Raw genomic sequence first — 115343 nt, 5'->3', positions numbered from 1 at the left:
CAGCTTTGTCTACCTGGCTAACCAGGGCCGGACGCTTGATGGCGAAGAAGTGATCAGCCCGTTGCAGGCCCGGCAGATTAACGCCTTGATGATGACCAGCGGTATGTATGACGGCGCAGGTGAATTCGCCTATCGGGTTGGCATGCCGGGCAAGTCTGGCGTGGGCGGCGGTATCATCGCCATCGTCCCTGATGAACTGTCGATTGTCGTCTGGTCGCCGGAGCTGGATGCATCCGGTAACTCATTGGCGGGAACTGCTGCACTAGAACTGTTGTCTCAACGCATTAGCCGTTCGATTTTTTAACTCCATCACACATGCGGTTGGAAGGGTGTCAGGAGAAACTATGTTAAAGAGAACCGGATTGGCCTTGCTGTTGTTAACGGCTTCACAGGCGCATGCCGAGTATCAGTGCAGCGTCAGGCCACAGGACGACGTGATTATCAGCCCGCAGACCGTGCAGGTGGTAGGTGCCAGCGGTAACCTGCAAATTACCGCCGACGGCGATGTCACTCGTGATGGCAAAGCATTGAACCTGAACGATAACCAGCGCCAGAAGGCGTTCAGCTACCAGAGCGCATTGCGTAAAGATTTACCCTGGATCGATCAGGGTGCGCAGCAGCATCTGGAGAAGGCACGGGTAGCGCTGGATAAAGTCATCGTTCAGCAGTTGGGTACTGACAGCAATGTGCGTAACCGTCTGACCACGCTCAACGATCAGTTGAAGCAGCAGATGAACCGCATCATTGAACACCGCAGCGACGGCCTCACGTTCCACCACAAGGCGATCGCACAGGTGGAGCAGGATGGCCGCAATATCGTGCAGCAGAGCATGGGCGGCGTGTTGCAGGACAGCCTGAACGAAATGGGTGTCAAGCAGGTTGCCAACAGCAATGGCAACCCGTTGCAGGCGATCATGGGCAATCTGGGTGGGCTACAGCAGGCCATCAAGAACGAATGGAACAATCAGGAGCAGGACTTCCAGAACTTCGGTCGCGACGTGTGTAAGCGCGTAACGGCACTGGAAACCCAGCGTAAGGATCTGGTTAAGGCGTTGAACTAAGGTTTTACGTTAACAGGTTCCGTTGTTTTAAGAATTGCACTCTTAACTCGACGGAACCTTTTTTGTTGCCAGGGCAGTGTTGCTGAGTTTTTAGGGCTTGAACCGCATTGATGATCTCAATGGGCGCAGCTCACATGCTGCGCCCATACAGGTGAGCCTGCAATTCTACCTAAGTTATTCTTCCGGCAAGAACAGTTCCAACAGCGAATTAAGGAACAGTTTGCCATGCTCGGTGATCTGCCAATACTCTGGCGTCTCTAGCAGATAGCCTTTAGCCAGTGCTTCGTCCAATGGCGCGCGGATCACACTCTCATCCAGCCCGGTATATTGGGCGAACTCGGCGCGTGGCGCAGCTTCCAGCAGGCGGAAACGGTTCATAAAGAACTCGAATGGCCGATCGTGCGCCTCGACTTCATGCAGCTTGTCCCGATAGTCACCCCGCATAAAGCCGCGTGGATGCTTGGTTTTGGCGGTGCGCAGAATGCGGCCATCGGCAAAGGTCAGCTTGCCGTGTGCGCCACAACCAATCCCCAGATAGTCGCCAAAGCGCCAGTAGTTGAGGTTGTGCTGACACTGATAACCCGGTTTGGCGTAGGCCGAGGTTTCGTACTGCTGATATCCGGCGGCGCTTAACAGCTCATGCCCTTGTTCAAAGATATTCCACAACGCGTCATCGTCCGGCAATACCGGCGGGCGTGAGCTGAAGAGGGTATTTGGCTCGATGGTGAGTTGATACCACGACAGATGCGGCGGATTGAGGGCGATAGCCTGGCGTAGATCGTCCAGCGCTTCTTCCAGTGACTGATCCGGTAGGCCATGCATCAAATCCAGATTGAAACTGCGCAGGCCCAGGCCGGTTGCCAGATGCGCCGCGCGTTTGGCCTCATCCGGGCCATGAATACGCCCCAGGCGGGTTAACTTCTCGGCGCTGAAGCTTTGTACGCCAATCGAGATGCGGTTCACCCCGGCGCGCTGGTAGCCACTGAAGCGATCGGCCTCCACGGTGCCTGGGTTGGCTTCCATGGTGATCTCGGCGTCATCCGCGACATGAATGCGCGCCCGCACGCCATCCAGCAGTGCCTGCATGGCTTCGGCACTCAACAGGCTCGGCGTACCGCCACCGATAAAGATAGTGCTGATTGCACGACCGCTGGCGAGCGGCAAATCAGCATCCAGATCCGCCAGTAGATGATCGACATATTCCTGGTGCGGCACTTCGCCTTTCAAGGCATGCGAGTTGAAATCACAGTATGGGCACTTTTGTACGCACCAGGGAATATGGATGTACAGGCTGAGCGGTGGCAGTTGTACGCTGTTAGCTGGCATTACGCATCGCTTCCAACATCAACTTCAACGCCTTGCCACGGTGGGAAATGGCAATTTTCTCTTCCCGCGTCAGCTCTGCTGCGGTGCAGCCCAACTCTGGCACATAGAAGATCGGATCGTAACCGAAGCCGCCAACGCCGGCCGCTTCAAAAGTGATTTCACCGTTCCAGCAACCGTGGAATACCAGCGGAGTTGGATCTTCCGCATGGCGCATATACACCAGCACGCAATGGAATTGAGCACCGCGCTTGCCCGCAGGCACGTCTTTCAGCGTCACCAGCAGCTTGTCCAGATTCTGCTGGTCGCTGGCCTCTAAACCGGCGTAGCGGGCAGAATAAATACCCGGAGCGCCGCCCAAGGCATCGACTGCCAGGCCTGAGTCGTCGGCAATCGCTGGCAGACCGGTGATCTGCGCGGCATGGCGGGCCTTGAGAATGGCGTTTTCAATAAACGTCAGGCCGGTTTCTTCGGCGGAATCTACGCCAAGCTCGGTTTGCGCTACCACGTCAAAGCCGAAATCGGCCAGCAGTTCGGCGAGTTCACGCACTTTGCCGGGGTTGCCGGTGGCAAGAACGATTTTTTGCATAATAGATACCTTGAAATTATTCGATGAGCGCCGCGATGGCCTCAGGGATCTGTTGCGGGTTGAGGATGCGCAATTGCTTGTGCCGCCCCAGCTCGCCTTTCTCGATGATCACGTTGCTTTTCGCCACCTTGAACTGCTTGGCGATAAACTTGATGAGATGGGCATTGGCCTGGCCATCAACCGGCGGTGCGGTGATGGCGACTTTTATCTCGTCGCCATGCAGGCCAATAATCTGATCGCGGCTGGCTTTGGGCTGAATATATAGCCTGACTACCAGCCCGTCCAGCAGCGGGGTAACTGCACTCACAGCAGGAACCAGAGCTCGCCGAACAGATCCATCCCCAGGTAGTTGATCAGATACAGGATCAGGATCACCACCATCGCGGAGAAATCAATGCCGCCCATTGCCGGGATCACGCGGCGGATAGGGGCCATCAATGGCTCGGTAAGCTGGAACATTACATAATCAATCGGGCTGCGGCCCTGGCTGATCCAACTCATCAAGGCGCGAATGATCATCACCCAGAAGATCAGGTAGCCGACGGATTTGATCAGGGAGATCAGGCCAAACAGCAAGTTGTACAGGCTGAGTGACAGGGTACCGCTCTGGATCAGCAGCAGTAGCGGATATTTAATGGTCATCAGCAGGAACGCCAACAGCAATGAGGCGCTATCTACCGGCCCCATCGAAGGAACGATGCGGCGCAGAGGGCCGACGATCGGCTGGGTGATTTTCACCACAAACTGTGAAAACGGGTTATAAAAGTCAGTGCGCGTCAGTTGCATCCAGATGCGCAACAGCAGCACCATCACGTAAATATCAACGACGGTTTTGACCAGAAAAGTCAGCGTTAGCATGTAAGTTACCCTTCTCCTTAACTTCTGGGTTATCCCCTTGGTTTTCAGACCACCGTGGCGGCCTGAAACTCATCGGGCATAGTTAAAATGATTTTTCCATTTCCTGCGCACGGGAAACGGCGGCCTGCATGGCTTTGGCAACGGTCTCTGGCAACTGATGTTCGTTGAACACCCGTATTGCCTCGGCGGTGGTGCCCCCTTTGGAGGTCACCTGCTCACGCAGCGTAGCCAGTGAAATTTCCGGGTTGGCGGCGGCCAATGCCGCAGCACCGATAGCGGCCTGCTGCACCAGATCGCGAGCGGCCTGGCTGCTGAATCCCATACGTTCGGCTTCCTGCTGCATGGCATCCATAAACAGGAAGAAATAGGCTGGTGCGCTGCCTGCGGCGGCGATCACGCTATTGATGCCGTTTTCGTCATCGACCCAGCAGACTTTACCCACCGAGCTCATCAGATCGCTGGTGTAATCACGATCCTGTTGGCTAACCTGCTCGGGAGCATACAGCCCGCTCATTCCTTTACCGACCAGTGAAGGGGTATTGGGCATGATGCGCACGATATTCAAGCCTTCGCCGAGCATTTGATAGAAACGGCTCACCAGAATACCGGCGGCGATCGACAGCACCAGTTTACCGGAGAAATCGACCTGTTCCTGTAAAGGTAAGCAAACCTGCGCCATCATTTGCGGTTTCACCGCCAGGACCACGACGTCGGCCTGTTGTGCACAGGTGATGTTGTCTGCGCTGCTGTGGATGCCATATTCGGCGGCCAGGGCGTCACGGTTTTTTGCTGACGGCGCACAAACGCTGATGGCGGCTGCCGGATAGCCACCGGCGACCAGGCCAGCAATGATAGCGCGAGCCATATTACCGGCACCAATAAAGGTAATTTTGCGATGTTGCATCCAATCCTCGTTATACGGTGGTGTGCGAGTAGTCGCGGGCACCAAAAATGGCGGTGCCGATACGAACCATCGTGCTGCCAGCGGCGATCGCTGCCTGCATATCATCTGTCATGCCCATCGACAACGTATCCACCTGCGGATAGCGCTGCTTGAGCTCCTGGAAAGCGTCGTTCATCTGGCCGAATGTCGCCAACTGGCGCTGATAGTCGTGTTCCGGGGCCGGGATGGCCATCAGCCCACGCAAGCACAGGTTAGGCAATGCGGCGACCGCCTCGGCCAGCGCTGGCAGCTCACTCAATACAATGCCAGATTTACTCTGCTCGTCACTGATATTTATCTGGATCAGCACGTTTAGTGGCGGCATTTCTGCGGGGCGCTGATCGCTCAGGCGCAGGGCAATACGCAAGCGGTCAACGGTGTGGCACCAGGCAAAGTGCTCTGCCACCAGCCTGCTTTTATTGGATTGCAGCGGGCCGATAAAGTGCCATTCCAATCCTGCCCCTTCCGGCAACTGGGCAAAATACTGGATCTTGTCTACCCCTTCCTGCACGTAATTCTCGCCAAACGCGTGCTGGCCTGCGGCGATGGCTTGTGCGATCGCCTCCGCAGGTTTGGTTTTGCTGACTGCAAGCAATGTCACTTCTTCTGGAATGCGTGCGCAGCCTTGAGCGGCCGCGGCAATACGGCTCCTGACATCCTGCAGATTCTGTTGGATAGTGCTCATGATTAACCCGGGAGATTGATATGGATATCGATGAATTTGTGGCTCTTAGTGTAAAGCATAATGCCTCCGATCTGCACCTTTGTACCGGTCATCTGCCAATGTTACGTATCGATGGTGAACTCCAGGCCGTGGAACGTGGGGAAATCCTTACCCAACAGCAGATGGTGGCATGGTGTCAAACGCAGTTATCGCAAACGATGTGGCAGCAACTCCAGCAGGTGGGGCAGCTCGATCTGGCGCTATCTCTGGCTGATGGTACCCGGCTGCGTGCCAATTTCTTTTTGCAAAATGCCGGGGTCTCCGTGGCGTTACGCCGGATCGCCAGCCAGTGCCCAACGTTGGCCGAACTGACTACCCCGGAAATTATTCCGGCGCTGCTGCAACGCGAAGATGGCTTGATACTTGTCACCGGTGCTACCGGCAGCGGCAAGTCGACCACGTTGGCGGCGATGATCGACTTTATTAATCGGCATCAGCGCCGCCATATCCTCACGCTGGAAGATCCGATCGAGTTTATCCATCGTAGCCAGCGTTCCCTAATCCAGCAGCGCGAGTTAGGGCGGGATACCCACAGTTTTGACGATGCGCTGCGGGCCGCACTGCGTGAAGATCCAGACGTGATCCTGCTGGGGGAGCTGCGTGATACCACCACCGTTCGGCTGGCGTTGACCGCGGCAGAAACTGGCCATCTAGTTCTAGCTACTTTGCATACCCGAAGCGCACCACAGGCGGTGGAAAGGCTGGTGGATGTCTTCCCGGCGGAAGAGAAAGCCTATGTTCGGGCTCAGTTGGCCAGTAGCCTGCAGGCGGTGATCGCGCAAAAGCTGCTGAGCAAACCCGGAGGAGGGCGTGTTGCCATTTACGAGATCCTCACGGCCACGGCGGCAGTGAGCAGCATGATCCGAGAAGGGAAAACCCATCAGTTGGTCAGCGTATTGCAAACCGGTGCGCAGTCAGGCATGCAAACTTTTGAACAGGGTTTGCAACAGCGTGTTGCGCAGGGAATATTATAATGCCACAATCGATTAGCTATTTCCCCCTTATACCTTATATTTAATTGCAATCAATAGCACAGAGGTTGCGTGCAAGAGCGAAGTATATTGGTAACTCAAGAGCGAATTGTGTTGCAGTATAAGCAACTCTCTATGGGTTTTTATTTTTAGGACTAGTATTAGGATAAGGATATTCTTATGGGTTCCTGGCTGATTGTTGACGATCACCCCGCAATTTGTTTCGCTGTGAAAGCAATTTTATCTTCATTAGGTAATAACTCGATCCAGACCGCAACTAACGGTCTGGATGCCATGGCGCGAATAAGGGAAAATACGCCGCAGCTGGTGATACTTGATATCATGCTGAACAAAATGGATGGGCTGCAGATCCTACAGCATATTCGCCAGGTGGACAGCGCTATTAAAGTGGTGGTCTATACTAGCCTGCCCACGGGGAGCTATGCAGAAAGAGCGTTGCGTGCCGGGGCTAGCGGGTTTTTCAACAAGGATCAGGATATCAGTCAATTGGCACCATTGTGCCAACTGGTGCTGCAAGGCTATGCCTGTTTTCCACAGATTACTCTGATGCCTTTGCTAAATTCACCGCAAAAAAGTGAGAATGATCTTACTCGCCTTTCCGATCGTGAATTGACCGTGTTGCGGTATTTGTCAGAGGGTCTTAGCAATAAGGAAATAGCCGATCGTCTGATTTTGAGCAATAAAACCATCAGCACTTATAAGACACGTCTGATGGAAAAACTAAAAGTTAGCAGTACAGAAGATTTGGTGGCTTTTTTTCATCATCAGAGCGAACGACCTGACGATGAATAAATTGCTCTTGATACTTTTGTTTTTTTGCTGTGGTGTTTCCGCTGGGGAAGTTCCAGCTTTTCGTGAAACTAATTTGCTTAGCCGTAGCCAGGTTCAATTATCCGAGCCCGAGCTGACCAGTGATGATTGGCAATGGTTGCGCCGTAAACGTGTGCTGGTTTTCGGCATTGCGGCCCCCAATTATTCTCCTTTTGATATCATCAGTGGCACCCGGGATTATGGTGGTATCAATGCTGATTACCTGGGGATCGTCGGCTATAACCTTAACGTACAGATAAAGGTGCGTTACTACGAAGATGCCTCAGCCTTACGGAGGAGTCTGGATAAGGGAGAAGTCGATCTGATCGGCAATGTCGCTGCAAAAAGCGTAGCCGATCCCGACATGCTGCTTTCTACACCTTATGTCTCTGCCTCACCGGCATTGGTGGTGCGCACCGATAGCCTGCTGCAACAGAATCCCCCCAAGCGCATTGCTATCGAACGCCTATACAGCGGTAATCAGAGCTTGATAGCACGCTTTCCGGCAGATTATCAGGTCTTTGACATACCGCGCCGTGCGCTGGAGGCGTTGTCGTTCAAGAAGCTGGACGCTTTTATTGGTGATGCCACGGTGGCTCGCTATTTAATCAATCAGGGCAACCTGAACAATCTGCGTTTGCAATTGCTGCCACAACAGGACATCAAAGGCTTCTCCTTTGGCATGGCCAAGGGGAATGTGCGTTTACAGCGAATATTGAACGCTGTTTTAGCGAGCATTCCGGAAAGCACCCATGCAGAGATCCAAAGCCGCTGGAATGGCGGGATCCCCATGTCACAAAGCGATGAACACCTGCTGCTGACCTCACTGGAAAGAAAGTGGGTGGAAGAACATCCCAGGGTGCGCTTGGCCGTTAATGGCGATTTTGCCCCTCTGGGCTTCTTCGACGTTCAGGGGGAGTTCCGTGGTCTGACAGCCGATGTGATGGAGGCTATCTCTAGCCGTATAGGGCTCAAGTTTGACATTATCCGCGCGCAATCACTGCAAGACTCCCTGGATGCGGTGAAAACCGGCAGGGCTGACATTGTCGCTGGCGTGACGCTAGATGCAATCTGGCCTAACGGGTTGCTGACCACTCGTTCTTATTTATTCAACTCTTGGGTATTGCTGGGGATCCAGGAGCAGATTAGCCAAGATCCTCCGCAGTTGATTGCCCTGGTCGCAGGGCACCCTCTGCAGGTTATCTTGCGGGAACAGTACCCCGAGAGCCGGATCATTACCGTGCCTTCACCCCAAGCCGGTATTGAGGCGTTAAAAGCAGGAAAGGCTGAAGCACTCGTGTTGCCGATGATTAGCGCCGATTATTTCCTGGCTCGGGAGCCCACATCGGGGCTTAGTATTCTGAGTGCTCTGGATATTGAACCGGCGCGTTTTGTGATTGGTGTCTCTGGTAATGAATATCCCCTGGCAACGATCCTCGACAAGGCATTGCTGAATATCCCCCCAGAGGATATCCATGCGATGACCAGCAATTGGTATAACAACACCTATCTGCTTGAAGGTACCCCGGGTGATGGAGAATTGCTTGCCCACTGTTATTCCACAGCGTGGTTACTGATCGTTCTGTTGCTGGCAATGCTGGTGATAGTCTTGGTTATCAGCCGGTTGCGCAGTAAGCGCCGCCTGGTGCAGCGTTGCCAGGCGATCATCGATAGCGTGCCCTTGCCGATTTACATCACCAATCTGAAAGACCAGATAGTGATGGCGAACACGCCGTTTTTTAATGCCATCAATGCTCCCGCAGAGAAAGTTGTCGATAGCTCACTGGAAAATTACCCACTGCAACTGCCTGTTACGCTGGATATTGGCCGGGGTGGTGAGCAGGAACAGGTTTTATCAGTTATGCAGTTGGGGGGCCAGTCGCGTACTTTGCAGCAGTGGGGCCAATTGTTAATTACTGAGGATCAGCGTGCTGAAGGAAAAATCGGCGGGTGGTTTGACGTGACCGAACGCGATCGCCTGATTGCGCAGTTACAGCAGGCGAAAGAGCGCGCAGACAGTGCCAACCGGGCTAAAACCACCTTCCTGGCCACCATGAGCCATGAGATCCGTACCCCGCTCAATGCCATTATCGGCATGTTGGAACTGTTGCTGAACCGCCCGCAACGGGAGGAAGCTTTAGATCGAGAACTGCTGAGTGTTGCACATGAGTCCGCCCATTCTCTGCTGGCCTTGATTGGTGACATTCTTGATATCTCACGCATTGAGGCGGACCGTTTGATCCTGCATCCACAGCGTGCCGATATCCGTCGCCTGATTGAAGCCGTGGCGATGTTATTTGACGGTGTGGCACGCCAAAAAGGGTTAGCGTTCAGGTTGGATATTGACGCGGAGATCACTGGCGATGTGTTAGTAGATCCTATGCGTTTCAAGCAGGTGCTATCCAATCTGGTGAGTAACGCCATCAAGTTTACCGAGCAAGGGCAGGTCACACTCAGCGTCGTGGTCGATCAGATTAGCGAAGAACGAGCGGATCTGCGGCTACGTGTCTCTGATACTGGCAAGGGAATTGATGCTGTTACTCAAGCGCGTCTTTTCCAACCCTTTACTCAGGGCAATGGGGAGGCTGGCGGGACGGGGCTAGGGCTGTATATTTGCCGCAAGCTGGTAGAGATGATGGGAGGGACCATCGCATTGAACAGTGAAGTGGGTATTGGCAGCGAGGTCACCGTGCTGCTTTCGGTGCCGAGATTGCTGAAATTCCCCCCTCAAACACCTCTGGAGGAACCCGCCCCGGTGGCATCATCCCAGCTGCGGGTACTGATCGTTGAAGATCATCCGGCGGGCAGAATGTTGTTGACCCAACAGTTGCAGTTTCTTGGCCATCAGCCCAGTGCGGTGGGGGATGGGGAGCAGGCGCTGCAGCTGTTCGAGCAGGACAGCTTCAACCTGATTATCACCGACTGCCAGATGCCTGAACGCGATGGTTACAGCCTGAGCCGCCAAATCAGGCACCTCGAGCGTGAACAGCAGTCCGTTCCTACGGTGATCTGGGGGCTGACGGCCAATGCGCAAGAAAGTGCACGGGAGGCCTGTCTGCAGGCGGGAATGGATGACTGCCTGTTCAAGCCGGTTAACCTGAGCATATTAAAAGCGAAATTGTCTACGTTGCCACTGGCTGATGTGGGGAACAGTGAAGAGGAGCCTGCGTTTGTCGTGGAAGATTTACCAGCGGAATTGCGCCAGCCAAAGGTATTGCAAGAGTTCATCCAAACCCTGCTGGATTGCTTGCATGAAGACTGTACGCAACTTGCCATGGACATGAAGCAACAACCGATGGACCTGATAAGCATACGGGCGTTGGCCCATAAATTGGCTGGTGCGGCGCGGTTGGTGAATGCTGAAAAACTGAATCAAGCTTGTCAGTCATTGCATGACAACCCCGCTCAGGCCACCGCAACGGCGGTGCTGGGGGAAGCGCAACGGCTGCTCAGTAGCTTAAAGAAGGTACAACGGACTACAGGAGAATAGTCCCTTCCTACAGAGTGATTAAGCCTTCTGCAGATATTAAGGTAAGGGCGATCATTTTATTCTTTGTTGCACAGGAAGGGGGGCTTTTGGGCTCCTCATGTGTAATAACGTTTAAGGATAAAATGATGAAAAACACCACTAAATTAGCGATTCTGCCACTGGTTCTGGTTCTGGGCGCCAGCTTCTCTACCATGGCTAATGCGGCTTACGACTGTAACGCCAAGCGTGCTGCGATCGAATATCAGATCCAGCAGGCAGAGAAGTACGGTAACTACAACCGCGTCGCGGGTCTGAAGCGTGCTCTGAGCGAAGTTAATGCCCATTGCACCAACGGTAGCGTGCTGCAGGATGCGCAGAAGAAAGTCACCAAGCCGGAACAGAAACTGGCCGACAAGCAGCAAGACGTCCAGGAAATCAAAGCCGACCTGCGCGAAGCTCAGGCTAAAGGTGACGCCAAGAAAGTGGCCAAGTACCAGAAAAAACTGCAAGAAAAGCAGGCTGACGTAAAAGAAATCAAGCAAGAGCTGAAGCAGGCTCGTGCTGAGCTGGCCGCTGCACAGAAATAAGCAGTCATGATTTGGTAATTAAGGGGCGCAGATGCGCCTCTTTTTGTGTCGGATAAATATTGTGGTTTGCACTCAGGGAACGAATGAAACCCACTTTTCATATTGCCATTATGTCGTTAGGCCTGTTGGTTAACGGTGCCAGGGCTGAAATAAATAACGTCTATCTCATTATTAACGATAACTTTAAGGGCGAGGTGGCCGTTAACCTGGGGCTGGATGAGCAGCCGTGTATTAATGCCCCCTTGCTACGTGAGTGGGGGATACGTGATGCCGCGATAGTGATGGAAACGACCCCTGAGGGCTGTATTCTGCCCGACGCATTGAGTGCCCGAAAAATTGGGGTGTTCTATGAGCCGATAGCACAATTGCTGACGGTAGATATCCCGGCTGGCATGCTGGGTGACAGCAAGCTGGCAGGCCGCTGGAATGACGGTATTAATGCGGCATTTGTTAACTATCAGTTCAATTACGGCCATTATGCGGGCGAAAACTATCGCGATACGCAGCGGCACGAAAGCCTGTATGCCGATATTACCACCGGGGTAAACGTGGGCCCTTGGCGGCTGCGTTATCAGCCCGTCTATCAGAAAGAGATCTGGGGCAACCCGACCTGGCACACCGAAAGGGCGCTAGCCTATCGGGATCTCAAAGCCTGGCGCGCCACGCTGACTTTGGGCGACAGCGTGACGCCATCAGTTTTATTCGATAACGTCCGATTCCGTGGCATCAGCCTGGTATCGGATAGCCGAATGCTACCGGATGGCCTGCGGCAGTTTTCCCCCTGGATACGTGGCTTCGCACGGAGTAATGCGGAAGTGAGGGTGCGCCAGAACGGTGAAGTTATCTATCAGACATTTGTTTCCCCGGGAGCATTCGTGTTGAAAGATGTCTATCCGCCCGCGCTTGAGGGGGATCTTACCGTCACGATACGCGAAAGCGACAGTACCGAAACCGAACGAAAGATCCCCTACTCCTCCATGCCCAACCTGGTTTACGCCGGCCAGTGGCGCTATGACGCCTCGGTGGGTAAATACCAACCCTATTACGGTATGGAAGAGGAGCAGCCAGGCTTTGCTCAGGCCTCGCTCAGTTATGGGCTCCCGGGGAAGGTTACGCTGTATGGTGGTTTCCAGGGGGCAGATATTTATCGCAGCGTGGCGGTCGGGATTGGCAAGAGTCTTAACCACTGGGGAGCGATTTCGGCGGATTACACGTTTTCATCTGCCCGTCAGCCAAGACGTTCAGCGCCGGACACCGGCGGCATGGCGCGTATGCGTTACGCCAAGGCTTTCCCGGCCTGGGAGTCTTCCCTCAGCCTGATGGCGCAATATTATCCGCGGCAGCGCTATCGTACGTTTGGCACGGCGATAGAGCAGCAGAGCACCTATTGGTGGGACTGGGAAGACGGCATTTTTGTCGGTGACTTTGACGAGGAAAAAAAGTATCGCCTGGAAGCGCGCTATAACCAGTATCTGTCCGATTCAGACAGCCTTTACCTGACGTTGGCTCGAGAGGCCACGCGGGGTAATCAAAGAGGTGAAACCAGCGTCGAGATGGGCTTCAGCGCCAGCCTGGGTAAGGTAGACGTTGCGCTGTATGCGGAATATAACCGCCCTTCGTATGGCAAAGAGCAGGCACAGTTGGGGCTCTCTGTCTCGCTGCCGTTGAACGCGATCGGCGCACCACGTATGAAGCTGAATTATGATCATACGTTGGCTAACGATCGGACCGACAGCCGGCGGATAGGCGTCAGTGGTACACTGCTTGACGACTATAGCCTGAGCTACAACGCCAGCACTAGCCAAAGTCAACGCAATGGCAGTAGCCAGGATCTGAGCGCCAATTATCAATATAACGCAGGTGACCTGCGGGTAGGTCATTCGCAAGGGGCAGGCTATCGCCAGCAGAATCTGGAGCTTGCTGGCAGCCTGATGGCGCATCAGGAAGGACTCACGCTTGGGCAGACGTTAGGCGAAACCGTGGCCATCGTCAGTGTGCCTGGGACGCCGGGGATTGGCATCGATAATCAGTATGGCGTCACCACCGACTGGCGGGGCTATGCGCTGATAGGCAATCTGACGCCGTACCGTATCAACAGTCTGACGCTGGACAGCCTTGAACTACCGGATACGCTTGAATTGCCTGAATCTGATCAGGAAGTGGTGCCTACCGCTGGTGCGATCATGTTCAGCCGCTTTGCTCCAGCACGGAAAATCAGCCCGGATGCTGCTCAAACCAGCTCTCCAGAATAACCACGGCGGAGGCAGAATCGACGCTGCCTTTATCCAATGCGCGGAATCCCCCATGGTCAAACAGATTGGCCCGTGCCTCCACGGTGCTCAGGCGCTCATCATGCAGGGCAATCTGTACACCAAAGCGGCCATGCAGCCGGTTGGCAAATTTACGCGCTCGTTCGGTCAGCGGCTGTTCGGTGCCATCCATATTCAACGGTAAGCCAACCACCACCAGGTCTGGCTGCCACTCTTTCAGCAGGCGCTCGATCTTCTGCCAGTCAGGTACGCCGTCCTGGGCTTTAAAGGCCGCCAGCGCTCGAGCGGTGCCAGTAATTTCCTGGCCGATCGCTGCGCCGATGCTTTTGGTCCCGAAGTCGAAGGCGATAATGGTGCGGTTAGTCATCAGGCGTGTCCTGCGTGGCTGGCAATGCTGCGAATATCGATGCCAAGGCGGTTGGCGGCTTCGCGCCAGCGGTTGGCGATCGGCGTGTGGAACAGAATGTCGGTATCGGCCTCGGCGGTCAGCCAGGCATTTTCCAGCAGTTCCTGTTCCAACTGGCCCTTTTCCCAGCCCGCATAGCCAAGCGCCACCAGCACATCGGTGGGCTGATCTGGCGTGCCAAGCGTTTCCAGCACGTCTTTCGAGGTGGTGATCATGGTGGCCGGTGAGATCTGAATGCTGGAGCCAAAGCCTTTGCGTGGGGTATGCAGAATAAAGCCGCGATCGTCAGCCAGCGGGCCGCCAGCGAACACTGGTTTGTCCAGGCTGATCGCCAGATCGCGTGGTGAAGGCTTGATATCGAGTTTTTCCAGCACCGTCTCCACGGTGAAATGTTCCACGGGCTTGTTGATCACTAATCCCATGGCTCCGTCGTCATTATGTTCGCAAACGTATATCACCGAACGTTTGAAGCGCGGATCTTGCATTGCGGGCATGGCAATCAGGAAATGGTGCTGTAAATTCATGGCGTTAATTCAATTCGGAAGTAAAATGCATGCCCTCTCCCAATGAGAGAGGGCGCGTCGTCGGCCTACTTCGCGGCCAGACGTTTTTCAATGGCGTCCATCAGCATGCCGGTGACGGAAACCGGGAATGCGGCTTCGATCTCACGGGCGCAGGTTGGGCTGGTGACGTTGATCTCGGTGAGGCGATCGCCAATCACGTCCAGGCCAACAAAGATCAGCCCTTTCTCTTTTAGCGTTGGGGCAACCGCGCGGGCAATTTTCCAGTCGCTTTCGCTCAGTGGGCGCGCTTCACCACGGCCACCTGCGGCCAGGTTACCACGGGTTTCGCCTTGGGCAGGGATACGCGCCAAGCAGTAAGGCACCGGTTCGCCATCCACCACCAGGATGCGTTTGTCCCCATCCTTGATGGCTGGCAGGAAGTTTTGCGCCATGCAGAAGCGGCTGCCGTGCTCGGTCAGGGTTTCGATAATCACCGACAGGTTGGGGTCGTCCTGCTTCACGCGGAAGATCGAGGCCCCGCCCATGCCGTCCAGCGGCTTGAGGATGATATCGCCATGCTGCTGGTGGAATTTGCGGATATGGGCAGCGCTGCGGCTGACCAAGGTGTCTGGCGTCAGCTCCGGGAACCAGGCGGTGAACAGCTTTTCGTTACAGTCACGCAGGCTCTGTGGCTTGTTGACCACCAGCGTGCCTTTCACTTCGGCACGTTCCAGGATGTAGGTCGCATAGATGTATTCAGTGTCGAACGGCGGATCTTTACGCATCAGGATCACGTCCAGATCCTGCAACGCCAGATCCTGCTCGCTGCCAAAGCTGAACCAGCTCTCTTTGTCTTCTTTCACGTTCAGCAGGCGCGTGCGGGCACGGCCATCACCGGCATGCAGATAGAGATCGTTCATCTCCATATAATGCAGTTCCCAGCCGCGGCGCTGCGCTTCGAGCAGCATGGCAAAGCTGGTGTCTTTTTTGATATTGATGGATGCGATAGGGTCCATCACGATGCCGAGCTTGATCATCTCTTCTCCTTACGAACCTGTGAGACAGGTTCTTAGCCCAGGTCGCCGAAACGGACCTGCAAAGCGGTAATTGCGGTGAGCGCGGTGGTTTCTGTACGCAAAACGCGTGGCCCCAGCAGGATATCAGTAAATCCATAGTCTGTGGTCATGGCAATTTCTTCGGCGGATAATCCGCCCTCCGGCCCAATGAGCAGACGTACGCTCACTACCGGCAACGGCAGGGTATTGATACTTTGGCTGGCGCGTGGATGCAGGTTCAGCTTGAGGCTATCGTCCTGCTCGGCGCACCAGTGTTCCAGAGACATCGCTGGGCGGATTTCCGGAATGCGGTTGCGGCCGCATTGTTCGCAGGCCGCGATGGCGATTTTTTGCCACTGCTGGAGTTTTTTCTCCAGGCGCTCACCGTCGAGTTTAACGCCGCAGCGCTCGGAAAATAGCGGAGTGATCACGTTCACCCCCAACTCAATGGATTTCTGGATGGTGAATTCCATCTTTTCGCCACGGGAGATCACCTGGCCAAGATGTAAGTTGAGCGGTGATTCGCGATCTTCCCGTTGCCCGGCGTTGATCTGAACCAGCACGTTCTTTTTATCCACCCGGGTGATTTCTGCCTCAAACACCTGGTTGCTGCCATCGAACAGTTGCAGTGCCTGCCCGGCGCTCATCCGCAGCACGCGGCCGACATGATTGGCGGCATCCTCGCTCAATGCAATTTCTGCACTGGCGCTCAAGGGCTCTGGATGGTAAATGCGGGGTTTACGCATAATGATTGTCAGATCCTGGCTCAATGATACGGCGCTGCCGGAGGGCAGCGCGAAAGCACTATAGTAGGTCAGCCTTTTTGCTGCTGACAAGCCTGTTGAATATAAGGGTTGTGATTCCCTTGTACCATGGCGATGCGTGCTTCACGTCGACATTCCCAGGCGCTGACCGGATACAGGCGGTTCCAGGCTTCAAACAGCTGGGTTTGCTGGCGTGAAAGCGGCAACTGGTAGCGATCGCGCATGTAGAAGTAGGTGCGGGCAATGGCACCTCGCGCACGGGCAGGTGGCTCGGCCTGCTTGTTCTTGAAGTCTACCTTCATTTGACACTGTCCGTATTGCCCTTCGCCACCCCGCCACTGGCTGTACATAAAGTTATTGCGGTCACCATTCACTTCACCGATGGCGGGTTGCAGGTTGTGCAAGTCGATCTCTATCTGGCGATAAACCGGATCCTTGTTGCAGTTTTTACGCCCACCCTGTTGCCAGCACTGCAACTGATGGCCGAACTGCCAGGCCGGAACCACATGTTCCCACTCGATACGCTCGGCGCGTTGGGCATTTTTACGCACCTGATAGCCGCAGCTATCAAGATCGGGAACACCTTTCTTACCTTGCCAGTCGATCTTGCAGCCACAATAAAAGCTGCCTGGGGCATCCTGGTTGATTTTGGCGGCGGCAGCCTTGGCCTGGTTAAAGTTATTAATCCCCTTGGCTAGCGTGCCGCTAGAGGCCGTCAATACGACTAAAAATAAAATTTTGCGATGCATATTCCAAAACAGCTCAAAATTGGAAAGGCAGGCAGGGTAACGGAAGTCACCGACAGGTGCAAATCGAGATAATGGATTGTTTTAACTTATAAATATGATTGTTAACGGCTTTGATTAACCGGAAAATGTCAGCTTTTCACCACACTGGCGGCAGCGGTATTCGCTCTCGCCGCGCATCACCCGATTATGGCGGCGCAGGGTCAGCTGATGCTGCTGGCAATCGCAGCGGTAGGGAAAGGTTTTGCTTTGTACCGAGCGGGTCTCAAACTGGTGGGTACGGCTGGCGGGAACCTGCAATACGTTTTCCATCATCCAGCGCCATTCCCGGCCATGCGGCGGCACGCGGCCAAACTGGCGGAAGACCAGCAGATGAGCCAACTCATGGGGGACCACTTCGTCGATAAACGGCTGCTGGTTTTCCATCAGCAGCACCGGATTGAGGCGGATTTCCCAGGCTTGCAGCCAGGCGGTGCCCGCGCTGGTGCCGCGTTGCTGATACAAAATCTTGGGCTCTGGGAACTCGACGGCAAAATGCTGCCGCGCCAGCTGCAATTTGTCTCGCAGGCAGCGCATGACCGCCTGTTGCAGCGCAATGGGGATTCTTACTCTGTTCATAGTGACGCTAGCTTAAGCAATGGCGTGTCGGCTGGCAACGGGGGCAGTAGGGAAAAGTATATGGTCTACCGTTATGCAAAGCTTGTATGTACGATGTTTGTGTCTAAAATAGCGGCGATTTCACACTTACCCTAACGGCGATACTCATGCTTTTATCTAACCAGATTGAATTACTCAGTCCCGCCCGCGATGCAGGTATTGCCCGTGAGGCTATTTTGCACGGGGCTGATGCGGTCTATATCGGTGGCCCAGGCTTCGGCGCCCGTCACAATGCTGGCAACAGCTTGAGCGATATCGCCGGGCTGGTTGAATTTGCCCGCCGTTACCGGGCCAAAGTGTTCATCGCCCTCAACACCATTTTGCATGACGACGAGCTGGAGCCGGCACGCCGCTTGATCCATCAACTGTATGACGCCGGAGTTGATGCGCTTATCGTGCAAGATATGGGGATCCTGGAACTGGATATTCCGCCAATTGAGCTGCATGCCAGCACCCAGACCGACATTCGTAGCGTAGAGAAGGCTCGTTTCCTGTCCGATGCCGGTTTCTCCCAGCTGGTATTGGCGCGTGAGCTGAATCTCAGTCAGATAAAAGCTATCAGTGACAACGTCGACGCTGCCGTCGAATTTTTCATCCATGGTGCGTTGTGCGTGGCCTTCTCCGGCCAGTGTTACATTTCCCATGCTCAGACCGGACGCAGTGCCAACCGTGGCGATTGTTCGCAGGCGTGCCGGCTTCCCTACACCCTGAAAGATGATCAGGGGCGAGTAGTAGCGTATGAAAAGCATCTGCTGTCGATGAAAGATAACGATCAAAGCCGCAACCTGACGGCGCTGATCGACGCCGGTGTTCGCTCATTCAAGATTGAAGGGCGCTATAAGGACATGAGCTATGTGAAAAACATCACTGCGTACTATCGTCAGCACCTGGATGCCATTCTCAACGATCGTTCCGATCTGGTGACAGCATCGTCAGGCCGCACGGAACACTTCTTTATTCCGTCGCCGGATAAAACCTTCCACCGTGGCAGTACCGATTACTTCGTCAACCAACGCCAGATGGATATTGGTGCCTTTGACTCACCCAAGTTCATTGGCCTGCCTATAGGAGAGGTGCTAAAGGTGGGTAAAGATCATCTGGACGTGGAAGTAAAAGAATCGCTGACCAATGGCGATGGACTTAACGTGCTGATCAAGCGCGATATCGTCGGCTTCCGTGCCAATAAGACAGAGAAAATTGCCAAAGGGCGCTACCGGGTTTGGCCTAACGAAATGCCGGCAGATCTGCATAAGCTGCGTCCACAGCATCCGCTTAATCGCAACCTCGATCACAACTGGCAACAGGCGTTGCTAAAAACTTCGGCGGAACGCCGCATCGCCGTCGATATTCTGCTGACACAAAGCAGCGACGGAGTGACGCTGACCCTGATCAGCGAAGAGGGCATCAGCGTCAGCCATACGCTGCAGGGCGAATTCGCCGCCGCCAACCAGCCGGAAAAAGCGCTTGTCACACTGCGTGACGGATTGAGCAAACTGGGACAAACCCTTTATTACCCGCGTGACGTTCATCTTGATCTGCCGGTGCCTTGCTTCATACCCAACAGCCAGGTCAACCAACTGCGCCGCGATGCGGTGGAAGCGCTGGACGCCGCACGCCTGGCGCTAAACGAACGCGGTGGCCGCAAACCGGTTTCCGTGCCGCCGCCGGTTTATCCGGAAACGCACCTGACGTTTCTTGCCAATGTTTATAACCACAAGGCGCGCGAGTTTTACCAGCGTTATGGTGTCACGTTGATTGATGCCGCCTACGAGGCACACCAAGAAAAAGGGGATGTGCCGGTGATGATCACTAAGCACTGCCTGCGCTTCGCCTTCAACCTCTGCCCTAAACAGGCCAAGGGTGTACAGGGTGTGAAGGGGCGGGCATCGCCGATGCAGTTGGTGCATCAGGGTGAGGCGTTGACGTTGAAGTTTGACTGCAAGCCGTGTGAGATGCATGTGATTGGGAAGATCAAAAATCATATTTTGCGGATGCCGGTGCCGGGGAGTGTGGCAGGGGGGATCTCGGTAGAGGAGCTAATGGCGACGTTACCAGGGAAGAAAAAATAGCCTAGGTGATGAATGAAAACGGCTTGGTGTGGAAACGGGGCCGTAAGGAAATCGTTGCAATGCTATTTTCCTACAATGATAAGCCGATCGACTCACATTGATTGTAATCATTGTGTTAACTGCGGGATAATAATCCGTGCATGATGAGTCTGTACCCGCAGTTCTCACCGGATGAGGTCAGAAAAACAACGCCAGCGTTAAGTCCCTACGTTAATAGAGGTTATTTTGCGATTTGGCGCAATAACTGACTACCTAAAAATACGTAAGGTGTGGGGAGTTTTTTTGACGCAGCGCGCCCCGAGCACGCTGGGTAAGTGTGAATTTAACGCAGCTGATGTTGCAAGTGAGAGATCAATGTCGAATAAACCGTTCCATTATCAAGATCCGTTCCCGCTGAAGAAAGACGATACCGAATACTATCTGCTAAGCCGTGACCACGTTTCCGTCGGCGAATTTGCCGGCCAGGAAGTCCTCAAGGTTGACCCACAAGCCCTGACTCTGCTCGCCCAGCACGCCTTCCACGACGCCTCGTTCATGTTGCGCCCTGCGCATCAGCAGCAGGTGGCGGATATCCTCAATGACCCCGATGCCAGTGAGAACGACAAGTACGTTGCGCTGCAATTTTTGCGTAACTCAGAAATCGCCGCCAAGGGTATTTTGCCAACCTGCCAGGATACCGGCACGGCGATCATCATGGGTAAAAAAGGCCAGCGCGTCTGGACCGGAGGCGGGGACGAAGAAGCCTTGTCGCGTGGGGTATACAACACCTTTATCGAAGACAACCTGCGCTATTCGCAAAACGCCGCGCTGGATATGTATCGGGAGGTCAATACCGGCAGCAACTTACCTGCGCAGATCGATCTCTACAGCGTGGATGGTGACGAGTATAAATTCCTGTGCATCGCCAAGGGCGGTGGTTCGGCCAACAAAACCTATCTGTATCAGGAAACCAAAGCGCTGCTGTCCCCAGGTAAGTTGAAAGACTATCTGGTCGACAAGATGCGTACTCTGGGCACCGCGGCCTGTCCACCATACCACGTGGCCTTTGTGATTGGCGGCACTTCGGCGGAAGCTACGCTGAAGACCGTGAAGCTGGCTTCAACCAAATATTATGATGAGCTGCCAACCGAAGGCAACGAACACGGCCAGGCGTTCCGCGATGTGGCGCTGGAAGAGGAACTGCTGAAAGAAGCCCAGAATTTGGGGCTGGGTGCACAGTTTGGCGGCAAATACTTTGCCCACGATGTGCGCGTAGTGCGTTTGCCACGCCATGGCGCTTCTTGCCCGGTGGGGATGGGGGTTTCCTGCTCCGCCGACCGTAATATCAAAGGTAAGATCAACCGTGAGGGGATCTGGCTGGAGAAACTGGAACATAACCCAGGTAAATTTATCCCACAGGAACTGCGCCGCGCGGGTGAAGGGGAAGCGATCAAGGTGGACCTGAACCGCCCGATGGCCGAAATCCTCAAGCAGCTGTCACAGTATCCGGTCTCTACCCGCCTTTCCCTGAGCGGCACCATCATCGTTGGGCGTGATATTGCCCATGCCAAGCTGAAAGAGCGCCTGGATCGTGGAGAAGGTTTGCCGCAGTACGTGAAAGATCACCCGATCTATTACGCGGGCCCGGCCAAAACGCCAGAAGGTTATGCTTCGGGTTCTCTGGGGCCAACCACGGCAGGGCGCATGGACTCCTATGTCGATCTGCTGCAGTCACACGGCGGCAGCATGATCATGCTGGCCAAAGGTAACCGCAGCCAGCAGGTGACGGATGCCTGCCATAAGCACGGCGGATTCTATCTTGGCAGCATTGGTGGCCCGGCTGCGGTGCTGGCACAGCAGAGTATCAAGAGCCTGGAGTGCGTGGAATATCCTGAACTGGGTATGGAAGCGATCTGGAAAATCGAAGTGGAAGATTTCCCGGCCTTTATTCTGGTGGATGACAAAGGGAATGATTTCTTCCAGAAGATCCAGGAATCTCAATGTACGCGCTGTGTGAAGTAATCTGATTGATAGCCGCCCCTGGTGGGCGGCTTTTCTGTGAGTAACAAGCTGCGATGTTTGTTATGAATTCGTCAGCCTTTGTAAAATAGTGTCGTCGCTTTGGACGCTCTAAATAAATCTGTATACCATTGCCGTGGACAATTTTGGCTAGGAAAAGTAATGGTGACGCAGGAAACGCATATCAAAGAGTTACTGGTCTGGATAGAAAACAACCTACGCAACCCACTATCACTGGATATTGTTTGCGAAAAATCCGGCTACTCGAAATGGTATCTGCAGCGCATGTTTCGCAAACAGACCAACCTGCCACTTGCTGCTTATATCCGCGCCCGTCGCCTCTATCTGGCGGCCTTCTCATTACGCTTTACGCAGAAAAGCATTCTGGATATTTCGTTGGAGTATCAGTTCGATTCCCAACAGACATTCTCACGCTGTTTCAAAAAACATTTCTCTGTCACACCTAGCGCCTACCGTAAGGCCCAAAATTGTGACTTCAGCCATCTGGTGCAATCGCTGTCGCTAAATCAACCTAGCGATATCTCTATTGACTATGTTGAGGTTAAACCAGACAGCTACTCGCTAGTCGGTCAGTATTATTCTTATCACATCGAGATTGAACAGTTGGGCGAATCCCACGCGGCAATTCGTGATGGAATAAAGGATCGTTTTTGTGATGAGTTTAAATTAAATCCAGACAAACTTTATGCGCTAACCAATTTTACGCCCGATGGTGAGCGGGTGAAGGTCGACTATTTTGTGGCGGTTGATAAAGCTATCGCCCAGGGTAAATCGTTGCTGGAACTACCGGAAATCAGCGGCGGTTATTGCCGCTTCCACTATGCTGGCAAACCGGTGGCCCTTCACGAGCATATCGCCAGCGTTTATACCAAACTTCTGCCGCAGTTTAATCTGGTACGCCGGGAAGGGTACGATATCGCGCAGCATAGCTACTCGCTCGATAGCGATGAAGAGCTGTACCTGGAATATGAGTATCTAATCCCGATTGTGCCAGACAAAGCCTTCGCAGAGAAAACCAGCCCAAGCTCCTGATTGCCGTTGCGGATGTAAATACCGCCCGAAACGGGCGGTAATCAAAGACCTCGATCAGTGTGAACCAATCTCCCGTAGCGGTTTCCCAGTCATCAAATTTCGCTCGATATGTTCCAGAGAGATATTTTTGGTTTCAGGTATCAGGGCAATAGTAATGAAGATAAATATCAGGTTCAGTCCGGCATAGATCCAGAAGGTATTTGCGCTGCCCAGGTTGTTGAGCATCGTCAGGAAGGTGGCCCCCACGATCATGTTGGCGATCCAGTTTACCGTCGTTGAGCAGGTGATACCGAAATCACGGCCTTTAAGCGGTTGGATCTCTGAACACAATACCCAAATCAGCGGGCCGGCACTCATGGCAAAACCGACAATAAACATCAGCAACATCAGTATCGCGAAGTATTGAGCCGCAGGCGTATCCATGCCGATATTCATCATGGTACCCAATGTCCCCATGCCGATGGCCATCACCAGGAAGCCCAGCTTCAGCGTAGGTTTACGGCCCCAACGGTCCACCAGGCCGATGGCTATAAAGGTTGCCAGCACGTTGACTAAACCGACGATCACCGTTCCCCACATTTGTTGCGCAGTACTGGCAAAACCGGCCAGATCGAAAATTTTCGGCGCGTAATACATAATGACATTCATGCCGGTAAACTGCTGCATGACCTGAAGTAATACGCCAAGATAGACTGCGCGGCGGAAATTCTTGTTGTCTTTGAATAGTGCCCAGCCGCTTTGCTTTATTTTCAGGCTTTCACGGATCTCATCGAGTTCGGCCTTCGCCTGATCAGTAGTATCTCGCAGCATTTCCAGCACTTTCCTGGCTTCTGCATCACGGCCACGTGATGCTAACCAGCGGGGGCTGCGGGGCAGGAAGAACACGCCAACGAACAGCAACAAAGCCGGAAGGGTGATAATACCCAGCATCCAGCGCCATGAACCGCTGTAGCTGAAAGCCGTATCGGACAGATAAGCCCCCAGGATCCCTATCGTAATCATTAACTGGTACATGGAAATCATGCTACCGCGAATGCGCTCAGGCGCGATTTCAGAAAGGTACAGCGGAGCAGTGAAGGATGCGATGCCCACTGCCAGGCCGAGCAGAACGCGGGAAACCAGCAGCACCTCGTTGTTAGGGGCGAAAGCAGAGCAAAGCGAGCCAATGACAAACAGCACGGCGCCAATCATCAGGCTGTATTTGCGCCCCAGCCGGTAAGAGAGCCAGCCACTGCCGACAGCGCCAACCGCTGCGCCGAACATCATTGAGCTCACCACCCATTCTTGTTGCTGGGAAGTGATTTGGAACTCATGAGCAATAAAAGGTAATGCTCCGGCGATCACGCCGATATCCAGTCCAAACAATAAGCCTGCCAGTGCTGCCAGAAAACAGACAAAGAAGGTCATTTGGGCATTCGATCTGCCTTTACTTGTTGATGATGTACTCATAACGGCCTCGGTTAACCAAAGAGATGATTCGTTAGTAGGCTATGTTATTGGTCTGGGTGATGATTTAACGTGCTATCGATCACACTCGGTGTAATCGATTACACTTGAATTAGTTTATTGGTTCACATTTAACATCATGAATATGACATGTTAAACCATGGTTTAAGGTTGTCTGTTGGGCTTTTTATGTCTATTTGTGTAATCGCTTTCATTTTTGGGTGGCTAATGATTTGTCATAGCCGGAGGGATCGCGCCAGGTACTCAAATGGGTTGGCGGAGCTGGTTCTTCTGCTGCACGATATCGGCCATCACAGCCAGTGCGATCTCCGCCGGGGTTTTACTGCCGAGCGGCAGGCCGATCGGCGCATGGATGCGGCCGAGTTCCTGCGGGCTGAATTCGGCGATCTGTTGCAGTCGCTGGCGGCGGCGATCGCTGTTCCGTTGGGAACCCATCGCGCCGATGTAAAACGCCGGGGTGTAGATCGCCTCCATCAGGGTTAAATCATCCATACGCGGATCGTGGGTCAGCGCCACAATCGCGGTGTTGGCGTGGCAACCGCCTGCCTCAATGAATTTGGCCGGGAACTGGCGCAGCAAGGTGATATGCGGTTTGAGCTGCGTGGCGAAGTTTTCCAACGCTTCCGGGCGGTTTTCGCATACCAACACTTCAAAGCCGAGTGCGCTGGCAAAGTCGGCGCAATACAGCGCCACGCTGGAAAGCCCGGCAATCAGCAACCGAGGAGCGGCGGCGATGTGCAACTGGATCTCCTGTTGGTTGCGCACGACCTGGGTTGCGCTGGCAAAGCTGGTGGTTTCCAGTGCGCTACAGGCATTGGGCAAGGTCAGGTGTTTGATCAGGGCATGATGGCCAGCCAATGCCTCGGCGATATTGCGCAAGTAGCTAATGCTGGCAGGGCCTGCGGGCAGATGCTCGATCAATACGTCCAGCACGCCACCGCAGGGCAGCGCCACGCTGGGGGTTAGCCCGCCAGCGCCGTAGCGGATCACCTGGCTGGCGGCTTGATATTCTCCCTCCGCCAGACGGCGCAAAAAGTCCTCTTCCACGCAGCCACCGGATAACGATCCACAATAGTGTCCGTCGCGGGTCGCCACCATCAACGCGCCAGGTGAACGTGGTGATGAGCCATAAGTGTTCAATACGGTACACAGCCATACCGGCTGCTGTTCCAGCCAGTTGATGGCTTGGCTGACTACGGTGATATCAAGATGCTGCATTAATTAACGGACTCGTTGGCCACTAGCTGAGAAGGGAGATCGATATCTTGCACGATGCTCGGTTTATCGAGATGGAGCAGGTAGACCTGCCCGTGACTGCTTAGCAGTTCCCGCGCACCATTATCGCCACGTAACGCACACAGTTGTTTGCGCAAAATGGCGGTGAAACCCACCGGGTGCCCGGGCTGTTGTTGGAAACAGGGGCGTACGATGTCGTGTTGGCTAAGGGCTGCGGCAACCTGTACAAAGATCTGCGTTGAAACAAAAGGCATATCCGCCAAATGGATCAGCCAGCCGTCCCAGTCTGCCGTTGCGGCTACTCCGGCAGCAATTGACTCACCCAGACCACCGCTGGCCAGTAAGGTGCAGGGAACCTGATGCGCGGCACACACCTGTTGCACCGGCAGGTTTTCTGGCCGGGTGACGACCTGCACCGGTAAGCCGGAGGCTAGCGCCTGTTGCAGCGTATGTTCAAACACCGTTTTACCCTGCAATAGGGCATTCAGTTTGTTGCCACTGCCACCGGCCTGAATAAAACGCTCACCCCGCCCGGCGGCGGTAATTACGATACCTGTCGTCATCTTTTCTGCCCGCGTTTGCGCAAATCAGCCACACTATAGAGGCATTATATATTTCCAAGTGTTTCATTTTATGAAAACAAAATGTTAATGCTCACATAATTTTGGTTATAAGCTTATGATTATAACGTCTTCGGCAAGGTTACCCGCGGTTGCGCAACAAAACCGATAAAAAACGACTTACCTCCATCCTTCTGGGTACGGCGCTAATGCCTGCATCTGGATACCAGGGGTAAATAAGAACGTAAAGGATATTTTATGAGCAATTTCAACCCGTCACGACGCCGCTTTATCAAAGGTGCCGTGATAGCGGGGGTGTCTGTCTACCTCGCGCCTCTTTACAGCCGCGCCTATGCCGCGTTGTTTGAGCAAAAGATCCTGCAATCGCCCAACTGGGATGCGCAGACTAAACGCATTCGCTACCGTATAGATGGTCGCTCCAAGGTCATGGGCCAGAAAGTGTTTGCCCGTGATATTCGTGCCGTTGATATGCCGCATTGGCCGCAGCAGCAGGCTCATGCCTTTATTCTGCGCGCCACTAAAGCCGATCGTCTGTTTACTGGCATCGATCTCTCCTTGCTGGGTGACGATCTGCAACCGGATCGGATAGTAACGGCGGAAGATCTTGAGCGTGACGGTTTGGCCTTCCCGGCGTTTTATGGCGATGACATGCTGCTGCCTACAGGGAAAACCCCAGCCTATCTCGGCCATGCGGTGGCAATCCTGATTTATCATGATTTTGCTCGTTTCCGCTTTGCCAAAGACAAGCTGAAATTCCACGACGAAGTGATCCAGTATGGTACTGAAACCGGCCCGTTACAGCGCGATCCTTGGGGCAGCTTCCGCTACGTGCGCGTCGGGGGCGAACAGCCATTCGATGACGATCGCTTCTCCAGCCTGAAAGACACCCCTATCTTCCCGCTGTCAATGCGCAGACATTTGCCGGTGTGGCCGGAAGGGCGTGAGGGCGGCAAGCTGGATCAGGAAGGCATGTATTACGCCGGGATGATTGCCGATCAGCTGCAAACCCCACCCCAGGACTGGTTGGTAATGTCACGCCGCTATACCACACAATCTGTTGATACTTCGGCCTTGGAGCCAGACAACGCCAACGGCTGGTTTGATACCGCCAGCCAGACCTTGCATCTGGTGATCCCGACCCAGTCCCCACAGGAGGTGGCGGACGAAATGCCACGCATGTTGGCCAAACGTCATCAGCCGGTCAAACAGCTGATCCTGCACCCTTGTTACACCGTGGGCTACGGCTCAAAAGATCACTATAACTTCCCGTATTACGGTGCGGTTGCCGCGCTGTACGGTGACGGGCTACCGGTACGGCTGGCTAATGACCGCTATGAGCAGTTCCAGACCTCGATCAAGCGCCATGCCTTCGATATGGATTACCGCATTGCGGTAGACAAGCAGACGGGCATATTGCAGGCCTTCCAAGGGGCGATGACCGCCGACGGTGGTGGGCGCTGTAACTTTACGCCATCGGTGGTGATGGTTGGCGCGACGGCGGCACAGTCGATTTACTACTTCCCGAAAAGCGATCTTTCCTCTGTCGGGTTGGCCTCTCGTGCCATTGATGCGGGTTCCGCACGTGGCTACGGCACATTGCAAAGCATGGCCGCTACCGAGATGATGATGGATGAATTGGCACAAGAGCTGAAGCTCGATCCGATCGAATTTCGTTTGCGCAACGTGCTTAAGTCCGGCATGAAAAATACCCAGGGGGCGATCCCGGCAGGAGCCATTCGCGCCGATGAAGTGCTGGTAAAAGCCTCACAGCATGAGATGTGGCGCAAACGCGCCGAACGCAAGGCCGAGTTTGAGAGCCAATATCCCGGTAAGCGTTATGGCGTGGGTTTTGGGTGCGTGCAGAAAGACTTTGGCACTGGAGCCGAAACTTCCTTTGCTCGTGTGGAGTTCAGCGAGGACGGGCGTATCTCGCTGTATCACAGCGGGGCAGAAATGGGCACCGGCATGTCAACGTCGCAGTCGGTGCTATGTGCACAATGGCTGGGTAAACCGGCGGATGAGGCTCATTTCTCGGTGACCGATTGGTCCCTGTTGCCGATGGTGACCAGCGGCGATCCCTACACGATGTCGCAGGATGAGCAGGACAAGCTGCAAACCAATCCGAACTGGACGCCAAGCTACTGCTCACCTTCCAGCGCCAGCAACTCCGCTTACTATTTCTCGCACAGCACGCGCGAAGCGGCCCGGTTGGTGTTTGAACAGGGGCTGTGGCCTGCCGCGCTATCTATCTGGCAGTCTGGCATTGGTGGCGGCCAGGCGGCACCGCTGGTGGTGCGTAAAGAAGATGCTCGCTGGGTCGAGGGGGGGCTGACAGCGGCCGGTATGCAGATATTGCCGTTTGAGCTGTTGGCGAAGAAAGCCTATCAGATGGGCAACCTGACTGGCGCAGTGGTGCACGTCTTCAACCGCTGGCAGTGGGCTGAAGCGGACTTCAAGCTGAATAATCGCAGCGAGCGCCTGCCTGTCGACGGTTTGTCGCTACGCATTGGCAACGGCGAATTCAGCACTCTGGCACGTGAGCAGGTTTATTACCCGCCAACCCAACGTAATAACGCAGCTGTGACCTATTACAGCGCCGTGGGTACGCTGGTAGAAGTGGCGGTAGATATCGCTACCGGCAAGGTTGAACTGCTAAATCATCATTCGATTATGGAGTGTGGCAACCTGATCGTGCCTGAGCTGGTTTCCGGCCAGCTACAGGGCGGTTTGGCGATGGGGATCGGCCATGCGCTGCATGAGTATTTACCGCTGTACGAAGATGGGCCGGGTAACGGCACCTGGAACTTTAACCGTTACCATTTGCCGCGTGCCAGCGATGTGGCTGTCTGGAAACAGACCGGTGACATCCTTCCTGCGCTCTCGGAAACCGATCCGCCGAAAGGGATGGCGGAAGTGGTCATGATCCCTGTGGTTGCCGCATTGGTTAACGCCATTGCCCACGCCACCGGTCATCGGTTCCGTGATTTGCCTGTTCGTGCCGAAAATATTCTTGAGGTGTTACCATGAGCATTAAAACCCAACCCATTACCCTGACCATTAACGGCAAACAATATGGTCCCATCGAGGTACCTGAAGGGCTGATGATGATCGATTTTCTGCATGAATATCTCGATCTGACCGGCTCACGTCTCGGCTGCGGGCAGGGTATCTGCCACGCCTGCGTGGCGATCCTCGACCATCCAAGCGGCACCAGCGAAGAAATCCGTACCTGTATCACCGGCGCTCACTTTTTCAATGGCAAACAGGTACGCACCATCGAAGGCGTTGCGCAGGTGGATAATCAGAGCGAAGTGGTTGAACTCTCGCCGATCCAGCAGTCGTTCCTCGATCACTACAGCTTCCAGTGTGGCTATTGCACGCCGGGCTTTGTCAATGCGGCCACCATCTTTGTCGAGAAGCTCAAGCGTGAGCCAATTCCGCGCGATCGGTTGGAAGGCGCGATTGAGCAGGCGTTGGAAAACCATATCTGCCGTTGCACCGGCTATGTCCGTTATTACGAGGCGGTGCGTGACGTGGTGTTGAAAACCCCAGGCCTGCTGAAGGAGACGGCGTAATGAAAAAACGTCTCGCATTGTTGATTGTGCTGATAGCGGCGATTGTCATCGCCGTGCTGTGGTGGCGAGAAAACCGCAGCTACGACGGCCCAGTCCAGCAGGTTACCGCCAGCAGCGAACAAATTGCCCGTGGGCGTTATCTGACGCAGGCTGCCGACTGTGCTGCCTGCCATACTGCCGCTGGTGGGGCACCGCTGGCGGGAGGCTATCCGCTGGATACTCCATTCGGCACCATTTATGGTAGCAACCTGACGCCTTCTGCCGATCAGGGTATTGGCCGCTGGACCAAGGATGATTTCTTCCTGGCGTTGACGCAGGGGGTGGCTCCGGGTGGCCGCCATCTGTATCCGGCGATGCCTTATACCTCCTACAAAGGCATTTCGCGCGAAGATGCGGATGCTATTTATGCCTATCTGATGTCGCGCCCTGCGGTGGACGTAGCCATTCCAGCCAACGATATGCCGTTCCCGTTCAACCAGCGGATGGCGCTGATCGGTTGGAATTTGCTGTTCCGCAACAGCGATCCGTTACCGGCCAGCTCGCAGGGGAGCTCCGCCGAATGGCAGCGTGGGCGTTACCTGTCTGACGTGCTTGGCCACTGTGGCGAATGTCATACGCCACGGGGCATGCTGGGGCAGATGGAAGTGAACAAGCCGATGCAGGGTGGCGATCTGGGGCGGTTTATCGCGCCGGATATTACGCCACAGGCTTTGGCTCAGCGCGGTTGGACGCCAGAGGATCTGAGCCGTTTCCTCAGCACCGGGTTAGCGCCGCAGGGCTCGGCGTTTAGCGAAATGCACATGGTGGTCGATCTCAGCACTCGTCATCTGACGCCGGAAGATCATCGGGCGTTGGTGACCTACCTGATGGGCGATAAGCCACCGCAGCCTGTTGCCGTTAAAATCGGGCAGGGCAGTGATGCCGGGCGTATCACCTATCTCGACCAGTGTTCCGCCTGCCATGAGCGTGATGGTGCAGGTATACCGCATGTTGCGGTAGCGATGCGTGATAACGCCACGCTGCGCCAACCGGACGGCAAGAACCTGATCGTATCGGTGCTGGATGGGCTACCAGCACAGCAGTTCCCCGGTAACGAAAGTATGCAGAGCATGCCGGGCTTTGCCGATCGTCTGGACGATGCGCAAATTGCCGAACTGGTGAATTACCTGCGTGTCACCTGGGGCGGGCTGCCGGCGGATATCACCGCCGAGCAGGTGAAGGCACTGCGTAAAGCCCATTAATGATGAAGAAAAACAATAGGCCCGCGTGCGGGCCTATTGAGCGTCAACAATGATATCAGTGGGTATTGGTGGCGCTTACAGCACGTTGGCCACGCTGCTTGATGAAGTAACCGATGCCGAGAATGACGAGCCATACCGGGATCAGCAGCACGGAAATCTGGATCCCTGGTGTCAGATACATGATCACCAGAATACCGGCCAAAAAGGCCAGGCACAGATAGTTGCTGAACGGATACCAGAAGGCCTTGAACTTCGGCTCGACGCCTTCATGGTTTTTCGCCTTGCGGAATTTCAGGTGTGCCAGGCTGATCATCGCCCAGTTGATCACCAGGGCAGACACCACCAGCGCCATCAGTAATTCAAAGGCACGGCCTGGGATCAGGTAGTTGATCAACACGCACAGCGCAGTTGCCAACGCAGAGAAACCGATGGCAACTACCGGCACACCGCGGCTATCCACTTTCAGCAGGGCTTTCGGGCCATTACCTTGTTTGGCCAAGCCGTACAGCATGCGGCTGTTGCAATAGACGCAGCTGTTGTAGACCGACAGCGCAGCCGTCAGGACCACGATATTAAGCACCGTTGCGACCATATTGCTGTTCAGCGCATGGAAGATCAGCACGAACGGGCTGCCACCTTCGACTACTTTTCCCCACGGATAGAGTGACAGCAGAATAGTCAGCGAGCCGATATAGAACAGCAGGATGCGGTAGATCACCTGGTTGGTGGCTTTCGGGATGCTTTTTTCCGGGTTATCGGCTTCGGCGGCGGTAATACCCACCAGTTCCAATCCACCGAAGGAGAACATGATCACCGCCATCGCCATGAGCAGCCCCATGGTGCCATTCGGGAAGAAACCGCCCTGCGCCCACAGGTTGGTGACGCTGGCTTCCGGGCCGCCCAGGCCGCTGAACAGCAGGTAGGCACCAAAGGCGATCATGCCAATGATAGCGACCACTTTGATGATGGCGAACCAGAACTCCATTTCACCATAGACCTTCACACTCGACAGGTTGATGGCGTTGATGGCCAGGAAGAACACGGCAGCGGAGATCCAGGTTGGGATACCCGGCCACCAGTACTGCACGTAAATACCTACCGCGGTCAGTTCTGCCATGGCAACCAGCACGTACAGCACCCAGTAGTTCCAGCCGGAGGCGAAACCGGCGAAGTTCCCCCAGTATTTATAGGCGAAGTGGCTAAACGATCCGGCCACCGGCTCCTCTACCACCATTTCACCCAGTTGACGCATGATCAGGAAGGCAATAAAACCGCCAATTGCATAACCAAGGATGACCGACGGGCCGGCCATTTTTATTGTTTGAGCGATACCGAGGAACAGGCCGGTACCTATTGCGCCACCTAAGGCGATCAGCTGGATATGGCGGTTTTTCAGGCCGCGCTTCAGCTGGTCGCCATGCTGTTGACCATCCATCAATGAAACCCTCTGTGCTGACATAATGCTCATTACCGTAAAGTAATGATTACGATGTGTGTTGTTTTTTGTTTACGACGTTATAGCTATAAATTCCACGGCGTCGCTACCGTTTGGCAGAGAATAATGGTATGTGCGAAAGTTTGCACCTGCTTTGTTGTTTGAATGATTAAGATTGCAGCAGTTTAGGCAACAAAATGCGGGTTGTGTGACGAGCGGGGGGATTGCGTGCACGAAATAAGCAATAACTCACAGAATTGGCAAAAATAATCGCCATTGTTGTTATTTTTTTGTTAACGATGCGGGGCTCGGTAAGCGGTTGTAAAGCGAAAATAACCCTTAATCTCCTTGCCATATAACCCGGGCATTGTTCTAACCAGAGGTTTCACAAAAGTTAAATTCGGCGGCTACCTCGTAAATGGTATTACCAACGCTGAGTTGCCGGTTTGCAAAGGCTTATGGATTGAAGTGTTAAAATGTGCGGCATTCATGATTTCGATCAAGGCCCATATGGACAGCAGGTGAATACTTTGTTACTTTACCGTCACGTTTTTGAAATTGGTATTACCAATTGACTCCGGGCACTTCGCAGAGAAGAAATCACCCATGGCCTACAGCAAAATCCGCCAACCCAAGTTGTCAGATGTTATCGAGCAGCAGCTCGAATACCTGATCCTCGAGGGTACGCTACGTCCAGGCGAAAAGCTGCCTCCAGAGCGCGAGTTGGCGAAACAGTTTGATGTTTCCCGTCCTTCTCTGAGAGAGGCAATTCAGCGTCTGGAAGCTAAAGGGCTGCTCCTGCGTCGCCAGGGAGGCGGCACCTTTGTACAAACTAATCTGTGGCAGAGCTTCAGCGATCCGCTGGCTGAGCTGCTGGCCGATCATCCTGAATCACAATTCGATCTGCTCGAAACCCGTCATGCTCTCGAAGGTATCGCTGCCTATTATGCGGCGTTGCGTGGGACTGACGAAGATCTGGCGCGCATCCGCGACTGCCATCATGTGATCCAGCAAGCTCAGGACAGTGGCGATCTAGACGCCGAAGCCGACGCGGTCATGCAATACCAAATTGCCGTGACCGAGGCTGCCCACAACGTTGTGTTACTCCATCTGCTGCGCTGTATGGGCCCGATGCTGGAACAGAACGTTCGTCAGAACTTTGAATTGCTCTACTCGCGCCGTGAGATGTTGGCAACAGTGAGTAGCCATCGCGCCGGGATCTTTGAGGCGATTGTGGCACGCGAACCTGAAAAGGCCCGTGAAGCCTCGCACCGCCATTTGGCGTTTATCGAGGAAATTTTGCTGGATCTCAGCAGAGAACACACCCGGCGTGATCGATCGCTGCGGCGTCTCCAGCAACGCAAGGATTAAGAGTGGTTCTCTTCAAGGCACACCAGCTTGTAGAGATAAAGCTCGGAGTGCTTAATTAAGTACTTAAGCGGCAACCAAACTGATGAGCCTGTCTTCGTGCGTTTTATGACAGAACGCACGAAGACAGGCTCCAAACAAACCATTAGACAGATAAGGAATACCACCATGTCAGAACGTTTAAACAATGACGTGGATCCGATCGAAACCCGCGACTGGCTGCAGGCGATCGAATCGGTCATCCGTGAAGAGGGTGTTGAACGCGCTCAGTTCCTGATTGATCAGGTGCTGGGAGAAGCCCGCAAGGGCGGTGTTAGCGTTGCAGCGGGTGCTGCGGCTAACAACTACGTCAACACCATCGCGGTAGAAGACGAACCGGCATACCCGGGCAACCTGGATCTGGAGCGTCGTATTCGTTCTGCCATCCGTTGGAACGCCGTGATGACCGTGTTGCGTGCTTCCAAGAAAGATCTGGATCTGGGCGGCCACATGGCTTCCTTCCAATCTTCTGCGACCTTCTATGAAGTCTGCTTTAACCACTTCTTCCGTGCTCGCAACGAGAAAGACGGCGGCGATCTGGTTTACTTCCAGGGCCACATCTCTCCGGGCGTTTATGCACGTGCCTTCCTTGAAGGCCGCCTGACCGAAGATCAAATGAACAACTTCCGTCAGGAAGTGCACGGTAAAGGCCTGTCCTCTTACCCGCATCCAAAACTGATGCCTGAATTCTGGCAGTTCCCGACCGTCTCCATGGGTCTGGGCCCAATCAGCGCCATCTATCAGGCCAAGTTCCTCAAGTATCTGGAACACCGTGGTCTGAAAGACACCTCTGGCCAGACCGTTTATGCCTTCCTGGGCGACGGCGAGATGGACGAACCAGAATCCAAAGGTGCGATCACCATCGCAACCCGTGAGAAGCTGGACAACCTGGTCTTCGTCATCAACTGCAACCTGCAGCGTCTGGATGGCCCGGTTACCGGTAACGGCAAGATCATCAACGAGCTGGAAGGTATCTTCGCAGGTGCTGGCTGGCAGGTGCTGAAAGTGATCTGGGGCGGTCGTTGGGATGAACTGCTGCGTAAAGACACCAGCGGCAAGCTGATCCAACTGATGAACGAAACCCTGGACGGCGACTACCAGACCTTCAAATCCAAAGACGGTGCTTACGTGCGTGAGCACTTCTTCGGCCGCTTCCCGGAAACCGCCGCGCTGGTCAAAGATATGACCGACGACGAAATCTGGGCGCTGAACCGTGGTGGTCACGATCCGAAGAAAGTCTTTGCTGCACTGAAAAAAGCGCAGGATACCCAAGGCAAACCAACCGTGATCCTGGCCCATACCATCAAAGGTTACGGCATGGGTGAAACCGCGGAAGGTAAAAACATCGCTCACCAGGTGAAGAAAATGAACATGGAAGGGGTTCACCACTTCCGCGATCGTTTCAACGTGCCAGTGGCCGATGCTGACATCGAAAAACTGCCATACATCACCTTCGAGAAAGACTCCGAAGAGTACAAGTATCTGCACGAACGCCGTCAGGCGCTGCAAGGCTATGTACCAACTCGTCTGCCTAACTTCACCGAGAAGCTGGAAATGCCAGCTCTGGAAGATTTCAGCTCACTGCTGGAAGAGCAGAACAAAGAGATTTCTACCACCATCGCCTTTGTGCGTGCCTTGAACGTGATGCTGAAGAACAAGTCGATCAAAGATCGCCTGGTGCCAATCATCGCCGACGAAGCTCGTACCTTCGGTATGGAAGGTCTGTTCCGTCAGATCGGTATCTACAGCCCGAACGGCCAGCAGTACACCCCGCAGGACCGTGAGCAGGTGGCGTACTACAAAGAAGACGAGAAAGGCCAGATCCTGCAGGAAGGTATCAACGAACTGGGCGCAGCCTCTTCCTGGTTGGCCGCAGCGACTTCCTACAGCACCAACGATCTGCCAATGATCCCGTTCTACATCTACTACTCCATGTTCGGTTTCCAACGTATCGGCGACCTGTGCTGGGCAGCGGGTGACCAACAGGCGCGTGGCTTCCTGATCGGCGGGACTTCAGGGCGTACTACCCTGAACGGTGAAGGTCTGCAGCACGAAGATGGCCACAGCCATATTCAGTCTCTGACCATCCCTAACTGTATCTCCTACGATCCGGCTTACGCGTATGAAGTGGCAGTGATCATGCATGACGGCCTGGTGCGTATGTACGGTGACGCGCAAGAAAACGTCTACTACTACCTGACCACGCTGAACGAAAACTACCACATGCCAGCCATGCCACAGGGCGCAGAAGAGGGTATCCGTAAAGGTATCTACAAGCTGGAAACTCTGGAAGGTAGCAAAGGTAAAGTACAGCTGTTGGGCTCCGGTGCGATCCTGCGTCATGTGCGTGAAGCTGCGCAGATCCTGGCGAAAGACTACGGCGTGGGTTCTGACACCTACAGCGTAACTTCCTTCACCGAACTGGCGCGTGATGGTCAGGACTGTGAGCGTTGGAACATGCTGCACCCAACCGAAACCCCACGTGTGCCTTACATCGCTCAGGTGATGAACGAGGCGCCAGCGGTAGCGTCTACCGACTACATGAAGCTGTTCGCAGAGCAGGTTCGTACTTTCGTACCAGCCAGCGATTATCGCGTACTGGGTACTGACGGCTTCGGTCGTTCAGACAGCCGCGAAAACCTGCGTCACCACTTCGAAGTTGATGCTTCCTACGTGGTGGTTGCTGCTCTGGGTGAACTGGCTAAACGCGGTGACATTGAAGCTTCTGTGGTCGCTGATGCGATTAAGAAATTCGACATCAACCCAGAAAAAGTTAACCCGCGTCTGGCATAAGAGGTACTGAACAATGTCTATCGAAATCAAAGTGCCGGACATCGGTGCAGATGAAGTTGAAATCACCGAGATCCTGGTGAAGGTTGGCGATAAGGTTGAAGTTGAACAATCGCTGATCACCGTGGAAGGCGACAAAGCCTCCATGGAAGTGCCTTCGCCGCAGGCTGGCGTGGTCAAAGAGATCAAAGTGGCCGTCGGTGATAAAACCGAGACTGGCAAACTGCTGATGATCTTTGAAGCAGAAGGTGCAGCCGCTGCCGCACCAGCCGCCAAGGCAGAAGAAAAACCGGCCGCGGCTCCTGCTGCTGCCGCAGCCAAAGACGTTGAAGTACCGGACATCGGGGCTGATGAAGTTGAAGTCACCGAGATCCTGGTGAAGGTTGGCGATACCGTGACTGCCGAGCAGTCTCTGATCACCGTAGAAGGCGACAAGGCCTCTATGGAAGTGCCTGCACCGTTCGCTGGTACCGTGAAAGAGATCAAAATCAACACCGGTGACAAAGTGAAAACCGGTTCCCTGATTATGGTCTTCGAAGTGGCTGGCGCGGCTTCTGCTGCCCCTGCTGTTGCGGCTACCCAGGCGGCTCCGGCTGCTGCCCCTGCGGCAAGCGCGGCGAAAAACGTCGAAGTGCCAGACATTGGCGGCGACGAAGTAGAAGTGACCGAAGTGATGGTGAAAGTGGGCGATAAAGTTGCCGCTGAGCAGTCACTGATCACCGTTGAAGGTGACAAGGCTTCTATGGAAGTTCCGGCTCCGTTCGCGGGCACTGTGAAAGAAATCAAAATCGCTACCGGCGACAAAGTGAAAACCGGTTCTCTGATCATGGTGTTCGAAGTGGAAGGCGCTGCACCAGCACCTGCCGCTGCTCCGGCCCAGAAAGCAGAAGCTGCTCCGGCTCCGGCCAGGCAGGAAGCCAAAGCGGCTGCACCTGCCGCCGCCGCCGGTAAAGGCGAGTTCGCTGAAAACGACGCCTACGTTCACGCGACCCCAGTCATCCGCCGCTTGGCGCGTGAGTTCGGTGTTAACCTGGCAAAAGTGAAGGGCACAGGTCGTAAAGGCCGTATCCTGCGCGAAGACGTTCAGGCTTACGTGAAAGACGCGGTCAAACGCGCCGAAGCCGCTCCTGCCGCTACCGGTGGTGGCCTGCCAGGCATGTTGCCTTGGCCGAAAGTGGACTTCAGCAAGTTTGGTGAGATCGAAGAAGTTGAACTGGGCCGCATCCAGAAAATCTCTGGTGCCAACCTGAGCCGCAACTGGGTGATGATCCCGCACGTGACTCACTTCGACAAAACCGATATCACCGATCTGGAAGCGTTCCGCAAGCAGCAGAACGACGAAGCTGCCAAGCGTAAGCTGGACGTGAAGTTCACCCCGGTGGTGTTCATCATGAAAGCCGTTGCCGCTGCCCTGGAGCAGATGCCACGCTTCAACAGCTCACTGTCCGAAGATGGCCAGAAGCTGACGCTGAAGAAATACATCAACATCGGCGTGGCGGTAGATACGCCAAATGGCCTGGTGGTTCCGGTATTCAAGGATGTGAACAAGAAGAGCATCACTGAGCTGTCCCGTGAACTGATGGCGATCTCCAAAAAAGCGCGTGACGGTAAGTTGACCGCAGGCGAAATGCAGGGCGGTTGCTTCACCATCTCCAGCCTGGGCGGTATCGGGACTACTCACTTCGCGCCGATTGTTAACGCGCCGGAAGTGGCTATCCTGGGTGTCTCCAAGTCTGCGATGGAGCCGGTCTGGAACGGTAAAGAGTTCACGCCGCGCCTGATGATGCCAATGTCGCTCTCCTTCGACCACCGTGTGATTGACGGTGCTGACGGTGCGCGCTTTATCACCATCATCAACAACATGCTGGCCGACATTCGCCGTCTGGTGATGTAATGAAAAAAGGGCGCAGCATGCTGCGCCCTTAGTAATTCAGTAGCAGTTTTGTCGGGTTTTGCATGACTCGACAGAATTGTTGGGACACGGGTCACTCGAACACGCTTTGCAGATTATTAACAATTCTGTAAACTGCTCGCGGTGTATGCGTCCCGGTGGATGAAGGGCGTTATGAGATCGACTAGCAATAAAAATGACGTCTGACCCGCCGGACAAACAATTAAGAGGTCATGATGAGTACTGAAATTAAAACTCAGGTCGTGGTACTTGGGGCGGGCCCTGCGGGTTACTCTGCTGCTTTTCGTTGCGCTGACTTAGGTCTGGAAACCATTCTGGTTGAGCGTTACTCCACTCTGGGCGGTGTTTGCCTGAACGTGGGCTGTATTCCTTCCAAAGCACTGTTGCACGTTGCCAAAGTGATCGAAGAAGCCAAAGCGTTGGCCGAACACGGCATCGTTTTCGGCGAGCCGAAAACCGACATCGACAAAGTGCGCGTCTGGAAAGAGAAAGTCATCAATCAGCTGACCGGTGGTCTGGCTGGCATGGCTAAAGGCCGCAAAGTGAAAGTGGTCAACGGCCTGGGTAAATTCACCGGCGCCAACACGCTAGTGGTTGAAGGCGAGAATGGTGCTACCACCATCAACTTCGACAATGCCATCATCGCCGCAGGCTCCCGTCCGATCCAACTGCCATTTATTCCTCATGAAGATCCACGCGTGTGGGATTCCACCGATGCACTGGCGCTGAAAACCGTTCCAGAGCGCATGCTGGTGATGGGCGGCGGTATCATCGGCCTGGAAATGGGCACCGTATACCATGCTCTGGGTTCACAGATCGACGTGGTTGAAATGTTCGACCAGGTGATCCCGGCTGCAGATAAAGACGTGGTTAAAGTCTTTACCAAGCGTATCAGCAAGCAGTTCAACCTGATGCTGGAAACCAAAGTGACTGCGGTAGAAGCCAAAGAAGACGGCATCTATGTCACGATGGAAGGTAAAAAAGCCCCTGCAGAACCACAGCGTTACGACGCGGTGCTGGTAGCGATCGGCCGTGTGCCGAACGGTAAACTGCTGGACGCTGGCCAAGCCGGTGTAGAAGTTGACGACCGTGGCTTTATCCACGTCGACAAACAGCTGCGTACCAACGTGCCGCACATCTTCGCGATTGGTGACATCGTCGGTCAACCGATGCTGGCGCACAAAGGCGTGCATGAAGGCCACGTAGCTGCTGAAGTTATCGCTGGTATGAAGCACTACTTCGACCCGAAAGTGATCCCATCGATCGCTTACACCGAGCCAGAAGTGGCATGGGTAGGGATGACCGAGAAAGAAGCCAAAGAGAAAGGCATCAGCTACGAAACGTCCACCTTCCCGTGGGCAGCTTCAGGCCGTGCTATCGCTTCTGACTGTGCAGACGGTATGACCAAACTGATCTTCGACAAAGAAACGCACCGTATCATTGGTGGCGCGATTGTCGGCACCAACGGCGGCGAGCTGTTGGGTGAAATCGGTCTGGCGATCGAGATGGGTTGTGACGCAGAAGATATCGCGTTGACTATCCATGCTCACCCAACCCTGCACGAATCCGTAGGTCTGGCAGCAGAGATCTACGAAGGCAGCATCACCGATCTGCCAAACCCGAAAGCCAAGAAGAAGTAATTTCAGCGGTTGGTAAGGTTGATAAGCGGCTCCTGTAAAGGGGCCGTTTTTTTGGAATAAATGCCAATAAAAGGCCGCTCAAAAGAGCGGCCAGTAGCTTACTTGTTCTGGAATACGACGTTGAAAATCAGTTGGTTGCTGGAAACTGACCAGCCGCCTTTGCTGACGCCAAACACCGAACCCAGTACAATGAGCAGGATAATGAGTGTTCTCCCTTTCATTGCGCGTTCCTTGTGGAACCACGACCACCGCGACTTCACTGGGAAAGCCCCAGTGGAACAAGCGCTCGATAGCGCCTGTATCGCAGTAGTTGCAGCACTGTTCTCAAGCCCGATGACCGGCTGCTAAACCGGCAGAACAGACCCAAAATCAGAGTACATAAAACAGCGTTTTTTTGCATCAGATCGGTTGATTTTTTAACCAAATTTACGCACAATGGCCTTGCTCGATAGCGCTTGTATCGTTCTTAACGATGTAAGAAATCCGTTCGGTGCCTGCTAACACTGCACGGATACAAAAGAACCGTCTTTATGGCGGTTTTTTTGTGCCCAACGCCCGCCAATTTCTCCCAACTCTATCGATAACCATTGTAAAACTATGGACGTTATGTTGTGCTCATTGGGCTGAGATTGCTGTTGTGCCGTATCGAACCCGAGCCCGTCCCGCCTGCTTTGCAGCCGATTACGCTGCGGTCAACGATTCAGCAAAGATTTAATGTTGCTTTTATGTGAACGAATTAACAACCGATTCAAATCCTGATATGCTGGCTGGGCGGAACCGGGCACTGTACCTTACTTACAGTCCAGGATATCGACAGCAGTGCCCCGTCAAATATCGCCGTGCGCTAAACCCGGTTTGAATATAAAACGCCAGGCACAATAAATGACAATGAGAGCGAGGAGAAAGTCGTGCTAGAAGAATACCGTAAGCACGTGGCCGAGCGTGCTGCAGAGGGCATCGTCCCTAAGCCATTAGATGCGACACAAATGGCAGCGCTGGTTGAATCATTAAAAAATCCGCCAAAAGGCGAAGAAGAATTTCTGTTAGACCTGCTGATTAACCGTGTACCACCGGGCGTCGACGAAGCCGCCTATGTCAAAGCAGGTTTTCTGGCAGCCGTTGCCAAAGGCGAAGCCACTTCCCCCCTGGTTACCCCCGAAAAAGCCATTGAACTGCTAGGCACCATGCAGGGCGGTTACAACATTCATCCGCTGATCGAGGCGTTGGATAACGAAAAGCTGGCACCGATTGCTGCCAAGGCGCTTTCCCATACGCTGCTGATGTTTGATAACTTCTACGACGTAGAAGAGAAAGCCAAAGCCGGTAACCCACACGCCAAGCAAATCATGCAGTCCTGGGCCGATGCCGAATGGTATCTGTCCCGTTCACCGTTGGCGGAAAAGATCACCGTGACCGTGTTCAAAGTGACTGGCGAAACCAACACCGACGATCTGTCACCCGCTCCAGATGCCTGGTCACGTCCAGATATCCCACTGCATGCGTTGGCAATGCTCAAGAGCGAACGTGAAGGCATTTTCCCTGATCAGCCGGGTAGCGTTGGCCCAATCAAGCAGATTGAAGAGCTGAACAAGAAAGGTTTCCCGCTGGCCTACGTCGGTGACGTGGTCGGTACGGGGTCTTCCCGTAAATCTGCCACCAACTCGGTGCTGTGGTTTATGGGCGACGATATCCCCTACGTGCCGAACAAGCGTGGCGGCGGTGTGGTGCTGGGCGGCAAGATTGCGCCAATCTTCTTTAACACCATGGAAGATGCAGGCGCGTTGCCGATCGAAGTGGACGTCTCCAACCTGAACATGGGCGATGTGATCGACATCTTCCCGTATAAAGGCGAAGTGCGTAACCATGAGACCGGCGAACTGGTTGCCAGCTTCGAGCTGAAAACCGATGTGTTGCTGGATGAAGTGCGTGCCGGTGGCCGCATCCCACTGATTATCGGCCGTGGCCTGACCACCAAGGCGCGTGAAGCGCTGGGCTTGCCGCACAGCGAAGTGTTCCGCATTGCCAAGCCGGTAGCGGCTAGCAGCAAGGGCTTCTCGCTGGCGCAGAAAATGGTTGGCCGTGCCTGTGGCGTTGCTGGTGTTCGCCCTGGCGAATACTGCGAACCTAAGATGACCTCGGTAGGTTCACAAGATACCACTGGCCCAATGACCCGTGACGAGCTGAAAGATCTGGCTTGCCTGGGCTTCTCTGCCGATCTGGTGATGCAGTCGTTCTGTCACACTGCCGCGTACCCGAAACCGGTAGACGTCACGACTCACCATACGCTGCCGGACTTCATCATGAACCGTGGCGGCGTTTCGCTGCGCCCTGGTGATGGTGTGATCCACTCCTGGCTGAACCGTATGTTGCTGCCGGATACCGTTGGTACCGGTGGCGATTCCCACACCCGCTTCCCGATCGGCATTTCCTTCCCGGCCGGTTCTGGTCTGGTAGCCTTTGCTGCCGCGACCGGCGTGATGCCGCTAGATATGCCTGAGTCGGTGCTGGTGCGCTTCAAAGGCAAAATGCAGCCTGGTATTACCTTGCGTGATTTGGTGCATGCTATCCCTTACTACGCGATCCAGCAGGGCCTGTTGACCGTAGAGAAGAAGGGTAAGAAGAACATTTTCTCTGGCCGCATTCTGGAGATCGAAGGTCTGCCGGAACTGAAGGTCGAACAGGCGTTTGAGCTGACCGATGCCTCTGCAGAACGTTCCGCTGCCGGTTGTACCATCAAGCTGGACAAGGCACCGATTGCCGAATATCTGAGCTCCAACATCGTGCTGCTGAAGTGGATGATCTCCGAAGGTTATGGCGATCGCCGTACCCTGGAGCGCCGTATTCAGGGGATGGAAAAATGGCTGGCGGATCCGCAGTTGCTGGAAGGCGATGCGGATGCGGAATATGCCGCAGTGATCGAAATCGATCTGGCTGATATCAAGGAGCCAATCCTGTGTGCGCCGAACGATCCGGACGACGCGCGCCTGCTGTCCGATGTGGCCAACAGCAAGATCGACGAAGTGTTTATCGGTTCCTGCATGACCAACATCGGTCACTTCCGTGCGGCAGGTAAACTGTTGGATCAGCATAAAGGCCAACTGCCAACCCGTCTGTGGGTGGCTCCGCCAACCAAGATGGACGCAGCGCAATTGACTGAAGAAGGCTACTACAGCGTCTTTGGCAAGAGCGGGGCGCGTATCGAGATCCCTGGCTGTTCACTGTGCATGGGTAACCAGGCACGCGTAGCGGACGGTGCGACCGTGGTTTCCACCTCAACCCGTAACTTCCCGAACCGTCTGGGTACTGGAGCCAACGTTTATCTGGCTTCCGCAGAGCTGGCGGCAGTGGCATCACTGCTGGGCCGTCTGCCAGCGCCTGATGAGTATCAGACCTATATGGCACAGGTCGACAAGACGGCGGCGGATACTTATCGCTACCTGAACTTCGACCAGTTGACCCAGTACACGGAAAAAGCCGACGGTGTGATCTTCCAAACCGCGGTGTAATTCAATACTGAGTTAGCATCATCACGGGGAGCCTTTGGGTTCCCCGTTTTTTTGTGATCGACCCCGGCTTTTATTGATATTAACTGATTGATTAATCTTGATTTGATGAAATTATTACTCTCAGGCTAATAAACCATCCCCCTGCTTGATTGATGGCGTTCTCCTAGACTCTTACTCTAACCGTACTGAACAGAACCAAGTAAACCCAGGAGGTTGAGGTATGTCGCTTCATCAAAGCCCCACGCGCGTTTGGGATACCCGGCGGCAGGAAAAAAAACGCCGTATCGCGAGTGTGCAAGAGCAGTCGCAGGGCAAAGTGATCCCCACCGCCGATCTGACCAGCGTGCTGGAAAAACTGCTGGTTTCTGGCGATCGGGTGGTGCTGGAAGGCAATAACCAGAAACAGGCCGATTTTCTCTCCCGTATGCTCGCCGAGGTCAACCCCGCCAAGGTCCACGATCTGCATATGATCATGCCAAGCGTTGGCCGCGCCGAGCATCTGGATATTTTTGAAAAGGGCATCGCCCGCAAGCTCGATTTTGCTTTCTCTGGTACCCAGAGCCTGCGCATTTCCCAACTGTTGGAAGATGGGCAGCTCGAAATCGGTGCCATCCACACCTATATAGAACTCTATTCCCGCCTGTATGTGGATCTGGTGCCGAACGTGGCGCTAGTGGCCGGGTTCAAGGCCGATCGTCACGGCAATCTGTACACCGGGCCAAGTACCGAAGATACCCCGGCACTGGTGGAGGCCACAGCGTTTAAAGACGGCATCGTCATCGCTCAGGTCAACGAACTGGTTGATGATGAAACTGACCTGCCAAGAGTTGATATCCCCGGCTCCTGGATCGATTTTGTCGTGGTGGCAGACAAGCCGTTCTTTATTGAGCCGCTGTTTACCCGCGATCCGCGCCTGATCAAACCGGTGCACGTGTTGATGGGGATGATGGCAATCAAAGGCATCTACGCCAAACATCAGGTGCAATCGCTGAACCACGGTATCGGTTTCAACACCGCCGCCATTGAACTGCTGCTACCTACCTATGGCGAGCAACTGGGTCTGAAGGGCAAAATCTGTAAACACTGGACCCTGAACCCGCATCCAACCCTGATCCCGGCAATTGAAAGCGGCTGGGTGGAGACCGTGCACTGTTTTGGCGGTGAGCTGGGGATGGAGAATTATATCGCCGCCCGCCCGGATATTTTCTTTACCGGTAGCGACGGTTCCATGCGCTCCAACCGTGCGTTCTGCCAGATGGCCGGTCAGTACGCCGTAGATATGTTTATCGGTTCAACCTTACAGATCGACGGTATGGCCCACTCTTCTACCGTGACACGTGGTCGCCTATCCGGTTTTGGCGGCGCACCGAACATGGGGCACGATCCACACGGTCGTCGCCACGCTACGCCTGCCTGGCTGGATATGATCGAAGAGCCGGATCCGTTGGCTCGTGGCCGCAAGCTGGTGGTGCAAATGGTGGAAACCTTCCAGGCGGGGGCCAAACCGACCTTCGTAGAAAAACTCGATGCCGTCGATGTGGCGCAAGAGTCTGGCATGCCGCTGGCACCGGTGATGATTTACGGCGATGACGTCACCCATGTGCTGACCGAAGAGGGCATCGCTTATCTGTATCGTGCACGCTCGCTGGAAGAGCGCCGCGCCATGGTGGCAGCGGTGGCCGGTATCACCGATATCGGGCTGGGTGTGGACGCTAAACGCGTGGCCGAGCTGCGCCGTGAAGGCAAAGTGGTGTTCCCGGAAGACCTCGACATTCGTCGCACCGATGCAACGCGTTCTTTGCTGGCCGCAGGCAGCGTAGCGGATCTGGTCGAGTGGTCCGGCGGCCTGTATAACCCGCCAGCGAAATTCCGGAGCTGGTAATGAAACTTTCCCCCTGTTTAATCGCTTCTGATGCGGACCGAGTTGCCGCACGCTTGGCGGAGCTTGCCACGCAGGCGCTAGTGGATGAGGCGCGCCTCAGCCCGAAACCGGGGCTGGTGGATGCCCGGGGTTCCGGCGCGCATCAGGATTTGACGTTGGCGTTGATGGTGCGTTCCGCCCACAGCCTGACACCGGTCTTCCACCGGCTGGCGATTGCCGGTTGGCAGCGTCCGGCAGATAGTGCGTTGCGTCAGGAAGTGGGCCGGATTGGCCGGGAAGGTGAACAGCGGATGATGGCTGCCACTGCCGGTGTTAATACACATCGCGGGGCAATCTGGGCGATGGGCCTGCTGGTGACGGCGGTAGCCATGCAAGGGGGGAACGCAACGCCATCCAGCAGTTGCACATTAGCCGCTCAGTTGGCGCAGTTGCCGGATCATGCTAGCCCGAAGGTGTTCAGCAAAGGCTTGCGAGCCACTCAACGTTATCAGGTACCCGGCGCGCGGGAGGAGGCCCAGCAAGGTTTCCCGCATGTGATGCAACGTGCGCTACCGCAGCTGTGGTACAGCAGGAACCAGGGGGCCAGTGAGCCAGCCGCGCAGATTGATGCCTTGATGGCCATCATGACCACCCTGAGCGATACCTGCGTGCTGTCGCGCGGTGGGTTAACGGCGCTAAAAGCGATGCAGCAAGGGGCAGCCGAGGTACTGCATGCCGGAGGGTATCAACATCCGGCAGGGCAGGCGGCGTTGGCCAAATTGGAGCAACGGCTATTGGCGAGCAACGCTTCACCCGGCGGCGCGGCCGATTTACTGGCTGCGGCTCTGTTCCTCGATCGGGCTACGGCCCGCTGAATAATCAATCCAGAGGATGTTATGGAACATATCGATTTGAGTTATCCGGCCAGCATTACGCTGCCGGGTAAGGCACTAACCGGCGTCGTGGGCTCCGGTGACATGGAGGCTCTGTTTGAGCCTGCGGCTGACGGCACGCTGACGGTGGCAATCAAAACCTCCGTAGACGGTAGCCGGCAGCGCTGGCAGCACCTGTTTGAGCGCTTGGCGTCATTGCGCGATTTACCTGCCGGGCGGTTAGAGATTAACGATTTCGGTGCTACGCCGGGAGTGGCTCGGCTGCGTATTGAACAGGTATTTGAGGAGGCCGCCCATGCGTGATGATCTCAGCTTTATCGAACTCAGCGCCCGGGAGCGCGCCCGCAATTTGCTGGACAGTGGCAGTTTCCGTGAGCTGTTGGGGCCATTTGAGCGAATTACTTCTCCCTGGCTGGAGCCGCAGGGCATAGTCACCCAGGCCGATGACGGCATGGTGGTTGCTAAAGGCACCATTGACGGTAAACCGGCAGTGGTGGTGGCGGTAGAAGGGGCGTTCCAGGGCGGCAGCATGGGGGAGGTTTCCGGTGCCAAGATGGCCGCGGCCCTGGAACTGGCAGCAGAAGATAACCGCAACGGCATTGCGACTCAGGCAGTCTTGTTGCTGGAAACCGGTGGCGTGCGTTTGCAGGAGGCCAACCTGGGGCTGGCAGCGATCGCGGATATTCATGCGGCGATTGTCGATCTGCGCCGCTACACCCCGGTGGTGGGTATAATTGCCGGTACCGTGGGCTGCTTTGGCGGGATGTCGATCGCGGCAGCCTTATGCAGCTACCTGATCGTCACCCGTGAAGCGCGCCTGGGCTTAAACGGCCCACAGGTTATTGAACAGGAAGCCGGTATTGAAGAATACGATTCCCGCGATCGGCCTTTTATCTGGAGCATGACCGGTGGCGACGTGCGCTATCGCAGCGGCTTTGTCGATGAAGAAGTCCCGGATGCGCTGCATGCGGTCAAGGCGGCGATGAAAGGTTGTCTGCAACGCGGCGTGCCTGTTCAGCACCGCTCAGACAATTATCACTACTACTTGCCGAAACTGTCGCAGTTCGACACCCGCCAGCAGGCGGATTCGGCGGTCATTGCACAACTGTTTGCTGCGGAGGATCGGGTATGAGTACGTCATCATCAAGCCGTGGAGAATATTGGTTCTCTTTGCTGACGGCGGGGGCCGAGCAGCGTCAGGGGCAGTGCGCCTCGATCCGGGTTGCGGACGCTGAACTAGAGGGCCAACCGGTGCGTTTTATCGCCGTGGTGCCGGATGCAAATAACCATTACCCACGCGCTGCACGCGGCGAAGTAGGATTGCTGGAAGGTTGGACGTTAGCCCAGGTAGTCAGTGAAGCAGTCGCGGCTGACGTGGGTAAAGTACAAAAGCGCGCCATCGTGGCGGTGATCGATGTGCCGAGCCAGGCCTACGGGCGCCGGGAAGAGGCCTTTGGTATTCATCAAGCCTTGGCCGGTGCAGCTGGGGCTTATGCCAAGGCTCGGCTGGCAGGCCATCCGGTGATTGGTTTGATCGTCGGGAAAGCCATGTCTGGCGCGTTTCTGGCGCACGGCTATCAGGCCAACCGCTTGATCGCCTTCAACGATGCAGGCGTGATGATCCATGCGATGGGCAAAGAGTCTGCGGCGCGCATCACGTTACGTTCCGTAGAGGCGCTGGAGAAACTGGCAGCAACCATTCCACCGATGGCTTATGACATCGAGCATTACAGCTCGCTGGGCCTGTTGGAACAGTTACTGGATATCCGTGACCCGCTGCAGGCCAGTGAGCAGGAACTTAATCTGGTACGCCACGCACTGATCCAGGCGATCGCCAAAACTCGCCGTGAAGGGGTTGGATTAACTAACCGCCTGGGAGCAGACAACCGCCATAGCTCTTCGCTGGTGCGTGAACGTATGCGCGCAGAGTGGTAATGCCACGCTAGCCATTTTTACGTCAGAGTTCAGGAACAAAATACTACCCGCCGGGAGGGCGCATATGATGCGTTCCGACCCGGCATAAAGCTTCACCTGCATATAACAATATAACTAATACCATCGCACCTGATCTGACTGATTTTTTCTTTTTAACAGGTGATTTATGACATACGTAATTATTCATGCCTTGGCGCCGATTTTTGTCATTATGCTGCTGGGCTTTTTTGCCGGTAAGGCAAAAATGGTCGATAACCAGAACGTTTCATTACTCAACATCTTCGTGATGGATTTTGCACTGCCAGCGGCCCTGTTCGGTGCCACCGTACAAACGCCTTGGGTGGGGATCGTTGAGCAATCGCCGCTGATCGTGGTGTTGGTGCTGGCGATGTGGATCACCTATGCGGCGATCTATTTTACCTGCACCGGGATCTTCCATAAGTCTCCGCAGGATGCCGCGGTGCTGACGCTCACCGTGGCATTGCCCAACTATGCCGCGCTTGGCCTGCCGATCCTCGGTAGCGTGCTGGGGGAAACGCCGGGAACCTCGCTGTCCGTGGCGGTGGCTATCGCCTGTGGTTCGGTACTGATGACGCCGTTCTGCCTGCTGATCCTCGAGCGTGAAAAGGCCCGTGCGGCCGGCGGGGTTCAGGGGTCCAGCCTGGGCATGTTGCCGGTGCTGATGTGGCGCTCGGTGAAAAAACCGATCGTCTGGGGGCCGCTGCTTGGGGTGGTGCTGTCGGCGGTAGGCGTGCATATGCCTGAAATGGTGCTGGCCGCGATCAAACCGCTTGGCCTGTCGGCCACGGCGACGGCTCTGTTCCTGACCGGGGTGATCCTGTCTGCCCGTAAGTTGCAGATCAACGGCCCGGTGCTGCTGTCGAGCGTGACCAAACTGTTAATCCAACCGTTTATTGCCTGGGGGCTGGTGCTGGCATTGGGCCTGCACGGCAGTGTAGCCATTACCGCTATTTTGATGATCGCCCTTTCTGCCGGTTTCTTCGGTATCGTCTTTGGTAACCGTTTTGGCGTGCAGTCGCCGGATGCCGAAGCCACGTTACTGATCAGTTCCGTGTTGTGTATCATTACCTTACCGCTGTTTATCACCCTGACCTCAGGGATGTAACTGGAGAAGCCGATGATTCGCCCGCATGACCTGATTTGGATTAGTGACCGTGCTGCCCTCAGTGCCGATCAGGCGTTGCCGGAGTGGGTTGGCCAGCAGTGGCGCATTTCATTACCGTTGGTAGTACGGCGCGATGTTCAGGATAGCGGGCGGATCCCGGTGGGGATCCGGGGGATGAAACGCAGCCAGCGCGCCGCAGCTTGGGTTAGCGCAGAGGCTATCCGGCGCGTAGTGACGCCGGAGTCTTTAGTGAGTGAGCCGCTGGCGTTGCTGCACTCGAGCTTTGTTTCCCAGCCTCCGGTGCAGGCGCTCATTATGCTGGCTCAGCGGCCTTGGCCGTGGGGCTGGGGCGTGACCGGCAGCTGTGGTTATGCGTTGGCGACTGAAATCCCGGTGATGCATGCCGACAGCGATCTGGATCTGTTGGTTCGCTGCCCGCAGCCTGCCAGCCTTGATGAGTTGCAGAGGCTGGCACAGTGGTTGCAGGCGTTGCCTTGCCGCGCCGATGCCCAAATAGAAACACCGCTCGGCGGCTTTGCCCTGAGCGAATGGCTGCGGGATGGGCGAGCGATGCTGAAAACCGCTGAGGGACCGTTGTTGACGACGGATCCCTGGGCCAGCTCTCAGGAGATCTGATGAAGATTTTATTTACCTTTCCCGGTCAGGGGCCGCAGGTGCCTCAAATGCTGCACCAACTGCCGGCCAATGAAACAACCCAGCGGTTGTTAAGCGAAGCCTGCGCTGTTCTTGACCAGGATGTACTGGCGTTGGACAGCGCCGAAGCCTTACAGAAAACCCGGGCAGTGCAGCTGTGCCTGCTGATAGCCGGTGTGGCCTACGCGCGGGAATTACAGCAACACGGGGTCGAGGCTGATTTTGTCAGTGGGCTATCCATCGGCGCTTTTCCGGCCGCGGTGATCGCCGGGGCCTTGGCATTTCCCGATGCCGTCCGGCTGGTGGCGTTGCGCGGCCAGCTAATGGAGGAGGCTTACCCTGCGGGATATGGCTTGGCGGCAATTGTTGGTTTGCCTTTGCGGCAGGTGGAAAGGCTGATAGCAGAGGTCGATAGTGAGGAGTTACCGGCCTATCTGGCCAATATCAATGCCGAAGACCAATTGGTTATCGCGGGTAGCGAAGCCGCTATGGCGCAGGTCATGGCGTTGGCAAAAACCGCCGGTGCAGCGAAAACCCAGCGTTTGGCGGTGAGTGTCCCTTCCCACTGTGCCCTGTTGGCACAACCGGCGGAAAAGCTGGCGCAGGCTATGAAGCAGGTAACCATCAATCGGCCGCAGGTTGCGTATCTCAGCGGCAGTACTGGGCGCGTGTTATGGCAACCGGAGCGAATTGCTGACGATCTGGCCTTCAATATGGCCCGCACCGTGCGCTGGCATGAGGCGATGGTGGCGGCCTACGAACGGGAAGTCCGTCTGGCGATCGAAATGCCGCCGGGCGCGGTATTAACCGGCTTGACCAAAAAAGTGATGGAGCAGGGGGAAGCGCTGTCCCGCTGCCAACTGGGCCTGAACGCGGTCTGCGGCATTGTCGCCAAATATCGGCGCGATTAAACCGGCCCTTCACCGCGAGCGTACATGCGGCCTTCCGCCGTCAATGCCAGCAGGTTCGGATCCTGCTGCTGGTTACGATTGAACACCAGCGCGATGGTTTGGCGCATCTGGTACTGTTCGCACAGCGGCAGTAATTTCAACGTGTGTTCATACATCTTCTTCATCCGCCCAGGCACCAGCGTGTAGCCCACCCCGGCCTGCACCAGGCTGAGCATGGAGAAAATATCATTCACCCGGGTGACGATTTCCGGTTCAAAACCGGCAATCTGAAACGCTTCGCTAAAGCCGTGGTAGGTGGCGAAGCCTTCGGTCAGGGAGACAAACTTCTGGCTGCGAAAGTCTTGCAGGTCTGCCGTGCCATCGCTGTTTAGCGCCGAGGCTGCCGGTGCGGCAAGATAGATATCATCCTCAAACAGCGGCAGGATCTCAAAGCGCAGCGGATCGATTTGGCTGTCGGAAACCGAAATCAGGATGGCGTCCAGCAATTGGTTTTCCAACTGGGCCAGCAGATCTTCATTCGATCCCATAGTCAGGCTGATCTCCATGGCCGGCCGTCGCACCTTCAGCCCCATGATCAACCGTGGAATGGTTTCCAGCGTCAGTGAGTAGAGCGTGCCGATACGCATGCGTTGCTGGCCAAACCCCGCCTTCAACCGAGTTTCTTCGATACCTTTGTAGGTGAGATCCACGATATCGCGTGCGTATTCTGCCAGCGTAAGTGCTGCGGGCAGGGGCAGCAGGTTGCGCCCTTTATGAATAAACAGCGGGCAGCGAAAGCCCTCTTCCAGGGTATGTAACGCACGATGCACGCTAACGCTGCTCAAGCCAAGCTGTTCTGCGGCTCGGCCGATGTTTTCCTTCTCCATAAACGCCAGAAAGATTTCCAATTTTTTCAGGGTGATTTCGCTGTCGATCATCGGCTCAGGCTTGGGTAAGGGCTAAGAAGTGTCATGATAACAACAATTGCCCGTCCATAGCAGGCGCCAAGAGCCTTCCCGCTTCCCAAGTGGAGGGCGGACCGTTATATTGCGCCACGAATTATTGAACAACTTTGCGAGCGCTCACTGAGTTAGCTGCGAATTTAAGGTTAAACTCAGTCTTATACACCGCTCAGGAGGGCATGCTATGGATTACGAATTTCTGCGTGACGTAACCGGTCAGGTGGTGGTCAGATTTTCGATGGGGCATGAGGCCATCGGCCATTGGATTAACGAAGAGCTCAACGGTGATTTTAACCTGCTGGACCGTATCGAAGCCGGTGCGGCAGGTGTCAAGGGCAGTGAGCGTCAATGGCAGTTGGAAGGCCACGAATACACGTTGCTGATGGACGGTGAAGAGGTGATGATCCGCGCCAACCAGTTGGAGTTCGAAGGCGACGAAATGGAAGAGGGGATGAACTACTACGACGAAGAGAGCCTCTCTTTCTGTGGCATCGAAGACTTTCTGACGGTGCTGAAAGCCTACCGCTCGTTTATGCTCAACTACTGATTATCCAGACGGGCGCAGGATGCTGCGTGGGATCTACCCGGATATTGCGTTTGTCAGCTGTAACTCGTGGAGCATTGAGAAAGGTATTACCACGTCCACCGAAGAGAAGGCGGGCCTGAAGCAGGATCTGATGGCTAATGCCCGCCAGCGGGTGCTGCTGGCAGATAGCAGTAAATACGATGTCTCTGTGTGACCCCGCTTGCCAGCCTGACGGATATTGTCACCGACAAGGCCTTGCCAGAGACGGCTCAGCGGCAACTAGCCGATCTACCTTGTGGTTTGCATTTGGCGTAACGTGGTTTGATTCAGGACCCTCGCCAATTCCCATGTTGGTCCATGCACTTTCAAGCCGTAGTGCTAAGCTGTAAAGAGGTGATCGTGCGGCGCCGGTTAGCCGAACGCGGCGGTTGAGCACGACCTTATTTTGGCATTTGACACTCAGCATGGAACGTTATGGATATCAATAGAGCTCAGGTTGAACAACTATTTAGTGAAACGATAGATGAGGAAACACTGAGGGCGACGGCTGGAGATATTGCTCTGCCACAGCGTCTTTCCTGGCTTTATGTTATGGCTAATGTACGGGAAGATCCGCTTGAGGATCGATACCTGGATGCGCTAGATGCTTACGATACAGCGTCAAGAGATCGGGTAGCTCCATGTATTGACCCCCTGTATGCCGAAAGCGCTCGCCGACTTGCCTATTTTGGTATTCGGGTTGATCGGCAGGGGCTGGCAGCAGATATTATTTCGTTGACGAGGCATATTGCGATGGGGCTGGAGTGGCACGATCTGAATTTCGATCCCGCACAGCCGCATTTTATGCGCCATGAGTTTCTTCAGCCTTGCCTGACGGGGGCAACCTCGCTAGCGAAGGTTTGTGATGTACTGGCCGTCGCATGCATTCGTTGCAGTAAAAACCAAGCGATTGTCAGTATTGATGGAATGCAGGTGGAGGTGCAAGTCGGTGATGATAGCTTTGCCGATTTGCAGTGGGAAGGTGACACTCGTAGTGCCGCGCTCAGCCTTCGAGCGAACGATCTGCGCCATTTGACCGCCAATGAGGCTCTTGAGCTGAGTCATGAACTTGGGCATTGCCGTCATCATTTGGTCGCGGAACATCCTGCCGGTGATTATGGCCTGCCTTTCTGGGATACGGAATTGCCCGCTTTCCGTGAAGAATGGACATTATGTTCACGGCTTACTCCTAATCTCAGTACTCGAGCTTGGGCTCTTGAGGCGATCAAACAGTCAGTGTTTGCTCTTTTCCCCCTGCTGGTCCCCGTGATGGGGAGTAAGGCCGCTCTTCATCAAGCGGTGAAACAAAACCCTGTCTATTGCTATACGCGAAAAGAGGCGGACTGGCTATTATGCAAATCGCCGCTATTTGTGTGGAGTGGTGTCCCCTACGTACAGTATTTCCTTAGCCTTGTGCGATTTTTATTGGAGACCGGTCCATACGATGACGTGTTGGCTCAGGGCCTAATGCGTTGCGAAACGCGATTCTCGCTTCATGCTGGATGATAAGTGACCGCATCGTTGATCAAGCTGCTTTCCGCCAGTATCGGCATGGTGAGTAATGTTTCCAATGCACTGCCGGTAGCAAGCAGGGTTCTATCATCAAACAACGGGCCAACCAGTTGCATTCCCAAGGGCAAACCGCAAGAGGCCAGGCCAATCGGGAGATTTAACGCAGGGTTACCGGTGACGTTAAACGGAATGGTTTGCGTGGGTACCACGTTGGCTGGTGGTGGCCAATCGGTGCCAAACTCGCTGAAGGCAGGTGCCGGCCGTAGCGTACTGGGGAATATCAGCAACTGATAATGTGGGAATATGCGGGTGTTCAGCCATCCTGTCAGTTCGCTGCGTAAGCGTTGTGCATCCAATAGCTCTGCTGCTGAAATTGTCGCGCCAGGTAGCACGCGTTGATAGGTGAACCGCCCGAAATCCTCCGGCCTTTCGCGCAGACTTTGCTGGTGGATAGCAAAGGATTCGGCAGTCATGATGATCCTGCCGCAGGCGTTGAATAAGTGGTAATCCTTAAATTGAATTTCTTCAACGGTGGCACCGGCATCGCGCAGTAACGCCACGCTATTATCCATTGCTGCGAGTAATTCCGGGTGTGTATATGGGCTGTCCGTCAATAGGTGGCGCGGCCAAGCGACGCGGAAATTACGCCAGTTGATCGCGGGTGGATTAACAAAATCAAAGGTGACATTACAACCTGTAGGGTCATGGGGATCTTGACCTGCGATGACTTGCATGACGTATGCGCAGTCGGCAGCATAGCGTGTTAGTGGGCCACAGTGATCGAGCGACCATGAGAGAGGAAATACCCCATATCTGGATACCAGGCCAAAGGTCGGTTTGAAACCGGTAACGCCACACATGCAGGCTGGGCCTCGGATGGAACCACTAGTATCTGAACCTATGGCTACTGGAACCAGTCCTGCAGCAATCGCTGCGCCAGCCCCTGATGATGAGGCTCCGGTGAAATGTGCAGGGTTCCACGGATTACGTGCTGGGGGAAAGGGGAGCTCAAGACTGGGGCCGCCAAGGGCAAATTCGTGTGTGGCCAGTTTGCCGAGATAGACCCCGCCACCTGCTTTCAGTTTCTTCTCTATTGTACAGTTGTGTGGCGCAATGTGGTGCTGCATGATTTTCGAGTGACAGGTCGTTGCTACACCAGCAACATCGAAAATATCTTTCAGTGCGTAAGGGATCCCGTGTAGTGGTCCCCGGTCATGCCCGTTAGCCAATTCGTCGTCGGCACGCAGTGCGTCGCGGCGTGCCCGCGTCGGGTCTACCTGAATAAATGCTTTTATATGCGGGTTAAAACGCGCAATGCGTTCCAGAAAATAGTCAGTTAATTGCACCGCACTGATTTGACTATTGCGCAGGCGCCGGGCCAACTCGGCCAGGGGCAAAGTGTGCAGAAATTCACTCATGGCACGCCTTATAACAATCAACGGTTTTCAACGCATCGAAGCCGTTTGCGGGTTCCGCCTCGGCATGTTTCACTACGGCGAGCAGGGCGACGGCCTCGCGGATTTCGTGCGTACAGCGTATGGCACCCGCACGATACGGTATTGGTACCGCGATCCCTAACAGCGTCATGTAACGTTCGAACAGGATTTCAGCGTCTTCCATCGGTTATCTCTCCTCATCGATGCCAGCTTGCTTGGCGTTAGTAGTGAACCAGGAAGATGCAAGCAGTGCGTTGCGAAAACTCTCATCTACGTTTGCTGGCAAAATAAACCCCAGTTCTTTATTGGTGGCCTCGACAATTTGCGGCCAGGAACGGCCATCTGCATTCAAGACGCAATGATGAAGCGCGGCGAGATAACGCTTATCTTGCGCCAGGTGTCTTTCTAATGGATACCTTAGTGCAGGGGGGAGAGCTTGAATCAATCCGCGTAAATTCAATGGGCCAGGCCAATGACCATAGAGGCCATCATCTATAGGCCATGTGGCCGGTGGTTTAGGGGCAATATATTCCGGCCGCTGTTGCTGCAGTTTCAGCAACAGCGGTACCACGATGGCCAGAGTACGTTTCATTTCTACTGGTGATACCTTGTCCGAAGTATCGCCAGCAGTGTGGTTGAAGCGATCGCCGATATGACAGATTTGGATTGCTGGGCTATTGCGACTGTGATCGCTGTGATTCATAAACAGCGCATGGTCGGAAAATCCGTGGAAAGGAATACTGAGCCATTTCCCGCCACTATCCGCAGTCTGTAAAAAAGCCTCGGCGGCACACTCTTCAGCAAGTAAGCCCAAAGATGAGGACAGGCGCTGAGGAGGGTGTTCGATACAAAGTGGTGAGCAGCACAGAGTTTGATTTTCTCCGACCATATCGAGATTGATTACCGCGAGTGGTGCAGGGCGGTGACGATAATGATGTTGCAATGCAGCCACACCCAGGAACTCAGGCCCCCAGATGAATCGAATAGTGTAACGAAGAGGTGGCGAGGCATCGTTTTTTTGTAGTTGGCTGATGAGTGCTGCCGTTTCCAACAGGGCACTGATCCCTGATGCGTTGTCGTTGGCACCCGCTCGCGAATGGCAAAGGTGGGCGGTTAGCCATATTTCATGCGTGGTATCGCACCCAGGCAGGCAAGCCGTCACCACTGGCATGGCGGCGGTGTGATCCAGGCAGATTTCTGCTTGCGCGCAGCAATGGCGGCGGGCCGCTGTTTCCAAATGCCTCATTTCTTCTGGCGTAGCGCTAAAAGCAAACAGGGAGCTGCCCGGAGGTAGTTCAATTCGGCCACGGAAACTAACGTTTGTTTGCCGATCGTGGCAGGCAGGGGCATCGGTGATAAAACCAGCAGCCCCCGCCTGAGCCAGGAGCAATGGCCAATCTTGTTGGCGATATTGCTCGCTGGGAATGACCAGGACCTTGCCTTGCCATTCGCTTTCTTCGGGCGTCGCCAGTGTGAAGTGCTGCTGGTTTACGGCACAGGAATATGTGGCAATGGCAAACGCGTGCTGTTGATGGTCAATCAACAAATTATCGGCTGCCGGTACGTGCAACCAGGCTTGTAGTGGGGTCCAAGCCAGTGGAGCAGTAAAGTGCCACCAATGTTGTTTGCCATCAGCAGGAAAATGTAGCGTTTCTACCTGTCGCAAGTCCCGTTGCTGTGCCGCCTCCGCGACCCATTTTGCCGCTTGTTCAATGCCTAGTGACGCTTGATAACGGTCAAACTTTCCAAGAGCATCAATGGGTTGCATAAGGCGTGAGGTGCTGCTGTGTTGCAGCACCCAGGCCACCTGTTGGGCAGTGAACATACGCATCCCCCAATATCAGTAGTTATCTGAAAGCTTTTCTTTCATTTTCAACATATTGGATGCTGATAGCAGGATAGAGCCGATCAGGAACAATCCTCCCATGATGCGCAGCACTTCGTTGGTCGTTATCGTATTTCCCCAGGCTCCATAAGCGGCCAGAGAGAAAGGGATAAACATTTTGAAAATACTGCCAGTAATGCCATTGATTTTGCCCAGATCTTTCGCTGGAGCCACCACCAGTCTGTAAGTACGGACACAGACGATATAGATGGAGAACAAAAAGGATTCGCAGAACAGCAGGATGCCTAGCGTTACGATATTGAGATGTATGCTGATCAGTACATAGGCCAGACCAATGAGTGGGATGGAATAGACCAGTACCTGGATCACGCCAACGCGTTTTTCAACCCGATCGGAACACCAGGAACCCATGATTGCGCCGATACCCCCCGCGGCAAATAATAGGCCGACTTGAAAATCAGAAAGGTTGAGCTGCGATTTGGCGTAATACATCACGGCAATTTCAGAAACGACGACAATCGCGTTGGCAAACGATGTCCACCAAGACAGGATCCATAAATTACGTAATCCATACAGCGCCTTGAAACCGTAAATGATATCGGGAATAAAGGGTTTGTTTTCCGCTGGCGGGGTGCGGCGAAAACTGAACACGCTCAGTAATAAGGCAATAAACAGCAAGGCATAGGATAAACTCAGTGTTTGCGTGTAAGTGAGTAATAACAACATACCGCCGATAATGGCTGGACCAGCACTGTCGAAGACATTGGTCACCATGTTATTGTATTTGTTATATATAATGAGTCGGTTTTCTGGTAACGCTACTTTTGATTGGACGATCAGAGAATTGTTGGCAAAATAGGTCATTCCCATGAGCATGAATACCAATAAAAATAGCAGATGTTGCGAGCTGACACCATTCAATGCCAACAGCATGACCACGACTATTTGCCCTAGGGTTCCGCCGATAAAACCTTTTCGGCTACCAATACGATCGACGAGGGTACCAATAATAAAGCCCAGGACCAGAAAGGGAAGATATTCAAACAACCGTACATGGCTCATCAGATCGTTTGACTGTGTTAATTGGAACGCCCAAAGCGGCAGCACGAAGTAGATAATTTTCTCAGCGATGGCTTTGAGGGCGGTAATGAGTAAAAGTAGCGTCATTATGCCGGCTCCATCCGATAAAAATGACGGATAAATGCTTGATCCTCCAGATAGATCGGCAAGGGTGTGGTACAGAGCAGTTCAGTGAGTTCCCTGCTGAGCGGCGTGGCTGGCACATGCTTGCTACATGACAGTAAAAAGGAAAAAAAGCGTTCCTGCCCTTCCAGCATCAGAATACGTCCGCGAGTGACCAAGGCGCGCTGTGGATGGCTGAGTTCGTCCTTAATGCCTTCCTGCAACGTCATTTTTTTCCAAAGGTTGCGCAGATCAACCAAAGGCTCCCCACTGATGGCTACGCCCATACTGACCAGTTTAAACATCATTGATTGGCACATAGGCGCTTCTCCAAGTCATCTTCATGTTGATAGCAGGCAAAGATTTCATCTTGCATGTCATAGTAGAGGAAGCAGAGGTAAGCCATATCGTCCACTATCTCCTGCTGTTGCTGATGAGATAATAAGGGGATCAAATTGAAATAGTGCTGAGTGAAATCAGCATGTTCTCCTTGCATATTGATGCGGGCATGGCTGAGATGACTATCACGGATTTTGTGAAACTCTGGAGTATCGGGAATGCACTCAGAGAACGCCATCAGATCATCATCATCGCCTTCATAGAAGAACAGGCTGGCGAAGAATGAATGAGGTCTGCGAAGTGCCATATCCTTCAGAAAATCCATATAGGCCAAAGTAGAAGGCAGGGGAGATGAAGCATACAGTTGCTTCTCCTGCCAAGGCGTATCGCTAAATGCCTTGGCCATAATACGTTCGTGAAACAATTCTTCCTTTACAAATTCTTGTGCTAACTGCTGGAGTGCAGCTGGCAGTGGATCGGCTAGGAAACCAATCAGAGAAGAGACGGCTAGTCGGGTTACGTGAAAGTATTCCAATGTCCAACCGAGCAAGAGGATACGATGTTTTTCGGGTTCCAACATGGCTTGTGCCAGTGGTGTTTCACCCCGTTGGAGTAGCCATTGATTATTGACCAAGTTGTATAAACGGTTGTAGAACTCACTGCCAGAACAACCTGTATCATTGGTCGTGATATCTTGTTCAGGGAGTTCAAAAGCCAGGTTGTTTTCGAGTAGGTACTCATAGAACTGAGCGTTTTCTTGATTGCAAGCCTGAGTTAGTTGAACAGGTCCTGTTATCAATTTATTCAGTTGAGTAACTGCATTGCGATACTTTTCATCATCGTCGAAAATAAGCTCATGAGTTTGCAAGAAAACTGACAGCTGAAGGACTCGATCCCTTTTGTTTTCTTTTATATGAACATAGTCAGGTAAAGAAATCATCGAAGATACCTTTGAATGGAGTTAGGATTAATGGAAGCAAGGTTGTAAGGTTCAATGGTGCATGCGCATGCACCATTGAACCTACCACGATTACAGAGCTGCGTTGGCGCGGCGTACTTTCTTCAATTTTTTCGCTTTCATGTAAATTTCTCCATTAAAGTGATTATCTATTTTCGGGATTGCTGCGCAATCTTTCAGGATAAAAAATTGGCAACGGATAGAGTCTTATCACAGTGTCATGTTCTGTCAATGAAAAGTTGCGAAATTGTTTTGATAAACTTAAGTGTTAAAGTTAAATAAAAACAAAGTATTGCGCATTGATTTTTTTATAACATATTGATTTTAAGATATAAAAAATAATTACCTTAAAGTTTTGATATGATTTTTCAGGTTAATAATTTAAGTTTGAAATTATTCAAATAACCAAACTTAACATTATCTTAACTATTTTTATACTTTTTTGGAATATAAAGTTTATTTTTTATTCATTACATAATTAAAAAATAATGCGGGAATTTACCTATATAACGAGAGTTAATGCTTTTTATTCAATAGGTTGCCTGTCTTAATACGACGGTTTTTGTTCTCATTTTGCATTCTTGATTGTATCTAATTGAAAAATAATTATTTTATATTTCGTCCATTTTATTGTGCGTGTTTTATCCTTTTATAACAGGTGTTTATCTTTTTTGTTTTTAAGTGGGGTAAGCCTTTGTGAAGCGATTTTTATTATGGAGGGTGGTTTGACAAAAATTCCAAGTGCTTTAAAACTGGCTTGGTTGCATGTCGTTTTATTTGAGTTTTTCACATGTAATATACTTAGCGAATATCAATTTTTATTGAGGATGTAAGTATGAAAAATGCACTTAAACAAAACCCAAGCAGTAACTTCAATTTGAAGAATGAAATCATTAACCTAATCAGCAATAGCGCTGATGTAAAGTATGCTGACATTTCTGTTAGTGAACTGGAATCAATGCGTGCTGAGCGTGCATTTATTCCCGCTTCACGTCATGGTATTGAAACCATTTGTGGTGCGAGCTGCGAGACTGGCGCGCAATAACCACTTTAGGGCCACATACCCGATGTGGCCTTATCTCAATGAACGGTGAGATTTTATAATTTATAAAAATCAGGATGAATCCTAAGGTGAAGCTATGTCTGCAAAGTCAACGTTAAATTCTGTGGGCCCTGAAATTGCCGTCGTGACCGCGCATGGCCGTCAGTTACTTTCCAGTCGCCCTGATGAGCGCCTGATTGATGTTTTAGGCAGAAATAACGTGCCCTGGTCTGCGGTCTCTATTTATCAGCGCCGTGACGGCGAAGAGGCTATGCATTTATGTTCCGGGTTGGAAAAAACCATGGCAGAGTTTGATGCTGACCAGCTTCTGCTTTATTTTAACCGTAATGTAAACCCCTTCAAATTCTCCCCAGAGAAATTCCAAATTGTTAACAGTACCGATCAGAACTCAGAGTCAACAGAGTATATCTATCAGAATCTGAAAAATAGCGATGCCAGCGCGCAGAGCTACCTCAAAAAACTATCACCTGATGAGTGCTGCGATATTATCGCTGCACGGGTGGCAGAAACCATCAAACAGCATTTGCCTCAAGGGGCCGATCTGGTTGTGGGGGTTAGCGGTGGTGGCGACAGTAACTCACTATTGCACGGCCTGAGCCTGATTCGTGACTACGTCAATGTCCACCCGGTGATCATTATGGGTATCCCTGATTGGGATAAAGGTGTGCCACGTGCCGTGGAGCTGTGCCGTAACTATCAGTTGGACTTGAAAATTATCAAAGAGGACGAGGTCAAATCTCTGCTCGGTATTCCAGCAGACGGCGAAAGTCTGATCGACCGTTTTGAGCGCACCTTTGCGGGGGATGACTTCGAGTTTCTTGGCACGTTATTGATTCGCCTCTCATTGACACGTTATGCCCGCGAACTGGGCACCCGCTTCATTAGCACGGGGCTTAATCTGGAAGATGTCTTGTGCGAGAACCTGTTCCGTATTTCAACAGGCTTGAAACCTGCTTCCAGCCCGGCACGCAAGATCGGTGATATGACGTTGGTCATGCCATTATGGATGTGCCCGAAACGTATTATCGATGGTTGTTTCCCTAAATACTCTTTAGACAACTATGAGGCACGTTATCCGTGTTTCTCTCTGGGCCGTAATCTCTATTACAGCGTGATTTATACCCTGCAATCCAGCTATCCGGGTTTCCCTGAGCAGATGGCGCGCGGATTGTCGGAACTGGCCGCCAAGGATCCGGTTGAATACCAGCTTGACGAACAACTGGGGTTTTATGTCGAGCGTATGGTGCCGTTGGCATTGCGCCATAAATTCCAGAAAATGCTCAAGGATTCATGTGGGCAAAGCCTGGATAAACAATCTGAGGAAATATTACGTTCTGTCGAGTAATGCAATGGCCCCCTGCCGCCTTGCAGTAGGGGAGTTTCGTCTCTTTGTACAGGATCCGCCATGCTGATCAATCTTCTCGGATGTGACGGGGCAGGAAAATCAACGCAGTTAAAATGGCTGATCCCCTGGTTGGAGAAAACGACAGGATTGCCGGTGCGTACACTAGCCAAACGTGATGCCCTGCAAGCTGAAAAGTACCCTGAAGCTCGGTATTTTGGGTGTAGCTACCGTACCTTGATGTATGAAATATTGCCTGAAATGCGTGGTGAGAGCCGGGCACTTTTTCTGTTTAACCTTTTCGCCATCCAGCTTTGCCACCAGCCGCCAGCCGCGGATGAAATCGTGTTGCTTGATGGTGGTTGGCAAAAACACGTCGCGACGGAAATGGCTCTGGGGTTGAGCGAGACTTGGCTATCGCAGCTGATTGCTCCTTTCCCGTCCCCCGATCTTACGTTGTTTCTCGATGTTGAACCTAACGTGATTATCGCTTGGCGGCGTGACAACGGTGATACGCACGCGCCTTACGAGTGTGGTAACCAACTTGAATGCAGTGATGAACGTTTCCTCGAACAGATGAACAAGGTTTATTCCATTTTGTCACGCCATGCTCGCGAACAGGATTGGACCAGGGTTGATGGCCGTCAGCCCCCTGAACAGGTTTTCCAAGCCCTATGTGCCGGGGTGGAGCGTTATTTAGCCGCTCCATCGGCGGGTGCCGCCTTTCTACCGGTTAAAAATAGCTAATTTTATTGAGTGAGGACAATGTCATGGAGATTGAAGTCTCTTTAAGTGGCGAGCTGATTGATCCACGTATTTATCAGGAGGTCTCTGCGATTGGGTTGCTGCGTGGCGAGTATATTTTCCGTCGCGCGGGCAAGTATCTTACCGCCCCGGATGGGCGCCAATTGATGATTGATTATATCGAGAACGTGTTAAAGGTGTTTCCAGACAAGGACGTTTGGTATCGCTTTATTGATGCGCCAGCCAATGAAATCAACATGCTGGAAGGATATGACGAATATGTGTTGGAAGAGTTTCCAACCATTGGTTTGCGCGGTATGCGCAGGGCGATGGAATTGACCAATACTTTCGAAATTGAATTCGATGTCATTACCCAGTTGGCAAAACAACACCCGAATTTGCATATCATCTTTCCCTACGTTTGTGAGATGGCTGAAATAGAGTTCGGCATGGATTATGCCCGCCGCTTTGCTTTCCCTAACAAAATTTCCTGCATGATGGAAACACCAGCGGCGTTTTGGCACGCATCGGACATCGAGAAACTTGGCATTGAACATTTTCTGGTGGGGATGAACGATCTCAGCAGTCTGACCATTGGTGCCAGCCGGGGTAGCGGCTACGATCGCCACAACCATCCTGCTCTGATTGGTATGCTGAAATCGCTACGCCAAACGTTGAGTCATGGTCGTATCAGCATCGCCGGCTATATGAAACCGGAGTTCCTCGACATAGCCAAACAGACCGGCATGGATGCTATTACCGTGCATTATTCTTCGTTCCCGGCATTCTTTGGCGAGAAATTCAAAGACTATCAAGACATGGATTTCATGCTCAACTTTAAGAAAGGGGATAACCGTAAACGCCTGCGTCTTTGGGCTCAATCTCTGCTCGATGTTGCCAACGATAACGATGCCATGACTATCCAAGGTCTGCATTGGCACAAAAAACCGAAAAGCTGAATAGCGCAGGCAGGAGATAACCGGTGAATAACTATGTGGTGGCGATAGTGGGTGGTGGCCCGAGATCGGTTTATGCCCTGGAACGCTTATTGGCTTTGCTACGCAGAGAACCGGTTTCAGGCTCATTGCACATCCATGTGTTTGAGTCGCATGGCAGGGCAGGCGCTGGCGTCGCACATAGTGATGAGCAGCCATCGAGCAGTTATCTCAACCGGTGCGTTGATCAAATAGCCTTTGCGGCGGATGAGTCCGTCCAGGCTGCCTCGGTACTGCTGCCTCTGCCGCTAAGATTGACTTTTCATCAATGGTGTCAACAACGTTATCAGCAAACGGGAGATGAGCGTTTCAATCTTGCCGCACATGATGTGCCACACCGATATCTGCATGGCTTGGCATTACGCGATCATTTTAATCTTTACGCCGAACTGCTCAATCAATTACCCGGAGTCGAGGTTATCGCGCATCATGACGAAGTGACTTATGTACGCCGTCACTATTCCGGTTTCAAAATGTCGTTTGCCAGCAACCAGGACGCCTTGCTGGCCGATCATGTTTTATTCGTTACTGGCCATACTCCTTGCCGTCCTAGGCCAGGGACGGATGAAGCACGCTACGCACGCACCAGTCGGTATATTTCCTATCCCTATCCACTGGAACAGCGATTCAGCCTGCAAACTGTCGATGCTGGCAGTCGAATAGGGCTGCTTGGTATGGGGCTGACGGCTATTGATATCTGTTTGTACCTGACCGAAGGACGCGGCGGCCGCTTTGTTGCTGGCGATGATGGTGAGCTGCGTTATCTACACAGTGGTAATGAACCCGCCCAGATCCAGGCAATTAGCCCAAGTGGAAAAATGTATTCTGTCCGCCCGGTTAATGCCAAAGTCTTGCCGGAACACTTTCATCAGCCCCAGTTTTTTAGTGAGTCCGCGATTACGCTACTGCGCAAGAACCATGGGCGCAGCGCTACCTTGTCTGACGGTTCTTGCCAGCGGCAACTCGATTTCCGGCGTGATGTATTTCCACTGGTGGTGCTGGAGATGGCGTTGGTTTATTACCGCACTTTATTAGGCGAAGATTGGGGCCAGAGGTTGATCGAGGCCGTGACCCCTGCATATCTATCATTCCTGTCCACCGTCCCCCATCAAGTTGAACGGGATATTGAGCGGTTACTACAACCCGCCCAGCAGTTATTTGACCAGGCAGTTGTAGAGTTTCAGAGGTTTTGCGCCAGGCAAGACAGCGACGATCCTGCACTGATGCGCCTGGCCACGGCTTTTTACCGGACATTGACTGACCAGGAGCTGCCTGCTGAGCAGGTAGTGACGGCATTCCGTGCGTTACCGCCGCAACAGGTGAAATGGGGGCACTCGCCCTACCTGGCTGAACATCGGTTTGACTGGCTGTGTATTTTCGAACCTTTCACCGGCCAGCCAACAGGGAGCGTGTCGCAACGGCAGCACCAGGTACTACGCTGGTTAGAGTTAGATCTGGCGGCGGCACGTCAAGGTAACCGATTTAATCCATTGAAGGCTGCCTGTGATGGTGTTTGGCGTGATTTACGCGCCGTATTTTCTGCTGTCACCGATTTTGGTGGCTTAACACCCGCCTCTCAACGCGAATTTTCGACGTTATGGATGTCTTATTACAACCGTTTGTCAAATGGTGCGGGTGTTGAAGCGATGCAGAAAATGGCGGCCCTTATTCGCCAGGGGCTAGTCGTGCTGGCCCCAGTTGGTGTACACATTAGTTCTGCGCGTTCCGGAAAGGGTTTCATACTGCATGGCCGTGGGCAACGGCTGAAGATCGATCATTTAGCTTGTGCTCGTCTGCACCCGTTTGACGCTCGTTATCAGCAGAGTCCACTCTATCCTTCAATGTTGCGCGAAGGACTGATCCAACTATGGGAAAACCGTGATCCGGGGGGAGAGCGGTTTATTCCGGGGGGGTTGATGCTGACTGAAGCATTCCATCCACGAACCCTGGATAACACTATTGAAACCCGTCTGACATTTCTTGGTGCTCCTGTCGAAGGGGTCTGTTTCTTTCAGAACATTGCGGCTCGTCCTCGAGCCAACAGCGCGGTGCTAAATGTGGCCCATCGGTGGGCAGCTCAAATACTGCAGGCGTTGAGAGAGTCGGTGAAGCAAGCTGAGGGGACGCCTTGGTATGACGTTACCAATTGAAAACAGTGTAAATAGCTTGCGTCAATTTCGCAAACGTATTGCGGCACGTATGGCTTATCAACAGCGGCAAAAGCAGCCACGCCATCAAGTGATCTTCGCTGTCGACGGTATTTATTCCGAGTTTGCACAGGGTTGCTGGCGTTATGCCCATCAGGAACCATGGCAGGCGATATTTCCTTCAACCTCGGCAAGCTGCTGGTTGAGTAGTTTGACGGGGCAGAGCATAGAACAGCATGGTGTTCCCGGCGTCGTGTTTCGGCCTGATCCGGCGCAGGCAACGTTGATCAACATCTGTGATTATCAGGGGGATGCCATCACGCCTCCCACGGCTAATCTGTTTACCGATTGTTACCGCTATGGGTTCACCCCACAGGCGATAGCCGGCGATCTGTTGCCCATCCAGGGAAGCTGGACGCGAGCGCTGCTGACGGGCGTTGCACATGTTGATAATCATGCTTTTTATACGGACCAGCCGTTGGTGCCGCCAGCACAGATGATCGCGCGCCTGGAAGGCGCGGTCGGGCAGAGACTGAACGGTGCGGCACCGACCCTGTTATGGTGTTTTATCGACGTCGATCAATATATTCACCTTAACGGTTATGACGACCGGGTAGAGGCATTCCTCTGTGGGTTAGCATCCTTGGCTGAGCGTTTGGTGGCGCAGGGGTGTGATGTGATTGCCTATGCCGATCATGGCTTGGTGCCGACACAGCATGATTCTGACATTGCCCGGTCGATAGAGCAGATTTGTGGTGAATTTGGCGCAACGATGGGGGGCGCTGGACGCACACGCTGGTTTTATGTTGAGCAGGAACATGAAGCTGCGATGCAGCAACGTTTGGCCAGCGCTATTGGCGATATCGCCTTGGTCATGCCGCGAACATCCCTGTTTTCAACTTCAGGTTCATCGCGTATGGGTAACCTGTTATTGATTGCGCAACAGAACCGTTTTATCTCCCCCCCTCCTACCGCTATGAACATGGCTCACTGCAGGCTCAGGAAATGTCAGTCCCCTATGCGGTATGGGAGGACTTATGATTGCCAGAGCCATTGATTCCTATCAGAGCATGGTCGCGCTGGACGATACGCCAACAATACTGAATCTCTCCTGGACCCAGGATGAACGGCCATTTATCCAGCCGGATATCAGTGCTGTCATCCAACAGACTTTGCACTTGGAAACTGAGACAGGGCTACCCGAGATCTACCGCTATGCCGTCACCGATCCTTGGGGAGATATGACGTTACGCCAGGCGGTAAAACATTTTTTTTCTCTGGCACATGATGATTTTTCTCTGTCTTGTGGTGCGGGGGTCATTTCGTTATTGGCCGCGTTGGCATATTTATCGCAAGGGCGACGTGTGGCGATTATCGGTGATGTTTACCCGGATTATCCCTGGTATCTGCGTCAGGCAGGACGGGAGCCTTATCACATGGCGCCAGGAAGCGAGCAGGACATTGGTACCGCAATGTGTGCCGTTGGGGCTGATATGTTGTTTCTGGAGCGTCCGGGGCTGCTGAATGATGACTATGGCGATCTCGTGAAACTGCGGCAACTGTGCCAGAGATTGGCGCAGCGCGGTATGTTGCTGTTGATCGATGAATCTAATGCCAATTATTGTTCGCCGACTTATAGCGCGGTGACTCTGCTTGGTGAGATGCCCAATCTTATTGTACTGCGCGGGATGTCAAAAGGCTGGGGGCTTGGGGGATTACGCGTGGGGTTATGCCTGTGCGCCAGTGAGCTGCAGGCCCGGGTGCGCCAGACGTTGCCACCGTTGCTCAATGCTTCATTGTCGCTGCGTATCGCCGCCAACATTTTGGCGCTAGGTGATTCCACCGCCGAGTTGCGAGCACAGATTACCCGCCATAAACGGCAAGTTCTCGAACTATTTGATGCTCAGCCCTTGGTCGCGGCCAGTAGCGCCCTGCCTTACTGGTTTCTTGGGCCGGAAATGGGGGAAGCGTTGGAAGCAAGAGGCGTCAAAGGAAAGCATCATCTCTGCTGGCGGGGAGGAGATGCAGCGATCACTTTGCTACGTCTGAGCGTCCCATTATTACCAGCAAGAATGGCTCGTTTACAACATTGCATGACATCTTATTCCGATAGCGAGGGAACCGATGGATACCGATAAGCTATTAACGATTTTTTTATTTGATCGCTCTCAAGCGGAGGTGCTGAGCAATACGCTGTCACAAGAACAGTGGCAACTATGCTTGGAGGCAGCGGTACGGCACAAAATTCTGCCGCTGGTGGCCGATTATTATCACAATGTCAGCGCTCAACCATTGACGCCAGCACTATCGGAGATCCTTGCGGCGCATCGTCGCGAACGGAATAGCTGGCTAGAGGCAATCCGAGCTTTGCAGTTTGACAGCAATGAACCTCGTGCCATGTTGATGAAAGGATTTGGTCACGAGCTACTGTACCCGGAACGCATCGAGCGTTTTGCCAAGGATCTGGACATTGTCGTCCGGGATTTCCCGGCGTTTTGCCGTTTTGCCACGCAGCTCTTTCGCCGCGGTTTTTCTCTCCCTTTTATGGCTCGTTTCTATCAGCACCCCGATACTGCGCAATGGTGTGGTATTGCTCGTTTCATTTTCGAACAAGGCCTGGAGGATGGTGGAGTGGAATTACACATTGGGCAGTTTGCGGTTGACCAATACCACCTGATTGATTGGGATGAACTGGAACCTTATGCGGTGCAACAGCAATTTTCCGGGATACCATTGTGTGTGCCAGATGTGAACACGATGCTGAAAGTTTTCTTTATGGAATTGGCAACACGTCCTGAGTGCATGCTACGCGATCTGTATGACGGTCATTGCCTGTTTATGGGGGCGGGCATAGCTCCGCAGGCACTGTTTGATGAGCTTGCGAAAGCACAGTTGTTGCCGCAGGTGAAAAAACTGCTGGCAGGGTTTCACCGCTACCAGCAATCCCCTCCACTGCTGTTGCAGCATCTGGCGCGAAATATTCACGGCGATAGTGGAGCGACATCGCTCTTGTGGCAGCAACGTGCTCGCGAGGCCATTGATCGGGCCTGTGAAGAGGGGAGTTGGCAACTCAATGTCCTCAGTTTGCTGGATCGTCCCTGGGCCATACGCTGCGCATTACGTTGGGGCATGACTGTCAATGCGATACTGATTGATCAACGTTGCGCGGCGATCGGCCTGACACGTTACAAAAAATTCCTGATGCTCACCTCGCCGGCAGGCACGTTTCTGCTCGGTGTTTGTGGCCTGTTCAGTGATGAAGAAGTTGAACAATTGCAGGCTTATCTGGCAGGGGAGGCGTTGCGTTCTGACAGAATATTAGAGGAGAAGCAGGATGGTTGAACAGCAGACGATGATGAAGCTGGGGGCTTTCTGGTATCCCACCGGCTACCATATTGCAGCCTGGCGACATGCCAGTGTTGAGGCTAATGCGGGTATCAATTTTCAGCACTGCGCCGAGTTTGCCCGTATGGCGGAAAGTGCGGCATTTGATTTCATTTTTCTTGCCGATAGTCTGGCTGTAAAAGGGGATGACTGGGCAGAATTGAGCCGTGGGGCACATCGCTACGTGGGGCAGTTTGAACCGTTAACCTTGCTGTCAGCATTGAGTGCGTGTACGGAACGTATCGGTTTGATTGCGTCGGCAACGACCACCTATCACCATCCTTATAATCTGGCTCGTCAATTTGCCTCTTTGGCCCATCTTAGCCAGGGACGAGCGGGGTGGAATCTGGTGACGTCTCAAAACCCATTTGAAGCCGCGAATTTTGGTCTGGATAGTCATCCAGAACACGATCGTCGTTACCAGCGTGCAGAAGAGTTTGTTGATGTTGTGGCCGGATTGTGGCGTAGCTGGGACAGTGATGCCTTTTGTTGCGACAAACAAAGTGGGGTGTTTTTTGACGTGGCAAAAATGCGCCCACTGAACCACCAGGGGGATTTTTTCCAGGTTAAGGGGCCTTTAAACGTACCTGCTTGCCCTGGCGGTGCTCCAGTGATCGTACAGGCTGGCGCATCCGAGGCCGGGCGTAGCTTGGCGGCGCGTACCAGTGAGGTCATATTTTCGGCACAGCATGAATTACAAACCGCCAGAGTGTTTTACCAGGATGTTAAACAAAGGGCACAACAAGCTGGGCGCGCCCAGCTACCTTTGGTGATGACGGGGATGTTCCCCTTCGTCGGCCGTAGCCAGCAGGAAGCACAGGACAAGTTTGAGCAACTCCAGGCGTTGATTGATGATCGGGTCGGGTTGGCATTGTTGCAGGTTCAATTAGGGGGCATCGATCTTTCCGGTCACGATCTCGATGGGCCATTACCGGTTATTCCACCCAGTAATGCCAGCCAAAGCCGACGTGAGTTACTGGTCTCACTGGCTGCGCGGGAGAATTATTCTATACGGCAACTGTACCGGCATGTGGCAGGCGCACGTGGTCATTGGCAACTGATTGGCACGCCACAGCAGATTGTCGATGAAATGGAGGAGTGGTTCAGTACTGGCGCGAGCGATGGATTCAATGTGATGGCACCGTGGCTGCCAGGGGGAATGAGCGATTTTATCAACCTGGTGGTGCCGGAATTGCGTCGGCGTGGGCTGTTTCGTCAGCATTACACTGGGCGCACCTTGCGAGACCATCTGGGGTTAAGCGGCTAGTATTTTCCTTTGCGTTATACTGTTACCGGAATGTTTACTGGAGAAACAGGATGCAGCAAAAATGGCAGCAAGTGGATGAATACCTTAAGCGACAGTTGCTCATCGAGGATCCGAATCTGGCGCAAACGCTTCTGGCCAATGCGGCGCACGGGTTGCCGCCGCACGATGTTTCCCCCCTACAGGGGCAGTTCTTGCTGTTGATGGTGCAGATCAGCGCGGCGCAGCGAGTGCTGGAGATCGGGACCTTGGGTGGATTCAGCACTCAGCTCATGGCACAGGCGTTACCCCCTGATGGTTGCTTGATCTCGTTGGAGAAAGAAGAGAGAAATGCTGCTGTTGCTCGTGAAAATATTGCGCGTGCTGGCTTGTCCGGCAAGGTGACGATCAAGGTTGGCGAGGCGGCAGAGCTGTTGCCTGAGTTACAAGAACAAGCTCCGTTCGACCTGGTTTTTATCGATGCTGATAAACAGAATGCGCTGTTATATCTGCAATGGTCCATCAGGCTTGGCCGGACGGGCAGTGTGATCATCATGGACAATGTGATCCGCGGTGGTGCGATTATTGATACTGAACGTGATGTTCATGCTGACGGGATCTGCCAGACGCTTGAAGCGGTGAAACAATTTCCAGAATTGACAGCAACCGCGTTACAAACGGTGGGCGAAAAGGGCTGGGATGGGTTTGCGTTGTTGCGGGTGGATAAATCGTCACCGAAGAAGCAAAACGCCATGGATTTGTCCTGACTTGCTTCACAAGGCTAATAAGGTATCTTTAGCAAGGTCCGCCGTAAACCTTGCCCAATTTACGGCGGGGGTAGTCACAGGTGCGGAATATTGCGCCCGTAGTAGATCTCCTGCATCTCTTTCCACAGCAGATCGGTGATCCTTTTCCGCTCTGCCTCGCTCAGTTCGTCCGGCTTGGCGTTAAACAGATAGTGCTTCAGATCGAAATCCTTCAGCAGCATCTTGGTGTGGAAGATGTTCTCCTGATACACATTGACATCCATCATGTGGTACAGCGCCTTCATATCCTCGGACATAAAGTTCTGGATCGAATTAATCTCATGATCGATGTAATGCTTTACGCCGGCGACATCGCGGGTGAAACCACGTACGCGATAGTCCATGGTGACGATATCGGATTCCAACTGGTGGATCAGATAGTTCAGCGCTTTGAGTGGTGAGATCACGCCGCAGGTAGAGACTTCAATATCGGCCCGGAAGGTACACAGGCCGCCTTCTGGGTGGCTTTCCGGGTAGGTGTGGACGCAGATATGGCTTTTATCCAGATGTGCTACCACCGTCTTTGGCAGCGGCCCTGGGTGTTCAGAGGTATCCACGTCTTTCGGATCGACCGGCTCTTCGCTCATCAGAATGGTGACGCTGGCGCCTTGCGGATCGTAGTCCTGGCGGGCGACGTTGAGAATATTGGCGCCAATGATCGAGCAGGTTTCACTGAGGATCTCGGTCAGGCGGTTGGCATTGTACTGTTCGTCAATGTAGGCGATATAGCCGTCGCGGTCGTCTGCGGTTTTGGCATAACAAATATCGTAAATACAAAAACTCAGGCTCTTGGTCAGGTTATTGAAGCCGTGCAGTTTGATCTTTTGCAATTAGATTTAGCCCCTATCTTCTCGCTTAACGTGAAACGTTCAGTGCATTGAGCAAATACTGCGGCAGGGCAAAGCTGCCAGCGTGAATTGCCGGATTGTAGTAGCGGCAGTCTAAGCCACTTTGATGAAAGCGCTGTTGCAGCGTGGTGACATCCAGCTGGCGCAAAGCCGGGTTCTGGCTGGCCCAGGCAAAGGTCATGATGCCGCCGTAATAGGTTGGGATCGCCGCCTGATAGAAGCTGACATCGTTAAAATACTGGCTGAGCTTGGTGTGGCTGTTGACCGCTTCGTCCTGCTGTAGGAAGCAGACGCCGTTCTGAGCTACGAAGATGCCACCCTCGTTGAGGCAGCGTGCGCAACCTTCATAAAACGCCGAGGTAAACAGGCTTTCGCCGGGGCCGATCGGATCGGTACAGTCAGAAATAATCACGTCGAATTTTTCGTCGCTCTGGCTGACGAAATTGACACCATCGTCGATCACCAGCTTGAAGCGAGGATCGTCATAGGCACCAGCGTTGTGATTCGGTAAGTATTGGCGGCAGAACTCCACCACGCCCGCGTCGATCTCAACCATGGTGATCTGTTCAACGCCCTGATGGCGGCAGACTTCACGCAGCATAGCGCCGTCGCCACCGCCGATAATCAGCACTTTCCTGGCCTTGCCATGGGCCAGCAGCGGCACGTGGGTCATCATTTCGTGATAGATAAACTCATCGCGTTCGGTAGTCTGTACCACGCCATCGAGAGCCATCACGCGGCCCAGCACCGGGTTTTCAAAGATCACCAGATCCTGATGCTCGGTTTTCTCACGGTAAAGTACCTGCTCTACTGAGAAGTACTGGCCAAAGTTGGCATGCAGCGTTTCATACCAAATCTCTTTCTGGGTCATGTGCGGGTTACTCCGTAATAACAACCATGAAAAATGAGCGCAACATCATAAACCCTACGTGTGGCAAATTACAGCATTGTCGGCAGGGCAACAGATAGGCGATAGCAAACCCTGCCAGCTATCGTTGGCAAGGCTGAGAGAACGCAGGGGAAGTTAGTTGGCGTAGGCCAGCAGGCTCAAGGAGTCGCGCGCCAGAGATTTGCACTTGTTGGGGGTAGGAATAGCAATGCCGCTGAGATCGCGGTAGCTGTCTTCACCCAGGGATTTCATATTAAAGCTATTATAGTTAGTCAAATCCCAACGGTTTTGCTGGGCGAAGTACACGATGGCGCGTTTGATTTGCGCGTTAGGCAAATCATTGTAGCCGCAATCGTTTTTGAGATAGACAAACACCGCGGTCAGATCGGCAAGATCTTCCGCTTCGGATTCATTTAGCGCCAGGCTGGCATTGGAAAAGCCCAGCATAGTCAGCAATAGCATTAACAACGTTGTTTTTTTCATCATGAAATAGACCTGTTCAATATCTGCTGACGTTACCACACTTGGCTGTAAAGGCACCAAATTAATTATGTGGGCTTAACACTCCTTAATAGTAGCTCTTGACCTTCCACTAAGGGGAGGGTTTAGGCTGCGGATCTTAAGCTTTCGATCACTGAGAAAAGGGAACCAGCGATGTTACGCCGTGATTTTATCAAACTGACCGCCGCAATAGGTGCCGCAAGCGCCTTGCCATTATGGAGCCGTGCCGCCTTGGCGGCCGATCGTCCAGCCTTGCCGATCCCGCCGATTTTGACGCCAGATGCGCAAGGAAAGATCGCGTTGGCGCTGCAAACCGGTGAGATGAACTGGCTGCCTAACGTGGCTACCCGCACCTGGGGGATTAACGGTGCGTTGCTTGGCCCAGCGGTCCGTTTGCAACGGGGTAAGCCGGTAACGGTGGATATCAGTAATAAACTGCCAGAGGCCAGCACGGTGCACTGGCACGGTTTAGAGATCCCCGGTAATGTCGACGGTGGTCCACAAGCCTTGATCCAACCTGGCACCACCCGAACGGTGAGTTTCACTGCCGATCAGCCAGCGTCTACCTGCTGGTTCCATCCCCATACGCATGGCAAGACTGGCCAGCAGGTAATGATGGGGTTGGGTGGATTGGTGCTGCTGGAAGATGACGAAAGCAGCCAGTTGCCCTTGCCGAAAACCTGGGGAACAGATGATATTCCCGTGATACTGCAAGATAAGCGCCTGGGCAAAGGCGGCCAAATCGAATATCAGTTGGATATCATGAGCGCGGCCGTGGGCTGGTTTGGTGACCGTATGTTCACCAACGGTGCCAGCTATCCGCAACACATCGCGCCACGCGGCTGGCTGCGTCTGCGTTTCCTGAACGGCTGTAACGCCCGCTCGCTTAACCTGTCCACCAGCGACAATCGGCCATTATACGTGATTGCCAGTGACGGTGGCTTCCTGGGCGAACCGGTTAAGCTGACCGAACTGCCGATGCTGATGGGCGAGCGTTTTGAAGTGTTGGTCGATGCCTCCGATGGCAAGCCGTTCGATATCGTTACCCTGCCGGTAAAGCAAATGGGTATGACGCTGGCTCCGTTCGACCAGCCGCTGCCGGTATTGCATATTCAGCCATCGCTGGCACTGGGCGTGAAATCCATGCCGGACAGCCTGGTGAAATTGCCTGCGTTACCATCGCTGGCCGGAGTGCAGGAACGCTGGTTGCAGCTGATGATGGATCCTAAGCTGGATATGCTGGGGATGCAGGCTTTGATGGATCGTTATGGTCACCAGGCGATGGCCGGGATGAGCATGGACCACGGCAATGCCGCGGGTAACATGGCTGGTATGGACCATAGCAAGATGCAAGGCATGGATCACGGTAACATGGCGGGAATGGACCACAGCAAGATGGATCATGGCAGCAAGCCGTTTGATTTCAGCCATGCCAACACCATCAATGGCAAAGCCTTCGATATGACCAAGCCCGCGTTTGAGGCCAAGCGTGGCAAATACGAGAAATGGACCATTTCCGGCGAAGGCGACATGATGCTGCACCCGTTCCATATCCATGGCACCCAGTTCCGCATTCTGTCGGAAAACGGCAAGCCACCGGCGGCCCACCGGGCAGGCTGGAAAGATACGGTGCTGGTAGAAGGTTGGCGCAGCGAAGTGCTGGTACGTTTCAATCATCTGGCCAGTGCCGATCAGGCCTATATGGCCCACTGCCACCTGCTGGAACATGAAGATACAGGGATGATGCTAGGCTTTACCGTAGCCGATTAAGTTATCCGAGGCTGCGGCTTGTCACGCCGCAGCCTGTAAAGTGGTGACGCACTCGCGTCGCCACCGCCCGCCAGCTATGCTAAACTCTGCGCCCTTCTTCCGGCAACTGACCTGAAAACTATGAAACACACTGTAGAAGTAATGATTTCCGAGCAGGAAGTTAAGACCCGTATTGCTGAACTTGGCCGCCAGATCACCGAAGACTACCGCGATAGCGGCAGTGATATGGTGCTGGTCGGGCTGCTGCGAGGTTCTTTCATGTTTATGGCCGATCTGTGCCGCACCATTGAGGTGCCGCATGAGGTCGATTTTATGACCGCTTCCAGCTACGGCAGCGGCATGTCCACCACCCGTGACGTGAAAATCCTCAAAGATTTGGATGAAGACATCCGTGGTAAAGACGTATTGATCGTTGAAGACATCATCGATTCCGGCAACACTCTGAACAAGGTACGTGAGATCCTGGCGCTGCGTGGGCCGAAGTCTTTGGCGATTTGTACGCTGCTGGACAAGCCTGAGCGCCGTGAGGTTGAAGTGCCAGTGGAATATGTCGGCTTCCCGATCCCAGACGAGTTCGTGGTAGGTTATGGCATCGATTACGCCCAGCGTTATCGCCATCTGCCTTACATCGGCAAAGTGGTGATGCTGGACGAATAATCCGGCCGGGGTTCAGCTAGGCGCGGAACCCCGATCTGGCGCTAGAACAGGCCTTTCTCCTGTTTGAGTGTGGCTATCGCTTTGCGGTAGCCCATCTCCAGGCTCTCACGGCTGGTGGCGGTGACTTCCAGATCGTGCAGACGACCGTCCTGGATCCCGTATACCCACCCGTGGACCATCACTTTCTGGCCGCGTTTCCAGGCAGACTGCATGATGGTTGAGTGGCCCAGGTTATATACCTGCTCAATGACGTTGATCTCGCACAGTACATCCAGACGTTGTTCCGGTTCCAACTCGCCGAGCAGGGAACTGTGCTTGTACCATAGATCGCGAATGTGCAGCAGCCAGTTGTTGATCAACCCCAGTTCCGGGTTCTCTACAGCCGCTTCTACCCCACCGCAGCCCAGGTGACCACAGATAATGATATGTTCCACCTCCAGCACGTCGACGGCATACTGCACCACTGACAGGCAGTTCAAATCGGTATGGATCACCAGATTGGCGACGTTACGGTGAACGAACAGCTCACCCGGCTCCAGGCCGGTCAGGCGTTCGGCGGGCACGCGGCTATCTGAGCAGCCGATCCACAAGAATCGCGGTTTTTGCGCTTGAGCCAAACGTTCAAAGAAGCCGGGATCTTCCTTGTTGATGTTAGCGGACCAGGCTTGGTTGTTGGCGATAAGCCTTTCGATTTCTTGCATGGCGGTTATTGGCCTGTTATGAACGAATTGCGTTGATGTAATATATGGCAAGCGTCACAATTTGGAAATCGGAACAGTTAAGCAATTTTCTGCCCTCTGGTATTCGCACGGATTCAACTCGGTAATCTGGCCGCTGATGATAAACTCCCTCTTAGATAAGTTCGGCAGCCAACTCCATCAAAAGGTACTCTCATAACTTATGAATTATGCACTGGAAATAGCGCAGCTGACCAAAACCTATGCGGGTGGCGTCAAGGCATTGCGCGGTATCAATCTGAACGTGGAGGCGGGGGACTTTTATGCCCTGCTCGGGCCGAACGGCGCCGGGAAATCCACCACCATCGGCATTATCAGTTCACTGGTCAACAAGACGGCGGGCACGGTGCGAGTGTTTGGCTACGATATCGATAAGGATATCGTTAATGCCAAGCGCCAGCTCGGGCTGGTGCCGCAGGAATTCAACTTTAACCCGTTTGAAACCGTGCTGCAGATTGTGGTCAACCAGGCGGGATATTATGGCGTGGAACGCCGCGAGGCGATGGCGCGGGCAGAAAAGTACCTCAATCAGCTCGATCTTTGGGGTAAACGTAACGAGCGGGCGCGTATGCTGTCTGGCGGGATGAAACGCCGCCTGATGATTGCCCGTGCGCTGATGCATCAGCCCAAACTGCTGATCCTCGACGAACCGACAGCCGGGGTGGATATCGAGTTGCGTCGCTCGATGTGGGGCTTCCTCAAAGAGCTGAACGCCCAGGGCACCACCATTATCCTGACCACACACTATCTGGAGGAAGCAGAAATGCTGTGCCGCAATATCGGCATCATCCAGAACGGTGAGCTGGTAGAAAACACCTCGATGAAGGGGCTGTTGGCCAAGCTGAAGTCCGAAACCTTTATCCTCGATCTGGCGGCGAAAAGTCCATTGCCCCATCTTGAGGGTTACAACAGCCGTTTGACGGACACCTCCACGCTGGAAGTGGAAGTGATGCGTGAGCAAGGTCTGAACGGTCTGTTCACCCAACTGAGCGCGCAGGGGATCCAGGTCCTGAGTATGCGTAACAAGGCCAATCGGCTGGAAGAGCTGTTCGTCAACCTGGTGAACGGCAATGGAGAACAAGCATGATGCATTTGTATTGGGTGGCCTTGAAAAGCATCTGGGCCAAAGAGATCAACCGCTTCGCCCGCATCTGGATCCAGACGCTGGTACCGCCTGTGATCACCATGACCCTGTATTTCATCATCTTTGGCAACCTGATTGGGTCGCGTATTGGTGAGATGCACGGTTTTGATTATATGCAGTTTATCGTGCCGGGCCTGATCATGATGGCGGTGATTACCAACTCCTACGCCAACGTGGCGGCATCATTCTTTAGTGCCAAGTTCCAGCGCAATATTGAAGAGCTGCTGGTGGCACCGGTACCGACGCACGTGGTGATTGCCGGTTATGTTGGCGGTGGCGTGGCGCGTGGTATCTGTGTGGGGATCCTGGTGACGGTGATCTCGCTGTTCTTCGTTCCGCTGGTGGTCCATTCCTGGTGGGTGATCGCGGTGACGCTGCTATTGACGGCGATCCTGTTCTCGCTAGGCGGTTTGCTTAATGCCGTCTTTGCCAACACCTTTGACGATATCAGCCTGATCCCGACCTTTGTGCTGACGCCGCTGACCTATCTGGGCGGGGTATTTTACTCGTTGACGCTGTTACCGCCGTTCTGGCAGGCGGTCTCCAAACTGAATCCGATCGTCTACATGATCAGCGGTTTCCGCTTCGGTTTCCTGGGCATTTCCGACGTGCCGTTAGCGCTGACCATGCTGGTGCTGGTGGCGTTCATTGTGGTGTTCTACGGGCTGGCCTGGTATCTGATTGAGCGTGGCCGCGGCTTGCGTTCCTGATGTCATTTCCCTCCTCCGTTGCCGGGGGAGGGAGTTTATTGATTTAGCACATACATCATCTAAATCTATAGAATTAAGGCAATAAGCCCTTTCTCCCGGCGATTTAAATCGTGCTATGCTGGCGCTCCACATTTTTTTCATTTTTTCATGACGCACTCGTAAGCAGAACAAACCATGCAGCCTCAACATAAGATAGCAGCAGGGCTACTCGGCATTGTTATGTCGTTGTTGGCTCCGGCGGCGTTGGCGGATTTACTGTCAGAAGACAGCGCTGTTCAAGCCCAATACATGGAAGTGCAGCGTAACAGCGAGGTTTATTCGTTGATCGGTGAGCATGTGATCCCGGTCGGTGAAGTGAAAAAAGGGCAATTGATCCAGATGTTCCCGGCGGATGCGGAATATTACGAGCTTAAGTTTGGCTATGGCACCGGCTTTATTGATAAAAACGACGTTCGCGCCATCAGCAAAACCCGTAAGGTGAAGGACGACCTGGGGGATCTGAACAAACCGCTGACCAATCAGAATCTGATCACCCAGCGCGCAATTAACGTCTACACGGCGGCGGATAACAAAAGTGAAATTTTTGGCGTACTGGAAGAGAACCTGCGCTATCCGATTATCGGCAAGCTGAAAGATCGGCTGAATAATACCTGGTACGAGGTCAATATCGGCGATCGTCTGGGATTTGTCAGTGAGTTGGACTGCGAAGTCGACAACGGCATTCCGGTGCTGACCTATCACCACCTGCTGAAAAATGAAGAGAACAAACGTTTCCGTAATACCTCAACCACCACCTCGGACGTGGCCTTCAGCAACCAGATGACCTATTTGAAGCAGACGGGTTATGACACCATCTCGATGTATCAGCTGGAAGCCTACCTGAATAATCAAATCAACCTGCCGGGCAAAGTGGTGGTGCTGACCTTTGATGACGGGTTGAAGTCGGTTTATCGCTATGCGTATCCGGTACTGAAGGATTACGGTTTCCGCGCTACGGCGTTTATCATTTCTTCACGTATTAAACGTCATCCGCAGAAATGGAACCCGGATTCGCTGCAGTTTATGAGCATTTCAGAGCTGAAAGCGATCCAGGATGTGTTTGATATCCAGTCACACACCCATTTCCTACATCGTACCGATGGCAACCGTCGGCCGATCCTGCTCAGCCGTTCACTGCACAATATCGAATTCGACTTTGAGCGTTCAAGACGGGCGTTAGAGCAGTTTAATCCGCATGTGCTGTACCTTTCCTATCCCTTTGGTGGTTATAACCAAAAGGCGATCCAGGCGGCAAAAGATGCCGGGCTGCATTTAGCCGTGACCACGGTGCAGGGGAAAGTGAAACCGGGTGATAATCCTTATACTTTAAAACGGCTGTATATCCTGCGTACCGACTCCATCCCCACCATGGCGGAGCGGATAGCCAACAAGTCAGGTGCGTTACCGGGCGTGACGGTAGCAGAATAGAGAGAAGACGGGCGCTTAAAGCGCCCGATTTTTTAGGCAACCTGAACGGGGACGGCTTTCGCCTTGCGTTGCAAGTGGTTGTCACCTTCGAAGTAGGCGACTTTAGGGTGGTGTTGGCGGGCATCGGCATCGCTCATCTGCACGTAAGAACAGATGATCAGTTTGTCACCCACGCAGGCACAGCGGGCGGCCGCACCGTTGACCGAAATAATGCGCGAACCGCGTTCGGCGGCGATGGCATAGGTGGAGAAACGTTGGCCGTTATCCACGTTGTAAATATCGATCGCTTCATATTCCAGGATCCCGGCGGCTTCCAGAAAATCCTGGTCAATGGCGCAGGAGCCTTCGTAGTGCAAGTCAGCCTGAGTCACTTTTACCCGATGCAGCTTGCCTTGCAACATAGTACGTATCATAGCGTTACCTAACTGAATATCGGCCTTTTCAGGCGGCTGAAGAAGAACTGCTTCCTTGCACTATTTTTCGTCACCGAAAACCCGGCCAGTCTACCGCCAACCGGGTAAAAACGGCAACGACTGTACAATAAAGGGCTTACTGCGTCAGATCGACCTGCTGATTATCGATCAGGCGGGCTTTGCCCAACCAGGCGGCCATCAGCACTACGGCACGGCGGCTTTCTACGCCCAGCGGTTGCAGCGTGTCTGCATCGCGAATAAACAGCTCGTCTGGGGTGAAACCTGCTGCGCGCAGCTTTTCGGCCGTCTGCGCCAGCAACTCTTCGATGTGGCGTTCGCCGTTGCCGAGTTGTTCTGCCAGGGCGTTCATGATTTTGCTCAACTGTGGCGCGATCTTGCGTTCTTCTGCGGTGAGATAGCCGTTGCGGGAGCTTAGCGCCAGCCCGTCTTTAGCTCGCACCGTCGGCACGCCAACGATATCAATGTCATAGCCCATATCCGCCACCATCTTGCGGATCAACGCCAACTGCTGATAATCCTTCTCGCCAAAGCAGGCCAGATCCGGCTGGATCAGATTGAACAGTTTGCTGACGATGGTGGAGACACCGCGGAAGTGGCCCGGACGGCTGGCGCCTTCCAACATGGTGGAGATCACCGGTACGTCAACGCTGGTATGTTCTTCCAGCCCTTTGGGGTAAATTTCGGCCGGGGCAGGGGCGAAGATCAGCTCGACATTACGGCGATTGAGCTTTTCACAGTCTTCCTGCAAGGTGCGCGGATAGCGCTCCAGATCGTCTGCACGTTCGAACTGCAGCGGGTTAACGAAAATGCTCACTACTACCACGTCGGCACGGGCGCGGGCTTCTTCCACCAGCGTCATATGGCCTTCATGCAGATTGCCCATGGTGGGCACCAGCGCAACGCGTTTGCCCTCTTGCCGCCAGCGGCGGATCTGTTGGCGCAGCAGTGGCAGGGTTTCGATAATTACCATTCCATAACTCCTCGGTGCCCCCTCGGTGTGAAGTACCGAGGGATAAGCTAGTTAGCTATCAATCGTGGCCGGTCACTCAGTTGAACGAGTGCGCTTCGTCGGGATAAATACCTTGCTCGACTTCCCGAATATACAGCTGCACGGCGCCGCGAATATCGCCGCCCTGCGCCAGAAAGTTTTTGGCAAATTTAGGGGTATGGCCGCCGGTGATCCCCAAGGCGTCATGCATTACCAGGATCTGGCCATCGGTAGCATTGCCGGCACCAATACCGATCACCGGGATCGACAAGGCTTCAGTAACCTGGCGGGCCAGTTCGGTCGGTACGCACTCCAGCACCAGCAACTGCATACCGGCCAGCTCCAGATTCTGGGCGTCGATCAGCAGTTGCTTGGCCGCCAACTCGTCGCGCCCCTGTACCTTGTAGCCGCCAAATACATTGACGGATTGCGGCGTGAGGCCAAGATGGCCGCAGACGGGGACGGCGCGCTCCGTGAGCATTTTCACCGTTTCGCAGAGCCAACTGCCGCCTTCTATTTTGACCATGTTGGCCCCAGCGCGCATCACCTCGGCCGCGCTTTGGCAGGCAAGCTCAGGCGTGGCGTAACTCATGAAAGGCAGGTCGGCCAACAGCAGGCTGGCTGGTGCCCCACGGCGTACCGCGCGGGTATGGTAAGCCACGTCGGCCACGGTTACCGGCAGCGTTGAGTCATGCCCTTGCAGCGTCATCCCCAGCGAGTCGCCGACCAGCAATACTTTAATACCTTGTTCTTCAAACAGCTGGGCAAAGCTGGCATCGTAGGCGGTAATAGTCGCAAACTTGCGCTGCTCCTGCTTCCACTGGCGTAAATGGCTCAGGGTGGTAGGTTTCATCACAACGTCTCCTGCAGTAACCGCGCGGCCTGGATTTGTAGCACGGTGGTAAAAAGTGTTGTCATTCTACTGTAACCCTTCAGGGGTGGGTAGCTCCGATGCTGATGGTTAAGATGTTCTTAAGAAGCTTATGATGTAATGGTCTGTCCAAAGGGAGAGCACATGAGAATTCTGTTGATTGAAGACGATAAACTGATCGGTGATGGCATCAAGGCGGGCTTGACCAAGCTGGGATTTACCCTCGACTGGTTCACTGATGGCATCGTCGGTAAGAACGCCCTGGACAGTGCACCTTATGATGCGGTGATCCTCGATCTCAGCTTGCCGGGATTGGACGGGTTGGATTTGCTGCGCCAGTGGCGTCAGGCCGGGCAGGATGTGCCGGTACTGATCCTGACCGCGCGTGACGCGTTGGAACAGCGTGTCAACGGGTTGCAGAGCGGAGCCGATGACTATCTGTGCAAGCCGTTTGCCCTGACGGAGGTTGCCGCGCGTTTACAGGCGTTGATCCGCCGCCGCCATGGGCAACTGACGCCTCAACTGGTCCACGGCAAGCTGGTGTTTGATGCCTCATCCCGCAGCGTGAGCTGCAACGGTGAGCCCGTGACGCTGACCCCGCGCGAACTGGCGGTGCTGGAACTGTTTCTGCACAACAAGGGGCGCGTGCTGGCACGGCCGCTGATCCAGGAAAAACTGTATAACTGGGATGATGATGTGAGCAGTAACGCGGTTGAGGTTCACATCCATCATCTGCGGCGCAAGCTGGGTAACGGCTTTATCCGCACCGTACATGGCGTGGGTTACACGCTGGGGGATGAGCCGTGAAATCATTGAGTTTGCGGTTGCGGTTGATCCTGATCTTCAGCCTGCTGGCATTGCTGACCTGGTGTTCCGCCAGCGTGGTGGCGTGGATGATGACGCGCCACAATATCAACGAAGTGTTCGACACCCAACAGATGCTGTTTGCCAAACGGCTGGCGACCGCCGATCTGGGGGATTTGCTGGCTAATCAGCAAGTGCGCAGCCTGCCAAAAACCAAGAAGATGCTGAACCACGGCAAACGTGGTGAGCAGGACGATGATGCGTTGGCGTTCGCTATCTTTTCCCACGATGGGCGCATGCTGCTCAACGACGGTGAAAATGGTGAGGATTTCCTGTTTGACGGCGATCGGCAAGGGTTTGTCGATGGCCAACGCAAAGGAGATAGCGACAGCTGGCGCTTGCTATGGCTCACCAGCCCGGATGGACGCTACCGCATTGTGGTCGGCCAGGAATGGGATTATCGGCAGGATATGGCGTTGGGATTGGTGATGGGGCAGCTGCTGCCCTGGCTGGTGACGTTGCCGATCCTGATGTTGTTGATCGCCCTGATGGTTGGCCGCGAGCTAAGACCGTTACGTGAGGTGGCCGCCAGCCTGCGTAAACGAGCCCCAGACGACGCTACGCCGCTGAATGCACACCAGGTACCCAGTGAGGTGCGTCCGCTGGTGGAAGCGCTGAATACGCTGTTTACGCGCATTAATAGCCTGCTGGTGCGTGAGCGGCGGTTTACTTCGGATGCAGCCCATGAGTTGCGTAGCCCATTGGCGGCATTGCGGGTGCAGACCGAGGTGGTGCAACTGGCGGGCGACGATGTGCCCATGCGTGAACATGCGGTGAATAACCTGACGGTGGGTATCGATCGAGCCACGCGCCTGGTGGATCAACTGCTCACCTTATCCCGGCTGGACTCGCTCGCCGATTTGCACGGTCTGGCCTTGGTCGACTGGAGCCAACTGGTGCCGATGACCTTGGCGGAGCTGGATCGACAGGCTCATACCTCCGGGATCACGCTGTGTTACCAGCAGCAGGGCGAACCTCCCGCATTATCCGGCCAGTCGCTGCTGTTATCGCTGTTGGTGCGCAATCTGGTAGACAATGCGGTACGTTACACTCCGGCCGGTGGCACGGTCACGGTCACGCTCAGCCAGCGGCAACTGACGGTAGAGGACGACGGCCCTGGCGTCACGGCTGAGCATCTGGAAAGACTGGGTGAGCGCTTTTATCGCCCACCGGGGCAGGAACAGGTGGGAAGCGGACTGGGCTTGTCTATTGTGCAGCGTATTGCCAGCCTGCATGGATTACGTATCAGCTTTGCCAATCGGCAGGAGGGTGGGTTTATCGCGACGTTAACCTTGTCTGGGGGCGGTATTCAAGCCTTGGGCTGATGCCACAGCGTCATGCCGTTTTTTGGCACACGTTGCAGGCACTCCGCCAGGGTTTCACCGTCTGGGAAAACCAGGTCCGGAGCGATATCCGCCAACGGGTAGAGCATAAATTCACGTTGTTTCAGGCCGTAATGGGGCACGGTGAGACGCTCGGTGTCGATCACCAGATCGCCGTACAGCATCATATCCAGATCCAGCGTACGAGGGCCCCAGCGCTCATCTTTGCGCACTCGGCCCTGATTACGTTCTATCGCCTGGGTGTGATCGAGCAGCTGTTCCGGTGGCAACTGAGTATCCAGTGCCACCACCGCGTTGAGATAATCCGGCTGGTTCTGTGGCCCCAGCGGTTTGGTGCGGTACAGCGGTGAGCAAACGATCAGGCGGGTGCGTGGAATATGCTCCAACGCCTCCAGCGCGGTATTCACCTGTTGCAAAGGTTGCGCCAGATTGCTACCCAGCGCGATATAAACGCGGATCATTATGCTCCTTCGTTATTCGGAGTCCTGCGGCGTGGGCGGCGCTGACGAGCCCGACGCGGTGCCGGATCTTCGCCTAGCGTGCTCAACATGTTTTTCTGGCGGGCCGCGGTGGCCACCTGGAACTCATCCCACCATTCGGCAAGACGCAGCATCTCCGGGTTGTTTTCCACTTCGGCACGCAGTGCCAGCAAATCATACGCCGCACGGAATTTAGGGTGTTCCATCAGCTTGTGTGCACGCTTGCCCTGGCGACGGGACAGGCGTAACTGCAGTTGCCAGATGTCACGTACCAGTGTAGTGATTCGTTTGGGGATTGCCAGTGAACGGCACTCTTCGTCCAGCACATCGTTCATGGCCAGGGCAAAGGCGTCGTAATAGGCCAGGCCGCTTTCCTGCGCCAGTTTCTGTGCGTGCTCCAGCAGTGGGTACCACAGCATGGCGGCAAACAGGAACGCCGGGTTGACGCGCTTGTCGTTTTGCAGGCGGTGATCGGTATTTTTCAATACCTGCTCCAGAATGCGCTCCATCGGCGTGTCGTGATTTGGCGTGAAGTTGCGCGCAATCAACGGGAACAGCGGCTGGAACAGCTGATATTCACACAGCTTCAGGTAGGTCTGGTAGCCGTAACCCGTTTGCAGCAGCTTCAGCGCCTCTTCAAACAGGCGAGCCGGTGGGATTTCGTGCAGCAGGGAGGCCAGGCGTGGGATAGGCTCGGCGGTTTCTTCGCTGATGGTCATATCCAGCTTGGCGGCAAAGCGCACCGCGCGCAGCATGCGCACAGGATCTTCGCGGTAGCGGGTTTCCGGATCGCCGATCAGGCGTATCACGCCCTGTTGCAGATCGCGCAGGCCCCCAACGTAATCACGCAGGGCAAAGTCGGCTACGCCGTAATACAGGCTGTTGATGGTAAAATCGCGGCGCTGGGCATCGTCTTCGATGGTGCCGAAGATGTTATCGCGCAGCAGCATGCCGTTCTGGGCCTGCTGGGAAGAGTTCTTGTCAGATTCCTGACTCTGCTCGTGGTGGCCACGGAAGGTGGCGACTTCGATGATTTCCGGCCCGAACATCACGTGCGCCAGCCTGAAACGGCGGCCTACCAGGCGGCAGTTGCGGAACAACTTGCGCACCTGCTCTGGGGTGGCGTTGGTGGTGATGTCGAAATCTTTCGGCTTTTTGCCGAGCAACAGATCGCGTACACCGCCGCCGACCAGATAGGCTTCATAGCCGGATTTATTCAGACGATACAGCACCTTCAGCGCATTTTCGCTGATATCTTTGCGCGAGATCGCATGTTGATCGCGGGGGATAACGGTCATTGAGCGCGTTCCCTCTGCGGCTACAAATGGCGGGCGTTTACGCGGCGCTGGACGGCGGGCAGGTGTCTCCCTGCCGCTCTCGGTAGAGCGCGGTGGCGTTGTGGCTAACGGTTCTGCAGGCGCGCTTTCTTCGCGGACTTGGTTTTTATCGCTGGCCGGCGCATCTTCGCGGGTCAACTTGTCATCGCGGATTAGTACCTTACGGCAGAAATTGGCTACTCGGGTAAAAATGGTACACCTCGATAGTGACGGATAAAAATGGCGCTAACAAAAAAATAGCGGCTAATCATAGCTTACCCCAGCTGTTTTGAGAATGCCGTTGTGTTTTCACACGGCGGGATCGCTGGCTGACGTGGCACATTTGCCAACTGCCAATGCTCAACCGCCCAGCTCAATAATAATGGCAGATCAAGATCTTGCCAGTTTTCCGGCAGCGGTTGACGCAGAAATTTCAGGGCAGCAACCAGGACCGGCCGCGGATCGCCAGTGGGCAGGGCGGGGGCATGATTTTGCTTCGACAGTTTAATGCCGTTGTTCCCCAGCGCCAGCGGCAAATGCACATAGGCGGGAACCGGTGCCTGCAATTGCTGATACAGCGCAATCTGGCGCACCGTGGGTTCGATCAGATCGGCACCGCGGACGATTTCGGTCACGCCTTGAAAATGATCGTCGATCACCACCGCCAGATTGTAGGCAAACAGGCCATCGCGGCGGCGGATGATGAAATCTTCCTGTGCCAGCGCCGGATCGGCCCGTAGCTCGCCCTGCAACCGATCGTGGAAGGCATATACCGGGTTTGATTGACGTAAGCGGATTGCGGCACCCTGCGGGCCAAGCCGTAACTGGCGGCAATGGCCATCGTACAAACCGCCAATCTGCTGGATGCGGCTGCGGGTACAGGTGCAGTAATAGCTGAGATCCTGGCGTTGCAGCCAATCAAGAGTTGCGCGGTAAGCTTCAGAGCGTTGGGATTGATAGATGACCTGGCCGTCCCAGTGGAGACCATAGTGTTCAAGTGCGGATAAGATACGCCCGGCAGCTCCGGCGACTTCGCGCGGAGGGTCGATATCTTCAATACGTACCAGCCATTGCCCGCGTTGAGCACGAGCCTGGAGGTAGCTTCCCAGAGCGGCAATCAGCGAACCGAAATGCAGATCCCCGGAAGGCGATGGGGCAAAGCGCCCCACATAGTGACTTGCTAGCATATCTGAAGGGATTGCTTCCCTTAACTCTGTGCGGCGCGCGCTATTGGCACGCGCCGCAGGAGGTAACAACTGCTTAGCCGGCCATCTGCTTTTCGCGGATTTCGGCCAACGTCTTGCAGTCGATGCACAAATCGGCAGTCGGACGCGCTTCAAGGCGACGAATGCCAATCTCCACGCCGCAAGACTCGCAGAAGCCGAAATCATCGTCTTCTACTTTCTTCAGCGTTTTCTCGATCTTTTTGATCAGTTTGCGCTCGCGGTCACGGTTACGCAGTTCGAGGCTGAACTCTTCTTCCTGAGTGGCACGGTCTGCCGGATCGGGGAAGTTGGCTGCCTCTTCTTGCATATGCGACACGGTACGGTCGACTTCGTCCCTGAGTTGGTTGCGCCATGCTTCAAGGATGCGCCTGAAATGCGTCAACTGGGCGTCGTTCATGTACTCTTCGCCCGGTTTCTCTTGATACGGCTCCACCCCAGCGATGGCGAGAATGCTCAAGGACGAGGTTTTACGGGTTTGCCCTTCTTGCATATTGCTTCTCCTACATACACACGCACTATACCCTTTAATGCTAGTAGGGTATGTCGAATCCCCAATACGGGGGAAAAACAGGCCGCTATAAATAACAGAAGGGAAGAGGGATGGCAATTATTCCTGTCGCCTGCTTGACAATGGTGTGAAGGAAGGCGTATTTGGCGAAGCAATATCCGGTTGTCGATTTATTTGTGCCCGGCACCGCTAGCCAATAAAAAACGGTAACTTAGCGCTTAGCGAGATACCGTCAGGTGATAATTTTGCCCCGTAACAAACAACTTCCACTCCCAACTGCTGAACCTGCGCTAGTAGCACCGCATAATGCTCATCTATATGATTTGCTGGGGTGACCCGATCGATGCCGCTGTGTAACACGGCAAAGAACAGCACCGCCCGCTGCCCTTGTTCAACCACGTTTTGCAACTCACGCAGATGCTTCTGCCCTCTCAGCGTTACGGCATCGGGGAAGTAGCCCTGTTGATGTTGCAATAGCGTGACTGACTTCACTTCAATATAGCAGTCAACCCGATTTTCTGCCTGTAATAACAAATCGATACGGCTGTTTTCGCCGCCATATTTCACTTCGCCGGTGATTTTACTGTAACCGGATAATTCACTGATTATATTCTGCTCAATGGCTTCACGAACCAGAGTGTTGGCCCGCAGGGTGTTGACGCAGATCCAGTCGCCAGCCTGGGTATGCGTCAGCTCCCAACTGTGGGCATATTTGCGTTTGGCATTGTCCGAAGTGGAGTACCAAACGGTGTCTCCTGGCGTAGCACAACCGGTCATGGCGCCGGTGTTGGCGCAGTGCAGGGTAAAGGTTTCACCTTCGGGGGTGATCACATCGGCCAGAAAACGTTTGTAGCGCTTGATGAGCGTGGCCGGTTTTAGCGGTGGGTCAAAAATCATGATTTATCCTGTGGGCCGAGTGGCCACTGCGCTAATTCGTGATAGCGGGTGCGGCCTTGTTCAAACGACGATTGGTAGAGTGAGAAATGGCTGGCGTTGAACAGCCAACCCGGCGTGCCAGGAGGAATAGCGACCGGCTGGGTCGCGGCGCGTAATAACGTGATATGGGGATGAAACGGCATCGGGCTTTGATAACAGCCGCTGCGAGCCGCTTGCGAACGCAGCAATTCCGCCAACTGTAACAGCGCGCGTGGGGGGCGTTTGCTGCCCAACCATACCACTCCGGGGCGCGGCCAGTGACCAAGATCGTCCAGATTGAGGCTAAAACCCGCCTGTGTGATACGCCCGGCCTGCGTTTTTAGTGCCTGTTCTTTCTGTGCGCTAACTTCGCCGAGAAAGGCCAGCGTCAGATGCAGATTGGCGGCGGCCACCGGGCGGCCATCTTCGGGTTTGAATGCTTCGGCCCGCCAGCGGATCACCTGCTGCTGCAAGGCATCGGGTAGCGACAAGGCGAAGAACAGGCGGCGCGAGCTGGACATGGAACCCCGGTAAATGAATGAAATGCTGAGCCTAATGCTACAATGTGCGCTGTCCATTAACTACCCCATGGAGAGTTTTGTGTCCTCACTGCCCGTCAGCGCGGTTCTTGATGAGCTGCTTGCCGCACTGCAATCTGCCCCGCAGGTGTTGTTGCATGCCCCCACCGGTGCTGGGAAATCCACCTGGCTGCCGTTGCAGATCCTGGCAAAAGCCGGGTTGCCGGGGCGTATCATCATGCTGGAGCCACGGCGGCTGGCGGCAAAAAACGTCGCGTATCGCTTGGCGCAACAGCTGGCTGAAGAACCGGGCCAGACCGTGGGCTATCGCATGCGTGCCGAGAGCAAAAGCGGGCCACAGACAAGGCTGGAGGTGGTGACCGAGGGCATTCTCACCCGCATGTTGCAGCAGGACGCCGAACTGCAGGGTGTCTCGCTGATTATTCTTGATGAATTCCATGAGCGCAGTTTACAGGCCGATCTGGCCTTGGCCCTGCTGCTGGATGTGCAACAGGGCCTGCGTGACGATCTGAAACTGCTGATCATGTCGGCGACGCTGGATAATGCGCGGCTGTCGCAACTGCTGCCGCAAGCGCCGGTGGTGGTGTCGGAAGGGCGCAGCTACCCGGTTGAACGGCAGTACCAGCCATTACCTAGTCACCAACGGCTGGAGGATGGCGTTGCCTCGGCGGTGAAGCGCCTGTTGGCTGAGCAATCAGGTTCGCTGTTGTTATTCTTACCCGGCGTGGCGGAGATTAATCGCGTGCAGGAACGGCTCATTGGCGAAGTGCCAGCGGATACCGATCTCTGCCCGCTGTATGGCGCATTGCCGTTGGCACAGCAGCAAAAGGCGATCCAACCGGCGCAGCACGGGCGGCGCAAAGTGGTGTTGGCGACCAATATTGCGGAAACCAGCTTGACCATTGAAGGCATCCGCCTGGTCGTCGACAGCGGGCTGGAGCGCGTAGCGCGTTATGACGTCCGTAATGGCCTGACGCGATTGGTTACCCAGCGCATCAGCCAGGCTTCGATGATCCAACGCGCCGGGCGTGCTGGGCGTTTGGAACCTGGAATTTGCTGGCATCTGTTTGCCAAAGAGCAGGCGGAGCGCGCTGCAGAACATGCTGAAGCGGAGATCCTGCAAAGCGATCTGGCCAGCTTCTGGCTGGAGCTGTTGCAATGGGGCTGTGTGGATGTGGATCAACTTACCTGGCTCGATCGGCCACCGTTGGCCGCATTAGCCGCCGCTCGCCGTTTATTGCATACACTGGCAGCTATCGATGACGGCGAGAAGCTCACAACCATTGGTCGCCAAATGGCCGGGTTGGGGTGTGAACCCAGACTGGCGGCTATGCTGTGTGCCGGTGCCAAGATGGGACCCGATGGATTAGCCACGGCGGCGATGTTGGCCGCTTTGCTGGAGGAACCGCCACGCAGCGGGCAGATGGATATCGGTTATTGGCTAAGCCGTCCACAGCCGCATTGGCAACGCCGGGCGGCGCAACTGAGTAAGCGCTTACCGCAGAAAAGTGGGCAGACTGATGCCGATCTGGCCGCTCCTCTGTTAGCGCAGGCTTTTGCCGATCGTATCGCCCAACGGCGTGGGCAGGATGGACGCTATCTGTTGGCCAATGGTTTGGGCGCAGCGATGGCTCAGGATGAAGCGCTCTCCAGGGCTCCCTGGTTGATTATTCCCAGCCTGTTGCAAGGCCATAACAGCCCGGATGCCCGTATCCTGCTGGCGTTACCGATTGAAATTGATGCGTTGGTCGCTCGGTTGCCCGAGATTGTCAGCAGCCAGACCGCCGTCGAGTGGGATGAAGAAAAGGGCACCCTGCGGGCCTGGAAGCGCCAACAGATTGGCCGCTTAACGCTGCGGGCTCAGCCGCTGACCAAACCGGCGGAAGAGGAACTGCAACAGGCACTGATAAATTGGGTCCGCGCCCAGGGATTGGCGGTACTTAATTGGGACACCGCTGCCGAACAATTGCGCCTGCGTTTACACTGTGCCCAACGTTGGTTGCCAGAGGCCGACTGGCCGCCGGTAGATGACGATACGTTGCTCGACACCCTGGACAGCTGGTTGCTACCGTCATTGAGCGGCGTACGCGATCTGCGTGGATTAAAGCAGGTCAATATCGCTGAAGCCTTGGCCCGCCGGTTAAACTGGCAGCAAAAGCAACGGCTGGATAATGCCCTGCCAACTCATTATGCTGTGCCGACCGGTAGCCGCTTGCCGATCCGCTACGATGCCGATAAACCGCCGGTATTGGCAGTGCGTTTACAGGAGATGTTTGGCGAACAGCGTAGCCCAATGTTGGCTGAGGGTCGCATCCCGGTGGTGCTTGAGTTACTCTCTCCGGCGCACCGGCCATTGCAGATCACCGGCGATCTGGCTGGCTTCTGGCAAGGGGCGTACCGCGAGGTGCAGAAGGAGATGAAGGGGCGCTATCCCAAGCACGTATGGCCAGACGATCCGGCCAATACCGCCCCCACCAGGCGCACCAAGAAATACCAGTAACGAATTCAGATGTTTCTTCTGTTCAGCCCGACAGCATAGGCACAGATTAAGCGACAAAATAACGGACCCGTCGTCTTTCAAGCTGCAGCGTTGTTACCTGCACTATCTCACCCCAGTCACTTACCCAAAAGTAAGCTCCTGGGGATGAGATAGTTTGTCGCCTAGCCGCAGCTTGAAATCCATAGGGTATAAATTGCAGCAAGCGTGGAGAAGAACCGCAATGGCTGGGGATGACCGCGAGCCCATCGGGCGCAAAGGCAAACAACCAAAACGTAATCAGCCGCGTAAAGCGGCGCGTCGTCACCGTGACGACGATTATGAAGAAGACGAGTATCAGGATGAGTATGACGATGATGAGTACGATGACGACGAAGAGGAACAACGCATGCCGCCCAAGGTAAAAGCGAAGTCGCCGCGTAAAAAGCGCCGTTGGCTCGGCTTGCTGATAAAACTGTTCCTGGTGATTGCGGTGCTGCTGGCGATCTACGGTGTTTATCTGGATTCCCAGATCCGTAGCCGCATTGATGGCAAAGTCTGGCAGTTACCGGCGGCGGTGTATGGCCGCATGGTTAACCTTGAGCCGGGCATGCCGTATAGCAAAAAGGAAATGGTCGCCCTGCTGGAGGGGATGCAATATCGCCAGGTCAGCCGTATGACCCGGCCAGGGGAGTTTACCGTGCAGGCCAACAGCATCGAGATGCTGCGCCGCCCGTTTGATTTCCCGGATGGCAAAGAAGGCCAGATCCACGCCCGCCTCGATTTCCAAAACAATAGTCTGGCGAAAATCGTCAACATGGAAAATCAGCGTAACTTTGGCTTCTTCCGCCTCGATCCGCGCCTGATCACCATGCTGCAATCGCCGAATGGCGAGCAACGCCTGTTTGTGCCGCGCTCTGGTTTCCCAGATCTGCTGGTCGACACGCTAATCGCTACCGAAGATCGTCATTTTTACGAGCATGATGGTATCAGCTTCTACTCCATTGGCCGTGCGGTGGTGGCCAACCTGACCGCCGGGCGTGCGGTGCAGGGCGGCAGTACCTTGACTCAGCAACTGGTAAAAAACCTGTTCCTGACCAACGAGCGTTCGCTGTGGCGTAAGCTTAACGAAGCCTATATGGCCTTGCTGGTGGATTACCGTTATAGCAAAGACCGTATTCTGGAGCTGTATCTGAACGAGGTGTATCTCGGCCAGAGCGGCAGCGATCAGATCCGTGGCTTCCCGTTGGCTAGCCTGTACTACTTTGGTCGCCCGGTCGATGAACTGAGTCTGGATCAACAGGCGCTGTTGGTGGGCATGGTGAAAGGGGCCTCGCTGTATAACCCTTGGCGTAACCCAAAGTTGGCGCTGGAGCGCCGTAACCTGGTGCTCAAGCTGTTACAGAACCAGGGCGTGATCGACGCTGAGCTGTATAACATGCTGAGCGCTCGTCCGCTGGGCGTACAGCCGAAAGGTGGGGTGATCTCACCGCAGCCTGCGTTTATGCAGCTGGTGCGTCAGGAGTTGCAGGCCAAGCTGGGTGACAAGGTTAACGATCTTTCCGGCGTGAAGATCTTCACTACGCTGGATCCGGTTTCACAGGATGCGGCCGAGAAGGCGGTGGAAGACGGTATTCCGGCGCTGCGTGCGGCGCGTCATCTGAACGATCTGGAAGCGGCGATGGTGATTGTCGATCGCTTTACCGGAGAGGTTCGTGCCATGGTGGGCGGTGCCGATCCTCAGTTTGCCGGCTTTAACCGTGCGCTGCAGGCGCGCCGTTTGGTAGGGTCACTGGCCAAGCCGCCAACCTATCTGACCGCGCTGTCGGAACCGGATAAGTATCGGCTCAATACCTGGCTGGCGGATCAGCCGTTGTCGATCAAACTGCCGAACGGCAGCTCGTGGCAGCCGAATAACTACGATCGCCAGTTCCGTGGTCGGGTGATGCTGGTGGATGCGTTGGCCAACTCGCTCAACGTGCCAACGGTCAACCTGGGGATGTCGGTGGGGCTGGATCAGATCAGCGCTACCCTGCAAAAACTGGGTATTCCTAAATCGGCGATCACTCCGGTGCCTTCCATGTTGCTGGGGGCCATCGGCCTGACGCCGATGGAAGTGGCACAGGAATACCAGACCATCGCCAGCGGGGGTAACCGTGCGCCGCTGTCTGCCGTGCGTTCGGTGATTGCGGAAGACGGTACAGCGTTGTATCAGAGCTTCCCGCAGGCGGAACGTATGGTGCCAGCGCAGGCGGCTTACCTGACGCTGTATGCTATGCAGCAGGGTGTGGCGCGCGGGACTTCCCGTTCGCTGTCGGTCAAGTTCCCTAATTACAACCTGGCCGCTAAAACCGGTACCACTAACGATCTGCGTGACAGTTGGTTTGCCGGTATCGACGGCAAGGAAGTGGCGATTGCCTGGGTAGGGCGTGACAATAACGGCCCGGCCAAACTGACGGGTGCAAACGGTGCTTTGACGCTGTATCGCCGCTATCTGGAAAACCAGACGCCGCTGGTGCTGAAGCTGCAACAACCGGAAGGCATTAGCCAGATGGGGATTGATTCTGCCGGTAACTTTATCTGTGGTGGCAGCAGTTGGCGCACCATCCCGGTTTGGACTGAAAACCCACAGGGGCTATGCCAGGCAAGCCAGGCCGAGCAGCAACAAACTCAACAGCAGCAAGCCGGCGAACAGAAAGATGCCGACGGCGTTGCTGGCTGGATTAAAGATATGTTTGGCAAATAAACCCCAGCCGTTATGTTAAGCGTATTTATTATTTGATTTTACCTTGTTATCAAGCCCGTAGCGTTCTGTTACGGGCTTTCTTCTGTTTGGCGTTGATTTTATTTCCACTCGGTTAATGCAGTTACCGCACCAATCCCATAGCCTTTTTACGCCCGAAATACGCTTGCAGTTCCATTAGCCTTCTGCATAAAATGCCGCGCTTATAATAATTATTATCGTTCACATTCGTTATCAAACCACATCAGAGAAACCAGACATGCCGACCAAGCGTCATTCCACATCACCAGCCAAATCAGGCTTGTTCCCCGTAAGCGTTTTGGCTGCCACAATCGCGGCTTCGCTAACCTTGCCTGCGGTTGCAGCTCAGACGACGGCTGCCGCGGATGCTGATACTATTACGGTGGTAGGGGGCGGCAGCGGTGGTGCTTCACAGGAAAGCGCTTGGGGCCCAGTTGGCACCATCGTGGCGAAACGCAGCGCGACCGGCACCAAAACGGATACGCCGCTGGTGAAGACCCCTCAATCGGTGTCTGTGGTTACGCGTGAACAAATGGACGTTATGCAGCCTTCCTCGGTGAAAGAAGCGTTAGGCTTCACCCCAGGTGTAATGGTAGGCAGCCGTGGTAGTTCCAACGTCTATGATGCGGTTTATATTCGTGGTTTTGGCTCGGTCAACCAGAATATCTATCTGGACGGCTTGAAGCTGCAAGGCGACTATTTTAACGAAGCGGTAATCGATCCTTATTTCCTGGAGCGGGCCGAAGTGCTGCGCGGGCCTTCTTCCGTGCTTTACGGTAAAAGCAGCCCTGGTGGGATTATTTCGCTGATCAGCAAGCGCCCAACCGCGGAACCGCTGAAAGAAATCCAATTTAAAATGGGGACAGATAATCTGTTCCAGACTGGCTTTGATTTCAGCAATGCGTTGGATGATGACGGCAAGTATTCCTTCCGCCTGACCGGGTTGGCCAAAGACGCAGACGCTCAGCAGGAGATGGCCAAGGAAAAACGCTATACCATTGCGCCTTCATTCAGTTGGCAGCCCGATGAGCATACCAACCTGACGCTGTATTCTTACCTGCAAAACGATCCTAACCTTGGCTACTACGGCTGGTTGCCGATGCAGGGAACGGTGGTCAACGCGCCTTATGGCAAACTGCCAACCAGCTTCAACGAAGGTGAAAAGAGTAACTTCTATTCGCGCCAGACGCGGATGTTTGGTTACAGTTTCTCTCATGATTTCGATGATACCTGGACCGTACGCCAGAACCTGCGTTATATGCAGCTGCACACCAACCAGAACAATATCTATGGTACCGGCGTAAACGCCGACAATACCACTCTGAACCGTAACTATATCGCTTCGGATGAACGCCTGAATAACTTCAGCGTCGATACTCAGGGCCAGGCCAAGTTTGCCACTGGCCGCGTGGATCATACGCTGCTGGCTGGCGTAGACTTTATGCGCATGAGCAATGATATTCAGGGCGGTTGGGGAGTGGCCAGTCCACTGGATCTAGCCAACCCGCAGTTTGGGAATTATACCAAGGGTGCGTTAAATCCAACCAGTAAGGTCAATGGCCAACGGCAGACGGGTATTTACCTGCAGGAACAGGCCGAGTGGAACCAATGGATCCTGACGGCCGGTACGCGTTACGACTGGGCTAAGAGCACCGTCGAAGATCGCACCGAAACGGCAACGGTTCCTTATAGCGAGCAGAAAGACCACCAGTCAACCAATCGTATTGGCCTGAACTATCTGTTCGACAACGGCATCTCGCCGTATGTCAGCTACGCACAATCCTTCGAGCCGAACGTGGGCGCAGGTTATGACGGCAAAGCCTTCGTGCCTTCCAAAGGCGAACAGTATGAAGCTGGCGTGAAGTACATGCCAAAAGATCGCCCCGTCTCTGCCACCATTGCCATCTACCAATTGACCAAGTCAAATAACCTGGTCACGGATGTTGAGCATGCCGATAAAGGTTGGTTCCAACAGCAAACCGGGGAGATCCGCTCTCGCGGCGTAGAGTTGGAAGGCAAAGCGGCGCTGACGGCGAACGTCAACCTGCTGGCGTCCTATACCTATACCGATGCTGAATACACCGAAGACACCACCAACCAGGGCAATACGCCAGCGATCATTCCTAAGCATATGGCCTCGCTGTGGGGGGATTACACCTTCCACGAAACCGCATTGAGTGGCCTGACGCTGGGCGCGGGTGTACGTTATACGGGCTCAACCTATGGTGACGAAGCCAACACCTTCAAAGTGCCGGACTACACCGTGTGGAATACCGTGATCAAATATGATTTGGCGCGCTTCAACCTGCCTGGTTCTTCCGTTGCGCTTAACGTTAACAACCTGTTTGATAAAGAGTATGTCTCTAGCTGTTTCGCCACCTATGGCTGTTTCTGGGGGGCAGAACGTCAAGTGGTCGCCACGGCAACCTTCAGTTTCTAATCGGCTAACGGGAGCGGCCTTTGGTCGCTCCCTGCCAAGCAGGGCCTATGCAGGATAAACACCTTAATCGCGATGCTACGTTCCAGCTCGACCGTGTTAGCTTTGCTGTGCCAGGGCGGGTGTTGTTACAGCCGCTATCATTGGCCTTTCCTCAAGGCAAAGTGTGTGGATTGATTGGGCATAATGGCTCCGGCAAATCCACGTTGCTGAAAATCCTCGGTCGTCACCAAAATCCTACCTCCGGCCAGGCGCTGCTTAACGGGCAACCGCTGGGCCAATGGGACAGCAAAGCTTTTGCTCGTCAAGTGGCCTACCTGCCGCAGCAATTGCCAGCAGCGGAAGGGATGACGGTGCGCGAACTGGTCGCCATCGGGCGCTACCCGTGGCACGGCGCGTTAGGCCGTTTCAAGGTCGGCGATCGCGAGCTGGTAGAAGAGGCGATCGGGCTGGTGGGGCTCAAATCCTTTGCCAACCGCCTGGTAGACAGCCTCTCCGGCGGTGAACGTCAACGGGCCTGGCTGGCGATGATGGTCGCGCAGGATAGCCGTTGTCTATTGCTGGATGAACCGACCTCGGCGTTGGATATTGCCCATCAGGTTGAAGTGCTGGCGTTGATCCAACGCCTGAGCCACGAGCGCGGCTTGACGGTGATTGCAGTGCTGCATGACATCAACATGGCGGCTCGATATTGCGACCATCTGGTGGCGCTACGCGGCGGCGAAATGATTGCCCAAGGGTCATCGCTCGAACTGATGCAAGGGCCGGTGCTGGAACAGATCTACGGCATCCCGATGGGCATATTGCCGCATCCAAGTGGCGGTGCACCAGTGAGCTTCGTTTATTAATGCCTATCTCTGCCGATTTTCATCATGACCCGCTGCGCCGGCGTTTATTAACGGCGATGGCGTTATCGCCTCTGTTGTTTTCTTTACCGTCGCGTGCGACAGGTTTACCCGATATCACCCATATCGCGGCATTGGAGTGGCTACCGGTCGAGCTACTGATCGCACTGGGCGTGATGCCGCAGGCGGTTGCCGATATCCACAACTACAACCTGTGGGTACAAGATCCTCGGTTGCCGGACTCGGTGATCGACGTCGGTCAACGTACCGAACCTAATCTGGAGCTGTTGCAGCAGCTCAAACCTTCTCTGATCCTGCTTTCCAAAGGCTATGGCCCTACGCCACAAAAACTGCAGCCTATCGGCCCGACGATGGAGTTTGGCTTTAACGACGGCAGCGGTAGACCGCTCACCGTGGGCAAAAACTCGTTGCTGCAATTGGCACAGCGGATAGGTCTGGAAGCGCGGGCTACCCAGCATCTGCAACAGTTTGATGCGTTTATGCGAGAGGCGCGTAACCGCCTGGCGGGGTATCGGCAACAGCCGCTGCTGCTGTTTGCTTTGCTCGATCCTCGGCACGTGTTGGTGATCGGCCAGAAGAGCCTGTTTCAGGAAGTGATGGATCAGCTAGGCATCGAGAATGCCTGGCAGGGGGAAACCAACTTCTGGGGGACCTCGGTGGTGGGGATCGAACGTCTGGCGGCAATAAAAAATGCGCGAGCGATTTATCTCGATCACGGTAATCAAGCCATGATGGATAAGGTCAGCAAGACGCCGTTGTGGCAGGCCTTACCGTTTATCCGCCAGGGCCAACTGCGGCAGGTGCCAGCGGTGTGGTTCTACGGCGCCACGCTGTCGGCCATGCGTTTTTGCCGCTTGCTGGAGCAGGCGCAGGAGACTCGCTCATGAGTACACGCCTGCGTATCTTGCCGATAGCGCTGATCCTTTTATTGCTGGCCGCGGCGGGTAGCCTGACGCTCTTCAACCTGTTGCATCAACTGACGTGGAGCCAGTGGTCGCAGGCGTTGGTACAGCCAGATATCGACAATGTCGACCAGATGTTGTTCCACTACAGCCTATTGCCACGTCTGTCAGTGTCGTTGCTGGTGGGGGCCGGACTGGGATTGGTCGGCGTACTGTTCCAGCAGGTATTACGCAATCCTTTGGCGGAACCCGCCACGCTCGGCGTGGCTGCCGGGGCTCAGCTAGGCTTGACGATTGCCACGCTGTTTATGCTGCCTGGGGGCGAATTGACCCGACAGCTGGCGGCGATGGTCGGTGCCATTGTGGTCGGCGGGCTGGTGTTCGGCGTTGCCTGGGGCAAACGGATGTCGCCCGTGACGTTGATTCTGGCCGGTCTGGTACTTGGTCTGTACTGCGGGGCGGTCAATAGCCTGCTGGCGTTGTTCAATTACGATCGGTTGCAAGGCCTGTTCCTGTGGAGCACCGGAGCGCTAAATCAGCAGGATTGGGGGACGGTGCAGTTTATCCTGCCGCGCTTGCTGCTGGTTGCCGTACTGGCCGCGTTATTGATCCGCCCATTAACGCTGTTAGGGCTGGACGACGGTGTGGCACGTAATCTGGGCCTGGGCCTGGCAATGTCGCGCTTTGCCGCGTTGGCGGTGGCGATTGTGTTCAGCGCCATGTTGGTCAATGCGGTCGGCGTGATCGGTTTTATCGGCCTATTTGCCCCGTTGATGGCCAAGATGCTGGGAGCTCGCCGTTTGGTCCACCGCATGATGTTGGCTCCACTATTGGGGGCATTGCTGCTGTGGTTGACCGATCAGGTGATGATCTGGCTGACGTTGGTATGGCGTGAAATCCCGACCGGTGCGGCGACGGCACTGATTGGTGCGCCGTTGCTGCTTTGGTTGTTACCACGCTTACGCAGCAGCGCAACCCCTCCGCCGATGGACTTAGGCGACAAAGTGCCTATCGAACGTGGTAACTTGCCGATATGGATCCTGCTGGGGAGCGTTTTACTATTGGCCGGGATTGCGGTGGCGCTGATGTTTGGGCAAAACCCCCACGGCTGGCACTGGAGCGTAGGCGGTGAATTACAGGCGCTGATGCCTTGGCGCTGGCCACGAGTGGTTTCTGCCCTGGCGGCCGGGATGATGCTGGCGGTAGCCGGAACGCTGATCCAGAAACTGACCGGTAACCCGATGTCCAGCCCGGAAGTGCTGGGGATCAGTTCCGGCGCGGCTTTCGGCGTGGTGATGATGCTGTTTATCGTCCCTGGTGATGCTTTTATGTGGCTGTTACCCGCCGGGAGTCTGGGGGCGGCGGCTACGCTGTTGATCATCATGATTGCGGCTGGGCGCGGCGGATTCTCTACCGAACGCATGCTGTTGGCGGGGATCGCCCTCAGCACCGCCTTTAGCACGACCATTTTCCTGCTGTTGGCCAGTGGTGATCCCCGTATGGGGGGGCTGTTGGTGTGGCTTTCCGGTTCTACCTACTCGGTGGATGCTCCGCAGGCAATACGTACGGCGGCGATTGCTGGCGTGTTGATAGTGTTGGCCCCACTGTGCAGACGTTGGCTGACAATTCTGCCGTTGGGCGGCGCTACAGCACGTTCCGTAGGGATTGCTCTGACGCCGACCAGGCTGAGCATTTTGCTGCTGGCGGCAACGCTGACGGCGATGGCGACGCTAACCGTCGGGCCGCTGAGTTTTATTGGCCTGATGGCACCGCATATGGCCCGCATGTTGGGATTCCGCCGGGCGCTGCCGCAGATGGTGATTGCTGCGCTGCTAGGCGGCCTGCTGATGGTGTTTGCGGACTGGTGTGGCCGGATGGTAATGTTCCCTTACCAAATCCCCGCAGGGCTGCTGGCGACCTTTATTGGCGCACCGTACTTTGTCTATCTGCTGCGTAAGCAAACTTCGTAGATTATCTCGGTTACCACCTTTGCCACCAAGGGCTCAGCATTGCTGGGCCCTTGGTTTTTTCAGGCCGTTACAATGCATTGCGTGGCACTGCGCAAAGTTGAAAGTTAGGGGTAAAACGGCCGCCAGTCGGGCTGGTGAGGTGAATATACTGCGGGTGGGTGCTCTGGATCTTTGTATCTGGAGCCTGAGCGAAAGGTACAAAGAGAAAAGCCCCAGGTCGATAATATCAACCCGAGGCCAACTCTAACGCCGAACAACGTTAGGTTAGCTTCTTACTCGCCGCGAGGCAAGGATAAGGAGGCATGATGCCAAACAGAGGAGATATCGTAAAACTGGTCGTTATCTGTACCACCGTAATCTTGTTGGTATGGATAACGCGCAGCAAGCTTTGTGAGCTGCGCATTCGATCGGGCAACACGGAGGTTGCGGCCATTTTGGCCTACGGATCCGAACGGTAAGGCAACCCAACGGCGGGGGCTAGCTCCCGCCCGTTGGTTGTAAGCGTGCAGATCTACGAGCACCCATCTACAAACGAAAACGGCGAGCCTCAGGCTCGCCGTTGTTACGTCTAACGCTCAGGCTTACTTCAAACCAGCCGCTTCACGCAGTTGGGCAGCCTTGTCGGTCGCTTCCCATGGGAAGTGTTCGCGGCCAAAGTGGCCGTAAGCGGCGGTTTCACGGTAGATCGGTTGCAGCAGGTCCATCATTTGGATCAGGCCATATGGGCGCAGATCGAAGAACTCACGCACCAGCAGGGTCAGTTGCTCGGTCGAGATCTTCTCGGTGCCGAAGGTTTCCACCATGATGGAGGTTGGTTCTGCCACGCCGATAGCGTAGGACACCTGGATCTCACAGCGATCTGCCAGACCCGCGGCCACGATGTTTTTTGCCACGTAGCGTGCAGCATAGGCCGCAGAGCGGTCAACCTTGGAAGGATCCTTGCCGGAGAATGCGCCGCCACCGTGACGGGCCATGCCACCGTAGGTATCAACGATGATTTTACGACCGGTCAGACCACAGTCACCCATTGGGCCACCGATAACAAAACGGCCGGTTGGGTTGATGTGGTATTTGGTGCCTGCGGTCAGCCACTCGGCTGGTAGTACCGGCTTGATGATCTCTTCCATCACGGCTTCTTGCAGATCTTTCAGCGCGATATCATCGGAATGCTGGGTTGACAGCACCACGGCATCGATGCCGACGATTTTGCCATCGTCATACTGGAACGTGACCTGGCTTTTGGCGTCTGGGCGCAGCCAAGGCAGGGTGCCATTTTTGCGCACTTCGGCCTGGCGTTGAACCAGACGGTGAGCATAAGTGATTGGCGCAGGCATCAACACGTCGGTTTCATTCGAGGCATAACCGAACATCAGGCCCTGATCGCCAGCACCTTGCTCCAGCGGATCGCTACGATCGACACCCTGGTTGATATCCGGTGACTGTTTACCGATGGCGCTCAATACGGCACAGGAGTTGGCATCAAAGCCCATATCGGAATGGACATAGCCAATCTCACGTACGGTTTTACGGGTGATCTCTTCGATATCGACCCAGGCGCTGGTGGTGATTTCGCCGCCAACCAGCACCATGCCGGTTTTCACGTAGGTTTCGCAGGCTACGCGGGCTTTTGGATCCTGTTCCAGGATGGCATCAAGAACGGCATCCGAGATTTGATCGGCAATTTTATCCGGATGTCCTTCGGAAACAGATTCGGACGTGAAGAGGTGTTTAGCCATGGTGTTCTTTACCTTGCAAAAGACGGGTTGGAAATTACTGCACAGCGCTGGAGATCCGGGCATCAAAGCGAAGGGTCTTCCGCTGATGGCGAGATGCATCCTGCAACGCCCCTCAGGCAAAGCCGTTAAGCAGTTTATCGGTTAATCAGTATAGATGGATTAACATCTGGACGTCTATTTTAGGTCAGCCTTTAGCCGGATTGCCAGCAATTTTTTGCCCTAACGCTCTTTTGGGCAAACCGCTTGCCGCCATTTTCATCGCTTGAAACAGTTTCTGGCGAATTTTCATTTTGCATTTTGCCCGGGGGTCCGGTATAAACTGCGCGCGCGGTTCATTTGGTGCACAGCGTGTTGCAGAGAATTGAAACTTTCTGTAAACCCGGCAACGCCGCGCCATGATCTACCGTAGGTACCCAATGATGGGGCCGCCGCTTCATTGAACGTTCACGTTCTTATACTATATAGAGGCTTTGTCGTTCATCGCGAGCGGCATGCGTGGAGGTGGTTGGATTAATGATCCGTTGTCTACTGGTTGTTGGTTCTCAACAGCAGTGCCGTTCTGGCGCGCATTCTTGTGCTATTTCCCGTCTTGTCTCTACGCCATCTACCCGATGTTACACACATCTGGGCGCCACTCAGGATTCTCGGGCCGGTTAACGGCTGTCTGAAGCACTGAACAAGGGTAGCCTGCAGCCAACTGTGGGATGATTCTTTACCCGATTCACGAGGTTTGAACAGGGTGTCTTACAATAAATCTATTGGGTATAAACCGATCGCTGACCACGAACGGCAGGTGAATTCACTGCTAAAATGGGGTGTTTCCGGGTTGTTCTCGCGGGTTGTAGCTGCGATAGTGGCTGACTATATCGTCAGTATGCAAGGTGAGGCGAGTAATGTCTGAAGATATGCCGATCCAACACCCGTCAGTAGCGGGTGATAATTTATCTTTACGCTCCATGCAGGAGGTTGCCATGAATGATCGTAATGCCAGCAAGATGCTGCGCACTTATAACGTCGCCTACTGGGGCAACAATTATTTTGACGTCAATGAGCTGGGCCACATCAGCGTGTGCCCGGACCCAGACGTCCCGCATGCGCGCGTCGATCTTGCCGAGTTGGTGAAAGAGCGCCAAAAAGATGGCCAGCGCCTGCCAGCCTTGTTCTGCTTTCCGCAGATCTTGCAGCATCGCCTGCGTTCCATTAACGCCGCGTTCGAACGTGCGCGTGAATCCTTCGGCTATGAAGGTGGTTACTTCCTGGTTTACCCGATCAAGGTTAACCAGCACCGTCGCGTGATTGAATCACTGGTCAACTCCGGTGAACCACTGGGGCTGGAAGCGGGTTCCAAAGCGGAACTGATGGCGGTACTGGCCCATGCCGGTATGACCCGCTCGGTGATCGTCTGTAACGGCTACAAAGACCGTGAATATGTTCGTCTGGCGCTGATTGGTGAAAAGCTGGGGCACAAAGTGTACCTGGTGATCGAGAAGATGTCGGAAATCCAGATGGTGCTGGAAGAAGCTGAGCGCCTGAATGTCGTACCACGCCTGGGCGTGCGTGCCCGCTTGGCCTCACAAGGGGCAGGTAAATGGCAGTCGAGCGGTGGCGAGAAATCCAAGTTCGGTCTGGCCGCCATTCAGGTATTGAAGCTGGTGGAGACCCTGCGTGAAGCGGGCCGCCTGGATAGCCTGCAATTGCTGCATTTCCACCTGGGTTCTCAGTTGGCCAATATTCGCGATATCGCCACTGGCGTACGTGAGTCTGCGCGTTTCTATGTCGAGCTGCATAAGCTGGGCGTCAACATTCAATGTTTCGACGTAGGTGGCGGCCTGGGTGTGGATTATGAAGGCACCCGTTCGCAGTCCGACTGTTCGGTCAACTACGGCCTGAATGAATATGCCAACAACGTGATTTGGGGGATCGGTGATGCCTGTAATGAGCATGGCCTGCCGCATCCAACGGTGATCACCGAGTCTGGCCGTGCCGTAACCGCCCACCATACGGTGCTGGTTTCCAACGTCATTGGCGTTGAGCGCAACGAATTCTGTGAGCCAGTTCCCCCGGTCGAAGATGCGCCGCGCGCGCTGGAAAGCATGTGGGAAACCTGGCAGGAAATGAACGAGCCGGAAAACCGTCGTTCGCTGCGTGAATGGTTGCACGATAGCCAGATGGATCTGCACGATGTGCATACCCAGTATGCCCATGGCATGTTGGATCTGACCAAGCGTGCCTATGCCGAGCAGCTGTATCTGAATATCTGCAACAAGATCCAGCAGCAGCTCGATCCGAGCAATCGCGCGCACCGGCCAATCATTGATGAATTGCAGGAGCGGATGGCGGACAAGTTCTACGTCAACTTCTCACTGTTCCAGTCGATGCCGGATGCCTGGGGTATCGACCAGCTGTTCCCGGTCTTGCCGTTGGAAGGCTTGGACAAGCCGCCGGAAGGCCGTGCGGTATTGCTGGATATCACCTGTGACTCCGATGGCACCATCGATCACTATATTGATGGTGACGGCGTAGCCACCACCATGCCGATGCCGCCGTACGATCCGGAAAACCCGCCTCTGCTGGGGTTCTTTATGGTTGGTGCCTATCAGGAAATCCTGGGCAATATGCACAACCTGTTTGGTGATACGGCGTCGGTGGATGTGTTTGTGTTCCCTGATGGCAGCGTAGAAACCGAGCTGTCTGATGAAGGCGATAGCGTAGCCGACATGCTGGAATACGTGCAGCTCGATCCGATCGCGCTGCTGGCTAAATTCCGCGATCAGGTGAAAGAAACCGATCTTGACGCGGAGTTGCAGGCGCAATTTGTCGAAGAGTTCGAGGCTGGTCTGTATGGCTATACTTATCTCGAAGATGAGTAAGTTATGCCGATAGGCTGACATACTTCCTATCCAGGGGCGCGGCAGAGGCTGCGCTCCTTCATTTTTCCCTCTTAGCCCTTACCCCGCCAAATTAGAAATTCCATTTAAACTTTCAACGTATTAATGCAGCGTTCCCAGTTATCACAAATTTGTGAACTCTCCGTGAGGATTTGGTCACGACTTTCTCTGTAGTTTGTCATTGTCGGTGAATAGCACCAGAGGTAACGATGATGATCAACAGACGGTATTTTATTCTGGGCGGTGGGGCACTTTCTGTGGCCTATGCCGTGGGCGTGCTGCCTGCCCTTTTTTCTCGTTCGGCGATGGCGGAGACGTTTGCCGTCAACTATACCGCAGAGCAATGGCGGCAACGGCTCTCTGCCAGCCAATATGCGGTTTTGCGCGAGGAAGGCACAGAGCCCCCTTACAGCAGCCCGCTTAACGATGAGCACCGCGATGGTCAGTTTGCCTGTGCGGGTTGCCAGCAGGCGCTGTTTTCTTCCCACACCAAGTTTGACAGCCATACCGGCTGGCCCAGTTTCTGGCAACCCCTCGAACAGGCGGTGGCGACGCGTAAGGATCGAACGCTGGGCATGGTTCGCGAAGAGGTGCATTGCAGCCGCTGCGGTGGGCATTTGGGGCACGTATTTGACGATGGCCCGCAACCCACCGGTTTGCGCTACTGCATGAATGGCATCGCCATGCTGTTCACGCCAAGCTCTGCCTAACCAGAATAGTGAGGAATAACATGAGAAACGTAGACAAAACGCTGCCATCGCTAGGTAAATACGGCATATGGGGCGCGATAGTGGTTGCCGCCGGATTCTGTTTGCAGAGCGTGGCTTGGCCACTGGGTGATGCCGAGGCGGCGGTAGCGATCCCTGCGCCGGTAATAGACGAAGCGCCGACGACATCGCGCTCGGAAACCGCGATCTTTGCCGGTGGTTGTTTCTGGGGCGTACAAGGGGTGTTCCAACATGTTAAAGGCGTGACCAATGCCATATCCGGTTATACCGGAGGTGCGGCACAAACGGCTAATTATGAGGCCGTCAGTGGAGGGGATACCGGCCATGCAGAGTCGGTGCAGGTCACCTTTGATCCACAGCAGATTACCTATGGCCAACTGCTGCAAATCTATTTTTCGGTAGCACATAACCCAACCGAGCTCGATCGCCAAGGGCCGGACAGTGGCACGCAATATCGCTCAGCCGTTTTCCCACTGACGGCGTCACAACAGCAGGTTGCCAAGGCTTATATTGCACAGCTGGATGCCAGCAAGCGCTTTGCCAAACCACTGGTGACCCGCATTGAGGACAATGGTCATTTTTATCCTGCCGAGGCTTACCACCAAAACTATCTCACCCTTAACCCGGATCAGCCCTATATCGTGGTGAATGATTTACCGAAGATAAAACAGTTACAACGGCTGTTCCCGGTGCAATATCGCACAGAGCCGCTATTGGTTAACTGATGACAGGTTGTCTCTTCTATACTTGGTAATGACGAGTACCTTGAAGAGTGAACCAATTGCGGCGATAATCTACCCATTGAAACAGACATCGAATAAATCCCTTTCTCGTCGGGCTAACGACGCGGGAGGGATTTTTTTTTGCTACCGCCCAAGCGTCCGGCTAAGGGCGAACCGTTGAAAAATGAGGGTAAATATGAGTACCTTAGGCCATCAGCCCGATAATTCCTTAGTGTCCAACGCCTTTGGTTTCCTGCGCTTTCCGCTGAATTTTATGCCTTACGATAGCGATGCAGAGTGGGTGATCACTGGTGTTCCTTTTGATATGGCTACCTCCGGCCGTGCCGGTGGGCGTCATGGCCCTGCGGCGATCCGCCAGGTTTCTACCAATCTGGCATGGGAAGGGGCGCGCTGGCCGTGGAACTTTGATCTGCGCGATCGTCTGAACGTGGTCGATTGTGGTGACGTGGTATTCAACTTTGGTGATGCCCAGGATATGAGCGACAAGCTGCAGGCGCACGCAGAAAAACTGCTGGCAGCCGGCAAGCGCATGCTCTCTTTCGGCGGTGACCACTTTGTTACGCTGCCGCTGCTGCGCGCGCATGCCAAGCATTTTGGCAAAATGGCGCTGGTGCATTTCGATGCCCATACCGATACCTATGCCAACGGCAGCAAGTTTGACCACGGCACCATGTTCTTCCATGCGCCGAACGAAGGCCTGATCGATCCCAATCATTCGGTGCAGATCGGTATCCGTACCGAGTTCGATCGTGACAACGGTTTCACCGTACTGGATGCTGCACAGGTTAACGATCGTGGCGTGGACGATCTGCTGGCGCAGATCAAACAGATCGTTGGCGATATGCCGGTTTATCTGACCTTCGATATCGACTGCCTGGATCCGGCTTTCGCACCTGGCACCGGCACCCCGGTGATCGGCGGCCTGACCTCCGATCGCGCCCTGAAACTGGTGCGTGGTATGCAATCGCTGAACATTGTCGGCATGGATGTGGTAGAAGTGGCTCCGGCTTACGACCAGTCTGAGATCACCGCACTGGCAGCGGCAACGCTGGGCCTGGAAATGTTGTATCTACAAGCGTCCAAAAAGCAGGCATAGTCAGATTGCTGGATGGGGAGGGGCGCTGTATGCTGCGCCCCGAATCTCCCGCACCCCATCATGAAAATATTGCCGTGAAGATAAAGTGTATTTCGCGTTTACGGAGGAACCGTGCTGACTAAACCATCTATACGCCTCAACAAATATATTAGCGAGAGCGGTATCTGCTCGCGTCGCGATGCCGATCGTTACATCGAACAGGGCAATGTTTTTATCAACGGTAAGCGCGTGGCGCTCGGCGATCGGGTATTCGCTGGTGACGTGGTCAAGGTTAACGGGCAGCTTATTGAACCCCGTAACGAAGACAACCTGATTTTTATTGCGCTGAACAAGCCGGTGGGGATCGTCAGTACCACCGAAGACGGTGAGAAAGACAATATTGTCGATTTCGTCAACCACAGCACCCGTGTCTTCCCGATTGGACGCTTGGATAAAGATTCACAGGGACTGATCTTCCTCACCAACCATGGCGATCTGGTGAACAAGATCCTGCGCGCCGGTAACGACCACGAGAAAGAATATCTGGTCACGGTTAACAAACCGGTGACCGACGATTTTATCCGTGGTTTGGGTGCCGGAGTGCCGATGCTGGGCACGGTGACTAAGAAATGCAAGGTGAAGAAAGAAGCTCCCTTTGTGTTCCGTATCGTACTGGTGCAGGGGCTTAACCGCCAGATCCGCCGCATGTGCGAGCATTTCGGTTATGAGGTGACCAAGCTGGAGCGCACCCGCATCATGAACGTGAGCCTGTCCGGGCTGCCGTTAGGGGAATGGCGCGATCTGACGGACGACGAACTGGTTGAGTTGTTTAAGTTGATCGAGGACTCGTCCTCAGAGGCCAAACCGACCAAGAAAGCGGCCAAGCCCAAGCCTGCGGTAAAAAAACCGGTGAGCGGCGGGCAGAAAACTGCGGATAAAGCGGGCAGTCACGCACCGGCGCGTAAGCGTTTTGCTCAGCCAGGGTGCAAGAAGAAAGGGCGCTAAGTCGGCGTTTTCTGCCAATCACTACGGATTAAACGGCCTCAGTCTTGATGACTGGGGCCGTTTTGCTTTGTTTTCACCCCTGGTGCATTTTTTCGTGATCCACTCCGCAGTTGTAACTTTAAAATAACCAATCATTAACATTCTTCTCTTTGCTGGCTTGACGAAAGATTCGCCATATCTATAGTGACTGTATTAAATAAGAAACTGAGTTTCATATATGAAACAATCAGATAGAGGACAGAAGCAATGAGCTGGAAGAACGTGTGCGAAGTGTCTCAAGTTAAAGAAGATTTTCCTTTCTCCGCCAATATTGAGGGAAAAGAGGTCGGCGTCTATTTGATCGACGGTCAATATTACGCGCTGGAAGACGTCTGTCCGCATGCCTATGCCTTGCTCAGCCAAGGGTTTGTCGATGACGGAAAAGTGGAGTGTCCACTGCACGAAGCGGTGTTCGATGTGCGTAGCGGCCAATGCCTGCGCGAACCCGGTGGCCGTGATCTGCAAACCTACCCTACCCGGGTGATCGACAATCAAATCCAAATCACCTTTATCGCGGAGGAATAAGCATGCAGCACATTACCGATTTCAACCCCTGGCTACCGGATACCCAACAGGTGATCCCGGCGCGTGAGGGCGGCAACGGCCAAATCCACCAACCCGGCCAGTTTCAGAATGTGATCTGGCAAACCCGGGCGCGCGTGCCAGACGGGTTTGAAACCGCGCTGGTAGCCGCGCTGGAAGAGATCTTCGAGCAAGGGGCGGAGGAACTGGAGCAGATCGTCAGTGCGCTCAATCAGCGTCGCCTGTTCGATCGCAGTGGTCAGCCATGGAATGAAGCCACGTTCCGCGAATTCCTACACGTCAACGGTTTCTGAGCCGCACAGGGAGAAGGACAATGACAGCAAACACAACATCCTCCGCACAGACGGTACAAGACTATCTGGATCAGGGCCTGCGCGGTATGTGGTACCCGGTATTGGCCAGTTGGGAAGTGGGTAACAACCCGGTGGGCATCACCCGTCTTGAACAACAGATTGTGGTGTGGCGCGATAAACAAGGGGCGATCCACGCACTGGAAGATCGTTGCCCGCATCGTGGCGCTCGCCTGTCGATGGGCTGGAACCTTGGCGATCGCATTGCCTGCTGGTATCACGGCGTTGAAGTGGGTGGCGATGGCGAGGTTAAAGATGTGCCAGCGGTAGACCGCTGCCCGCTGGTAGGGCAAAAATGCCTGAAATCCTACCCGGCGAAAGAGGCTTACGGTGCGGTGTTCCTGTATTTCGGCGTCACCGCCGACGAACAGCCTGCCGAACTGAGCTTCCCGCAGGAACTGGCGGATGAGGCCAATTACAGTCACTTCCTGTGTACCGCCAGCTGGGACTGTAACTATCAATACGCATTGGAAAACGTGATGGATCCGATGCATGGCACCTACCTGCACTCTTCATCACATTCGATGGCGGAAGGGGATCGCAAGGCGGATATGGCGCTGGAACCCACCGACAGCGGTTTCATCTTTAAAAAGAACGGCCAGATTGGCGTGAACTTTGACTGGGTCGAATTTGGCAGCAGTGGTGCCTATTGGATGCGCCTGTCGATCCCTTACAAAAAGCGTTTTGGGCCGGGCGGCCACTTCTGGATCATCGGCATGGTGGTGCCGGAAGATAAAGATCACTGCCGGGTATTCTTCTGGCGTATCCGCAAAGTAAAAGACTGGCAGCGTGACGCATGGCGCTTTATGTATCGCAATCGTCTGGAAGAACTGCACTGGGACGTACTGGAGCAGGATCGCATCGTGCTGGAGAACATGGCACCGAACGCGCGCGGTCGTGAATACCTGTATCAGCACGATGTAGGCCTCTCGCGCCTGCGCCGTATGATGCAGAAAGAGGCACAAAAGCAGCTGGCAACGCTCAGCGAGCTGGAGGCGGCACAGTGAGCGGCTTGCTGGCAGGAAAACGTATCGTAGTCACCGGAGCGGCGCGTGGGCTGGGGCGCAGCTTTGCCGCTGCGGTGGCTCAGGCCGGGGCCAGCGTGGTGATGTGCGATATCCTGGCGGAGGAGTTGCAGGACAGCGCCGCCAGCCTGCGTGAGCAGGGTGCACAGGTTGAAGCTCAGGTTATCGATCTGGCTTCACCGCAATCCATCACTGCGGCGTTCAGTGCGATTGCCAAGGGCGGCGCGATCGACGGGCTGGTGAACAACGCCGCGATGGCAACCGGTGTCGGTGGCAAAACCATGATGGAATACGACATTGAGCTGTGGGACAAGGTCATGCAGGTCAACGTGCGGGGGACCTGGTTGGTGAGTCAGGCGGCGGTGCCATTATTAGCCCAAACGCCGCATGCCAAAATCGTCAATGTTGCCTCGGATACCGCCTTGTGGGGCGCGCCCAAACTGATGGCCTATGTGGCGAGCAAAGGGGCGATCATCTCGATGACCCGCTCCATGGCACGTGAGCTGGGGCCGCAGGGCATCTGCGTCAACGCCATTGCACCGGGCCTGACGCGCGTTGAAGCCACCGAATACGTCCCTGCCGAACGGCATCAGCTTTACGAGCAGGGCCGGGCATTGGCAGGCGCACAGCATCCGGACGATGTAACCGGTAGCGTGCTCTATCTATTGTCGCCGCTGGCGGATTTTGTCACCGGCCAACTGATACCGGTCAACGGTGGTTTTGTGTTTAACTGACCGCCTGACGGACAGGCAAACATTTAGGAGCAACACATGGCAGACGACCAAGCGTGTAAATATCTGATCCCGGGGCTGGATCGCGGGTTACAACTGCTGCTGGCCTTCGGCGAGCAGCATAAGGAAATGACCTTTGCAGAATTACATCGCCTGGTCGATATGCCAAAGGCAACCGCCTACCGCGTGGTGCAAACGCTGGAGCATCTGGGTTTTTTGGAGCGCAATCCGCGCACCAATACCTTTGCGTTGGGGATCAAAGTGCTGCGTCTGGGCTTTGAATATATCGCCTCGCTGGACGTGGCCCAGGCTGGTCAACCGGTGATCGAGCAATTGCGCGATCGCAGTCAATGCAGCAGCCATCTGGCGATCCGCGATGGGCATGATGTGATCTATATCGCCCGCGTCAGCGCGGCTGGCTCGCAGATCAACCAGGTCAGTGTCGGCACCCGTTTACCGGTGCACCGTACCTCGCTTGGCCGGATGCTGCTGACCAGCACCAGCCGGGAAGAGTTTGAACGCCTGTTCCCGCATGAAGCCTTGCCCGATGCGGCTCCAGGGACACCGGCCAATCGCGAAGCGCTGTGGCAGATGGTGCAGCAGGATAAGGCCCGTGGCTATGTGATTGGCGAATCCTTCTACCGCCACGGCATTTCCTCGATAGTCTATCCGATCTTTAACCGCGAGCAGCGGGTGGAAGCGGTGGTCAGCATTATGGTGCCGTCCGATGAGATCCCAAAGGCCGATCGCGAGCGGTTGCGCATGGAAGTCCGGGACGCTTCGGTGAAAATTTCCGGCCTGTTGGGTGCGCCACCGCAGGCTAACGTCGGCTAACTAGCCGAACGCTTTGTTGTCTGGGCGAAGCTATTCGCCCACTACCAATCACTCAGGCAGGGATAAGACTCATGAGTTTCATGGGCCGGGGTCGATCATGCCTGAAAAACGCATTCAGCGAGAACGTGAGGCACAATAATGAGCATAACCGGAATCGAAAAGCTGGAATTTGGCGTTGAAGATCTGCCAACGTGCGAAAAGTTTATGCAGGACTTCGGTCTGCAACCAACGCTACAGCATTGGGGCGAACCGCGCCGTGAATTTACCACGTTGAGCGGGGCTAGCGTGGTGCTGTATCTGCAAGACAGCGAGGTCTTACCGGCCGCGTTTGAAGCGGGTTCTACCTTGCGCCGTATGACCTGGGCAGTTGAAAGCCCTGCGGCACTGGCTGCGTTGCAACCCCTGTTGGCGCAGATGCCTGGCTTTCGCCACGTCGGCGAAGAGTTGGAATGCCGCGATCCCAACGGTATGACGCTGCGTTTTGCCGTTACTGCGCAGCAACCGGTGGAGCTGCCCGTTTCGCCGATCAACCAATGGGGCGATGTACGCCGCATCGACCAGCCTAGCCCGGTTTATGCCAAAGCCGAGCCGGTCAATATTGGCCACGTAGTGTTCTTCGTTGAGGATTTGGCTGCTACCGAACGCTTCTACTGCGATCTGCTTGGTTTCCAGGTTTCCGACCGCTATATCGATCGCGCCGTCTTCCTGCGCACCCAGGCACGCGGTGGCCATCACAACCTGTTCCTGCTGAAACTGCCTAACCGCCCACGGGGTCTGAACCATGTCGCCTTCACCGTACGCGATATCCATGAAGTGATCGGCGGCGGCATCGCGATGAATAAAGAGCAGTGGAGCACCTTTATAGGCCCAGGCCGCCACCCGATCTCCTCGGCTTATTTTTGGTACGTCAACAGCCCGACCGGCGGTGCCTTTGAGTATTACACCAATGATGATTACCTGACGGAAAACTGGCAGCCGCGTGAGCTGGAGCATTCTCTGGTGTCGTTTACCGAATGGGCGGTTGAAGGCGGGATCGATCACGATACCCGCTGCCAACATAAGAAGCCGGGGGCGGTATGAGTCAATCAACCCGTGCAGGCATTGTCATTATCGGCGGCGGCCAGGCTGGTGGTTGGGCTGCGAAAACGCTGCGCGATCGCGGTTATAGCGGCAAGCTGTCGGTGATCAGTGACGAGCCTTATGATTTTTACGAACGCCCACCGCTCTCCAAGGCGGCGCTGTTGGATGGCAATGCGCCACTCAGCCGCCTGTTCAGTGAAGAGGTGGTGGCCAGGATGAATATCGATTGGCACCGCCCGCTACGTGCCGAAGCCATCGACGGGCAGCAGCAAATCGTCACGCTCAGCGACGGCAGCCAGCTGCAGTTTGATCAACTGCTGATTGCGACTGGTGGCCGACCACGGCTGCCTGATGCGAACTGGGCCAAGCACCCGCGAGTGATGACACTGCGTTCCTGGGATGATGCGGCACGCCTGCGCCAGGGCCTACAGCAATGTCAAAAGCTGGCGATTGTGGGTGGTGGCTGGATCGGGCTGGAGATTGCCGCCTCTGCCCGCAAGCTGGGTGTTGACGTGACGGTGTTTGAGCGCCAACCCGCGCTGTGTATGCGTAGCGTAGGGGCTAGCGTTTCCCAGGCATTGTTGGAACTGCATCAACAGCAAGGCGTCACCGTGCATTGCGACTGCGGCGAAATCACGCTTGAAGATCGCGAGGGTGAAGCCTGGATTGGCAGCGCCAGCAGTGCTGCGCAGCCCTTCGACCTGGTGGTCGTTGGCATTGGCGTTGAACTGAATCTGGAACTGGCCCTCAGCGCCGGGCTGAAGCTTGAGGGCGGGATCGTCGTAGATGGGCAAGGGCGTACCAGCCACCCGGCCATTTTTGCTGCAGGCGATGTTGCGCGCCATCCCACTCTCGGCCTGTGTCTGCAATCCTGGGCCTACGCACAGAATCAGGCGATCAGCACCGCTTGCGCGATGTTGGATGCGTTTGCCGCACCTTACGATGATGTTGCCTGGCTGTGGTCGGATCAATACGACGCCAATATCCAAATCCTGGGCGTCCCTACCGGCGGCGTTCACCAGATAGTGCGCCGTACGCCGCAGTCACAACTGTTCTTCACCCTGAATGCCGATCGGCAACTGGTGCAACTGGTGGCGTTTAACGACGCGCGCACCATCAAGCTGGGTAAACGCTGGCTGGCCAGCGGCCGGGTACTGGATCCGCAGCAACTGGCGGATGTGGAATTTTCTCTGATGGCGTTGAAATAACGCCCGACCCAAAGGGAGCGTTTTATGACTACGCAAGATATTGACGCCCGCAGTGGTCGGGTGGGGGATGCTGTTGCCGAAAATTCACCAACCAGCGTGCGTTGGTCGGTGCCGGCAGCCCTGTTTGCCTGCGTATTGCTGGCGTTTTTCGACAAGATCAGCATTGCTGCGCTGTTTTCTGACCACG

The 115343-nt window shown here is 54.6% G+C and carries 103 protein-coding genes and 2 pseudogenes (2 of these 105 cut by a window edge); 67 read left to right on the top strand and 38 right to left on the bottom strand.

Features of this window, described 5'->3' with window-relative positions:
* Positions 1-304: the end of a glutaminase B gene (gene glsB, locus ACMV5H_RS00790; protein ID WP_094981501.1), read on the top strand. Its footprint begins 620 nt before the window's first position; the window shows 304 of its 924 coding nt (coding positions 621-924); the start codon falls outside the window, past its left edge; it ends in the stop codon at positions 302-304.
* A gap of 40 nt (positions 305-344) precedes the next feature.
* On the top strand, positions 345-1061 hold the full coding sequence (locus ACMV5H_RS00785; RefSeq protein ID WP_059201775.1) for a DUF2884 domain-containing protein: 717 nt from the start codon (positions 345-347) through the stop codon (positions 1059-1061).
* Between the two features lie 174 nt (positions 1062-1235).
* Here ACMV5H_RS00785 and hemW read toward each other — a convergent pair whose 3' ends face one another.
* The 6 genes from hemW to ACMV5H_RS00755 all read right to left on the bottom strand — a co-directional run bounded on the left by hemW (position 1236) and on the right by ACMV5H_RS00755 (position 5459).
* Positions 1236-2387 (bottom strand): radical SAM family heme chaperone HemW, encoded by a 1152-nt coding sequence (gene hemW / locus ACMV5H_RS00780; protein ID WP_021806295.1) that lies wholly within the window; start codon positions 2385-2387, stop codon positions 1236-1238.
* Entirely contained in the window at positions 2377-2973 is a 597-nt protein-coding gene (gene rdgB / locus ACMV5H_RS00775) for an RdgB/HAM1 family non-canonical purine NTP pyrophosphatase (RefSeq protein WP_021806294.1), read from the bottom strand. The genes hemW and rdgB overlap by 11 nt, the downstream gene beginning before the upstream one ends.
* Before the next feature lie 16 nt (positions 2974-2989).
* Positions 2990-3280 (bottom strand): DUF167 family protein YggU, encoded by a 291-nt coding sequence (gene yggU / locus ACMV5H_RS00770; protein WP_021179665.1) that lies wholly within the window; start codon positions 3278-3280, stop codon positions 2990-2992.
* A complete protein-coding gene (locus ACMV5H_RS00765; protein WP_021179666.1) occupies positions 3277-3831 on the bottom strand; it encodes a YggT family protein in 555 nt (184 codons plus the stop codon). The genes yggU and ACMV5H_RS00765 overlap by 4 nt, the downstream gene beginning before the upstream one ends.
* Positions 3832-3913: 82 nt before the next feature.
* Positions 3914-4735 carry a pyrroline-5-carboxylate reductase gene (gene proC / locus ACMV5H_RS00760; protein WP_094981426.1) on the bottom strand — a complete coding sequence of 274 codons (822 nt, stop codon included), beginning with the start codon at positions 4733-4735 and terminating at the stop codon, positions 3914-3916.
* Between the two features lie 10 nt (positions 4736-4745).
* Positions 4746-5459 (bottom strand): YggS family pyridoxal phosphate-dependent enzyme, encoded by a 714-nt coding sequence (locus ACMV5H_RS00755; protein WP_414821305.1) that lies wholly within the window; start codon positions 5457-5459, stop codon positions 4746-4748.
* 20 nt (positions 5460-5479) lie between these two features.
* On the opposite strand from ACMV5H_RS00755, the gene ACMV5H_RS00750 reads away from it, so the two are divergent.
* The 5 genes from ACMV5H_RS00750 to ACMV5H_RS00730 all read left to right on the top strand — a co-directional run bounded on the left by ACMV5H_RS00750 (position 5480) and on the right by ACMV5H_RS00730 (position 13608).
* Positions 5480-6472: a type IV pilus twitching motility protein PilT gene (locus ACMV5H_RS00750; protein ID WP_115159325.1), complete on the top strand. Its 993-nt coding sequence runs from the start codon at positions 5480-5482 to the stop codon at positions 6470-6472.
* Positions 6473-6649: 177 nt separating this feature from the next.
* Positions 6650-7282, top strand: a complete 633-nt coding sequence (locus ACMV5H_RS00745) for a response regulator transcription factor (RefSeq protein WP_021806290.1) — start codon at positions 6650-6652, stop codon at positions 7280-7282.
* Between the two features lie 73 nt (positions 7283-7355).
* Positions 7356-10790: an ATP-binding protein gene (locus tag ACMV5H_RS00740; RefSeq protein WP_414821304.1), complete on the top strand. Its 3435-nt coding sequence runs from the start codon at positions 7356-7358 to the stop codon at positions 10788-10790.
* Positions 10791-10912: 122 nt separating this feature from the next.
* Positions 10913-11356 (top strand): DUF1090 domain-containing protein, encoded by a 444-nt coding sequence (locus tag ACMV5H_RS00735; protein ID WP_414821303.1) that lies wholly within the window; start codon positions 10913-10915, stop codon positions 11354-11356.
* Positions 11357-11439: 83 nt separating this feature from the next.
* Positions 11440-13608, top strand: coding sequence for a fimbria/pilus outer membrane usher protein (locus ACMV5H_RS00730; protein WP_021806287.1), 2169 nt, complete (start codon positions 11440-11442; stop codon positions 13606-13608).
* Here the strand turns inward: ACMV5H_RS00730 and ruvX are convergent.
* The 6 genes from ruvX to ACMV5H_RS00700 form a co-directional block, all read right to left on the bottom strand.
* Positions 13571-13993, bottom strand: a complete 423-nt coding sequence (ruvX, locus tag ACMV5H_RS00725) for a Holliday junction resolvase RuvX (protein ID WP_021179674.1) — start codon at positions 13991-13993, stop codon at positions 13571-13573. The genes ACMV5H_RS00730 and ruvX overlap by 38 nt on opposite strands.
* Entirely contained in the window at positions 13993-14556 is a 564-nt protein-coding gene (locus ACMV5H_RS00720; protein WP_021806286.1) for a YqgE/AlgH family protein, read from the bottom strand. The genes ruvX and ACMV5H_RS00720 overlap by 1 nt, the downstream gene beginning before the upstream one ends.
* Positions 14557-14621: 65 nt before the next feature.
* Complete coding sequence (gene gshB, locus ACMV5H_RS00715) at positions 14622-15572, bottom strand: glutathione synthase (protein WP_024484034.1); 951 nt, start codon at positions 15570-15572, stop codon at positions 14622-14624.
* Positions 15573-15604: 32 nt separating this feature from the next.
* Positions 15605-16336, bottom strand: a complete 732-nt coding sequence (gene rsmE, locus ACMV5H_RS00710; RefSeq protein ID WP_059201752.1) for a 16S rRNA (uracil(1498)-N(3))-methyltransferase — start codon at positions 16334-16336, stop codon at positions 15605-15607.
* A gap of 68 nt (positions 16337-16404) precedes the next feature.
* Positions 16405-17103 (bottom strand): deoxyribonuclease I, encoded by a 699-nt coding sequence (endA, locus tag ACMV5H_RS00705; protein ID WP_115159322.1) that lies wholly within the window; start codon positions 17101-17103, stop codon positions 16405-16407.
* A 114-nt stretch (positions 17104-17217) separates the two neighbouring features.
* Entirely contained in the window at positions 17218-17718 is a 501-nt protein-coding gene (locus ACMV5H_RS00700) for a SprT family zinc-dependent metalloprotease (protein ID WP_021806282.1), read from the bottom strand.
* Positions 17719-17864: 146 nt separating this feature from the next.
* On the opposite strand from ACMV5H_RS00700, the gene ACMV5H_RS00695 reads away from it, so the two are divergent.
* From ACMV5H_RS00695 to ACMV5H_RS00685, 3 genes are all read left to right on the top strand, one after another.
* Positions 17865-19826 carry a peptidase U32 family protein gene (locus tag ACMV5H_RS00695; protein ID WP_414821302.1) on the top strand — a complete coding sequence of 654 codons (1962 nt, stop codon included), beginning with the start codon at positions 17865-17867 and terminating at the stop codon, positions 19824-19826.
* A gap of 354 nt (positions 19827-20180) precedes the next feature.
* Positions 20181-21827 carry a class I fumarate hydratase FumA gene (gene fumA / locus ACMV5H_RS00690; protein WP_021806280.1) on the top strand — a complete coding sequence of 549 codons (1647 nt, stop codon included), beginning with the start codon at positions 20181-20183 and terminating at the stop codon, positions 21825-21827.
* A 159-nt stretch (positions 21828-21986) separates the two neighbouring features.
* A complete protein-coding gene (locus ACMV5H_RS00685; protein ID WP_115159320.1) occupies positions 21987-22877 on the top strand; it encodes a helix-turn-helix domain-containing protein in 891 nt (296 codons plus the stop codon).
* A gap of 54 nt (positions 22878-22931) precedes the next feature.
* On the opposite strand, the gene ACMV5H_RS00680 is transcribed toward ACMV5H_RS00685, so the two are convergent.
* The 3 genes from ACMV5H_RS00680 to ACMV5H_RS00670 all read right to left on the bottom strand — a co-directional run bounded on the left by ACMV5H_RS00680 (position 22932) and on the right by ACMV5H_RS00670 (position 26143).
* A complete protein-coding gene (locus tag ACMV5H_RS00680; protein WP_037375723.1) occupies positions 22932-24326 on the bottom strand; it encodes a sugar porter family MFS transporter in 1395 nt (464 codons plus the stop codon).
* Positions 24327-24587: 261 nt separating this feature from the next.
* Positions 24588-25562: an XdhC family protein gene (locus ACMV5H_RS00675; protein ID WP_021806277.1), complete on the bottom strand. Its 975-nt coding sequence runs from the start codon at positions 25560-25562 to the stop codon at positions 24588-24590.
* Entirely contained in the window at positions 25562-26143 is a 582-nt protein-coding gene (locus ACMV5H_RS00670; RefSeq protein WP_021806276.1) for an NTP transferase domain-containing protein, read from the bottom strand. Before ACMV5H_RS00670 ends, ACMV5H_RS00675 begins: the two co-directional genes overlap by 1 nt.
* Before the next feature lie 255 nt (positions 26144-26398).
* On the opposite strand from ACMV5H_RS00670, the gene ACMV5H_RS00665 reads away from it, so the two are divergent.
* The 3 genes from ACMV5H_RS00665 to ACMV5H_RS00655 are packed head-to-tail and all read left to right on the top strand — an operon-like array spanning position 26399 to position 30977.
* Positions 26399-29188, top strand: a complete 2790-nt coding sequence (locus ACMV5H_RS00665) for a xanthine dehydrogenase family protein molybdopterin-binding subunit (RefSeq protein WP_021806275.1) — start codon at positions 26399-26401, stop codon at positions 29186-29188.
* Complete coding sequence (locus ACMV5H_RS00660) at positions 29185-29736, top strand: (2Fe-2S)-binding protein (RefSeq protein ID WP_414821301.1); 552 nt, start codon at positions 29185-29187, stop codon at positions 29734-29736. Before ACMV5H_RS00665 ends, ACMV5H_RS00660 begins: the two co-directional genes overlap by 4 nt.
* Positions 29736-30977 carry a c-type cytochrome gene (locus ACMV5H_RS00655; protein WP_059201745.1) on the top strand — a complete coding sequence of 414 codons (1242 nt, stop codon included), beginning with the start codon at positions 29736-29738 and terminating at the stop codon, positions 30975-30977. Before ACMV5H_RS00660 ends, ACMV5H_RS00655 begins: the two co-directional genes overlap by 1 nt.
* 55 nt (positions 30978-31032) lie before the next feature.
* On the opposite strand, the gene ACMV5H_RS00650 is transcribed toward ACMV5H_RS00655, so the two are convergent.
* Entirely contained in the window at positions 31033-32412 is a 1380-nt protein-coding gene (locus ACMV5H_RS00650; protein WP_021806272.1) for an amino acid permease, read from the bottom strand.
* A 606-nt stretch (positions 32413-33018) separates the two neighbouring features.
* Between ACMV5H_RS00650 and pdhR the strand changes: the two genes are divergently transcribed.
* From pdhR to lpdA, 4 genes are all read left to right on the top strand, one after another.
* Positions 33019-33783 (top strand): pyruvate dehydrogenase complex transcriptional repressor PdhR, encoded by a 765-nt coding sequence (pdhR, locus tag ACMV5H_RS00645; RefSeq protein WP_021179689.1) that lies wholly within the window; start codon positions 33019-33021, stop codon positions 33781-33783.
* Positions 33784-33948: 165 nt separating this feature from the next.
* A complete protein-coding gene (gene aceE, locus ACMV5H_RS00640; protein WP_021179690.1) occupies positions 33949-36612 on the top strand; it encodes a pyruvate dehydrogenase (acetyl-transferring), homodimeric type in 2664 nt (887 codons plus the stop codon).
* Between the two features lie 13 nt (positions 36613-36625).
* Positions 36626-38503 carry a pyruvate dehydrogenase complex dihydrolipoyllysine-residue acetyltransferase gene (aceF, locus tag ACMV5H_RS00635; protein WP_414821300.1) on the top strand — a complete coding sequence of 626 codons (1878 nt, stop codon included), beginning with the start codon at positions 36626-36628 and terminating at the stop codon, positions 38501-38503.
* 233 nt (positions 38504-38736) lie between these two features.
* Positions 38737-40161, top strand: a complete 1425-nt coding sequence (gene lpdA / locus ACMV5H_RS00630; RefSeq protein WP_021806270.1) for a dihydrolipoyl dehydrogenase — start codon at positions 38737-38739, stop codon at positions 40159-40161.
* Between the two features lie 98 nt (positions 40162-40259).
* On the opposite strand, the gene ACMV5H_RS00625 is transcribed toward lpdA, so the two are convergent.
* Complete coding sequence (locus ACMV5H_RS00625; RefSeq protein WP_021179693.1) at positions 40260-40382, bottom strand: hypothetical protein; 123 nt, start codon at positions 40380-40382, stop codon at positions 40260-40262.
* Positions 40383-41069: 687 nt separating this feature from the next.
* On the opposite strand from ACMV5H_RS00625, the gene acnB reads away from it, so the two are divergent.
* The 9 genes from acnB (at position 41070) to mdcH (ending at position 51047) form a co-directional block, all read left to right on the top strand.
* On the top strand, positions 41070-43667 hold the full coding sequence (gene acnB, locus ACMV5H_RS00620) for a bifunctional aconitate hydratase 2/2-methylisocitrate dehydratase (RefSeq protein WP_414821299.1): 2598 nt from the start codon (positions 41070-41072) through the stop codon (positions 43665-43667).
* 220 nt (positions 43668-43887) lie between these two features.
* Positions 43888-45549 (top strand): malonate decarboxylase subunit alpha, encoded by a 1662-nt coding sequence (mdcA, locus tag ACMV5H_RS00615; protein ID WP_021179696.1) that lies wholly within the window; start codon positions 43888-43890, stop codon positions 45547-45549.
* Complete coding sequence (locus tag ACMV5H_RS00610; RefSeq protein ID WP_021179697.1) at positions 45549-46403, top strand: triphosphoribosyl-dephospho-CoA synthase; 855 nt, start codon at positions 45549-45551, stop codon at positions 46401-46403. Before mdcA ends, ACMV5H_RS00610 begins: the two co-directional genes overlap by 1 nt.
* 21 nt (positions 46404-46424) lie before the next feature.
* Complete coding sequence (locus ACMV5H_RS00605) at positions 46425-46724, top strand: malonate decarboxylase subunit delta (protein ID WP_021806268.1); 300 nt, start codon at positions 46425-46427, stop codon at positions 46722-46724.
* Complete coding sequence (locus ACMV5H_RS00600) at positions 46717-47553, top strand: biotin-independent malonate decarboxylase subunit beta (RefSeq protein ID WP_021806267.1); 837 nt, start codon at positions 46717-46719, stop codon at positions 47551-47553. The genes ACMV5H_RS00605 and ACMV5H_RS00600 overlap by 8 nt, the downstream gene beginning before the upstream one ends.
* Positions 47550-48356: a biotin-independent malonate decarboxylase subunit gamma gene (gene mdcE, locus ACMV5H_RS00595; RefSeq protein ID WP_021806266.1), complete on the top strand. Its 807-nt coding sequence runs from the start codon at positions 47550-47552 to the stop codon at positions 48354-48356. Before ACMV5H_RS00600 ends, mdcE begins: the two co-directional genes overlap by 4 nt.
* Positions 48357-48522: 166 nt before the next feature.
* Positions 48523-49482, top strand: coding sequence for an AEC family transporter (locus ACMV5H_RS00590; RefSeq protein ID WP_094981435.1), 960 nt, complete (start codon positions 48523-48525; stop codon positions 49480-49482).
* Positions 49483-49494: 12 nt separating this feature from the next.
* On the top strand, positions 49495-50118 hold the full coding sequence (locus ACMV5H_RS00585) for a malonate decarboxylase holo-ACP synthase (RefSeq protein ID WP_115159315.1): 624 nt from the start codon (positions 49495-49497) through the stop codon (positions 50116-50118).
* Positions 50118-51047, top strand: coding sequence for a malonate decarboxylase subunit epsilon (gene mdcH, locus ACMV5H_RS00580; protein ID WP_414821298.1), 930 nt, complete (start codon positions 50118-50120; stop codon positions 51045-51047). The genes ACMV5H_RS00585 and mdcH overlap by 1 nt, the downstream gene beginning before the upstream one ends.
* Here the strand turns inward: mdcH and ACMV5H_RS00575 are convergent.
* Complete coding sequence (locus ACMV5H_RS00575; protein ID WP_024484333.1) at positions 51044-51964, bottom strand: LysR family transcriptional regulator; 921 nt, start codon at positions 51962-51964, stop codon at positions 51044-51046. The two genes, mdcH and ACMV5H_RS00575, sit on opposite strands and share 4 nt — an antisense overlap.
* 208 nt (positions 51965-52172) lie before the next feature.
* On the opposite strand from ACMV5H_RS00575, the gene yacL reads away from it, so the two are divergent.
* From yacL to ACMV5H_RS00560, 3 genes and pseudogenes are all read left to right on the top strand, one after another.
* Positions 52173-52535: a protein YacL gene (yacL, locus tag ACMV5H_RS00570; protein ID WP_021179705.1), complete on the top strand. Its 363-nt coding sequence runs from the start codon at positions 52173-52175 to the stop codon at positions 52533-52535.
* A gap of 10 nt (positions 52536-52545) precedes the next feature.
* Positions 52546-52829, top strand: a pseudogene (locus tag ACMV5H_RS00565) (DeoR/GlpR transcriptional regulator); the annotation flags it as partial.
* A gap of 159 nt (positions 52830-52988) precedes the next feature.
* The gene (locus ACMV5H_RS00560) at positions 52989-54059 is read left to right on the top strand and encodes a hypothetical protein (protein ID WP_414821297.1); all 1071 of its coding nucleotides are present in this window, start codon (positions 52989-52991) and stop codon (positions 54057-54059) included.
* Here the strand turns inward: ACMV5H_RS00560 and ACMV5H_RS00555 are convergent.
* From ACMV5H_RS00555 to ACMV5H_RS00530, 6 genes are read right to left on the bottom strand one after another with little or no spacing between them, the layout of a single operon-like run.
* Positions 54047-55483, bottom strand: coding sequence for an amidase (locus ACMV5H_RS00555; RefSeq protein WP_414821296.1), 1437 nt, complete (start codon positions 55481-55483; stop codon positions 54047-54049). The genes ACMV5H_RS00560 and ACMV5H_RS00555 overlap by 13 nt on opposite strands.
* Positions 55476-55685: a hypothetical protein gene (locus ACMV5H_RS00550; protein WP_021179710.1), complete on the bottom strand. Its 210-nt coding sequence runs from the start codon at positions 55683-55685 to the stop codon at positions 55476-55478. Before ACMV5H_RS00550 ends, ACMV5H_RS00555 begins: the two co-directional genes overlap by 8 nt.
* Positions 55686-55688: 3 nt before the next feature.
* Positions 55689-57326 (bottom strand): DUF4910 domain-containing protein, encoded by a 1638-nt coding sequence (locus tag ACMV5H_RS00545; protein WP_414821295.1) that lies wholly within the window; start codon positions 57324-57326, stop codon positions 55689-55691.
* 15 nt (positions 57327-57341) lie between these two features.
* A complete protein-coding gene (locus tag ACMV5H_RS00540; protein WP_094981441.1) occupies positions 57342-58514 on the bottom strand; it encodes an MFS transporter in 1173 nt (390 codons plus the stop codon).
* Entirely contained in the window at positions 58514-58837 is a 324-nt protein-coding gene (locus tag ACMV5H_RS00535; RefSeq protein WP_021179713.1) for a hypothetical protein, read from the bottom strand. The genes ACMV5H_RS00540 and ACMV5H_RS00535 overlap by 1 nt, the downstream gene beginning before the upstream one ends.
* On the bottom strand, positions 58834-59808 hold the full coding sequence (locus ACMV5H_RS00530; RefSeq protein WP_094981442.1) for a hypothetical protein: 975 nt from the start codon (positions 59806-59808) through the stop codon (positions 58834-58836). The genes ACMV5H_RS00535 and ACMV5H_RS00530 overlap by 4 nt, the downstream gene beginning before the upstream one ends.
* An 853-nt stretch (positions 59809-60661) precedes the next feature.
* Between ACMV5H_RS00530 and ACMV5H_RS00525 the strand changes: the two genes are divergently transcribed.
* The 10 genes from ACMV5H_RS00525 (at position 60662) to ACMV5H_RS00480 (ending at position 71511) form a co-directional block, all read left to right on the top strand.
* Positions 60662-60871, top strand: a complete 210-nt coding sequence (locus ACMV5H_RS00525; RefSeq protein WP_094981443.1) for a hypothetical protein — start codon at positions 60662-60664, stop codon at positions 60869-60871.
* Between the two features lie 94 nt (positions 60872-60965).
* Positions 60966-62234 carry a hypothetical protein gene (locus ACMV5H_RS00520; protein WP_414821294.1) on the top strand — a complete coding sequence of 423 codons (1269 nt, stop codon included), beginning with the start codon at positions 60966-60968 and terminating at the stop codon, positions 62232-62234.
* Between the two features lie 60 nt (positions 62235-62294).
* Positions 62295-62978, top strand: a complete 684-nt coding sequence (locus ACMV5H_RS00515) for a dTMP kinase (protein ID WP_021179717.1) — start codon at positions 62295-62297, stop codon at positions 62976-62978.
* A gap of 23 nt (positions 62979-63001) precedes the next feature.
* A complete protein-coding gene (locus ACMV5H_RS00510) occupies positions 63002-63934 on the top strand; it encodes a putative PEP-binding protein (protein WP_021179718.1) in 933 nt (310 codons plus the stop codon).
* Between the two features lie 23 nt (positions 63935-63957).
* The gene (locus ACMV5H_RS00505) at positions 63958-66120 is read left to right on the top strand and encodes an FAD/NAD(P)-binding protein (protein WP_414821293.1); all 2163 of its coding nucleotides are present in this window, start codon (positions 63958-63960) and stop codon (positions 66118-66120) included.
* Positions 66104-67174 (top strand): hypothetical protein, encoded by a 1071-nt coding sequence (locus tag ACMV5H_RS00500; RefSeq protein ID WP_414821292.1) that lies wholly within the window; start codon positions 66104-66106, stop codon positions 67172-67174. The genes ACMV5H_RS00505 and ACMV5H_RS00500 overlap by 17 nt, the downstream gene beginning before the upstream one ends.
* Positions 67155-68255, top strand: a complete 1101-nt coding sequence (locus tag ACMV5H_RS00495; protein ID WP_172413915.1) for an aminotransferase class I/II-fold pyridoxal phosphate-dependent enzyme — start codon at positions 67155-67157, stop codon at positions 68253-68255. Before ACMV5H_RS00500 ends, ACMV5H_RS00495 begins: the two co-directional genes overlap by 20 nt.
* Positions 68242-69459 (top strand): nucleotidyltransferase family protein, encoded by a 1218-nt coding sequence (locus tag ACMV5H_RS00490; RefSeq protein ID WP_414821291.1) that lies wholly within the window; start codon positions 68242-68244, stop codon positions 69457-69459. Before ACMV5H_RS00495 ends, ACMV5H_RS00490 begins: the two co-directional genes overlap by 14 nt.
* Positions 69452-70768, top strand: coding sequence for an LLM class flavin-dependent oxidoreductase (locus tag ACMV5H_RS00485; protein ID WP_414821290.1), 1317 nt, complete (start codon positions 69452-69454; stop codon positions 70766-70768). The genes ACMV5H_RS00490 and ACMV5H_RS00485 overlap by 8 nt, the downstream gene beginning before the upstream one ends.
* Before the next feature lie 50 nt (positions 70769-70818).
* A complete protein-coding gene (locus tag ACMV5H_RS00480) occupies positions 70819-71511 on the top strand; it encodes an O-methyltransferase (protein ID WP_414821289.1) in 693 nt (230 codons plus the stop codon).
* Between the two features lie 74 nt (positions 71512-71585).
* Here the strand turns inward: ACMV5H_RS00480 and speD are convergent, their stop codons facing one another.
* The 3 genes from speD to ACMV5H_RS00465 all read right to left on the bottom strand — a co-directional run bounded on the left by speD (position 71586) and on the right by ACMV5H_RS00465 (position 73770).
* Positions 71586-72380 carry an adenosylmethionine decarboxylase gene (gene speD / locus ACMV5H_RS00475; protein WP_059201736.1) on the bottom strand — a complete coding sequence of 265 codons (795 nt, stop codon included), beginning with the start codon at positions 72378-72380 and terminating at the stop codon, positions 71586-71588.
* A 25-nt stretch (positions 72381-72405) separates the two neighbouring features.
* A complete protein-coding gene (gene speE, locus ACMV5H_RS00470; protein ID WP_021179726.1) occupies positions 72406-73269 on the bottom strand; it encodes a polyamine aminopropyltransferase in 864 nt (287 codons plus the stop codon).
* A gap of 153 nt (positions 73270-73422) precedes the next feature.
* A complete protein-coding gene (locus ACMV5H_RS00465; protein ID WP_037375824.1) occupies positions 73423-73770 on the bottom strand; it encodes a YacC family pilotin-like protein in 348 nt (115 codons plus the stop codon).
* Between the two features lie 171 nt (positions 73771-73941).
* Between ACMV5H_RS00465 and cueO the strand changes: the two genes are divergently transcribed.
* Positions 73942-75558 (top strand): multicopper oxidase CueO, encoded by a 1617-nt coding sequence (cueO, locus tag ACMV5H_RS00460; RefSeq protein ID WP_414821288.1) that lies wholly within the window; start codon positions 73942-73944, stop codon positions 75556-75558.
* A 120-nt stretch (positions 75559-75678) separates the two neighbouring features.
* Complete coding sequence (gene hpt, locus ACMV5H_RS00455) at positions 75679-76215, top strand: hypoxanthine phosphoribosyltransferase (protein WP_071681992.1); 537 nt, start codon at positions 75679-75681, stop codon at positions 76213-76215.
* A gap of 41 nt (positions 76216-76256) precedes the next feature.
* Here hpt and can read toward each other — a convergent pair whose 3' ends face one another.
* Entirely contained in the window at positions 76257-76916 is a 660-nt protein-coding gene (gene can / locus ACMV5H_RS00450) for a carbonate dehydratase (RefSeq protein ID WP_021179730.1), read from the bottom strand.
* 199 nt (positions 76917-77115) lie between these two features.
* On the opposite strand from can, the gene ACMV5H_RS00445 reads away from it, so the two are divergent.
* The 3 genes from ACMV5H_RS00445 to ACMV5H_RS00435 all read left to right on the top strand — a co-directional run bounded on the left by ACMV5H_RS00445 (position 77116) and on the right by ACMV5H_RS00435 (position 80273).
* Positions 77116-78039, top strand: coding sequence for an ABC transporter ATP-binding protein (locus ACMV5H_RS00445; RefSeq protein ID WP_021806255.1), 924 nt, complete (start codon positions 77116-77118; stop codon positions 78037-78039).
* The gene (locus ACMV5H_RS00440; protein ID WP_021179732.1) at positions 78036-78806 is read left to right on the top strand and encodes an ABC transporter permease; all 771 of its coding nucleotides are present in this window, start codon (positions 78036-78038) and stop codon (positions 78804-78806) included. The genes ACMV5H_RS00445 and ACMV5H_RS00440 overlap by 4 nt, the downstream gene beginning before the upstream one ends.
* A gap of 174 nt (positions 78807-78980) precedes the next feature.
* A complete protein-coding gene (locus ACMV5H_RS00435) occupies positions 78981-80273 on the top strand; it encodes a polysaccharide deacetylase family protein (RefSeq protein WP_115159306.1) in 1293 nt (430 codons plus the stop codon).
* Between the two features lie 32 nt (positions 80274-80305).
* Here the strand turns inward: ACMV5H_RS00435 and panD are convergent, their stop codons facing one another.
* The 3 genes from panD to panB form a co-directional block, all read right to left on the bottom strand.
* Positions 80306-80686: an aspartate 1-decarboxylase gene (panD, locus tag ACMV5H_RS00430; RefSeq protein ID WP_024484346.1), complete on the bottom strand. Its 381-nt coding sequence runs from the start codon at positions 80684-80686 to the stop codon at positions 80306-80308.
* A gap of 136 nt (positions 80687-80822) precedes the next feature.
* Positions 80823-81677: a pantoate--beta-alanine ligase gene (panC, locus tag ACMV5H_RS00425; RefSeq protein ID WP_024484347.1), complete on the bottom strand. Its 855-nt coding sequence runs from the start codon at positions 81675-81677 to the stop codon at positions 80823-80825.
* 76 nt (positions 81678-81753) lie between these two features.
* On the bottom strand, positions 81754-82548 hold the full coding sequence (panB, locus tag ACMV5H_RS00420) for a 3-methyl-2-oxobutanoate hydroxymethyltransferase (protein ID WP_021806252.1): 795 nt from the start codon (positions 82546-82548) through the stop codon (positions 81754-81756).
* Between the two features lie 162 nt (positions 82549-82710).
* On the opposite strand from panB, the gene qseB reads away from it, so the two are divergent.
* Positions 82711-83373 (top strand): quorum sensing response regulator transcription factor QseB, encoded by a 663-nt coding sequence (gene qseB, locus ACMV5H_RS00415; protein ID WP_115159305.1) that lies wholly within the window; start codon positions 82711-82713, stop codon positions 83371-83373.
* Entirely contained in the window at positions 83370-84755 is a 1386-nt protein-coding gene (gene qseC, locus ACMV5H_RS00410) for a quorum sensing histidine kinase QseC (protein WP_115159304.1), read from the top strand. The genes qseB and qseC overlap by 4 nt, the downstream gene beginning before the upstream one ends.
* Here qseC and folK read toward each other — a convergent pair.
* The 6 genes from folK to thpR all read right to left on the bottom strand — a co-directional run bounded on the left by folK (position 84740) and on the right by thpR (position 89738).
* Positions 84740-85234 (bottom strand): 2-amino-4-hydroxy-6-hydroxymethyldihydropteridine diphosphokinase, encoded by a 495-nt coding sequence (gene folK / locus ACMV5H_RS00405; protein WP_021179739.1) that lies wholly within the window; start codon positions 85232-85234, stop codon positions 84740-84742. The genes qseC and folK overlap by 16 nt on opposite strands.
* Positions 85234-86550, bottom strand: coding sequence for a polynucleotide adenylyltransferase PcnB (gene pcnB, locus ACMV5H_RS00400; protein ID WP_021806249.1), 1317 nt, complete (start codon positions 86548-86550; stop codon positions 85234-85236). Before pcnB ends, folK begins: the two co-directional genes overlap by 1 nt.
* Before the next feature lie 293 nt (positions 86551-86843).
* Positions 86844-87755: a tRNA glutamyl-Q(34) synthetase GluQRS gene (gene gluQRS / locus ACMV5H_RS00395; RefSeq protein WP_094981455.1), complete on the bottom strand. Its 912-nt coding sequence runs from the start codon at positions 87753-87755 to the stop codon at positions 86844-86846.
* 73 nt (positions 87756-87828) lie between these two features.
* Entirely contained in the window at positions 87829-88284 is a 456-nt protein-coding gene (gene dksA / locus ACMV5H_RS00390) for an RNA polymerase-binding protein DksA (RefSeq protein ID WP_021179742.1), read from the bottom strand.
* Between the two features lie 207 nt (positions 88285-88491).
* Positions 88492-89199: a DNA/RNA nuclease SfsA gene (sfsA, locus tag ACMV5H_RS00385; RefSeq protein ID WP_021806247.1), complete on the bottom strand. Its 708-nt coding sequence runs from the start codon at positions 89197-89199 to the stop codon at positions 88492-88494.
* Positions 89196-89738, bottom strand: a complete 543-nt coding sequence (gene thpR, locus ACMV5H_RS00380) for an RNA 2',3'-cyclic phosphodiesterase (protein ID WP_094981457.1) — start codon at positions 89736-89738, stop codon at positions 89196-89198. The genes sfsA and thpR overlap by 4 nt, the downstream gene beginning before the upstream one ends.
* Positions 89739-89805: 67 nt before the next feature.
* Between thpR and hrpB the strand changes: the two genes are divergently transcribed.
* From hrpB to ACMV5H_RS00345, 7 genes are all read left to right on the top strand, one after another.
* Positions 89806-92256 (top strand): ATP-dependent helicase HrpB, encoded by a 2451-nt coding sequence (gene hrpB / locus ACMV5H_RS00375; protein ID WP_414821364.1) that lies wholly within the window; start codon positions 89806-89808, stop codon positions 92254-92256.
* A gap of 220 nt (positions 92257-92476) precedes the next feature.
* Entirely contained in the window at positions 92477-94978 is a 2502-nt protein-coding gene (gene mrcB / locus ACMV5H_RS00370) for a bifunctional glycosyl transferase/transpeptidase (RefSeq protein WP_021179746.1), read from the top strand.
* Positions 94979-95234: 256 nt separating this feature from the next.
* On the top strand, positions 95235-97436 hold the full coding sequence (gene fhuA, locus ACMV5H_RS00365; protein ID WP_115159302.1) for a ferrichrome porin FhuA: 2202 nt from the start codon (positions 95235-95237) through the stop codon (positions 97434-97436).
* Between the two features lie 47 nt (positions 97437-97483).
* Positions 97484-98281 carry a Fe3+-hydroxamate ABC transporter ATP-binding protein FhuC gene (gene fhuC / locus ACMV5H_RS00360; RefSeq protein ID WP_021806242.1) on the top strand — a complete coding sequence of 266 codons (798 nt, stop codon included), beginning with the start codon at positions 97484-97486 and terminating at the stop codon, positions 98279-98281.
* A complete protein-coding gene (gene fhuD / locus ACMV5H_RS00355; protein WP_414821287.1) occupies positions 98281-99186 on the top strand; it encodes a Fe(3+)-hydroxamate ABC transporter substrate-binding protein FhuD in 906 nt (301 codons plus the stop codon). Before fhuC ends, fhuD begins: the two co-directional genes overlap by 1 nt.
* A complete protein-coding gene (gene fhuB / locus ACMV5H_RS00350) occupies positions 99183-101171 on the top strand; it encodes a Fe(3+)-hydroxamate ABC transporter permease FhuB (RefSeq protein ID WP_414821286.1) in 1989 nt (662 codons plus the stop codon). The genes fhuD and fhuB overlap by 4 nt, the downstream gene beginning before the upstream one ends.
* Before the next feature lie 305 nt (positions 101172-101476).
* A complete protein-coding gene (locus ACMV5H_RS00345) occupies positions 101477-101629 on the top strand; it encodes a Hok/Gef family protein (protein ID WP_037375722.1) in 153 nt (50 codons plus the stop codon).
* Positions 101630-101752: 123 nt separating this feature from the next.
* On the opposite strand, the gene metK is transcribed toward ACMV5H_RS00345, so the two are convergent.
* Complete coding sequence (gene metK / locus ACMV5H_RS00340) at positions 101753-102907, bottom strand: methionine adenosyltransferase (RefSeq protein WP_021806239.1); 1155 nt, start codon at positions 102905-102907, stop codon at positions 101753-101755.
* Here metK and ACMV5H_RS00335 point away from each other — a divergent pair.
* The 14 genes and pseudogenes from ACMV5H_RS00335 to ACMV5H_RS00270 all read left to right on the top strand — a co-directional run.
* Complete coding sequence (locus tag ACMV5H_RS00335; RefSeq protein ID WP_021179752.1) at positions 102906-103052, top strand: hypothetical protein; 147 nt, start codon at positions 102906-102908, stop codon at positions 103050-103052. The genes metK and ACMV5H_RS00335 overlap by 2 nt on opposite strands.
* Positions 103053-103800: 748 nt before the next feature.
* Positions 103801-105777: a biosynthetic arginine decarboxylase gene (gene speA, locus ACMV5H_RS00330; protein ID WP_414821285.1), complete on the top strand. Its 1977-nt coding sequence runs from the start codon at positions 103801-103803 to the stop codon at positions 105775-105777.
* A gap of 227 nt (positions 105778-106004) precedes the next feature.
* Positions 106005-106505, top strand: a complete 501-nt coding sequence (gene msrB / locus ACMV5H_RS00325) for a peptide-methionine (R)-S-oxide reductase MsrB (RefSeq protein WP_245208533.1) — start codon at positions 106005-106007, stop codon at positions 106503-106505.
* A gap of 20 nt (positions 106506-106525) precedes the next feature.
* Complete coding sequence (gene msrA / locus ACMV5H_RS00320) at positions 106526-107248, top strand: peptide-methionine (S)-S-oxide reductase MsrA (protein WP_021806237.1); 723 nt, start codon at positions 106526-106528, stop codon at positions 107246-107248.
* A gap of 193 nt (positions 107249-107441) precedes the next feature.
* Positions 107442-108362: an agmatinase gene (gene speB, locus ACMV5H_RS00315; RefSeq protein WP_021179757.1), complete on the top strand. Its 921-nt coding sequence runs from the start codon at positions 107442-107444 to the stop codon at positions 108360-108362.
* A gap of 111 nt (positions 108363-108473) precedes the next feature.
* Positions 108474-109346 carry a 23S rRNA pseudouridine(2604) synthase RluF gene (rluF, locus tag ACMV5H_RS00310; protein ID WP_414821284.1) on the top strand — a complete coding sequence of 291 codons (873 nt, stop codon included), beginning with the start codon at positions 108474-108476 and terminating at the stop codon, positions 109344-109346.
* Between the two features lie 246 nt (positions 109347-109592).
* Positions 109593-109910, top strand: coding sequence for a Rieske (2Fe-2S) protein (locus tag ACMV5H_RS00305; protein ID WP_021179759.1), 318 nt, complete (start codon positions 109593-109595; stop codon positions 109908-109910).
* Between the two features lie 2 nt (positions 109911-109912).
* Positions 109913-110221: a recombinase-like helix-turn-helix domain-containing protein gene (locus ACMV5H_RS00300; RefSeq protein ID WP_021806235.1), complete on the top strand. Its 309-nt coding sequence runs from the start codon at positions 109913-109915 to the stop codon at positions 110219-110221.
* 20 nt (positions 110222-110241) lie between these two features.
* A complete protein-coding gene (locus ACMV5H_RS00295; RefSeq protein ID WP_021179761.1) occupies positions 110242-111285 on the top strand; it encodes an aromatic ring-hydroxylating oxygenase subunit alpha in 1044 nt (347 codons plus the stop codon).
* On the top strand, positions 111282-112037 hold the full coding sequence (locus tag ACMV5H_RS00290; protein WP_059201723.1) for an SDR family oxidoreductase: 756 nt from the start codon (positions 111282-111284) through the stop codon (positions 112035-112037). Before ACMV5H_RS00295 ends, ACMV5H_RS00290 begins: the two co-directional genes overlap by 4 nt.
* 36 nt (positions 112038-112073) lie before the next feature.
* Complete coding sequence (locus tag ACMV5H_RS00285; protein WP_021179763.1) at positions 112074-112868, top strand: IclR family transcriptional regulator; 795 nt, start codon at positions 112074-112076, stop codon at positions 112866-112868.
* A gap of 138 nt (positions 112869-113006) precedes the next feature.
* Positions 113007-113948: a VOC family protein gene (locus ACMV5H_RS00280; protein WP_414821283.1), complete on the top strand. Its 942-nt coding sequence runs from the start codon at positions 113007-113009 to the stop codon at positions 113946-113948.
* Positions 113945-115156: an NAD(P)/FAD-dependent oxidoreductase gene (locus ACMV5H_RS00275; RefSeq protein ID WP_414821282.1), complete on the top strand. Its 1212-nt coding sequence runs from the start codon at positions 113945-113947 to the stop codon at positions 115154-115156. The genes ACMV5H_RS00280 and ACMV5H_RS00275 overlap by 4 nt, the downstream gene beginning before the upstream one ends.
* A 24-nt stretch (positions 115157-115180) precedes the next feature.
* Positions 115181-115343, top strand: a pseudogene (locus tag ACMV5H_RS00270) (MFS transporter) (its annotated part continues 1097 nt past the right edge of the window); the annotation flags it as partial.

Origin of the sequence: Serratia sp. N21D137, from assembly GCF_047530005.1 — a bacterium.
Classification (GTDB): domain Bacteria; phylum Pseudomonadota; class Gammaproteobacteria; order Enterobacterales; family Enterobacteriaceae; genus Chania; species Chania fonticola_B.
This window is presented reverse-complemented; position numbering and strand designations above follow the sequence as displayed.

What these genes read in the sequence shown, in the direction of transcription:
- ACMV5H_RS00785 (WP_059201775.1), top strand. Translation starts at nt 345, where the DNA reads ATGTTAAAGAGAACCGGATTGGCCTTGCTGTTGTTAACGGCTTCACAG.
- hemW (WP_021806295.1), bottom strand. Translation starts at nt 2,387, where the DNA reads ATGCCAGCTAACAGCGTACAACTGCCACCGCTCAGCCTGTACATCCAT.
- rdgB (WP_021806294.1), bottom strand. Translation starts at nt 2,973, where the DNA reads ATGCAAAAAATCGTTCTTGCCACCGGCAACCCCGGCAAAGTGCGTGAA.
- ACMV5H_RS00765 (WP_021179666.1), bottom strand. Translation starts at nt 3,831, where the DNA reads ATGCTAACGCTGACTTTTCTGGTCAAAACCGTCGTTGATATTTACGTG.
- proC (WP_094981426.1), bottom strand. Translation starts at nt 4,735, where the DNA reads ATGCAACATCGCAAAATTACCTTTATTGGTGCCGGTAATATGGCTCGC.
- ACMV5H_RS00755 (WP_414821305.1), bottom strand. Translation starts at nt 5,459, where the DNA reads ATGAGCACTATCCAACAGAATCTGCAGGATGTCAGGAGCCGTATTGCC.
- ACMV5H_RS00750 (WP_115159325.1), top strand. Translation starts at nt 5,480, where the DNA reads ATGGATATCGATGAATTTGTGGCTCTTAGTGTAAAGCATAATGCCTCC.
- ACMV5H_RS00745 (WP_021806290.1), top strand. Translation starts at nt 6,650, where the DNA reads ATGGGTTCCTGGCTGATTGTTGACGATCACCCCGCAATTTGTTTCGCT.
- ACMV5H_RS00735 (WP_414821303.1), top strand. Translation starts at nt 10,913, where the DNA reads ATGATGAAAAACACCACTAAATTAGCGATTCTGCCACTGGTTCTGGTT.
- ACMV5H_RS00730 (WP_021806287.1), top strand. Translation starts at nt 11,440, where the DNA reads ATGAAACCCACTTTTCATATTGCCATTATGTCGTTAGGCCTGTTGGTT.
- ruvX (WP_021179674.1), bottom strand. Translation starts at nt 13,993, where the DNA reads ATGACTAACCGCACCATTATCGCCTTCGACTTCGGGACCAAAAGCATC.
- ACMV5H_RS00720 (WP_021806286.1), bottom strand. Translation starts at nt 14,556, where the DNA reads ATGAATTTACAGCACCATTTCCTGATTGCCATGCCCGCAATGCAAGAT.
- gshB (WP_024484034.1), bottom strand. Translation starts at nt 15,572, where the DNA reads ATGATCAAGCTCGGCATCGTGATGGACCCTATCGCATCCATCAATATC.
- rsmE (WP_059201752.1), bottom strand. Translation starts at nt 16,336, where the DNA reads ATGCGTAAACCCCGCATTTACCATCCAGAGCCCTTGAGCGCCAGTGCA.
- endA (WP_115159322.1), bottom strand. Translation starts at nt 17,103, where the DNA reads ATGCATCGCAAAATTTTATTTTTAGTCGTATTGACGGCCTCTAGCGGC.
- ACMV5H_RS00700 (WP_021806282.1), bottom strand. Translation starts at nt 17,718, where the DNA reads ATGAACAGAGTAAGAATCCCCATTGCGCTGCAACAGGCGGTCATGCGC.
- ACMV5H_RS00695 (WP_414821302.1), top strand. Translation starts at nt 17,865, where the DNA reads ATGCTTTTATCTAACCAGATTGAATTACTCAGTCCCGCCCGCGATGCA.
- fumA (WP_021806280.1), top strand. Translation starts at nt 20,181, where the DNA reads ATGTCGAATAAACCGTTCCATTATCAAGATCCGTTCCCGCTGAAGAAA.
- ACMV5H_RS00685 (WP_115159320.1), top strand. Translation starts at nt 21,987, where the DNA reads ATGGTGACGCAGGAAACGCATATCAAAGAGTTACTGGTCTGGATAGAA.
- ACMV5H_RS00680 (WP_037375723.1), bottom strand. Translation starts at nt 24,326, where the DNA reads ATGAGTACATCATCAACAAGTAAAGGCAGATCGAATGCCCAAATGACC.
- ACMV5H_RS00675 (WP_021806277.1), bottom strand. Translation starts at nt 25,562, where the DNA reads ATGCAGCATCTTGATATCACCGTAGTCAGCCAAGCCATCAACTGGCTG.
- ACMV5H_RS00670 (WP_021806276.1), bottom strand. Translation starts at nt 26,143, where the DNA reads ATGACGACAGGTATCGTAATTACCGCCGCCGGGCGGGGTGAGCGTTTT.
- ACMV5H_RS00665 (WP_021806275.1), top strand. Translation starts at nt 26,399, where the DNA reads ATGAGCAATTTCAACCCGTCACGACGCCGCTTTATCAAAGGTGCCGTG.
- ACMV5H_RS00660 (WP_414821301.1), top strand. Translation starts at nt 29,185, where the DNA reads ATGAGCATTAAAACCCAACCCATTACCCTGACCATTAACGGCAAACAA.
- ACMV5H_RS00655 (WP_059201745.1), top strand. Translation starts at nt 29,736, where the DNA reads ATGAAAAAACGTCTCGCATTGTTGATTGTGCTGATAGCGGCGATTGTC.
- ACMV5H_RS00650 (WP_021806272.1), bottom strand. Translation starts at nt 32,412, where the DNA reads ATGGATGGTCAACAGCATGGCGACCAGCTGAAGCGCGGCCTGAAAAAC.
- pdhR (WP_021179689.1), top strand. Translation starts at nt 33,019, where the DNA reads ATGGCCTACAGCAAAATCCGCCAACCCAAGTTGTCAGATGTTATCGAG.
- aceE (WP_021179690.1), top strand. Translation starts at nt 33,949, where the DNA reads ATGTCAGAACGTTTAAACAATGACGTGGATCCGATCGAAACCCGCGAC.
- aceF (WP_414821300.1), top strand. Translation starts at nt 36,626, where the DNA reads ATGTCTATCGAAATCAAAGTGCCGGACATCGGTGCAGATGAAGTTGAA.
- lpdA (WP_021806270.1), top strand. Translation starts at nt 38,737, where the DNA reads ATGAGTACTGAAATTAAAACTCAGGTCGTGGTACTTGGGGCGGGCCCT.
- ACMV5H_RS00625 (WP_021179693.1), bottom strand. Translation starts at nt 40,382, where the DNA reads ATGAAAGGGAGAACACTCATTATCCTGCTCATTGTACTGGGTTCGGTG.
- mdcA (WP_021179696.1), top strand. Translation starts at nt 43,888, where the DNA reads ATGTCGCTTCATCAAAGCCCCACGCGCGTTTGGGATACCCGGCGGCAG.
- ACMV5H_RS00610 (WP_021179697.1), top strand. Translation starts at nt 45,549, where the DNA reads ATGAAACTTTCCCCCTGTTTAATCGCTTCTGATGCGGACCGAGTTGCC.
- ACMV5H_RS00605 (WP_021806268.1), top strand. Translation starts at nt 46,425, where the DNA reads ATGGAACATATCGATTTGAGTTATCCGGCCAGCATTACGCTGCCGGGT.
- ACMV5H_RS00600 (WP_021806267.1), top strand. Translation starts at nt 46,717, where the DNA reads ATGCGTGATGATCTCAGCTTTATCGAACTCAGCGCCCGGGAGCGCGCC.
- mdcE (WP_021806266.1), top strand. Translation starts at nt 47,550, where the DNA reads ATGAGTACGTCATCATCAAGCCGTGGAGAATATTGGTTCTCTTTGCTG.
- ACMV5H_RS00590 (WP_094981435.1), top strand. Translation starts at nt 48,523, where the DNA reads ATGACATACGTAATTATTCATGCCTTGGCGCCGATTTTTGTCATTATG.
- ACMV5H_RS00585 (WP_115159315.1), top strand. Translation starts at nt 49,495, where the DNA reads ATGATTCGCCCGCATGACCTGATTTGGATTAGTGACCGTGCTGCCCTC.
- mdcH (WP_414821298.1), top strand. Translation starts at nt 50,118, where the DNA reads ATGAAGATTTTATTTACCTTTCCCGGTCAGGGGCCGCAGGTGCCTCAA.
- ACMV5H_RS00575 (WP_024484333.1), bottom strand. Translation starts at nt 51,964, where the DNA reads ATGATCGACAGCGAAATCACCCTGAAAAAATTGGAAATCTTTCTGGCG.
- yacL (WP_021179705.1), top strand. Translation starts at nt 52,173, where the DNA reads ATGGATTACGAATTTCTGCGTGACGTAACCGGTCAGGTGGTGGTCAGA.
- ACMV5H_RS00560 (WP_414821297.1), top strand. Translation starts at nt 52,989, where the DNA reads ATGGATATCAATAGAGCTCAGGTTGAACAACTATTTAGTGAAACGATA.
- ACMV5H_RS00555 (WP_414821296.1), bottom strand. Translation starts at nt 55,483, where the DNA reads ATGAGTGAATTTCTGCACACTTTGCCCCTGGCCGAGTTGGCCCGGCGC.
- ACMV5H_RS00550 (WP_021179710.1), bottom strand. Translation starts at nt 55,685, where the DNA reads ATGGAAGACGCTGAAATCCTGTTCGAACGTTACATGACGCTGTTAGGG.
- ACMV5H_RS00545 (WP_414821295.1), bottom strand. Translation starts at nt 57,326, where the DNA reads ATGTTCACTGCCCAACAGGTGGCCTGGGTGCTGCAACACAGCAGCACC.
- ACMV5H_RS00540 (WP_094981441.1), bottom strand. Translation starts at nt 58,514, where the DNA reads ATGACGCTACTTTTACTCATTACCGCCCTCAAAGCCATCGCTGAGAAA.
- ACMV5H_RS00535 (WP_021179713.1), bottom strand. Translation starts at nt 58,837, where the DNA reads ATGATGTTTAAACTGGTCAGTATGGGCGTAGCCATCAGTGGGGAGCCT.
- ACMV5H_RS00530 (WP_094981442.1), bottom strand. Translation starts at nt 59,808, where the DNA reads ATGATTTCTTTACCTGACTATGTTCATATAAAAGAAAACAAAAGGGAT.
- ACMV5H_RS00525 (WP_094981443.1), top strand. Translation starts at nt 60,662, where the DNA reads ATGAAAAATGCACTTAAACAAAACCCAAGCAGTAACTTCAATTTGAAG.
- ACMV5H_RS00520 (WP_414821294.1), top strand. Translation starts at nt 60,966, where the DNA reads ATGTCTGCAAAGTCAACGTTAAATTCTGTGGGCCCTGAAATTGCCGTC.
- ACMV5H_RS00515 (WP_021179717.1), top strand. Translation starts at nt 62,295, where the DNA reads ATGCTGATCAATCTTCTCGGATGTGACGGGGCAGGAAAATCAACGCAG.
- ACMV5H_RS00510 (WP_021179718.1), top strand. Translation starts at nt 63,002, where the DNA reads ATGGAGATTGAAGTCTCTTTAAGTGGCGAGCTGATTGATCCACGTATT.
- ACMV5H_RS00500 (WP_414821292.1), top strand. Translation starts at nt 66,104, where the DNA reads ATGACGTTACCAATTGAAAACAGTGTAAATAGCTTGCGTCAATTTCGC.
- ACMV5H_RS00495 (WP_172413915.1), top strand. Translation starts at nt 67,155, where the DNA reads ATGATTGCCAGAGCCATTGATTCCTATCAGAGCATGGTCGCGCTGGAC.
- ACMV5H_RS00490 (WP_414821291.1), top strand. Translation starts at nt 68,242, where the DNA reads ATGGATACCGATAAGCTATTAACGATTTTTTTATTTGATCGCTCTCAA.
- ACMV5H_RS00485 (WP_414821290.1), top strand. Translation starts at nt 69,452, where the DNA reads ATGGTTGAACAGCAGACGATGATGAAGCTGGGGGCTTTCTGGTATCCC.
- ACMV5H_RS00480 (WP_414821289.1), top strand. Translation starts at nt 70,819, where the DNA reads ATGCAGCAAAAATGGCAGCAAGTGGATGAATACCTTAAGCGACAGTTG.
- speE (WP_021179726.1), bottom strand. Translation starts at nt 73,269, where the DNA reads ATGACCCAGAAAGAGATTTGGTATGAAACGCTGCATGCCAACTTTGGC.
- ACMV5H_RS00465 (WP_037375824.1), bottom strand. Translation starts at nt 73,770, where the DNA reads ATGAAAAAAACAACGTTGTTAATGCTATTGCTGACTATGCTGGGCTTT.
- cueO (WP_414821288.1), top strand. Translation starts at nt 73,942, where the DNA reads ATGTTACGCCGTGATTTTATCAAACTGACCGCCGCAATAGGTGCCGCA.
- hpt (WP_071681992.1), top strand. Translation starts at nt 75,679, where the DNA reads ATGAAACACACTGTAGAAGTAATGATTTCCGAGCAGGAAGTTAAGACC.
- can (WP_021179730.1), bottom strand. Translation starts at nt 76,916, where the DNA reads ATGCAAGAAATCGAAAGGCTTATCGCCAACAACCAAGCCTGGTCCGCT.
- ACMV5H_RS00445 (WP_021806255.1), top strand. Translation starts at nt 77,116, where the DNA reads ATGAATTATGCACTGGAAATAGCGCAGCTGACCAAAACCTATGCGGGT.
- ACMV5H_RS00440 (WP_021179732.1), top strand. Translation starts at nt 78,036, where the DNA reads ATGATGCATTTGTATTGGGTGGCCTTGAAAAGCATCTGGGCCAAAGAG.
- ACMV5H_RS00435 (WP_115159306.1), top strand. Translation starts at nt 78,981, where the DNA reads ATGCAGCCTCAACATAAGATAGCAGCAGGGCTACTCGGCATTGTTATG.
- panD (WP_024484346.1), bottom strand. Translation starts at nt 80,686, where the DNA reads ATGATACGTACTATGTTGCAAGGCAAGCTGCATCGGGTAAAAGTGACT.
- panC (WP_024484347.1), bottom strand. Translation starts at nt 81,677, where the DNA reads ATGGTAATTATCGAAACCCTGCCACTGCTGCGCCAACAGATCCGCCGC.
- panB (WP_021806252.1), bottom strand. Translation starts at nt 82,548, where the DNA reads ATGAAACCTACCACCCTGAGCCATTTACGCCAGTGGAAGCAGGAGCAG.
- qseB (WP_115159305.1), top strand. Translation starts at nt 82,711, where the DNA reads ATGAGAATTCTGTTGATTGAAGACGATAAACTGATCGGTGATGGCATC.
- folK (WP_021179739.1), bottom strand. Translation starts at nt 85,234, where the DNA reads ATGATCCGCGTTTATATCGCGCTGGGTAGCAATCTGGCGCAACCTTTG.
- pcnB (WP_021806249.1), bottom strand. Translation starts at nt 86,550, where the DNA reads ATGACCGTTATCCCCCGCGATCAACATGCGATCTCGCGCAAAGATATC.
- gluQRS (WP_094981455.1), bottom strand. Translation starts at nt 87,755, where the DNA reads ATGCTAGCAAGTCACTATGTGGGGCGCTTTGCCCCATCGCCTTCCGGG.
- dksA (WP_021179742.1), bottom strand. Translation starts at nt 88,284, where the DNA reads ATGCAAGAAGGGCAAACCCGTAAAACCTCGTCCTTGAGCATTCTCGCC.
- sfsA (WP_021806247.1), bottom strand. Translation starts at nt 89,199, where the DNA reads ATGATTTTTGACCCACCGCTAAAACCGGCCACGCTCATCAAGCGCTAC.
- thpR (WP_094981457.1), bottom strand. Translation starts at nt 89,738, where the DNA reads ATGTCCAGCTCGCGCCGCCTGTTCTTCGCCTTGTCGCTACCCGATGCC.
- hrpB (WP_414821364.1), top strand. Translation starts at nt 89,806, where the DNA reads ATGGAGAGTTTTGTGTCCTCACTGCCCGTCAGCGCGGTTCTTGATGAG.
- mrcB (WP_021179746.1), top strand. Translation starts at nt 92,477, where the DNA reads ATGGCTGGGGATGACCGCGAGCCCATCGGGCGCAAAGGCAAACAACCA.
- fhuA (WP_115159302.1), top strand. Translation starts at nt 95,235, where the DNA reads ATGCCGACCAAGCGTCATTCCACATCACCAGCCAAATCAGGCTTGTTC.
- fhuC (WP_021806242.1), top strand. Translation starts at nt 97,484, where the DNA reads ATGCAGGATAAACACCTTAATCGCGATGCTACGTTCCAGCTCGACCGT.
- fhuD (WP_414821287.1), top strand. Translation starts at nt 98,281, where the DNA reads ATGCCTATCTCTGCCGATTTTCATCATGACCCGCTGCGCCGGCGTTTA.
- fhuB (WP_414821286.1), top strand. Translation starts at nt 99,183, where the DNA reads ATGAGTACACGCCTGCGTATCTTGCCGATAGCGCTGATCCTTTTATTG.
- ACMV5H_RS00345 (WP_037375722.1), top strand. Translation starts at nt 101,477, where the DNA reads ATGCCAAACAGAGGAGATATCGTAAAACTGGTCGTTATCTGTACCACC.
- ACMV5H_RS00335 (WP_021179752.1), top strand. Translation starts at nt 102,906, where the DNA reads ATGGTGTTCTTTACCTTGCAAAAGACGGGTTGGAAATTACTGCACAGC.
- metK (WP_021806239.1), bottom strand. Translation starts at nt 102,907, where the DNA reads ATGGCTAAACACCTCTTCACGTCCGAATCTGTTTCCGAAGGACATCCG.
- speA (WP_414821285.1), top strand. Translation starts at nt 103,801, where the DNA reads ATGTCTGAAGATATGCCGATCCAACACCCGTCAGTAGCGGGTGATAAT.
- msrB (WP_245208533.1), top strand. Translation starts at nt 106,005, where the DNA reads ATGATGATCAACAGACGGTATTTTATTCTGGGCGGTGGGGCACTTTCT.
- msrA (WP_021806237.1), top strand. Translation starts at nt 106,526, where the DNA reads ATGAGAAACGTAGACAAAACGCTGCCATCGCTAGGTAAATACGGCATA.
- speB (WP_021179757.1), top strand. Translation starts at nt 107,442, where the DNA reads ATGAGTACCTTAGGCCATCAGCCCGATAATTCCTTAGTGTCCAACGCC.
- ACMV5H_RS00305 (WP_021179759.1), top strand. Translation starts at nt 109,593, where the DNA reads ATGAGCTGGAAGAACGTGTGCGAAGTGTCTCAAGTTAAAGAAGATTTT.
- ACMV5H_RS00300 (WP_021806235.1), top strand. Translation starts at nt 109,913, where the DNA reads ATGCAGCACATTACCGATTTCAACCCCTGGCTACCGGATACCCAACAG.
- ACMV5H_RS00295 (WP_021179761.1), top strand. Translation starts at nt 110,242, where the DNA reads ATGACAGCAAACACAACATCCTCCGCACAGACGGTACAAGACTATCTG.
- ACMV5H_RS00285 (WP_021179763.1), top strand. Translation starts at nt 112,074, where the DNA reads ATGGCAGACGACCAAGCGTGTAAATATCTGATCCCGGGGCTGGATCGC.
- ACMV5H_RS00280 (WP_414821283.1), top strand. Translation starts at nt 113,007, where the DNA reads ATGAGCATAACCGGAATCGAAAAGCTGGAATTTGGCGTTGAAGATCTG.
- ACMV5H_RS00275 (WP_414821282.1), top strand. Translation starts at nt 113,945, where the DNA reads ATGAGTCAATCAACCCGTGCAGGCATTGTCATTATCGGCGGCGGCCAG.